This window comes from Acidovorax sp. 99 (genome assembly GCF_003096455.1).
Classification (GTDB): Bacteria; Pseudomonadota; Gammaproteobacteria; order Burkholderiales; family Burkholderiaceae_C; genus Acidovorax; species Acidovorax delafieldii.
Genome location: NZ_QEKU01000001.1, coordinates 673,182 through 785,604, shown reverse-complemented (window position 1 = coordinate 785,604; position 112,423 = coordinate 673,182). Strand labels below are relative to the sequence as shown.

102 protein-coding genes (2 of these 102 only partly in view) are annotated in these 112,423 nt (G+C 66.5%); 47 read left to right on the top strand and 55 right to left on the bottom strand.

Annotation, left to right across the window (positions count from 1 at the left end; genetic code table 11):
• The 3 genes from C8C95_RS03735 to C8C95_RS03725 form a co-directional block, all read left to right on the top strand.
• Positions 1-496, top strand: the 3' portion of a protein-coding gene (locus C8C95_RS03735) for a phosphate ABC transporter ATP-binding protein (protein ID WP_116747702.1). The gene continues 233 nt to the left of window position 1, outside the view; the window shows 496 of its 729 coding nt (coding positions 234-729); its start codon lies beyond the left edge, outside the window; the stop codon is at positions 494-496.
• An 80-nt stretch (positions 497-576) separates the two neighbouring features.
• Entirely contained in the window at positions 577-1,413 is an 837-nt protein-coding gene (locus tag C8C95_RS03730) for an extracellular solute-binding protein (RefSeq protein ID WP_116750126.1), read from the top strand.
• A 9-nt stretch (positions 1,414-1,422) separates the two neighbouring features.
• A complete protein-coding gene (locus C8C95_RS03725; protein ID WP_116747701.1) occupies positions 1,423-2,256 on the top strand; it encodes a molybdate ABC transporter substrate-binding protein in 834 nt (277 codons plus the stop codon).
• Between the two features lie 90 nt (positions 2,257-2,346).
• Here the strand turns inward: C8C95_RS03725 and C8C95_RS03720 are convergent, their stop codons facing one another.
• From C8C95_RS03720 to C8C95_RS03695, 6 genes are read right to left on the bottom strand one after another with little or no spacing between them, the layout of a single operon-like run.
• Entirely contained in the window at positions 2,347-4,044 is a 1,698-nt protein-coding gene (locus C8C95_RS03720) for an AarF/UbiB family protein (RefSeq protein ID WP_116747700.1), read from the bottom strand.
• Between the two features lie 15 nt (positions 4,045-4,059).
• Positions 4,060-4,554, bottom strand: a complete 495-nt coding sequence (locus C8C95_RS03715) for a DUF2269 domain-containing protein (protein WP_116747699.1) — start codon at positions 4,552-4,554, stop codon at positions 4,060-4,062.
• Positions 4,551-4,949 (bottom strand): DoxX-like family protein, encoded by a 399-nt coding sequence (locus C8C95_RS03710; protein WP_116747698.1) that lies wholly within the window; start codon positions 4,947-4,949, stop codon positions 4,551-4,553. Before C8C95_RS03710 ends, C8C95_RS03715 begins: the two co-directional genes overlap by 4 nt.
• The gene (locus C8C95_RS03705; RefSeq protein WP_116747697.1) at positions 4,946-5,470 is read right to left on the bottom strand and encodes an SRPBCC family protein; all 525 of its coding nucleotides are present in this window, start codon (positions 5,468-5,470) and stop codon (positions 4,946-4,948) included. The genes C8C95_RS03710 and C8C95_RS03705 overlap by 4 nt, the downstream gene beginning before the upstream one ends.
• 4 nt (positions 5,471-5,474) lie before the next feature.
• A complete protein-coding gene (locus tag C8C95_RS03700; protein WP_116747696.1) occupies positions 5,475-6,599 on the bottom strand; it encodes a saccharopine dehydrogenase NADP-binding domain-containing protein in 1,125 nt (374 codons plus the stop codon).
• A gap of 5 nt (positions 6,600-6,604) precedes the next feature.
• Positions 6,605-8,302 (bottom strand): EAL domain-containing protein, encoded by a 1,698-nt coding sequence (locus C8C95_RS03695; protein ID WP_243415623.1) that lies wholly within the window; start codon positions 8,300-8,302, stop codon positions 6,605-6,607.
• Between the two features lie 188 nt (positions 8,303-8,490).
• On the opposite strand from C8C95_RS03695, the gene C8C95_RS03690 reads away from it, so the two are divergent.
• The 4 genes from C8C95_RS03690 to arsB are packed head-to-tail and all read left to right on the top strand — an operon-like array spanning position 8,491 to position 10,931.
• Positions 8,491-8,817, top strand: coding sequence for a metalloregulator ArsR/SmtB family transcription factor (locus C8C95_RS03690; RefSeq protein ID WP_108499698.1), 327 nt, complete (start codon positions 8,491-8,493; stop codon positions 8,815-8,817).
• A 33-nt stretch (positions 8,818-8,850) separates the two neighbouring features.
• Complete coding sequence (locus C8C95_RS03685) at positions 8,851-9,354, top strand: ArsI/CadI family heavy metal resistance metalloenzyme (RefSeq protein WP_116747694.1); 504 nt, start codon at positions 8,851-8,853, stop codon at positions 9,352-9,354.
• 9 nt (positions 9,355-9,363) lie between these two features.
• Positions 9,364-9,870 (top strand): arsenate reductase ArsC, encoded by a 507-nt coding sequence (locus tag C8C95_RS03680; RefSeq protein WP_116747693.1) that lies wholly within the window; start codon positions 9,364-9,366, stop codon positions 9,868-9,870.
• Entirely contained in the window at positions 9,867-10,931 is a 1,065-nt protein-coding gene (arsB, locus tag C8C95_RS03675; protein WP_116747692.1) for an ACR3 family arsenite efflux transporter, read from the top strand. The genes C8C95_RS03680 and arsB overlap by 4 nt, the downstream gene beginning before the upstream one ends.
• Positions 10,932-10,958: 27 nt before the next feature.
• On the opposite strand, the gene C8C95_RS03670 is transcribed toward arsB, so the two are convergent.
• From C8C95_RS03670 to C8C95_RS03660, 3 genes are read right to left on the bottom strand one after another with little or no spacing between them, the layout of a single operon-like run.
• Entirely contained in the window at positions 10,959-11,186 is a 228-nt protein-coding gene (locus C8C95_RS03670) for a DUF2798 domain-containing protein (protein WP_116747691.1), read from the bottom strand.
• Positions 11,183-11,791: a flavodoxin family protein gene (locus C8C95_RS03665; RefSeq protein WP_116747690.1), complete on the bottom strand. Its 609-nt coding sequence runs from the start codon at positions 11,789-11,791 to the stop codon at positions 11,183-11,185. The genes C8C95_RS03670 and C8C95_RS03665 overlap by 4 nt, the downstream gene beginning before the upstream one ends.
• A gap of 55 nt (positions 11,792-11,846) precedes the next feature.
• Positions 11,847-12,344: a DUF2938 domain-containing protein gene (locus C8C95_RS03660; protein ID WP_243415622.1), complete on the bottom strand. Its 498-nt coding sequence runs from the start codon at positions 12,342-12,344 to the stop codon at positions 11,847-11,849.
• Between the two features lie 83 nt (positions 12,345-12,427).
• On the opposite strand from C8C95_RS03660, the gene C8C95_RS03655 reads away from it, so the two are divergent.
• On the top strand, positions 12,428-12,874 hold the full coding sequence (locus C8C95_RS03655) for a helix-turn-helix domain-containing protein (RefSeq protein WP_110959976.1): 447 nt from the start codon (positions 12,428-12,430) through the stop codon (positions 12,872-12,874).
• 138 nt (positions 12,875-13,012) lie between these two features.
• On the opposite strand, the gene C8C95_RS03650 is transcribed toward C8C95_RS03655, so the two are convergent.
• Complete coding sequence (locus C8C95_RS03650; protein ID WP_116750124.1) at positions 13,013-14,161, bottom strand: helix-turn-helix domain-containing protein; 1,149 nt, start codon at positions 14,159-14,161, stop codon at positions 13,013-13,015.
• 490 nt (positions 14,162-14,651) lie between these two features.
• Here C8C95_RS03650 and C8C95_RS03645 point away from each other — a divergent pair, with 490 nt between their 5' ends.
• The 7 genes from C8C95_RS03645 to C8C95_RS03615 all read left to right on the top strand — a co-directional run bounded on the left by C8C95_RS03645 (position 14,652) and on the right by C8C95_RS03615 (position 22,540).
• Complete coding sequence (locus C8C95_RS03645) at positions 14,652-15,122, top strand: (2Fe-2S)-binding protein (protein ID WP_116747689.1); 471 nt, start codon at positions 14,652-14,654, stop codon at positions 15,120-15,122.
• A gap of 46 nt (positions 15,123-15,168) precedes the next feature.
• Complete coding sequence (locus C8C95_RS03640) at positions 15,169-17,556, top strand: xanthine dehydrogenase family protein molybdopterin-binding subunit (protein ID WP_116747688.1); 2,388 nt, start codon at positions 15,169-15,171, stop codon at positions 17,554-17,556.
• Between the two features lie 11 nt (positions 17,557-17,567).
• Positions 17,568-18,359 carry a xanthine dehydrogenase family protein subunit M gene (locus tag C8C95_RS03635; RefSeq protein ID WP_116747687.1) on the top strand — a complete coding sequence of 264 codons (792 nt, stop codon included), beginning with the start codon at positions 17,568-17,570 and terminating at the stop codon, positions 18,357-18,359.
• Between the two features lie 109 nt (positions 18,360-18,468).
• Positions 18,469-19,485: a MoxR family ATPase gene (locus C8C95_RS03630; RefSeq protein WP_116747686.1), complete on the top strand. Its 1,017-nt coding sequence runs from the start codon at positions 18,469-18,471 to the stop codon at positions 19,483-19,485.
• Between the two features lie 10 nt (positions 19,486-19,495).
• The gene (locus tag C8C95_RS03625; RefSeq protein ID WP_116747685.1) at positions 19,496-20,710 is read left to right on the top strand and encodes a VWA domain-containing protein; all 1,215 of its coding nucleotides are present in this window, start codon (positions 19,496-19,498) and stop codon (positions 20,708-20,710) included.
• 94 nt (positions 20,711-20,804) lie between these two features.
• Positions 20,805-21,437: a carbon monoxide dehydrogenase subunit G gene (locus C8C95_RS03620; protein WP_116747684.1), complete on the top strand. Its 633-nt coding sequence runs from the start codon at positions 20,805-20,807 to the stop codon at positions 21,435-21,437.
• 29 nt (positions 21,438-21,466) lie between these two features.
• Positions 21,467-22,540, top strand: coding sequence for an XdhC family protein (locus C8C95_RS03615; RefSeq protein ID WP_116747683.1), 1,074 nt, complete (start codon positions 21,467-21,469; stop codon positions 22,538-22,540).
• A 13-nt stretch (positions 22,541-22,553) separates the two neighbouring features.
• Here the strand turns inward: C8C95_RS03615 and C8C95_RS03610 are convergent, their stop codons facing one another.
• The 5 genes from C8C95_RS03610 to C8C95_RS03590 all read right to left on the bottom strand — a co-directional run bounded on the left by C8C95_RS03610 (position 22,554) and on the right by C8C95_RS03590 (position 26,266).
• On the bottom strand, positions 22,554-23,063 hold the full coding sequence (locus C8C95_RS03610; protein WP_116747682.1) for a low molecular weight protein-tyrosine-phosphatase: 510 nt from the start codon (positions 23,061-23,063) through the stop codon (positions 22,554-22,556).
• A 15-nt stretch (positions 23,064-23,078) separates the two neighbouring features.
• Positions 23,079-23,768, bottom strand: a complete 690-nt coding sequence (locus C8C95_RS03605) for a glutathione S-transferase (protein ID WP_207780567.1) — start codon at positions 23,766-23,768, stop codon at positions 23,079-23,081.
• 71 nt (positions 23,769-23,839) lie between these two features.
• A complete protein-coding gene (locus C8C95_RS03600; RefSeq protein ID WP_116747680.1) occupies positions 23,840-24,607 on the bottom strand; it encodes an MHYT domain-containing protein in 768 nt (255 codons plus the stop codon).
• Positions 24,608-24,860: 253 nt separating this feature from the next.
• On the bottom strand, positions 24,861-25,595 hold the full coding sequence (locus C8C95_RS03595) for a response regulator (RefSeq protein ID WP_116747679.1): 735 nt from the start codon (positions 25,593-25,595) through the stop codon (positions 24,861-24,863).
• On the bottom strand, positions 25,592-26,266 hold the full coding sequence (locus tag C8C95_RS03590) for an excisionase family DNA-binding protein (protein ID WP_207780566.1): 675 nt from the start codon (positions 26,264-26,266) through the stop codon (positions 25,592-25,594). Before C8C95_RS03590 ends, C8C95_RS03595 begins: the two co-directional genes overlap by 4 nt.
• Positions 26,267-26,414: 148 nt before the next feature.
• On the opposite strand from C8C95_RS03590, the gene C8C95_RS03585 reads away from it, so the two are divergent.
• The 4 genes from C8C95_RS03585 (at position 26,415) to C8C95_RS03570 (ending at position 30,982) form a co-directional block, all read left to right on the top strand.
• Positions 26,415-26,786 (top strand): response regulator, encoded by a 372-nt coding sequence (locus C8C95_RS03585; protein WP_116747678.1) that lies wholly within the window; start codon positions 26,415-26,417, stop codon positions 26,784-26,786.
• Between the two features lie 77 nt (positions 26,787-26,863).
• Positions 26,864-27,559 (top strand): HD domain-containing phosphohydrolase, encoded by a 696-nt coding sequence (locus tag C8C95_RS03580; RefSeq protein WP_243415765.1) that lies wholly within the window; start codon positions 26,864-26,866, stop codon positions 27,557-27,559.
• Between the two features lie 71 nt (positions 27,560-27,630).
• Positions 27,631-28,443 (top strand): ABC transporter substrate-binding protein, encoded by an 813-nt coding sequence (locus tag C8C95_RS03575; protein WP_116747677.1) that lies wholly within the window; start codon positions 27,631-27,633, stop codon positions 28,441-28,443.
• A gap of 1 nt (position 28,444) precedes the next feature.
• Entirely contained in the window at positions 28,445-30,982 is a 2,538-nt protein-coding gene (locus C8C95_RS03570; RefSeq protein ID WP_116747676.1) for a PAS domain S-box protein, read from the top strand.
• Positions 30,983-31,068: 86 nt separating this feature from the next.
• Here C8C95_RS03570 and C8C95_RS23640 read toward each other — a convergent pair whose 3' ends face one another.
• From C8C95_RS23640 to C8C95_RS24050, 7 genes are all read right to left on the bottom strand, one after another.
• Positions 31,069-31,239: a hypothetical protein gene (locus C8C95_RS23640; RefSeq protein WP_008902830.1), complete on the bottom strand. Its 171-nt coding sequence runs from the start codon at positions 31,237-31,239 to the stop codon at positions 31,069-31,071.
• Between the two features lie 108 nt (positions 31,240-31,347).
• On the bottom strand, positions 31,348-32,244 hold the full coding sequence (locus tag C8C95_RS03565; RefSeq protein ID WP_116750121.1) for a transglutaminase family protein: 897 nt from the start codon (positions 32,242-32,244) through the stop codon (positions 31,348-31,350).
• A gap of 333 nt (positions 32,245-32,577) precedes the next feature.
• Positions 32,578-33,252 (bottom strand): histidine phosphatase family protein, encoded by a 675-nt coding sequence (locus tag C8C95_RS03560; RefSeq protein WP_243415621.1) that lies wholly within the window; start codon positions 33,250-33,252, stop codon positions 32,578-32,580.
• Complete coding sequence (locus C8C95_RS03555; RefSeq protein ID WP_116747674.1) at positions 33,224-34,192, bottom strand: MBL fold metallo-hydrolase; 969 nt, start codon at positions 34,190-34,192, stop codon at positions 33,224-33,226. The genes C8C95_RS03560 and C8C95_RS03555 overlap by 29 nt, the downstream gene beginning before the upstream one ends.
• A gap of 162 nt (positions 34,193-34,354) precedes the next feature.
• Positions 34,355-34,723 (bottom strand): hypothetical protein, encoded by a 369-nt coding sequence (locus C8C95_RS03550; protein WP_056066989.1) that lies wholly within the window; start codon positions 34,721-34,723, stop codon positions 34,355-34,357.
• Positions 34,724-34,768: 45 nt separating this feature from the next.
• A complete protein-coding gene (locus tag C8C95_RS03545) occupies positions 34,769-35,260 on the bottom strand; it encodes an IclR family transcriptional regulator (RefSeq protein ID WP_347707481.1) in 492 nt (163 codons plus the stop codon).
• Complete coding sequence (locus tag C8C95_RS24050) at positions 35,196-35,522, bottom strand: helix-turn-helix domain-containing protein (protein ID WP_347707480.1); 327 nt, start codon at positions 35,520-35,522, stop codon at positions 35,196-35,198. Before C8C95_RS24050 ends, C8C95_RS03545 begins: the two co-directional genes overlap by 65 nt.
• Positions 35,523-35,611: 89 nt before the next feature.
• Between C8C95_RS24050 and C8C95_RS03540 the strand changes: the two genes are divergently transcribed.
• From C8C95_RS03540 to C8C95_RS03485, 11 genes are all read left to right on the top strand, one after another.
• A complete protein-coding gene (locus C8C95_RS03540) occupies positions 35,612-36,442 on the top strand; it encodes an SDR family oxidoreductase (protein WP_116747673.1) in 831 nt (276 codons plus the stop codon).
• Positions 36,443-36,475: 33 nt separating this feature from the next.
• On the top strand, positions 36,476-37,825 hold the full coding sequence (locus C8C95_RS03535) for an NAD(P)-binding domain-containing protein (RefSeq protein WP_116747672.1): 1,350 nt from the start codon (positions 36,476-36,478) through the stop codon (positions 37,823-37,825).
• 4 nt (positions 37,826-37,829) lie between these two features.
• Positions 37,830-38,765 carry a bile acid:sodium symporter family protein gene (locus C8C95_RS03530; protein WP_116747671.1) on the top strand — a complete coding sequence of 312 codons (936 nt, stop codon included), beginning with the start codon at positions 37,830-37,832 and terminating at the stop codon, positions 38,763-38,765.
• Positions 38,762-39,772, top strand: coding sequence for an SDR family oxidoreductase (locus tag C8C95_RS03525; RefSeq protein WP_116747670.1), 1,011 nt, complete (start codon positions 38,762-38,764; stop codon positions 39,770-39,772). Before C8C95_RS03530 ends, C8C95_RS03525 begins: the two co-directional genes overlap by 4 nt.
• Complete coding sequence (locus C8C95_RS03520) at positions 39,769-40,686, top strand: EamA family transporter (RefSeq protein ID WP_116747669.1); 918 nt, start codon at positions 39,769-39,771, stop codon at positions 40,684-40,686. The genes C8C95_RS03525 and C8C95_RS03520 overlap by 4 nt, the downstream gene beginning before the upstream one ends.
• 30 nt (positions 40,687-40,716) lie before the next feature.
• Positions 40,717-41,337: an ABC transporter ATP-binding protein gene (locus C8C95_RS03515; RefSeq protein ID WP_116747668.1), complete on the top strand. Its 621-nt coding sequence runs from the start codon at positions 40,717-40,719 to the stop codon at positions 41,335-41,337.
• A 143-nt stretch (positions 41,338-41,480) separates the two neighbouring features.
• Complete coding sequence (locus C8C95_RS03510) at positions 41,481-42,122, top strand: LysE family transporter (RefSeq protein ID WP_116747667.1); 642 nt, start codon at positions 41,481-41,483, stop codon at positions 42,120-42,122.
• Between the two features lie 150 nt (positions 42,123-42,272).
• Positions 42,273-44,024 carry an efflux RND transporter periplasmic adaptor subunit gene (locus C8C95_RS03505; RefSeq protein WP_116747666.1) on the top strand — a complete coding sequence of 584 codons (1,752 nt, stop codon included), beginning with the start codon at positions 42,273-42,275 and terminating at the stop codon, positions 44,022-44,024.
• Positions 44,025-44,078: 54 nt separating this feature from the next.
• Positions 44,079-47,189: an MdtB/MuxB family multidrug efflux RND transporter permease subunit gene (locus C8C95_RS03500; protein ID WP_116747665.1), complete on the top strand. Its 3,111-nt coding sequence runs from the start codon at positions 44,079-44,081 to the stop codon at positions 47,187-47,189.
• An 859-nt stretch (positions 47,190-48,048) separates the two neighbouring features.
• Positions 48,049-51,222, top strand: coding sequence for an efflux RND transporter permease subunit (locus C8C95_RS03490; protein ID WP_116747663.1), 3,174 nt, complete (start codon positions 48,049-48,051; stop codon positions 51,220-51,222).
• The gene (locus tag C8C95_RS03485) at positions 51,219-52,682 is read left to right on the top strand and encodes an efflux transporter outer membrane subunit (RefSeq protein WP_116747662.1); all 1,464 of its coding nucleotides are present in this window, start codon (positions 51,219-51,221) and stop codon (positions 52,680-52,682) included. The genes C8C95_RS03490 and C8C95_RS03485 overlap by 4 nt, the downstream gene beginning before the upstream one ends.
• A gap of 46 nt (positions 52,683-52,728) precedes the next feature.
• Here the strand turns inward: C8C95_RS03485 and C8C95_RS03480 are convergent, their stop codons facing one another.
• From C8C95_RS03480 to C8C95_RS03445, 8 genes are all read right to left on the bottom strand, one after another.
• Positions 52,729-53,604 carry a LytTR family DNA-binding domain-containing protein gene (locus C8C95_RS03480; RefSeq protein ID WP_116747661.1) on the bottom strand — a complete coding sequence of 292 codons (876 nt, stop codon included), beginning with the start codon at positions 53,602-53,604 and terminating at the stop codon, positions 52,729-52,731.
• Positions 53,601-54,689 (bottom strand): histidine kinase, encoded by a 1,089-nt coding sequence (locus tag C8C95_RS03475; RefSeq protein ID WP_116747660.1) that lies wholly within the window; start codon positions 54,687-54,689, stop codon positions 53,601-53,603. Before C8C95_RS03475 ends, C8C95_RS03480 begins: the two co-directional genes overlap by 4 nt.
• Positions 54,686-54,982 (bottom strand): 2TM domain-containing protein, encoded by a 297-nt coding sequence (locus C8C95_RS03470; RefSeq protein ID WP_116747659.1) that lies wholly within the window; start codon positions 54,980-54,982, stop codon positions 54,686-54,688. The genes C8C95_RS03475 and C8C95_RS03470 overlap by 4 nt, the downstream gene beginning before the upstream one ends.
• Positions 54,983-55,064: 82 nt before the next feature.
• Entirely contained in the window at positions 55,065-56,027 is a 963-nt protein-coding gene (locus tag C8C95_RS03465) for an alpha/beta hydrolase (protein ID WP_243415620.1), read from the bottom strand.
• Positions 56,028-56,136: 109 nt separating this feature from the next.
• Complete coding sequence (locus C8C95_RS03460) at positions 56,137-57,210, bottom strand: dienelactone hydrolase (RefSeq protein ID WP_116747657.1); 1,074 nt, start codon at positions 57,208-57,210, stop codon at positions 56,137-56,139.
• A 52-nt stretch (positions 57,211-57,262) separates the two neighbouring features.
• The gene (locus C8C95_RS03455) at positions 57,263-57,556 is read right to left on the bottom strand and encodes a 2TM domain-containing protein (RefSeq protein WP_116747656.1); all 294 of its coding nucleotides are present in this window, start codon (positions 57,554-57,556) and stop codon (positions 57,263-57,265) included.
• Positions 57,557-57,592: 36 nt separating this feature from the next.
• Positions 57,593-58,162, bottom strand: coding sequence for a DUF6622 family protein (locus tag C8C95_RS03450; RefSeq protein ID WP_116747655.1), 570 nt, complete (start codon positions 58,160-58,162; stop codon positions 57,593-57,595).
• 40 nt (positions 58,163-58,202) lie between these two features.
• On the bottom strand, positions 58,203-58,613 hold the full coding sequence (locus C8C95_RS03445) for a DUF2306 domain-containing protein (protein WP_056067036.1): 411 nt from the start codon (positions 58,611-58,613) through the stop codon (positions 58,203-58,205).
• A gap of 217 nt (positions 58,614-58,830) precedes the next feature.
• Here C8C95_RS03445 and C8C95_RS03440 point away from each other — a divergent pair, with 217 nt between their 5' ends.
• The 3 genes from C8C95_RS03440 to C8C95_RS03430 all read left to right on the top strand — a co-directional run bounded on the left by C8C95_RS03440 (position 58,831) and on the right by C8C95_RS03430 (position 62,054).
• Positions 58,831-59,655 carry an undecaprenyl-diphosphate phosphatase gene (locus C8C95_RS03440; RefSeq protein WP_056067100.1) on the top strand — a complete coding sequence of 275 codons (825 nt, stop codon included), beginning with the start codon at positions 58,831-58,833 and terminating at the stop codon, positions 59,653-59,655.
• 10 nt (positions 59,656-59,665) lie between these two features.
• Complete coding sequence (locus C8C95_RS03435) at positions 59,666-60,559, top strand: MipA/OmpV family protein (RefSeq protein ID WP_056067039.1); 894 nt, start codon at positions 59,666-59,668, stop codon at positions 60,557-60,559.
• 169 nt (positions 60,560-60,728) lie between these two features.
• Entirely contained in the window at positions 60,729-62,054 is a 1,326-nt protein-coding gene (locus C8C95_RS03430; RefSeq protein ID WP_116747654.1) for a diguanylate cyclase, read from the top strand.
• Positions 62,055-62,098: 44 nt separating this feature from the next.
• On the opposite strand, the gene C8C95_RS03425 is transcribed toward C8C95_RS03430, so the two are convergent.
• From C8C95_RS03425 to mutS, 9 genes are all read right to left on the bottom strand, one after another.
• A complete protein-coding gene (locus C8C95_RS03425) occupies positions 62,099-63,586 on the bottom strand; it encodes an FAD-binding oxidoreductase (protein ID WP_116747653.1) in 1,488 nt (495 codons plus the stop codon).
• A gap of 130 nt (positions 63,587-63,716) precedes the next feature.
• Positions 63,717-65,513 (bottom strand): diguanylate cyclase, encoded by a 1,797-nt coding sequence (locus C8C95_RS03420; protein WP_116747652.1) that lies wholly within the window; start codon positions 65,511-65,513, stop codon positions 63,717-63,719.
• Positions 65,510-67,309, bottom strand: coding sequence for a diguanylate cyclase (locus tag C8C95_RS03415; RefSeq protein WP_347707479.1), 1,800 nt, complete (start codon positions 67,307-67,309; stop codon positions 65,510-65,512). Before C8C95_RS03415 ends, C8C95_RS03420 begins: the two co-directional genes overlap by 4 nt.
• Positions 67,306-69,087: a diguanylate cyclase gene (locus C8C95_RS03410; protein ID WP_116747650.1), complete on the bottom strand. Its 1,782-nt coding sequence runs from the start codon at positions 69,085-69,087 to the stop codon at positions 67,306-67,308. The genes C8C95_RS03415 and C8C95_RS03410 overlap by 4 nt, the downstream gene beginning before the upstream one ends.
• A gap of 11 nt (positions 69,088-69,098) precedes the next feature.
• Complete coding sequence (locus tag C8C95_RS03405; RefSeq protein WP_116747649.1) at positions 69,099-70,595, bottom strand: oxygenase MpaB family protein; 1,497 nt, start codon at positions 70,593-70,595, stop codon at positions 69,099-69,101.
• Positions 70,592-71,413 (bottom strand): carotenoid biosynthesis protein, encoded by an 822-nt coding sequence (locus tag C8C95_RS03400; RefSeq protein ID WP_116747648.1) that lies wholly within the window; start codon positions 71,411-71,413, stop codon positions 70,592-70,594. Before C8C95_RS03400 ends, C8C95_RS03405 begins: the two co-directional genes overlap by 4 nt.
• A gap of 174 nt (positions 71,414-71,587) precedes the next feature.
• A complete protein-coding gene (locus tag C8C95_RS03395) occupies positions 71,588-72,409 on the bottom strand; it encodes an alpha/beta hydrolase (protein ID WP_116750120.1) in 822 nt (273 codons plus the stop codon).
• An 81-nt stretch (positions 72,410-72,490) separates the two neighbouring features.
• A complete protein-coding gene (locus C8C95_RS03390) occupies positions 72,491-73,318 on the bottom strand; it encodes a proteasome-type protease (RefSeq protein ID WP_056067065.1) in 828 nt (275 codons plus the stop codon).
• Between the two features lie 233 nt (positions 73,319-73,551).
• Positions 73,552-76,170: a DNA mismatch repair protein MutS gene (gene mutS / locus C8C95_RS03385; RefSeq protein ID WP_116747647.1), complete on the bottom strand. Its 2,619-nt coding sequence runs from the start codon at positions 76,168-76,170 to the stop codon at positions 73,552-73,554.
• A 199-nt stretch (positions 76,171-76,369) separates the two neighbouring features.
• Here mutS and C8C95_RS03380 point away from each other — a divergent pair, with 199 nt between their 5' ends.
• Genes C8C95_RS03380 through C8C95_RS03370 form a run of 3 tightly spaced genes read left to right on the top strand, consistent with a single transcriptional unit; the run spans position 76,370 to position 84,985 of the window.
• Positions 76,370-78,916: a GGDEF domain-containing phosphodiesterase gene (locus C8C95_RS03380; RefSeq protein ID WP_243415619.1), complete on the top strand. Its 2,547-nt coding sequence runs from the start codon at positions 76,370-76,372 to the stop codon at positions 78,914-78,916.
• Positions 78,917-78,961: 45 nt separating this feature from the next.
• On the top strand, positions 78,962-83,830 hold the full coding sequence (locus C8C95_RS03375; protein ID WP_116747646.1) for a PAS domain S-box protein: 4,869 nt from the start codon (positions 78,962-78,964) through the stop codon (positions 83,828-83,830).
• 24 nt (positions 83,831-83,854) lie between these two features.
• Entirely contained in the window at positions 83,855-84,985 is a 1,131-nt protein-coding gene (locus C8C95_RS03370; protein ID WP_116747645.1) for a two-component system response regulator, read from the top strand.
• Between the two features lie 206 nt (positions 84,986-85,191).
• Here C8C95_RS03370 and C8C95_RS03365 read toward each other — a convergent pair whose 3' ends face one another.
• Complete coding sequence (locus C8C95_RS03365) at positions 85,192-86,148, bottom strand: inositol monophosphatase family protein (protein WP_116747644.1); 957 nt, start codon at positions 86,146-86,148, stop codon at positions 85,192-85,194.
• Between the two features lie 175 nt (positions 86,149-86,323).
• Here C8C95_RS03365 and C8C95_RS03360 point away from each other — a divergent pair, with 175 nt between their 5' ends.
• Both C8C95_RS03360 and cysE read left to right on the top strand, forming a co-directional pair.
• The gene (locus C8C95_RS03360) at positions 86,324-87,136 is read left to right on the top strand and encodes an RNA methyltransferase (RefSeq protein ID WP_108499436.1); all 813 of its coding nucleotides are present in this window, start codon (positions 86,324-86,326) and stop codon (positions 87,134-87,136) included.
• A 36-nt stretch (positions 87,137-87,172) separates the two neighbouring features.
• Positions 87,173-87,955, top strand: coding sequence for a serine O-acetyltransferase (cysE, locus tag C8C95_RS03355; protein WP_056058188.1), 783 nt, complete (start codon positions 87,173-87,175; stop codon positions 87,953-87,955).
• A 32-nt stretch (positions 87,956-87,987) separates the two neighbouring features.
• On the opposite strand, the gene C8C95_RS03350 is transcribed toward cysE, so the two are convergent.
• From C8C95_RS03350 to yjgA, 3 genes are all read right to left on the bottom strand, one after another.
• Positions 87,988-89,043, bottom strand: a complete 1,056-nt coding sequence (locus C8C95_RS03350; RefSeq protein ID WP_116747643.1) for a hypothetical protein — start codon at positions 89,041-89,043, stop codon at positions 87,988-87,990.
• Positions 89,044-89,106: 63 nt separating this feature from the next.
• Entirely contained in the window at positions 89,107-89,706 is a 600-nt protein-coding gene (mog, locus tag C8C95_RS03345) for a molybdopterin adenylyltransferase (protein ID WP_116747642.1), read from the bottom strand.
• Positions 89,699-90,370, bottom strand: coding sequence for a ribosome biogenesis factor YjgA (gene yjgA / locus C8C95_RS03340; RefSeq protein ID WP_056058197.1), 672 nt, complete (start codon positions 90,368-90,370; stop codon positions 89,699-89,701). The genes mog and yjgA overlap by 8 nt, the downstream gene beginning before the upstream one ends.
• Positions 90,371-90,434: 64 nt before the next feature.
• Between yjgA and pmbA the strand changes: the two genes are divergently transcribed.
• Positions 90,435-91,877, top strand: a complete 1,443-nt coding sequence (pmbA, locus tag C8C95_RS03335) for a metalloprotease PmbA (RefSeq protein WP_116747641.1) — start codon at positions 90,435-90,437, stop codon at positions 91,875-91,877.
• 115 nt (positions 91,878-91,992) lie between these two features.
• Here pmbA and C8C95_RS03330 read toward each other — a convergent pair whose 3' ends face one another.
• Positions 91,993-92,754, bottom strand: coding sequence for an NAD(P)H-binding protein (locus tag C8C95_RS03330; RefSeq protein ID WP_116747640.1), 762 nt, complete (start codon positions 92,752-92,754; stop codon positions 91,993-91,995).
• Between the two features lie 237 nt (positions 92,755-92,991).
• Here C8C95_RS03330 and C8C95_RS03325 point away from each other — a divergent pair, with 237 nt between their 5' ends.
• The 3 genes from C8C95_RS03325 (at position 92,992) to C8C95_RS03315 (ending at position 94,461) form a co-directional block, all read left to right on the top strand.
• A complete protein-coding gene (locus C8C95_RS03325) occupies positions 92,992-93,480 on the top strand; it encodes an AraC family transcriptional regulator (RefSeq protein WP_116747639.1) in 489 nt (162 codons plus the stop codon).
• Between the two features lie 41 nt (positions 93,481-93,521).
• Positions 93,522-93,947, top strand: a complete 426-nt coding sequence (locus C8C95_RS03320; RefSeq protein WP_116747638.1) for a VOC family protein — start codon at positions 93,522-93,524, stop codon at positions 93,945-93,947.
• A 343-nt stretch (positions 93,948-94,290) separates the two neighbouring features.
• Positions 94,291-94,461 (top strand): hypothetical protein, encoded by a 171-nt coding sequence (locus tag C8C95_RS03315; RefSeq protein WP_243415618.1) that lies wholly within the window; start codon positions 94,291-94,293, stop codon positions 94,459-94,461.
• A 22-nt stretch (positions 94,462-94,483) separates the two neighbouring features.
• Here the strand turns inward: C8C95_RS03315 and C8C95_RS03310 are convergent, their stop codons facing one another.
• Positions 94,484-95,380 carry a LysR family transcriptional regulator gene (locus tag C8C95_RS03310; protein ID WP_116747636.1) on the bottom strand — a complete coding sequence of 299 codons (897 nt, stop codon included), beginning with the start codon at positions 95,378-95,380 and terminating at the stop codon, positions 94,484-94,486.
• Positions 95,381-95,453: 73 nt separating this feature from the next.
• Between C8C95_RS03310 and C8C95_RS23475 the strand changes: the two genes are divergently transcribed.
• On the top strand, positions 95,454-95,678 hold the full coding sequence (locus C8C95_RS23475) for a hypothetical protein (RefSeq protein WP_015015175.1): 225 nt from the start codon (positions 95,454-95,456) through the stop codon (positions 95,676-95,678).
• A gap of 86 nt (positions 95,679-95,764) precedes the next feature.
• Here the strand turns inward: C8C95_RS23475 and C8C95_RS03305 are convergent, their stop codons facing one another.
• Positions 95,765-96,874, bottom strand: coding sequence for a tartrate dehydrogenase (locus C8C95_RS03305; RefSeq protein WP_116747635.1), 1,110 nt, complete (start codon positions 96,872-96,874; stop codon positions 95,765-95,767).
• Between the two features lie 124 nt (positions 96,875-96,998).
• On the opposite strand from C8C95_RS03305, the gene C8C95_RS03300 reads away from it, so the two are divergent.
• Entirely contained in the window at positions 96,999-97,943 is a 945-nt protein-coding gene (locus C8C95_RS03300) for a LysR substrate-binding domain-containing protein (protein ID WP_207780564.1), read from the top strand.
• An 89-nt stretch (positions 97,944-98,032) separates the two neighbouring features.
• Here the strand turns inward: C8C95_RS03300 and C8C95_RS03295 are convergent, their stop codons facing one another.
• Complete coding sequence (locus tag C8C95_RS03295) at positions 98,033-98,479, bottom strand: GatB/YqeY domain-containing protein (protein WP_116747633.1); 447 nt, start codon at positions 98,477-98,479, stop codon at positions 98,033-98,035.
• Between the two features lie 221 nt (positions 98,480-98,700).
• Positions 98,701-98,913: a 30S ribosomal protein S21 gene (gene rpsU, locus C8C95_RS03290; RefSeq protein WP_007833691.1), complete on the bottom strand. Its 213-nt coding sequence runs from the start codon at positions 98,911-98,913 to the stop codon at positions 98,701-98,703.
• 309 nt (positions 98,914-99,222) lie between these two features.
• On the opposite strand from rpsU, the gene C8C95_RS03285 reads away from it, so the two are divergent.
• Entirely contained in the window at positions 99,223-102,474 is a 3,252-nt protein-coding gene (locus C8C95_RS03285) for an EAL domain-containing protein (protein WP_116747632.1), read from the top strand.
• A 115-nt stretch (positions 102,475-102,589) separates the two neighbouring features.
• Here C8C95_RS03285 and C8C95_RS03280 read toward each other — a convergent pair whose 3' ends face one another.
• The 3 genes from C8C95_RS03280 to C8C95_RS03270 all read right to left on the bottom strand — a co-directional run bounded on the left by C8C95_RS03280 (position 102,590) and on the right by C8C95_RS03270 (position 107,789).
• Complete coding sequence (locus C8C95_RS03280; RefSeq protein WP_116747631.1) at positions 102,590-103,837, bottom strand: NAD(P)/FAD-dependent oxidoreductase; 1,248 nt, start codon at positions 103,835-103,837, stop codon at positions 102,590-102,592.
• 131 nt (positions 103,838-103,968) lie between these two features.
• Positions 103,969-106,191, bottom strand: a complete 2,223-nt coding sequence (locus C8C95_RS03275) for a TonB-dependent siderophore receptor (RefSeq protein WP_116747630.1) — start codon at positions 106,189-106,191, stop codon at positions 103,969-103,971.
• Between the two features lie 413 nt (positions 106,192-106,604).
• Positions 106,605-107,789, bottom strand: a complete 1,185-nt coding sequence (locus C8C95_RS03270; protein ID WP_116747629.1) for an ABC transporter substrate-binding protein — start codon at positions 107,787-107,789, stop codon at positions 106,605-106,607.
• Positions 107,790-108,022: 233 nt separating this feature from the next.
• On the opposite strand from C8C95_RS03270, the gene C8C95_RS03265 reads away from it, so the two are divergent.
• Entirely contained in the window at positions 108,023-108,505 is a 483-nt protein-coding gene (locus C8C95_RS03265) for a DUF4124 domain-containing protein (protein WP_116750118.1), read from the top strand.
• Positions 108,506-108,532: 27 nt separating this feature from the next.
• Here the strand turns inward: C8C95_RS03265 and C8C95_RS03260 are convergent, their stop codons facing one another.
• On the bottom strand, positions 108,533-109,666 hold the full coding sequence (locus tag C8C95_RS03260; RefSeq protein ID WP_015015166.1) for a sterol desaturase family protein: 1,134 nt from the start codon (positions 109,664-109,666) through the stop codon (positions 108,533-108,535).
• 118 nt (positions 109,667-109,784) lie between these two features.
• Here C8C95_RS03260 and C8C95_RS03255 point away from each other — a divergent pair, with 118 nt between their 5' ends.
• The gene (locus C8C95_RS03255) at positions 109,785-110,273 is read left to right on the top strand and encodes an acyl-CoA thioesterase (RefSeq protein ID WP_056058237.1); all 489 of its coding nucleotides are present in this window, start codon (positions 109,785-109,787) and stop codon (positions 110,271-110,273) included.
• Between the two features lie 88 nt (positions 110,274-110,361).
• Here the strand turns inward: C8C95_RS03255 and C8C95_RS03250 are convergent, their stop codons facing one another.
• The 3 genes from C8C95_RS03250 to ybiB all read right to left on the bottom strand — a co-directional run.
• Positions 110,362-111,066 carry a type IV pili methyl-accepting chemotaxis transducer N-terminal domain-containing protein gene (locus tag C8C95_RS03250; RefSeq protein WP_015015164.1) on the bottom strand — a complete coding sequence of 235 codons (705 nt, stop codon included), beginning with the start codon at positions 111,064-111,066 and terminating at the stop codon, positions 110,362-110,364.
• Between the two features lie 241 nt (positions 111,067-111,307).
• Positions 111,308-112,141, bottom strand: a complete 834-nt coding sequence (gene cobA / locus C8C95_RS03245) for a uroporphyrinogen-III C-methyltransferase (RefSeq protein WP_116747628.1) — start codon at positions 112,139-112,141, stop codon at positions 111,308-111,310.
• Positions 112,138-112,423, bottom strand: partial view of a DNA-binding protein YbiB gene (ybiB, locus tag C8C95_RS03240; protein ID WP_116747627.1) — the end only. 638 nt of this gene lie beyond the right edge of the window; the window shows 286 of its 924 coding nt (coding positions 639-924); the start codon falls outside the window, past its right edge; it ends in the stop codon at positions 112,138-112,140. The genes cobA and ybiB overlap by 4 nt, the downstream gene beginning before the upstream one ends.

Genomic DNA, 112,423 nt, shown 5'->3' with positions numbered 1-112,423 from the left:
CCAGCGCCCGCACATGCTGCGCACCAGTGCCCAGAACAACGTGGCCCTGGCCCTGTGGCTGCGCGGCACCGGCTGGCGCGATGCGCGCCCGCTGGCCCTGACGGCCTTGCAGCGGGTGGGCCTGCAGGGCATTGCAGCGCAGAACGCGCGCACCCTGTCGGGCGGCCAGCAGCAGCGTGTGGCGCTGGCCCGTGCATGGGCGCTGCGGCCCGATGTGCTGCTGCTCGATGAGCCCACCGCCAGCCTCGACCCCCACGCCAAGCGCGAGGTCGAGGCCCTGATGGCCGACTTTGCGGCCAGCCACGGCGCGGCCGGCCCGGCACACCCCGTGACCATGGTGTTCAGCAGCCACAACCTGGGCCAGGTCAAGCGCCTGGCCAGCCGCGTGATCTACATGGAGCACGGCCGTCTGGTGGCGGACTTGCCGGTGCACGACTTTTTCAATGGCCCCCTGCCGGAGGCCGCCCGATTGTTTGTCAAAGGAGAGCTGGTATGACGCGAATTGACCCCCACGCTTCCCACTTCGTGTGGTCGCTGCCCCCCAAGGGGGCCTTTTCATCTTGGGGCGGCCCGGCGATGAAAAAATTCAAGCCTTTTCGCGCGGTAGCGCTAGTGTCCAAAGCGGTGGCAGCTATCGTTTTGGTAGCGTCTGGTTCTGCATTCGCGCAGAGCATCACCATGGCCTCCACCACCTCCACCGAGCAGTCGGGCCTGTTTGGCTACCTGCTGCCCGAGTTCAAGAAGGCCAGCGGCCTGGACATCAAGGTGGTGGCGCTGGGCACGGGGCAGGCGCTCGATATGGCACGCCGGGGCGACGCGGACGTGCTGTTCGTGCACGACCAGGTGGCAGAAGAAAAGTTTGTGGCCGATGGCTGGGGCGTGAAGCGCTACCCCGTGATGTACAACGACTTCATCCTCATCGGCCCCAAGAACGACCCGGTGGGCACCAAAGGCAAAGACATCGTGCAAGCGCTGCAGAAGCTCTCTGCCGCCAATGGCAACTTCATCTCGCGCGGCGACAAGAGCGGCACCCACGCGGCCGAGCTGCGCTACTGGAAGCTGGCCGGTGCCGAGGCTGCAAATACCTCAAAAGGCAGCGGCTACAAGGAATGTGGCTGCGGCATGGGGCCAGCGCTCAACATCGCGGCGTCAAGCGGCGCCTATGTGCTGGCCGACCGTGGCACCTGGCTCAACTTCAAGAACCGCGCGGACCTGGCCGTTCTGGTCGAGGGCGACACCCAGCTTTTCAACCAGTACGGCGTGATGGTCGTGAACCCCGCCAAGCACCCGCATGTGAAGTCGCAGGACGCGCAGAAGTTTGTGGACTGGGTGGTGTCGCCCACTGGCCAGCAGGCCATTGCGGGCTACAAGATCGGTGGCGAGCAGCTGTTCTTCCCGAACGCAGCGCAGTGAGCGGTCTCCATGGCAAACCGTTCACCCGCGGCGGTAGCCGCTGCCGCCGCCGGGCTGGCCTGGGCCGTGGCCGGTTGTGTGGCCGCGCCCGCCCAGGCGCCCATGGCTGACGCTGCCCCCGTGCAGGTGTATGCCGCTGGCAGCCTGCGCGAAGCGTTCACCGAGATCGCGCGCGACCAAGAGGCCCGCACCGGCCAGAAGGTGGCGCTGACCTTTGGCGCCTCGGGCCTGCTGCGCGAGCGTATCGAGAAGGGCGAGCCCGCGCAGGTCTTTGCCTCGGCCGACACTGACCACCCGCAGCACCTGGCGGCCCGGGGCGGCTGGCAGGCGCCCGTGGTGTTCACGCGCAACGCGCTGTGTGCGCTGACCAGCGAACAGATCAGCGCCACCCCCGACACCTTGCTGGCCACCTTGCTGCGCAGTGACGTGCGCGTGGGCACCTCCACGCCCAAGGCCGACCCGTCGGGCGACTACGCGTGGGCGCTGTTCCGCCAGGCCGACAAGATTCAGCCGGGTGCGTATGCCCAGCTGGACGCCAAGGCCCTGAAGCTCACCGGCGGCGCGGATTCGCCCAAGCCGCCTGCGGGCCGGGGCACCTATGCCTGGGTGATGGACCAGCGCCAGGCCGATGTGTTTTTGACCTACTGCACCAACGCAGTGGCCGCCCAGGCCGAGGTGCCGCGCCTGCGTGTGGTGCAGCTGCCGGCCGCGCTGCAGGTGGGCGCTAGGTATGGCGTGACCGTGCGGGCCGATGCGCCCGCTGCGGCGCAGGCGTTTGCCAGTGCGCTGCGCCAACCGGCCGCGCAGGCGGTATTGCAGCGTATGGGTTTTGGGCAGCCTTGACCGAGTTGCAGTCAGTTGATGTGCTGCGGGTGTGCACACGCCGCGTCTGCTTGCCTGGTGGGGCGGCGCGGCGTGTTTTTTTAGTTCCGTTCAGTCATCATCGCGGTGGTGGCTGCTGCGCCAGATGGCCCGCACCAGCCACAGGCCACACACCACCGCGCCGAAGAACCCCAGGAAGCCAAACGCTGGCAGGCCGAACAGCGTGGGCCCGCCTTTCACGGTCATCACGATGGACGAGCCAATGATGAGCGCGGCAATCACCAGCGCCATCGCCAGCCGGTTGGCCGACCGGTCGATCTGGTCGCCCACACGCTTGAGGTGCGCCAGCTCGATGCCCACCTGCAGGTGCCCACGCCGCGCGTTGCGCAGCAGCCGCCCAATGTCGTCCGGTAGCTGCTCCACCGTGGCCAGCGCGCGCCGCAAGGTGCTCCAGGCCCGCCCGGCCAGCACCTTGGGCTCGTAGCGTGCGCGCACCACCTGCTTGAGCAGCGGCAAGGCTTCGGTCGCCATGTGGAAGTCCGGGTCGAGGTTGCGGCCCATGCCTTCGAGCGAGATAAAGGCCTTGATCAGCAGTGCCAGATCGGACGGCAGGCCCAGGTGGTGTTCACGCAGGATGGCCGTCACGTCGGCCAGCATCTGTCCCAGGCTCAGCTGCGCCAGGGGCACGCCGTGGTACTGGTCCACAAAGGCCTCGATCTCGGTTTCGAGCTGGCCCAGGTTCAGGCCCTGCGCGTCGCCCGTCCAGTCCAGCAGCACATCGGCCACGGCCTGGGGCTGGTGCTCCACCAGGCCCAGCAGCAGCTGCAGCAACTCGTCGCGCCGGCGCTGCGACAGGCGGCCTACCATGCCAAAGTCGATGAAGGCAATGCGGTTGCCCGGCAGGTAGAACACGTTGCCCGGGTGCGGGTCGGCGTGGAAAACGCCGTCCTTGACGATCATCTGCAGCACCGCCTGCGCGCCGCGTTGCGCCAGCACCGTGCGGTCAAAGCCTGCCTCGCGCGTCAGCGCCGCGAGAGCGCCGCCGGGTGTGCCGTCGATGAAGTCCTGCACGTTGATGCGCTCGCGCGTGTAGGCCCAGTGCACGCGCGGGATCACGATGTGAGGCAGTGCGGCCATGTTGGTGGCAATGCGTTCGGCCTGGCGGCATTCGCCGGCCAGGTCCAGCTCGCGGCGCAACGAGCGCGCGAACTCGCGCACCAGTTGCTGGGGCCGGTAGGGCTTGAGCGCTGGCAGCTCGGCCTCGGCCAGCGCGGCCAGGCGCTGCAGCAGGCGCAGGTCGGCCTGGATGGTGTCCGCAATGCCGGGGCGGCGGATCTTGACGATGACTTTGCTGCCGTCCTGCAGGCGCGCGCGGTGCACTTGCGCAATCGATGCGGCGGCCAGCGGTGTCGTGTCAAACCAGGCAAAGACGGCTTCGGGATCGGCGCCCAGGTCTTCGCGCAGTTGCGGGCGCAGGGCATCGATGGGCACGGCAGGCACCTGGCTGTGCAGCTTCTCGAATTCCGCAATCCACTCCGGGCCAAACAGGTCAGCCCGGCCCGCAAGGATCTGACCAAACTTGACGAACGCGGGGCCCAGCTCTTCGAGTGCCAGCCGTACCTGCACGGGGGGCTCCACGCGGGCCAGATCGGCGGCGTGGGTCCAGTTCAGCGCCTGGCCCGCGCGCTCCAGCCGGTCGGCCAGGCCCAGGCGGCGCACGGTGTCGCCAAACCCGTGGCGCACCATCACGCCCAGGATTTCCTTCAGGCGCCCCAGGTCGCGGGCGGTGTCCAGCGTCTCGATCAGCATGGGGCGATGATAGGTTCAGAAGTTCAGGGCGGGTTTGTTCACCATCAGGTAGAACACCACGGCCATGGCCACAAAGGCCGGGTAGCCCAGCGCCTCCCACCAGCGGGCGTAGCGCCAGTACAAGGGCGGCAGCACGCCATCACCGTGCGCGGACTGCGTCGCCTCTGCCGCCTTTATCGCCATGTCGCGCATGCGCAACTGCAGCCACACCACGGGCAGCCAGCAGGCACCGGCCACCAGGTACAGCGCAATCGACACCGCGAGCCACGGCGTGCTCCAGGGCAGGCCTGCCATCGCAGCCATGGCGAGCCCCGTGGCGGGCTGGAGGAACACCGTGGGCGTGGTGAACCACCAGTCCGCCCGCACCACCAGGCGCGTGACCACCGCCTGCGCCTGCACATTGCCGCTGCGGTTGGTAAAGAACATGTAGAACGCCGAGCCCAGCCCGGTGCCCACCAGCAGCACGCTGGAGATGATGTGCAGCCATTTGAGGGTGAGGTACAGGCTCATGGCTTTTGCAATGAAGTGGCCTCGTCTTGCAGCAGCACCCACAGGATGGCGGCAATCGGCAGGTTTTTGGTCAGAGGTCCGAAGGGGTGCAGCCACCATGCAGGGTGTATGGCCGTGGCCAGCAGTGTCATGGCCAGCATCACCATCAGGGCCGCTCCATACGCCTTGCGGCCGGGGCGGAGCGCCAGCCACAGCCCCAGCACCGCATCGGCAGCCGCCCCGGCCAGGATGATGGCGGTGGGCAGCCACGATGTGTTGCCCTCGGTCCACGCGGCGGGCAGGCCCGCCAGCAGCTCGCGGCTTTGGCCGTGCAGTTCCCACACGCTGACCACGGCGGTGGCCAGCCAGACGATCACGAGGCTGGCGCGCAGCAGGCGGGCTGACGCGTGGTTCATGGGCGGGCCTTGTGCGCGGCAGAGGGCGCTGGGCCCCGCGCCTGCTGCCAGTCTGCAATGTCGGCAGCGCGGACCGCCAGGAACTGCGCCAGGCGCTGGAACCGCTGGCGCGTCTTGCGGACAAAGACCCAGTCCACCAAAGGCTCCATGACCGCCCGCAAGGCTGCGGGGCCTACTTGAAAGGTATAGGTGTAGATCAGCAGGGACTGGTGGGGACCTTGCTCTTGGTGGCGCATGGAGGCTGCCCACTGGGAGAAAGGGAACGAACGGCCAACCATGGCCGCAGCCGCGAGCACGGGGCGGTCATAGCTGACGAACTGCGTGCGCATGGACAGCGCCCGCAACGCGCCGGCGCCCAGGTTCTCGGTGGTGGCGCCCACACTGGGGCAGGGCGCACCGCTTTCCACGCTGGTACGGCGCACCAGCGAATCCCACTGGCACCGCCACTCGTGGTAGTGGAAGGCATCAAAAACAATGTCGGCACGCGCTGGCATGGGGAAGGTCAATTTCCGGTGGGCCATGGCCTCATTCCTCCACCATATCGGTCACCATGCCCCACTTCGCAAACTCGGGGGCAAAGGCCTCCAGGAGCAGCAGGCTGGTGCTGGTGTGCGCCCCGCAGGGCAGCGGTTGCCCGGCTGCGAGCTGGCGGGCCAGCAGGATGGCGGCCATGCAGGGAATCTCGGGGCCATGGTCGTGGTCGGCCGCAATGTGCCATGCGCGGCGCCGGGGCTGGCCTTGCGCATCCGCGCCCGCCACACGCACCACCATGCCGCCCAGCGGCGTGCCCAGAAAGTCCAGCGCGCCGCCCGCGTGGTGCATCAGCCAGGCCAGCTTTTCGGGGTGGGGCAGCACGCCCCAACGGCGCAACGTTGCCAGGGTGGCGAAGGCTCTTTGCGCCAGGCCGACCTCCAGGGCCGCGCGAAAGGTGACACGGTCGCGGGCCTGGTAATGGGCGGGAAAGATCTCCAGGTCCGGGATGTCGCAGACCGCCCCGAGGCGAGGGCGCAGCCGCTGGAACTGGACGGGGCTGGGCCGCGCCCAGCCCCGGTACGGCTGCCACCGGCCACCGTCCCACACGTCGATGGGTAGGCCGCAGTAGCTCAGCACGGCCGCCAGCGTGGCCTGGCCCCGGGGCGCCCGTTGCGCAGGGGCAATGCAGATGTCGATGCTGTCAATGCGCTGCCAGCCTGCACACAGGTGGTCGATGACGGCCGAGGACAGCGCGGGCACCGTGCTGGCGCCCGCGATGGCCGTGCGCCCGGCGGCAGTGAATGCAGCCTGCACCGCGGCCGGAAAGTCGCACACAAACCGGCGGCCGTCGGCCAGGTCGATGTAGTGCGCCCCCGCCTCGGCCGCCGCCTGGGCTACGTTGTAGGCTTGCGCCTGAAAAGGGCCCGCCGTGTGGATCACCAGACCCACACCCCACTCGCGCAAGGTGGCGGCCAGGCCCGGCGCCTGGTGGTCCAGCGCCACGCCCTGTGCACCGTGGCCCAGCGTGGCGGCCAGGGCCTTCGCTTGCGAGGCGTCCCGGCCCGCCACCAGCAGGGCAATGTGGTGGCGTGTAGCCTCATCGCCCACCAGGGCGCGGCAGATGCGCGCCCCAAAATTGCCGTAGCCGCCCAGGACCAGGGTTTTCAGTGCAGCCATGGGGGTCATGCCCCCGAGGCCCAAGGCGTGCTGGGCTGCGTGGGCACAAAAGAGGTATCGCTGTCCCGGCCACTGCCCGGCGTGTGCAGCAGTGCTTGCAATGCGGCACGCTGCGACTGCAGTTGCGTTCGGTGCCAGTTGGGCACGTCAGGCGCTGCAATGGGGCGGCTGAACAGGTAGCCCTGGATGTGGTGCAGCCCGGCGGCCGCGAGGGCCCGCAGCTCTTCGGGCGTCTCCACGCCTTCAACCACCACTGAAAGACCCAGGTCTCGCGCCAGGGAGCTGATGTGCCGCAGCAGCTTCTGGCGGCGGCGGTCCTGCGGCAGCTGGCGTACGAACAGGCGGTCGCATTTGATGCCCGCAATCGGTAGCTCGGCCAGCATGCCCAGGGACGAATACCCGGCGCCAAAGTCGTCCATCAAAACGGCCACACCCAGGGCGCTCAGCGCGCTGATGGCCGCCACCATCTGGGGGCCCAGCGCAATCACGGCATGCTCGGTCATTTCGAGCTTCAGGGTGCGCGGGGGCAGGGCGCGCTGGGCCAGCTGCAGGCCCAGCCAAGGCGCGAAGCTTTCGTGCATCAGCGTGACTGGCGCCACATTGACGCTGATGGACACTGCGTCCATTCCCTGCGCCCGCCAGTGGCACAGATGGTCGAGTGCGTTGCACACAATCATGCGGTCCACCTCCGCCGTCTTGCCCTGCAGCTCGCACACCAGCAAGAAGGTTTCGGGGTTGATGCGGCCCAGGGTGGTGTCGGTCAGGCGCAGCAGCGCCTCCAGCTGCACCCCGCTGCGCTGGGTGTGGATGATGGGCTGGAAATGCAGGGCCAGGTTGTCGGGATGCAGCAGACGGTCCAGGTGGTCGGCAATCAGCGACTGCTGAATGTCGGTGTGGGCGTTGTGGGCCAGTGCCGAGGTGCGCATCATCGACAACCCGCGCCGCAGCAGCTGCTGGCGCCCCGCGTCCGAGCGCAGGTTGCTCAGATGCTCCATGGCCACCGCCATCGCAAACACCAGCATCACGAAGAGCAGCGCGGCGCCATCGGACGCACCCTCGAGGTCGCCCAGGTGCATGGCAAAGGTGTTGACCAACAGCCAGTGCAGCACCAGGATCGCGCCGCCGCACAGCAGCTTGTCCGCCCAGTTCTGGGCCCGGTAGCGGGGGGTGAGCACACTGAGCTTGGCGGCGCGATGGCGGATGGCGCAGTAGCACGAAATGCCGGTGGCGATGCCCAGCGACAGCACAGTGGCAAGCAGGTTGATCTGCCCGAAACTCTGCACATGGCTGCTGGTGATGGTGAAGTGCCCTGCCAGCGTGCCCATCGCCAGCCACAAGCTGGCCAGCGCAATGCGGCGCTTGCTGGCGCCGGTGCTGAGGGTCGGGATGGTGAGCCGCGCACTCACCACCATGATGACCAGGCCGCTGAGCGCGGGCACCAGCTCTAGCACATGGTGCGAAAGCTCGTTGTACAGGAACAGGCCCACCACATCCAGCGCCCACACGATGGAGCCAATGCACAGCGATGCGTGGGATGCGCTGATGCGGCGGCTGGACGGGTCCACCGAATACGCGGTGTGCTCCACCAACTGCTGGCACACGTGCACGACGAGTGCCGCAAACACCCAGAACAGCAGGCTTTGCAGCAGTGGCGGAAACCCCACCACAAACACCTGCATGGCGCCCTGCCAGATTGAAACCATATCGTCCACGTGCTCCCGCCCTTTTTTGTATGCGGGTCATCATACGACCGTGCGGCGGGGCCAACGCGTAACAGCCTGTGGCGGGTGTGCGCTTCCGGGTGGTTGGAGGTCACCTGGAGCGAGTGTGGGTTTTTCGTGATTTTTGGGATGCTATTTCAATAATTCAACAATCGTTGTATTATTGATCCATGCAAGAAACCGATGTTGTCCGAGCCCTCGCCGCCTTGGCCCAGGAGGTCCGCCTGCGGGTCTTCCGTGCGCTGGTGGTGGCGGGCCCTGCGGGGCTGACCCCCAGCGACTTGGCCGCCCAGCTGGAGGTGGCGCCCAACACCCTGTCCTTTCACCTCAAGGAGCTGTCGCATGCCGGGCTCATCAGTCAGGAGCGACAGGGCCGCAACCTGATCTACCGCGCCGCGTTCGACACCATGAATGCGCTGCTGGCCTACCTCACTGAAAACTGCTGCGAAGGCCAGGGCTGCGCGCCTGCCGACGCGGCCGCGTCCTGCCATTGCTGACCGTCTCTGTCCACTACCCCCGAGGAGAACCCCATGAAACGCTTCCACGCCCATGTGCATGTCGATGACCTGGCCCAGAGCATCGCCTTCTATTCCAAGCTGTTTGCTGCCGCCCCCGCGCGGGTGGAGGCTGACTACGCCAAGTGGATGCTGGAGGACCCGCGCGTCAATTTCGCCATCTCCACGCGCGGCGACAAGCCAGGCCTGGACCACTTTGGCATGCAGACCGACGACGCTCAGGAGCTGGCCGAACTGAAGGCGCGCGCCGAGGCTGCCGACATGGCCTTGCTCGACAAGGGCAACACCACCTGCTGCTACGCCCGCAGCGAAAAGCACTGGGTGACCGACCCGCAGGGCATTGCCTGGGAGCACTTTCACACCCTGGGCGACATCCCCGTCTTCAACGAAGCCACACCGTCTTCATCAGCGGGCGCCTGCTGCGCGCCAGCGCCGGTGGCAGCCCCTGCACCTGCGGCCCCTCGGGCGGCGTGCTGCGGCCCGGCCACGGCCACAACCGCCAAAACCAGCTGCTGCTGAGAGCGCCGCATGACCGCCTTGAACGTTCTTTTTCTTTGCACCCACAACTCGGCCCGCAGCATCCTGTCCGAGGCCTTGCTCAACGACATGGCACCGGGCCGGTTCCACGCGTACTCGGCGGGCAGCAGCCCGCGCGACCACCAGCAACCCAACCCGCTGGGCCTGGAGGTGCTGCGTGCCGCGGGTATCTCGACCGAAGGCCTGCGCAGCAAAAGCTGGGACGAGTTTGCCGCCCCGGGCGCACCCGTGATGGACCTCATCATCACCGTCTGCGACAACGCGGCCGGCGAGGTCTGCCCCATCTGGCCCGGCCACCCCGCCACTGCGCACTGGGGCTACGCCGACCCGTCCGCAGGGGACGGCACGGACGATGAAAAGCGCGAGGCTTTCCGCAAGACCTTGCATGCCATCCACCAGCGGCTGGAGCTGCTCATCAACCTGCCTGCCGACAAGCTTGAAAAGACCCTGCTGCAGCACACCGCGCGCGAACTGTCGCGTGCCGCCGCCACGCCATGACGGTGCAGTGCAACCCGGCCGGAGCCGCCGTCCCGGCCCCCATGAGCGTGTTCGAGCGCTACCTCTCCGTGTGGGTGCTGTTGTGCATCGTGGTGGGCATTGCGCTGGGGCAGTTCTTGCCGTCAGTGTTTCAGGCGGTGGGCCGCATGGAGATCGCCAAGGTCAACTTGCCCGTGGGCCTGTTGATCTGGGTGATGGTCATCCCCATGCTGGTGAAGGTGGACTTCGGTGCGCTGGGCGAGGTGCGCAAGCACGCCCGGGGCATCGGCGTAACGCTGGTGGTGAACTGGCTGGTCAAGCCGTTTTCGATGGCGTTGCTGGGCTGGCTGTTCATCCGCCACTGGTTTGCGCCCTACCTGCCTGCGGACCAGCTGGACAGCTACATCGCAGGCCTCATCCTGCTGGCGGCCGCGCCCTGCACGGCCATGGTGTTCGTGTGGAGCCGCCTCACCGGCGGCGACCCGCTCTTCACGCTGTCGCAGGTGGCGCTGAACGACAGCATCATGGTGGTCGCGTTTGCACCGCTGGTGGCGTTCTTGCTGGGCATCTCGGCCATCACCGTGCCATGGGACACCTTGCTGACCTCGGTGGTGCTCTACATCGTGATCCCGGTGGTGCTGGCCCAGTGGCTGCGCCGGTCGCTGCTGGCCAAGGGGCAGGCGGTGTTCGACGCCGTCATGGCGCGCATGGGGCCCTGGTCCATCGCCGCATTGCTGGCCACGCTGGTGCTGCTGTTTGCGTTTCAGGGCCAGGCCATCCTGCAGCAGCCGCTGGTGATTGCGCTGCTGGCCGTGCCCATCCTGATCCAGGTGTTCTTCAACGCGGGGCTGGCCTACTGGCTCAACCGCGCGGTGGGCGAGAAGCACAGCGTGGCCTGCCCGTCGGCACTGATCGGTGCCTCCAACTTCTTCGAGCTGGCGGTGGCCGCCGCCATCAGCCTGTTCGGCTTTCACTCCGGCGCCGCGCTGGCCACCGTGGTGGGCGTGCTGATCGAGGTGCCGGTGATGCTGCTGGTGGTGCACCTCGTCAACCGCAGCAAGGGCTGGTACGAGCGGGCGTGAGCGGCGCGGCGCAGCCCGCCCGCGCGCTCAGCCCCTGGCCGTGAGCAGCGCCACCGCCTTGCGTGCCATTGGCGCTGCCAGCATCACCGCCGGGAAGGCGAACAGCCACCCGGTCAGCCATGCGCCCGCCCACAGGCTCACAAAGTCCTGCTGCGGCTGCAGTGCGCGAAAGGTGGAGATGCCCGACACCAGCAGCGACATCACGCCCGACAAGATCAGGCTGAACAGCACCGGGCCATAGCGGGCGGGAATCATGCCGCCACCTCTTCGCCAGTCTGGCGTGCGGCTGCACCTCCCACACCGCCCAGGCGTTGCAGCGTCTCGGCAAAGTGCTGGCCGAACATGCGGGCGGTCTTGGTGTCGCCGGGCACAAACGCATCGGCGGCCGCCCCATGGCCCGCCTGAGCCATCAGACCCGACCAGGAGCCGAGGCGGTTGGCCGCTTCGTCATACGGCACCCCGGCATGCTGCTCGGGCAGGATGGGGTTGCCCACCCACACCATGCCGTGCTGCATGGCGAACACCCACATCGACATCAGCGTGGACTGCTTGTCGCCCGCTGGCAGTGACGACACGGTAAAGCCCGCCGCCAGCTTGTTCTTGAGCTGCTGCGTCTTCCACAGGCGGCCCGTGGCATCCATGAAGGTCTTGAACGGCCAGGAGACCCCGCCCAGGTAGGTGGGCGAGCCGAGGATGACGCCGTCGTAGCGCAGCAGGCGGTCGGGCGCCTGCGCCAGGTCTTCGGCCCGGACCAGTTCAGCGAGGACGCCCGGTACGGCGCGGGCGCCGTCCAGCACGTGGTGGGCAATGTGCGCGGTGTGGCCGTGAGCGCTGTGATAAACGATGGCAATGTGTTGCATGGTGTGGTTTCCTTGAGTGTGATTTCGGGGGGGGGGGGAGAAGGCGCGGTACAGGTCAGCGTGAAATCAATGCGATGACCAGCGCGGAGAGATACAGGCCCAGGCCAAACACGGTGTGGTTGGCGAGGCTGCGCAGGCAGTTCTTGAGCGGGGTGGGCGTGCGCGATGCCGCAAAGCCCGAGCCCATGGCGGGCTGCATGACCAAGAGGGGCGCCGCCACGGTGCCTATGCCCACGGCCAGCGCGGGCAGCAGGGTGGGGCTGTGGACCCAGGCGGCGCCCTGCAGAGACAGCAGCACCCCCGCAAAGGCCACGCCCACGGCGTAGTGCGTGAGCCAGCCCCAGGCCAGCTCGCCGCGCACCGGAGCCGCCTTGGCGATGGCCGTGTGGGCGACTTGCCCGCGCAACAGGTGGCCCACCCAGCGGCCGATAAAAGCGAAGTTGAGCGTGGGCACGCCCAGCCTTTTGAGCAGCAACAGCCACACATCCATGACGGCGGTGGCGCCGATGCCCAGGAGCATGGCGAGGGGAATGTCTTGCAGTGAGAGAGTCATGAAAACACCTCGAAAAGTTGACGGAAGAAGGTTTTGAACGGAATATAGAAGTTCAAGTCAACTTGAGGTCAAGAGGTTTTTTCATGGACATTGCCGAAGTCGCCAAACGCTCCGGTCTGCGGGCGTCCACGCTGCGGTATTACGAGGAGAAGGGGCTGATCCAGTCGGTAGGGCAACCCGGCGAGCGCCGCCGGTTTGCGCCCGGCGTGATGGACCAGCTGGCGCTGATTGCGCTGGGGCAGTCGGCCGGGTTCTCGCTGGACGACATTCGGTCGATGTTTTTGCCCGGCGGCGAGCCCAACATTGACCGGCAGCTGCTATCAGCCAAGGCCGACGAGCTTGACACCATGGTCAAGCGCCTCAAGGCCATGAGCAACGGCCTGCGGCACGCGGCCGCCTGCCCGGCCGAGAGCCATGCGCAGTGCCCGTCCTTCCAGCGGCTGCTGAAAGCCGCCGCTGACGGAGCTCTGGAACGTCAGCAGCGGCGCAGCGCGCAGCCCGTGGTGGGCCTGCGCCGGCCGCGTGCCTGAGCGGCCCGAGGCGCCTCGGTTGATGGGGTGATTGAATAGCTATCTATTTGATAGCTGCTCAGGCATATTGCACTAGCGCTATCGGTCAAAAAGGCTTGAAGTGGAGCCGCCGGAAGCTTGCACAGCGGCGCGGGCCCTTCACCCGCCTTTGGGGGCGCCCAGCTTGCGGTACACCGTGGCGCGGCTGATGCCCAGCGCACGCGCGGCCTCGGCCACGTTGCCGCGCGCTTCCTGCACCGCGCGGCGGATCATTGCCACCTCGGCCTCGCGCAGCGGGGCGGGCGCGGATGCAATGCCTGGCACCGCTGCCGTGTGGGTGTCGCCCACGGTGCGGGCGTGTGCAGGCAACTGCGCCAGCGCGTGCAGCCGCAGGCCCGACCACAGCGGCAAATCCAGCGGCTCCCTGCGCTGCTGGCGGGCCGCGTCGAACAGCATGGTCCAGGGCATGGCCAGCAGGTCGCTGCAGTGGGTGCGGGTGCCGGGCAGGCCGGGCGCGCGCAGGGGTTGGGGCACCAGCTGGCGGGCCATGCTGTTGGCGCCCACCACGCAGCCGTCGGCGTCCAGTGTCAGCAAGCCGTCGCCTTCGCCGCCCAGCGGGCAGCCCGGCCAGTTCAGGCGCAGCAGCAGGGCGTGGGGCAGCTGCAGCAGCAGTGCGTCTTCCATGGCGCGGGCCGACCGGGCCACCAAGTGGCGCAGCTCGGGCCGCTCGGGCACATCCACACCCGTCAGGTCCAGCATGCCCATGCAGCGGCCCTGGGGGTCGAACAGCGGGGCCCCGGCGCAGCTGTAGCTGGCGTTGTCGTCAAAGAAATGCTCGCCCCGGTGCAGCCACACGGGCTGCAGCTCTTCCAGCGCGGCGCCGATGGCAGTGGTGCCCACGGCGGCTTCCGACAGGTCAATGCCCACGCGGCCAATGGCGCTGGCGCGCGGGTCGCTCCGGTCGCAATGGCCCTGCACATCGACCACGATGCCGCGTGCATCGGTCAGCATGGCGAAGTACCGCATGCCCGCAATGGCCTGGGTCAGCTGCTCCAACACCGGCCGGGCCGCGCGCAGCAGGTGGTGGTTCTGCTCCTGGCTGTGGCGCAGCGCCGTGGCGCTGACGGCGTCAAACGCCACGCGCCGCGTGGGCTCCAGACCCCGCGCCAGGCAGCGCTGCCAGGACCGTGCAATCCACGGCTCCACCTCGGCGCGCACGGGCGCTGCACCGTCGGACAGCAGGCTCTGGCGCGCCTGCGCAATCAGCGCGTGGCGGTCAGCAGCGGGGTGGGGCGCGGAGATCAGCATGGTGAACAGGCTCCTGGAGGTCCGCATGATGCGGTAGTCCACTGAATCCGGGAAATCGGGGGTGCGTGAGGGTCTGGCAAGGCCGCAATCTAGGCGCCGGGCGCAGCCGTGTTGTACACCCGGCGAGCACGGCAACAACGAGTGCGGCCTTGTCAGACCCTCACCCTGCGGGCCAGGGCTGCGGCGGGTACCCGGCGGCGTTGCCTGACTTGCCAAGGCAGCCAGCCTTGGCAGCGCCAGGCGCCTTGCCGTGCATCCCGCCGCAGCCCTGGCGCACCCCCGATTTCCCGGATTCAGTGGACTAGTGTGCATTGCAGCATGTTTCATTTTGAGAATATCCAGCCAGGGGCCCCGGAAATCTAGGGTTGTCCCTAGGGATGGGGCGTGGGGCGCGGCAGAAGATGCGCGAGCGATGAGCGTGACTCTGATCCCCTCCGCGAGGTCGTGAGCGCGCTCCTATCCAGCCAGAACCACTCCAGGAGACAGCCAGATGCAAGTCCAGTTCACGGTCAACGGGCGCGCTGCCAGTGTTGACGTCCCTCCCAATACCCTGCTTGTCCATGCGCTGCGAGAGCACCTGATGCTCACCGGCACCCATGTGGGTTGCGACACCAGCCAGTGCGGGGCGTGCACGGTGCATGTGAACGGCAGGGCCGTCAAATCCTGCGCCATGCTGGCGGTGCAGGCGCAGGGAGCGGAGGTGACTACCATCGAAGGCATGGCGGCTGCTGACGGCACCATGCATCCCATGCAGGCGGCGTTCAAGGAGTGCCATGGCCTGCAGTGCGGCTTCTGCACGCCCGGCATGGTGATGAGTGCGGTGGATCTGTGCAAGAACCATCCCAACGCCAGCGAAGGCGAGATCCGCGAACTGCTCGAAGGCAACATCTGCCGCTGCACCGGCTACCAGAACATCGTGCGCGCAGTGCAGGTCGGCCAGAAGGCCATGGCCGGCGCCTGAGCGCGCCGGCCGTCCCCACGCCAGAACAATCCAAGGAGACAAGACCATGGGTGCATCCGACTTTTCCAAGCTGCCGCACATCGGCGAATCGCTCAAGCGCAAGGAAGACTACCGCTTCCTGACCGGTGCAGGCCAGTACACCGACGACGTGGTGCTGGCTGCGCAGAGTCACGCGGTGTTCGTGCGCTCGCCGCACGCCCACGCCAAGATCAACAGCATCAACATCGACGCCGCCAAAGCCGCGCCCGGTGTGCTGGGCGTGTTCACCGGCGCCGATGTGGCCGCCGACAACATCAACGGCCTGCCCTGCGGCTGGCTCATCACCAGCACTGACGGCCAGCCCATGAAGGAGCCGCCACACCCCATCCTGGCGCAGGGCAAGGTGCGCTATGTGGGCGACCACGTGGCCATGGTGGTGGCGCTGACCCAGCAGCAGGCACGCGATGCGGCCGAGCTGGTGGAGGTGGACTACGACGTGCTGCCAGCCGTGGTGAATGTGGCCGACGCCGCGTCGGGCGCCGTGACCGGTGCGGCGCTGCACGACATCGCGCCTGACAACCACTGCTTCAAGTGGGCCATCGGCGACAAGGGCGCCGTGGACGCCGCATTTGCCAACGCTGCGCATGTCACCCAGCTCGACCTGATCAACAACCGCCTGATCCCCAACGCCATGGAGCCCCGTGCGGCCATCGGTAGCTACAACCGGGCGAGCGACGAATACACGCTGTACGTCAGCAACCAGAACCCGCACGTCGAGCGCCTGCTGATGACGGCCTTTGTGATGGGCCTGCCCGAGCACAAGGTGCGCGTGATTGCGCCCGATGTGGGTGGCGGCTTTGGCTCCAAGATCTATCTGTACGCCGAAGACGTGTGCCTGACCTGGGCGTCCAAAAAGCTCAACCGCAACATCAAGTGGGTGGCCGACCGCAGTGAGGCGTTCTTGAGCGACGCCCACGGCCGCGACCACGTGAGCCACGCCGAGATGGCGTTGGACAAGGACGGCAAGTTCCTGGCGCTGCGTGTGCACACCCACGCCAACCTGGGCGCCTACCTCAGCACCTTTGCCAGCGCGGTGCCCACCATCCTGTACGCCACGTTGCTGGCCGGTCAGTACAGCACGCCGCAGGTGTATGTGGAGGTGGACTCGTGGTTCACCAACACCGCACCGGTGGACGCCTACCGGGGCGCAGGCCGCCCTGAGGCCACCTACCTGCTGGAGCGCCTGGTCACCCGCTGCGCGTGGGAGATGGGACTGCCGCAGGACGAGATCCGCCGCCGCAACTTCATCAAGGCCTTCCCGTACCAGACGCCGGTGGCGCTGCAGTACGACACCGGCGACTTCCAGGCCTGCATGGATGGGGCGAACAAGCTGGCCGACGTGGCCGGGTTTGAGCAGCGCAAGGCCGCCAGCGCGGCCAAGGGGCTGCTGCGGGGCATTGGGTATTCGTCGTACATCGAGGCCTGCGGCATCGCGCCGTCCAACATCGCCGGCGCCCTGGGCGCACGCGCAGGACTGTTCGAATGCGGCGAGGTCCGTGTGCACCCCACCGGCAGCGTGACGGTGTTCACCGGCTCGCACAGCCACGGTCAGGGGCATGAGACCACCTTTGCGCAGGTGGTGGCCGCGCGCCTGGGCATCCCGGTGGAGAACGTGGACATCGTGCACGGCGATACGGGCCGCGTGCCGTTCGGCATGGGCACGTATGGCTCACGCTCCATCAGCGTGGGCGGCGCGGCCATCATGAAGGCGCTGGACAAGATCGAGGCCAAGGCCAAAAAGATTGCTGCGCACCTGATGGAAGCGAGCGATGCCGACATCGACTTTGCGAATGGCGAATTCACGGTGCGTGGCACCGACAAGAAGATCCCGTTCGGCCAGGTGTCGCTGGCCGCTTATGTGCCGCACAACTACCCGCTGGACGTGCTGGAGCCGGGCCTGAACGAAACCGCGTTCTACGACCCGACCAACTTCACCTTCCCGGCAGGCACTTACATCTGCGAGGTCGAGGTGGACCCCGCCACCGGCCACACACGGGTGGACAAGTTCACGGCGGTGGACGACTTCGGCACCATCATCAACCCCATGATCGTGGAAGGGCAGGTGCATGGCGGACTGGTGCAGGGCATTGGCCAGGCGCTGCTGGAGAACTGCGTGTACGACCGCGAAACGGGCCAGCTGCTCACCGGCAGTTTCATGGACTACGCCATGCCACGTGCCGATGACTTCCCCGAGTTCAAACTGGGCCATGTGTGCACGCCCTGCACCCACAACCCGCTGGGCACCAAGGGCTGCGGCGAGGCCGGGGCCATTGGCTCGCCACCGGCGGTGATCAACGCCGTGCTGGATGCGCTGCGACACCTGGGTGTGAAGGACTTCGACATGCCCGCGTCGCCGCACCGCGTCTGGGAAGCGATTCAACACGCCAAGGCATAAGGAGATCCACCATGTACGCATTCACTTTTGAAGCGCCTTCCTCCACCGCCGCTGCCGCGCAGCTCATCGACCAGGGCGGCAAACTGCTCGCGGGCGGGCAAAGCCTGCTGCCGTCCATGCGGCTGCGCCTGGCCAACCCTGAAAAGATCGTGGACCTGAACAGCATTGCCGAACTGGCGGGCATCCGCCGCGAGGGCAACGCGCTGGTCATCGGCGCCATGACGCGCCATGCCGACGTGGCAGCCAGTGCGGATGTGAAATCCGCCATCCCTGCGCTGGCCGACCTGGCCGCCCACATTGGCGACCGCCAGGTGCGTGCACGCGGCACGCTGGGCGGCTCGGTGGCCAACAACGACCCTGCCGCCTGCTACCCCAGTGCGGTGCTGGGCCTGGGCGCCACGGTCATCACCAACCGCCGCGAGATCAAGGCCGACGATTTCTTTGTGGGCATGTACACCACGGCGCTGGATGAGGGCGAGATCATCACCGCCATCCGCTTCCCGATCCCGAAACGCGCTGCGTACATGAAGTTCAAGCAGGCGGCTTCGCGCTTCTCGCTGGTGGGGGTGTTTGTGGCGCAGACCGACAGCGGCGTGCGCGTGGCCGTGACCGGTGCGGCCAGCAGCGTCTTCCGCCATGCGGGGCTGGAGGCGGCGCTCAACCAGAGCTTCACGCCGCAGTCGGCTGCCAGCGTGAAGATCGACGCGAGCGATCTGAACGCCGACATCCACGCCAGCGCTGCCTACCGCGCCAACCTCATCAGCGTGCAAACGCAGCGCGCTGTGCAGCAGATGCTGGGATGACGTGAAGGTAACCCCGCCACCGTGGTACGGCACCCGGTGGCGGTTTTTTGAGTGAAATTGGCTGCAAGCGCTCGAAAAAGATGCGCTGGAAGCTATGAATTGGATAGCAATGAACTCGTTGAACGCCGCGCCGGTTCCGGCTTCCATCGACGCCCTGGTGCAGGCCCTGCAAAGCGTGGGCTATTTTGCCGACCGTCGCCTGGCCACGGCGGTGTTTCTGGCGCTCAAGCTGCAGCGGCCTTTGCTGCTGGAGGGCGAGCCTGGCGTGGGCAAGACGGCGCTGGCCAAAGCCCTCTCGGAAGTGCTGTCGCGCAGCCTCATTCGCCTGCAGTGTTACGACGGCCTGGAGCAGCGCGAGGCACTGTACGAATGGAACTATGCGGCCCAGCTCCTGCACATGCGGGCAGCTGAAATGTTGACCCCCACGCTCCGCACTGACGTGTCGTCGCTGCCCCCCGAGGGGGCGCTCGCCGCCTTGGAGCGGCCCGGCGGCGGCTCGGTAGCGCCCATGGCCACTGCCGCGCGCGATATCGAAGCAGAGGTCTACCAAGACCGCTACCTCATCCGCCGCCCCTTGCTGCAGGCGCTGCAGGCACCAGCGCCAGGCGCCGTGCTGCTGATCGACGAGGTGGATCGCGCAGACGAGCCCTTTGAGGCCTTCCTGCTCGAATACCTGGGCGAATACCAGGTCAGCATCCCGGAGATCGGCACAGTGCGCGCCACGGCCACGCCGGTCACGCTGCTCACCAGCAACCGCACGCGCGATCTGCACGACGCCGTCAAGCGCCGCTGCCTGTACCACTGGCTGGACTACCCCGAGCGCGCGCGCGAGCTGGCCATCGTCCGCGCGCAGGTGCCCGGTGCCAGCGAGGCGCTGGCCGTGCAGGTGGCAGAGTTCGTGGGGCGGCTGCGCAGCCAGCCGTTTGCCAACGCCTTCCAGCGCGCGCCGGGCATTGCCGAGAGCGTGGAATGGGCCAAGGCGCTGGTGGCGCTCGACACCATCGTGGTGGACCCCGAGGTGGTGTCCGATACCGCAGGCATCCTGTTCAAGCAGCGCGAGGATGTGGCTGCGCTTACCCGCGACATGGCGGTGCAGTTGCTGCAACCCGCCGATGCCGATGCATGAGAACCGGCCGATGGCCGAGGGCGCGATGTTCTCCCAACTCGGCGATGCCCGCACCGGCAAGCTGGCCGACAACCTGAGCGGCTTTGGCCGCACGCTGCGCCGCGCTGGCGTGCGGGTGGATGCGGCCCGCATGGCGCTGGCCCAACAGGCGGTGATGCTGGTGGGTCTGCAGCGCGAGGACTTCGGTGCTGCGCTGGAGGCCGTGCTGGTCAGCCGCGAGCAAGACCGCATGGTGTTCCGCGAGCTGTTCGATGCCTACTTTCGCAATCCCAACGTCGCACAAAAGCTGCTGGCGCAGATGCTGCCCAGCGCAGAATCCAAGGCCGAGCCCGTCAAACGCCGCCCGCGCGTGAGCGAGGCACTGGCGCCCGTGCGTGCCGCGCGCAACGCACCGCCCGCACGCGAAGAAGACAAGATCGAATTCGATGCCGCCATGACGGCCAGTGACTTGCAGCGCCTGCGGCAGGCGGACTTCAACCAGCTCTCGGCCAGCGAATACATCCTGGTGGAGCGCCTGGCACGCGACGTGCCCTTGCCTTTGCCGCGCTTTGCGGCCCGCCGCACCCGGCCGGGTGTGCGCGGCAGCCGCCCGCACTGGCCCGGCGCCATGCACCATGCGGCGCGCAGTGGGGGCGAGGTGCTGCACATCCCCTTGCTGCAGCGCCGCCAGCAACCGCTGCCGCTGCTGGTGCTGGTGGACGTGTCGGGCTCGATGGAGCGCTACGCGCGTTTGCTGCTGGCCTTCTTGCATGCCGCCACCGCGCCGCGCCACACCGGCGCTGCCGTGCGCCGGGACATGTTTGCGTTTGGCACTGGCTTGACCGACCTCACGCCCGCCTTCCGCCTCGCCGACACCGACGCCATGCTGGAGACGGCCAGCCATGCCATCACCGACTTTGCGGGCGGCACCCGCATGGGCGACAGCCTGGGCCAGTTGCGCCTGCAGCATGCGCGGCGCCTGGTGGGGCGCCGCACGCTGGTGCTGTTGATCAGCGATGGGCTGGACACGGGCGCCCCCGAGGTGCTGGAACGCGAGCTGGCCTGGCTGCGCCGCCACTGTGGCCGCCTGCTGTGGCTCAACCCCTTGCTGCGCTACGAGGGATATGCCCCCACGGCGCGCGGTGCGTCGGCCCTGCACCGCCAGGCCCACGGCATGGTGGCCGTGCACAACCTGAGCCACCTGAAGGACCTGGCCGCCAGCCTGGCAAGCGTGCTGCGGCAATGAGGGCGCGGCCCCGTACCGCATCGAGCCCAGCCATGCAGCGGACCGATTGAATTCCCACAACATCCACACCCATTGAAGACCGAGAGGACCCACCATGGAAATGCAAGCCAGCCGAACCCTTGCCGTCAGTCAGCAACAGGCCTGGGAGGCGCTCAACGACCCTGAGGTGCTCAAGCTGTGCATTCCCGGCTGCGACAAGGTCGAGCCCACGGCCGAGAACCAGTATTCGGTGGCCATGGCGCTCAAGATCGGGCCCGTGTCGGCCAAGTTCGCCGGCAAGATCACGCTGTCCGACATCGTGCCGCCCGAAAGCTACAACATCGCCTTTGACGGCTCCGGCGGTGTGGCGGGCTTTGGCAAGGGCAATGCCCAGGTCAAGTTGGTGCCGTTGCCCGCCGATGCGTCGGGGCAGGCCAGCTGCGAGCTGCATTACACCGTGCATGCCTCGGTGGGCGGCAAGATCGCGCAGCTGGGCCAGCGCCTCATCGACGGCGCCGCCAAGAGCATGGCCGAAGACTTCTTCAAGCGGTTTGACGACGAGATGCAGCGCCGCTTTCCGCGCGCAGAAGCCCCCCCGGCAGATGCAGCAGCCAGTGCCGATGCCATCACCCAGCCTGGCACAGTGGATGGGGGCAGTGCCACCCACGGTGCGGGTATCCCTGCGTGGGTGTGGGGTGTTGGCGTGGCGGCCCTCGTACTTCTGGCCTGGTGGTTCAATCGGGGCTGAGTGCTATGGGTACCGGAAGGAAGTGAGTCATGGAAAATTTGGACGTCGTCGTGCTGCGCACGCTGCAGGGCTGGCGTGCCGCAGGGCGCCGTGCGCTGCTGGCCACGGTGGTGCGCACCTGGGGTTCGTCGCCCCGGCCGGTGGGCTCGATCATGGCGCTGTGCGAAGACGGTGCTGTGGTCGGGTCGGTGTCGGGCGGATGCATTGAGGACGACCTGATCGACCGCCACACCCGCGCCTATGCCCAGGCGGGCGCTGCGGCAGACGGTGCCGAGCACCGCATCCCCAGCGGGCCGCCATCGTTTGTCAAATACGGCATCAGCGCCGACGAGGCCCACCGCTTTGGCCTGCCCTGTGGCGGCACGCTGGAGCTGCTGCTGGAATACGACCCTGATCCCGCGCTGCTGGCCGATTTGATTGCCCAGCTGGCCGCTGGGCGCCTGGTGCAGCGCACCGTGCGCCTGTCCGATGGCGCCGTGACCCTGGCGCCTGCGCAGGCACCCGAGGATCTGAAGGTGGATGCACAGCAGCTCACCAACACCTTCGGGCCCGAGTACCGCATGCTGCTGATCGGGGCGGGGCAGCTTACCGAGTACCTGGCCACCATGGCCTTGTTCAACGGCTTTGCCGTGACGGTGTGCGACCCGCGCGAGGAGTATCGGGGCAGCTGGAGCGTTCCGGGTGCCACCGTGGTGAGCGACATGCCCGACGATGTGGTGCTGGCCTTCAAGCCCGACCGCCGCACCTGCGTGGTGGCCCTCACGCACGACCCCAAGCTGGACGACCTGGCGCTGCTGGAGGCTTTGAGCACCGAGGCGTTCTACGTGGGCGGCATCGGCTCGCGCCGCAACAACGAGGCGCGGCGTGCCCGCATGATCGAGCACTTTGACCAGACCGAAGCCAGCCTGCAACGCCTGCGTGGGCCCATTGGCATCTACATCGGCAGCAAGACGCCGCCCGAAATCGCGGTGAGCGTGATGGCCGAGATCCTGGCCGTCAAGAACGGCGTGACCCTGCCGCGCGACATGGAAGTGGCCCAGGCCAAGAACGACCGCGAGCAGGCGCACAACGACCCCGGCGCCCTGGTATGCGGAGTGCGATAGCCACGCAGGCAGGTCAGTGCCGGGCTTTGGGTTCCTGCGCCTGCGCCTGCAGTTGCCGCTGCACGTGCCTGAGCAGCCCTTCGCACGCGTCTTCCACCAGGTCCAGCACCTCCTCAAACCCCTGGCTGCCGCCGTAGTACGGGTCAGGCACCACCGGGCTGTCGAACTGCAGGCAGAACTCCGTCATGCGCCGCAGCTTGTGCGCGTGTGCGGGCGGGCACAGGTCCTGCGCCAGGGCCAGGTTGTCCCAGTCCATGGCCAGGATCAGGTCGTAGCGGGCAAAGTCTGCATCAATGATTTGCCGGGCCCGCAGGTCCGACAGGTCATAACCGCGCTGCGCCGCGTGGCGCTGGGTGCGGGTGTCGGGCGGCTCGCCGGGGTGGTAGTTGTGCGTGCCGGCCGAGTCCACCACCACACTGTGCGCCAGGCCGCTGTGGATGATCTTGTGGCGGAACACGCCGTGGGCTGTGGGGCTACGGCAGATGTTGCCCATGCACACGAAGAGAATCGCGTAGCGAGACATGGTGGTGACGTGCGTTCAGGCCTCGATCACCACCGGGCCGCCCTTGGCGATGCCCCGTTGGTAGGCCGGGCGTGCGTGCATGCGTTCCAGGTAGGCCTGCAGGTGCGGGCAGCGGCTTGCGTCGTTGGCGCGGGACATCAGCGCCTCCACCGCAAAGCTCATCTGAAAGTCCGCCATGGTCAGGTGCTCCCCCGCAAACCAGCGGTGGGTGCCCAGGTGCGCTTCAATGAACGCCAGCGCCGTGTCCACGTTGGGATCGATGAGCTTTTGCTGCACCGTGCCGCAAAGGGCGCGTGCAATGGGCTTCACGAAGAACGGCATGGGCTGCGTGGGGATGGTCTTGAACACCAGCTTCATCACCAGCCAGTTCATCAGCGAGCCCTCGGCATAGTGCATCCAGAAGCGGCACTGGCGGTGTTCGGCGGTGCGGGGTGCTGGCTGCAGGTGGGCCAGGTCGCCCCGGGTCTGCTCGCCATAGGTGTCCACCAGGTATTCGATGATGGCGCCCGACTCGGCAATCACTTCGTCGCCATCGGTGATGACTGGCGACTTGCCCAGGGGGTGAATGGCCTTGAGCGCAGGCGGGGCCAGCTTGGTGGCCTTGTCGCGTGGGTAGATCTTGAGCTCGTAGGGCACACCCAGCTCTTCCAGCAGCCAGAGAATGCGTTGCGAGCGCGAGGTTTCGAGGTGGTGCAGGGTGATCATGGTCGCCATCTTATTGAAGAGTGAGCCGAATGCACCCTGGTGCAGCCCTTGTTTTGCGGTTGCTGTCTGGTTCAGGCCGCACGGCGGCGCTGCTGGCCGATGGAGCGTTGCATCCATTGCACATACAGATCCACCGAAATCAGCACGGCCATGGCAAATGCGCAGGCGGCCACGATGGGGCCGAGGCCCAGCGAGCTGACCAGCCCGACGCCCTGCACGGTGGCAAAACGGTTGGGGGTGGTGCAGACGAACTCGGCCGCGCCCATGCCGGTGTAGTGCATGGCGCACACGGCGGTGGCCATGAGCAGGGCGGCCCCCACGCGGCTGCCCATGCGACGGGTGTTGAAGGCCAGCCACAGGGCGGCCGTGCCTGCTGCCACCGCAATCAGCACCGACAGCGCCACGGTGCGCAGGTCCCAGTGGATGTAGCCGCCAATCTTCATGCCGTACATGCCAAGGTAGTGCATGCCCGCCACACCCAGGCCCAGCAGCAGCCCTGCGCCCAGAATCCGTGCCAGCTCCCGGGGGGCCTTGGACACCACAATGAGTGCAGCCGAGGTGCAGACCACGGCCGCCAGCAGAGACACCGCGCTTTCAACGATGCCGTAGCTGCTGGCCACATCCAGCCGCAGCGCCACCATGCCCACAAAGTGCATGGACCACACCCCGATGCCGCCCAGCGCCACACCGGCCGTCAACGTGGCTGCGCGGTTGAGCGAGCCGTCCTTGTGGCGGATGCGGCGCGTGACCATCAGCGCGATCAGTGAACCAATGAATGCCAGGGCAAACGAGATGGCGACAAGGTGGGGGCGGTATTCAGAAACGACGACGGAGTCCATGGAGAGCAGCCTGAGATGGGGGTGGAGGAGAGTTTCACACCGCATTCGAGGCGATTGAAACCAATTGTTTCTATATTAGACCAATTGGTTATTTTTTGCTCTGAATGGTTATGTTTCAGAAATAAGAGCCCACCCCGGCTTGTTCATGGGTCTTCACATTCGCCTTCCGGAGAAGGCGATGGGGTGGGTCAATCGCCCGCCATCGGGGTTCTCAAGGCAAGGGTGTTCAGCCAGCCGCGCTGCTGGCGTTGGGTCAGAGCTGCAGCAGGAAAGCGCGCAGCATGCGCCAATGTTCCTGGCATGCCTCTGCGGCAGACTGGGCGGCTGCGTTTTCCAGCTGGCGGGCGCGCACGCTCTGGGTCGGGTGGCCCAGGGTGAGCAGCACGGTGGCCAGGCTGTGTGCCAGGCGCCGCAGCGCCGGCCAGTCTTGCGCTGCGCAGGCCGCGTCACCTTGTCGCACGTCGGTAGGGAACTGCTGCAGGCAACTGGCGCGGTAGGCCTTGAACAGAAACTCGTCGCCCGCAAAGTGGGTGGCAATGGCCTTAGCCTCATCGTCGGCGGCTTCATCGGCAGGCGTGGCTGTTGTGGCTGGCGCATTGGCAGGGGTATCCGCCACCAGCGCCAGCGCATCGGTTACACAGGCCTCCAGTTCTGCCACCGATGCAGGTTTGGACAGCATGCGCCACACCTTCATGGCCTGGAGTTGCTCGCGCACTGGCGGCGTCAGGCCCGCGCTGAATACCGCCACCGGAATTCGGCGTTCGTGCACAGGCTCCTGCAGCAGCCGCTGTACCAGGTCAATGCCGGACTCTCCCGGCAGCATGAGGTCCGTGATGATGAGTTCCACACCCCCTGCATGCAGCGCCTGCATGGCGTCAGGCACGTTGGCGCAGGTCACCAGCTCAATGGGAAGTTCCTCCAGCGCCATCTGCACAAAGCGTGCGATGGAGCTGTCGTCTTCCACGAGCAGGACCTTGGGCGCGCTCATGCGGGTACCTGGGCCTGTGGAATGCACGCGGCCAGAGCGCTGGGTAACTCGGCCACCAGCCGGGGCTTGTGGATCACCTTCACACCCTGCAAGGCAAATGCATAAGGCTCGCGCTGTTGCTCGTCGAGCGAGGTGACCACGATGAGGTGGCTGCGCGCAAATTGAGGGTGCGAGCGCAGCGTGGTGATCAGGGTGGCGCCGTCGATGCCCGGCAGCAGGATGTCCACGATCAGCACCTCGGGCTGTATCTGCCCATACAGCGCAAGGCCGGTGATGCCATCGTTTGCCACCTGCAGCTGCACTCCTGGCAGGTGCTGCTGCACGATGAGGCCCACGAGGTTCTGGAAATGGATGGAGTCCTCGATCAGCAGAATTTGTGGTGCACGCCCTTTGGCTGGTCCCACGGGTGCGGCCAGGGGCGGGCGGGCGGCGACCGGAGTGCCGACGGCGGATGCCTGGGCAGCGCCACCGGCGCCATGGGCGGTCATCCAGCGTTCCACCGATGCACGCGAGATGCGGCGGTGCCCGCCAGGGGTCTTCCAGGCCTCAAGTTCGTTGCGGTCCACCATCAGCTGGACCGACCGCACGGCCATGCCCAGCATCTTGGCGACTTCCAGCGTGGTGTAGTGGTCGGCCATGGCGTGCTCCGCGAGGGAATTGTCAGATTGCATAGATCGCGCATTTTCTCCTAATTTTTATTTTTACTCGACTTGCATTTGATAAAAATGATTGATATGATTCAATCAATGGCAAGAAATCACGTTAAAACGTGTTTTTTTGTATTCCAAGCCGATTCCCCGCCCCACAAAGGCTACCGCCATGAAAAAGATCCTGATCGTCGAAGACCACATCGATATCCGCAAACTGCTCAAGATGACGCTGGAGTTTGATGACTTTGAGATCCACGAAGCCGCTACGGGCGATGCGGGCTGGGTGCTGGCGTGCGAGTTGCAGCCCGACATCGTGCTGCTGGATGTGATGATGCCGGGCACCCTGAACGGCCTGGACGTCTGCCGCCGCATCAAATCCGACCCGGGCATGCGCCACACCAAGGTGATCATGTTGACGGCCCGGGTGCAGTCGGACGACAGGGCAGCAGGCTTCGCGGCGGGGGCCGACGACTACCTGATGAAGCCCTTCAGCACCCTGCAGGTGCTGGAAACCATCTACCGCATGGAGGCAGCGCATTGACCTCGCTGCCATTGCTGGAGCCTGCGTCTCAGGTGCCGCCAGACACGCGCTGCTTTGACGAGGCCGCGGCGGCGCAGATGGAGCGGTTTGTGCGCGATTTCGGACGCATGTACCGAGAGCGCAACGAAGCCCTGCGCGAGGTCACCCGCGCGCACCATGCCGCACTGTTGCACCTGTCGGCTGCGGCCGACCTCAAGGACGACGACACCGGCGTGCACATCGTGCGCATCGGCTACCTGGCCGAGGCCCTGGCCCTGGCTCTGGGGCAGACGGTGGGCTACGCACGCATGCTGCGCAAGGCCGCGCCCATGCACGATATCGGCAAGATCGGCACCCCTGATAGCGTACTCAAGAAGCGTGGCAAGCTCATCCCAGAGGAGCGTCAGACCATGAACTGCCACGCTGCGATGGGTGCCGAGATCCTGGGGCGTTCAAACATTCCGGTGTTTCGCATGGCGGCCGAGGTGGCGCTCACGCACCACGAGCGCTACGACGGCCAGGGCTACCCGGCGGGCCTGTCGGGCGAGGCGATTCCTTTGTCGGGCCGCATCACCGCCGTGGTGGATTTTTTTGACGCGCTGACCATGGACCGGGTGTACCGCCCCGCCTTTGCGGTGCCGGTGGCGCTCGAGATGCTGGCGGCCGAGCGCGGCCGTGCTTTCGACCCGATGATCGTGGACACATTTTTGGCGCATGCTGAAGCCATCGATGCGCTGCGGTGCAAGATCACGCAGGAATGTCCGTCTTTTGATGCACTGATCGACGCGCCCTGATCCCCTTTTTTCTGACCGCTCAGCGGCAGGCCACTGCGGGCACGGTGGTGTTATTGATCCAAGGATTCTCAATGATGATGACGATGATGCAGTGGCTGAAACCGTGGGCTTTGACCGTCACCCGCGTGGCGCTGGCCGTGTGTGCGACCAGCGCGCTGGCGGGGCCTGTGGCCGAGCGGGTCCAGAGCCAGTCGGTGTTGCGTGTGTGTGTCTGGCCGGACTACTACGGCGTGACCTACAGACACCCGCGCACGCAGCAACTCGGGGGTATCGACATCGACCTGTCTGCCGAGCTGGCGCGCGACCTCAAGGCCAGGGTCGAATATGTGGACTCTTCTTTTCCCACCCTCATTGACGACCTGAACCAGGACCGTTGCGATGTGGCCATGTTTGCCATTGGCATGCTGCCCCAGCGGATGGAAAAGCTGGCTTTTACCCAGCCCTACATGCGCAGCGACATTTACGGCATCACCACAAAATCCAACACGGTCATCAAGCAGTGGGGCGACATTGACAAGCCGGGTGTGTTGGTGGGAGTGCAGGCAGGCACTTTCATGGAACCCATCATGGCCCAGCGCCTCAAGCAGGCCACGCTGGTGCGCATCCAGCTGCCCGCTACCCGCGAGCGCGAACTGACGGCCGGGCGCATTGACGTGTTCATGACCGACTACCCCTACAGCCGGCGCCTGATGGACAACGCCGACTGGGCCCGGCTCATCGAGTCTCCCGAACCATTTTCGGTGCTGCCCTATGGCTATGCAGTCAAGCGCGGCGATGCCGCCTGGCTGGCCACGGTGGATGCCTTTGTGGCGCGCATCAAGGCCGACGGCCGCCTGCAGCGCGCGGCCTCTCAAAATGGCCTGAACGCCATCGTGGTGCGCTGATATGGCCGACCTCCAGGCGCTTCCCTCGGTCTGGACCAGGCTGCGCGCGTGGGTGTTGCAGACCAGCCATCTGGTCCTCATCACCGGAGGGCTGTCGGCATTGGCGGCACTGGTGGCCGTCGGAGCGTTGGCCGTGAACGACTTTCGCACGGTGCGTACCAGCCACCAGAACCATGCCGCCATGCTGGCGCGGGTGCTGGAGGATCAGGCCACGCGCACCATGCAGACGGCCGAACTGGCGCTGGAGTCGCTGGCCACATCGCCAGCCCTCACGACGGTGGCCTCGGAACCCCGGCGTATGCAAGATGCCCTGGGCCAGGCGCTGGCGGCGCTGTCATTTCTTCGGGGGTTGGCCGTGGTGGATGCCGGTGGGCGAGTGGTCGCCAGCACCCAGCCCGGCGATGCCGAGAGTTTTGTGGACCTGGCCAAGCTCGGCCCCCTGGTGGCCATGGGGCGGACGGTTCAGGGCGGCCTCACACCGGGCCGCAGCCTGCAAAGTGTGCGGCTGGGAGGCGCCGCGGCGGCGGCTCCTGCGGGTGTCGCTTTTATCCCTGTGATGCACGGCTACAAGAACGAAGCCGGGCAGGCGCTGGTGCTGGTGGCTTTGGTCAATCCCGATTCGCTGTCCAACTTTCAGCACCTGACGCTGGAGTCCGAGGTTTTTGACTCGGTGGTGACCTCGTACAACGGCCAGGTGTTGGCCACTTCGGGGGCCGCAGCTGCTCTGGCTGGTGCGCGGGTGAACAACATCCCCGTCTTCAGCCAGTTCCTGCCCCGGCAAGAGCACGCCACCTACCTGGGCGTGGGTGTGCTGGGTGAGCGGCAGATCGTCAGTTTTCGGGCCTCGGCCGCGATGCCGCTGGTGGTGGTGGTCGAGACCTCGTACCGGGCAGCCGTGCAAAGCTGGCTGGCGGATGCCCGCGCGCTGATCGGTATTGGCCTGGCCCTGGTGGCCCTGGTGCTGGGCCTGACCTTTGCAGTGTGGCGTGGCCTGCGCACCCGCGAGCGGGCGCGGCTGGCGATTGATGCTGCACAGGCCCGCATTGCCCGCAACGAGCGGGATCTGTCGGTGCTGATGCGCAGCGTGCAAGAGCTGATTTTCCGCACCGATGCGCAGGGCGTGATCACCTATGTGAATGCCCATTGGACTGTGATGACGGGCACGGCGCCTGACCGTGCCATCGGCAAACGCCTGCACGACCTGGTCGAGCCACAAAGCCGCAATGATGTGGTCCGGGCCATCGACCCCCGGTCGCCGGATGGAGTGCGGGCATGCCAGGTGGTGTCCCGCTCTGCCGAGGGTAAGGAAATGATGTTCCAGGTGGCGGTGGTGCCTCTGGTGGCTTCTGGACGTGTGATCGGTTTTGCAGGCAGTGCGGTGGATGAAACCGAGCGCTGGATGGCCCAGCAGCAGCTGCAGGCGCAGATCGCTTTCCAGGACCTGCTGCTAGAGACCAATCCGCTGCCCATCTCTGTGACCGACGCACAGGACCGTTTCGTGCGCGTCAACAAGGCCTGGGAGGAATACAAGGGCCGTACGCGTTCCACCGTGCTGGGCAAGGCCGTTGCCGAGTGCCTGCCACCGGACGAGGTCAAGGTGCATGAGTCGGCGAACAGGCAGCTGTTGCGCTGGGGTGGGCGCGCCCTGGTCGAGACCCAGGTACGCCATGGCGACGGATCGCGCCGCGACACGCGCCTGGCCAAGGCAGCCATTGCCGATGAGCATGGACAGGTCAGTGGTGTGCTCACCATCCTGATGGATGTGAGCGAGTTCCGAGAGGCCGAGCGCGCCACCCGGGAGGCGCGTGACGCGGCCGAAGAGGCATCCCGCACCAAGTCGGAGTTTGTGGCCAACATGAGCCACGAGCTGCGCACGCCGCTGCAGTCCATTCTGGGCTTTGCCGAACTGGGCATGCTGCGTGGTCGCGCGCAGCCCAAGCTGGCGGGCATGTTTGAAGACATCCATTCCGCTGGCCAGCGCATGCTCACGCTGGTGAACGACCTGCTGGAAGTGTCCAAGCTGGAAAGCACGGTGGGAACGTTCCACATGGAGCGCATCGACCTGCGCGGCGTAGTGCGTCCGGTGATCCGCGAGCTGGAGCCTTTGCTGGAACGCAGCCACCTGATGATGGATTTGCGCATGCCTGACCTTCCGCTGGTGGCCAAGGCCGACCCGTTGCGGTTTCAGCAGGTGATCCGCAACGTGGTGGCCAACGCCATCAAGTTTTCGCCGCCTGGCAGCACGATCACCCTGGAGGGCTATGCGGACCCGCAAGGCCAGACGCATCTGGTGGTACGGGATGAGGGCCCGGGCATCCCTCCTTCAGAGCTGCAAAGCATTTTTGAGGCCTTTGTGCAGTCCAGCAAAACCAAGGATGGATCTGGGGGCACGGGCCTGGGCCTTGCCATCTGCCGCAAGATCGTCGAGGCCATGGGCGGGCGTATCTTTGCCGAGAACGTTCCGGCCAGCGGTGCAGCGTTTCACATCATCCTGCCCGCCAGAGGCCATGTGGAAACCGTGCCGGCCCCGTTGCAATAAACGGCTGTATCGCCCACAAAAAAAGCCCTCTGACGAGGGCTTTTTTTGGGTGCTGGCGGGGCGCCGCGGCGCCCCCGGAGGGCTGATCAGCCGCCCTTGCGCGAGCGCTTGCCAGGGTTCTTCTTGCTGCGCGTGGCGACACCACGCTCCAGGCTCACGCGCTGGCCACGGCCAGGGGTGTTCAGCGTCACGCCGGGCATTGGCTTGGGTTGGGGGGTGCGCTTGCGGTCTGCTTCGGTGACGATCTTGTTGCCCATGGTAGGTCTCTGAGAAAGTGGAGAAAAGGGGCATATTAGGCCACAGCCGCAATCAGGGGTGGCCAACAGGCCTTTCTGCCGCCCCCGCCAGAGGCGACAGGCGGAAGGTCAAACTCCCGATTGCGCGACGAAACGCGCCCCGTACGACGTCCCCTGGTCGGTGGACAGCGCCTCGGCGCAGTGGTGCGGTAGCACCCACCCCTGGGCAGGGTCCTCCACCGCGCGGGTGTGGATGGTGGGGGGCTGTGCCCGCACTCCGCCAAAGATGGTGGCAAACGCCACGTCGGCGGCATCTCGGCCGGTGCCAAACCGCAGCAGCCCCATGGGGATGGCCGTGCCCGAAGGGTCGAACAGATACCAGCGGTCGCCCAGATACACCTCCACGTAGGCATGAAAGTCCGGCGGGCCCAGCGCTGGGTCGGCGCCGTAGTCGGTGCCCGTGGTGAAGCGGGCCGGAATGTTCACGGCGCGGCACAGTGCAATCATCAGGTGGGCGAAATCCCGGCACACTCCGACCTGTTCCACCAGCGTGTCGACGGCCGAAGTGTTGGAGTTGGAGGTGTTGGACGTGAACGCCACATGCCGGTTCACCCAGTCACGGATAGCCTGCACGCGGCTGTGGCCCTGCCACAAGGCGCCGAACTCGTTCAGGGCCAGCCGCAGCAGGCGGTCAGACTGGCAATATCGGCTGGGGTAGATGTAGCCCATCACATGCGGCGGCAGGTGCCGCACAGGCACCTCGGCCAGTTGGGTGGGGTCGGCACGGTAGTGGCGTATGTCCACCGTAGCGCTGTAGGTCAGCTCCAGCATGCCGGGCTCGCCATGCAGCCGGAGATAGCGGTTACCCGTCGCAGGGTCTGCGTGGATTTGGTGGGGAATGTCCTGGCTGAGCACCAGGCGCTCGTTGTGGACGATCTGGTGGGGTGTTTGCGCGGCGTGGATGTTGAACACGAAATCGGCGCCGTAGCTGTCGATCTCATATCGCAGGTCAATCTGCAGGTCCATGCGAACACCACGCTGGCTGCCTGGGATTGCCTGCGCCAGGGGCGCGCCGGCATTCGCGGGCCATCGCGCAGGCTCGTTGGACGCGGTGGTAAGGCGGGGGGCGCTGGAGAGGAAGGCCATAGCAGCTCTCAGCGACGGGGCCTGCAGGCTGCGGGTTCACCCTGTGTGTGGGACGGTGTCATCGGCGGCTCCTGGGTGTGCGCCGCGCCGGGGTATCTGGCAGGGCTGGGAATCTTCAGGATACGCCCCAGGGCATCGCCAGCGTGTAGTCCGATGGCCCGTGCACCACGGTGCGCGGGAGCGCGATCTCCCGCCAGCGTCAGCAGACGCTGGTCAGGTTGATCCGGTGACCGAGAGCCTCGCCAGCACCTGCACGTCGCCACCTCGGGGGGCTCGCAAGATCAGCGCATCGCCCGAGCTGGTGCTGTCGCGTGCCAGATCGGACTGCACAAACATGTGGCTGAACCACACCTCAAACCGGCCATTGCGCGCAGACGCTGCGGCCAGCGCCTGGCGCAGTTCGCGCAGGTGGCTCTCCCCCGTGGTCTCGGAGTAGCCCCTGGGCGAACCCAGAGCCGTCCACACCTGTGGTGCACCGAAAGCCAGGGTGGCACTGTCGATGCAGCGGCACCAGGGGCTTGACAGCACCTTCTCCGGACGCAGTTGCCGCGCCTGGAACCACTCGCCAATGCGCCGGGCCTGGGTCCGGCCTTCATCGTTCAGGTTGCGCTGGGTGCCGCAGTCGCCCAGGCGGAAACCCGGGGGATCGAAGGTGCCGGGGGCCAGCGCGTGGCGAAACAACGCCACCACTCCGCCCTGGCCCAGCAAGGCCTCGGCACCCGCTTCCTGGGCCGCCCAGGTCTGCAGGGCTGTGAGGGCCAGTCCGCTACCTAATGCGTCCGCCGCGCCCCTGCCCAGCAAGGTGCGCCGTGTGACGCGCGTACCTTCCGTCGCAGCCTGATCCCCGGCTACTTCGGCATCAGGCAGCTGGCTGGAAGGCATAGCCATTGCCCGCTGCTGCTACGCGGCCAAACGCAGGGAAGGGGAAATGGAAGCCGCCCAGCATGGCATTGCTGGTGGTGATGCGCTGGAACACCTCGCGGCGGACCTTGCGCGCAGCCTCTGCGTCCATGTCAAAGGTCACGGCCCAGTCGGGGTTGCGCGCGAACAATGCGGGCACGTTGGTCAGGTCCGCCACATAGAAGAAGTTCTGGCCTGCCGACTTCAATTCGAACAGCGTGTGGCCCGGCGTATGGCCGTAGGCGGCCACCGACTGGATGCCTGGCGCAACCTCGGTGCCCGCTTCAAACCGCACCAGCGTATCGGCTGGCATGGTGGCAAAGGTGCGGCGCACATTGTCAAACGCACCCTTCATGCCGGCGGGGGCGGCGGCCATGCGCGCGTCGTCCATCCAGAAGGCATGTTCGGCTGCAGGCACCATCACCTTGGCCTTCGGGAACACCAGCTCACCCGCCTTGTTGCGGATTCCATTGATATGGTCGCCGTGGTAGTGGCTGACGAGCACGGTATCGATGTCGGAGGCCTGCATGCCCGCAGCGCGCAGACTGTCCAGCAGTTTGCCGGTGGTGGCACCACCAAACTCGCCCAGGCCGGTATCGATCAGGATCTTCCGCACGCCCGCCACCACCAGGAAGGGGGTGTATGGCACATCGATGTAGTCGGTGGGCAGGCCTTGCGATGCGAGCAGCGCACGCACTTCGGCCAGCGGTGCGTTCTTCACAAATTCTTCCCCCAAAGGGCGGCGAGTGATGCCATCGTTCAGTGCGATCACCTCCACGTCCCCCACCTTCATGCGACGGAAACCAGGGCTGGGCAAGGTGGGCGTGCCGAAATTGGGTGCGTTCTGCGCCCACACGGGCACGAACGAGCCCGCAGCGTAAACGGTGGTGGCCAGGCTTGCGCCCAGGAAGTGACGGCGTGACAGCATGAAACTCTCCAGTCTCGGGTTGAACTAATGAGTCGCAACTGTAGCGCTGGACCTCAGGAAAGCGTGGGCTGGCGCACTAACCTGTTTGCAACGTGGGGCTTTTGGTCGCTAATTGGGGTTAACCCTTTGAATTGGCTGGGTAAGAGGCCATGAAGAGGAGGCTCATTCCATATCGAAGGCTTCGCGCAAAGCGGTACAGAAGTCGCTGCTGCCACTGAGGGTGAGGGTCAGCGTGGTGCGCGGCGGCGCGGCACTGCCTGTGGTCATGTGCAGTTGCCCCGTCGCATCGTCAAAGGACAAGGTCAAGGGGCTCTGCACCTCTTGCACGCCGTGCAGGTCATAGTGCCACGCGCCGCCGTCTTCCTGCGGTGCGCAGGCGCCGGGCCAGTGTGCATGCGCCCAGGCCAGCACGGCAGCGATCTCGTTCTGCAAGGCAGGCAGTTGCGCGGGCAAGACGCTGGCCATGGCATCCAGGGTGCCGTTGCCGTCAGCGTCTTCGCTGTAGTCAAAGTCGAGGTAGTTCAGTTGCATGGTGAGAGCAGGTTATGAATGTGTCGGGAGTTGCTGCGCGATGGCTCAAGCCCAGGTCCGGCCCAGGGCCTGCGCGGCTTCTCCCAGCCGGGGCACCAGTTGCAGCGCCCGCCCCAGCGGCATGCGGGCAGAGGGTGCCTGCAGTGCCACGGCGCTGCGCACCTGGCGCCGCCCACCGGCCAACACGGGCACGGCCACACAGACGAGGCCGTCCACAAACTCCTCGGCGTCCGTGGCATAGCCTTGCCGCAGGATCTGCTCCAGCTCGGCTTCCAGGGCGGCGCGGTCGGTCAGGGTGGTGGCCGTGTGGCGGGTGAGGGGCAGGCCGTCCAGGATGGCCGCCCGGCGTGCGGACGACAGGTGGGCCAGAAACAGCTTGCCGCTGGCCGAGCAGTGGATGGGCACGCGGGTGCCGGGCCGTAGCTCCATGCGCAGCGGAAAGGCTGACTCCACCCGGTCCAGGTAGATCACTTCAGCGCCGCTCAACGCCGTGAGGTTGCAGCTTTCTCCAATGTCCGCCACCAGTTGCCGCAGCACAGCGTGGCGCACTCCATGCTGGGTGCCCGCGCTCAGCGTGCTTTCGGCCAGGCGCAGCAGACGTGGTGCGGGGGGTGTAGCGCCGCCCGTCTGGCTCGCGCGCCAGCAGGCCACCGGCCTCCAGCTGGCCCAGCATGCGGTGCACGCTGGGCTTGGGCCAGCCGGTGGCCTCGATGGCATCGCCCAGGCTGAAGGGCTGGCCCTGGGCACACATCGTTTCCAGCAGTTCAAACAGGCGCAGGCTGGGCGGTGTGTTGGTCATAAATCTCGGAATTCGAGACGAATTCATAAAACATTTCGGGATTATTCAGCATTGTGGCTAAGCTGCAAACCCAATTCACCGGGAGCTTCATGACCGCCTTTTTCCAGAACGTAGTGCTCACCGGCGCCTGTGGCGGGCTGGGCCAGGCGCTGGCGCGCGAGCTGATCGGCCAGGGCGCCGCCGTGGCGCTGGTGGGCCTGAGCCGGCCCGTGCTGGAGACCCTGGCCGCGCTGGCGCCAGAGCGCTGCGCCGTCTACACGCCCGATGTGGCCGACACCACCGCCATGCAGGCCATGGCCGCCGACTGGATGGGCCGCTGGGGAACGCCTGACCTCGTCATCGCCAATGCCGGGGTGGCCGGGGGTTTTGACTCCGCCCAGGCCGACGACCTGGCCGTGATGCGGCGCATGCTGGAGATCAACCTGCTGGGCGCCGCCACCACCTTCCAGCCCTTTGTGTCGGCCCTGCGCGCGCAGCGGCGCGGCGCGCTGGTGGGGGTGGCCAGCATTGCGGGCTGGCGGGGCATGCCGGGCAATGGCGCGTACTGCGCCAGCAAGGGCGGGCTCATCCGTTACCTGGAGAGTCTGCGTGCCGAGCTGCGCGGCGATTCCATCGTTGTGAGCACGGTCAGCCCTGGCTACCTGCGCACCGCGCTCACGGCAGGCAACCGTTTTGCCATGCCCGGCCTGATGGAGCCCGAGGACGCCGCGCGTGCCCTGCTGGCCGCTGTGGCCCGGGGGCGCGCCCACATCGTGCTGCCCGCGCGCATCGGTTGGCTGGCGCGCCTGTTGAACCTGTTGCCTGATGCCCTGCACGACCGGCTGCTGCTGGGCCAGCCGCGCAAGCCGCGCGTGGGCGAGGCGGGGGCCACCGCCATTCCGGGGCTGCCCGTGCGCGCAGACAAGAACATCGACACCTGAGAGAGAAAAAAGCGAATGACGACAACAACAACGATGACGGAGACAAGCCCTTCGACGCCGCTCGCACAGGACATGCGCGGCCACATCGCCCTCATCGGCGCCGGCCCCAGCGGGCTAGCTGCGGCGCGCAATCTGCAGAAGCTGGGCGTGCCTTTTCAGGGCTTTGAAGCACATACCGATGTGGGTGGTTTGTGGAACATCGACAACCCGCGCAGCACGGTCTACGAATCGGCGCACCTGATCTCCAGCAAGCACACCACCGAGTTCACCGAGTTCCCCATGCGCCCCGAAGTGGCCGACTATCCGAGCCACCGGGACATGCGCCAGTATTTCTTCGACTTTGCAGAGCACTTTGGCCTGCGCCAGCACTTCTGGTTTGGCACTCGCGTGCTCCGGGTCGAACCGGTGGGGGAGGGCGCTGCGCCGCTGTGGCGCGTGACGTGGACGCAGCACGGTGGGCCAGCGCAAACGGCAGAGTTCAAGGGCGTGGTGATTGCCAACGGCACGCTGGCCGAACCCAGCATGCCGCGCTTTGAGGGGCACTTTAACGGGGAGCTGCTGCACACCAGCGCCTACAAGAGCGCCGAGCTGTTCAAAGGCAAGCGCGTGCTGGTGGTGGGCGCGGGCAACTCGGGCTGCGACATTGCGGTGGACGCGGTGCACTACGCGCGCAGCGTGGACATCTCGGTGCGGCGCGGCTACTACTTCGTGCCCAAATATGTGTTCGGCAAGCCCGCAGACACGCTGGGCGGCAAGTTCAAGATGCCGCCCTGGCTCAAGCAAAAGGTGGACAGCGTGGTGCTGCAATGGTTCACTGGCGACCCTGCGCGCTTTGGCCTGCCCAAGCCCGACTACAAGATGTACGAGTCGCACCCGGTGGTCAACTCGCTGGTGCTGCACCACCTGGGCCATGGCGATATTCACGTCAAGCCCGACATCGCGCGTTTTGAAGGCCATACGGTGCACTTCAAGGACGGCAGCGCGCAGGACTATGACCTGGTGCTCTGTGCCACGGGCTACAAGCTGCACTACCCCTTCATCGACCACAGCCTGCTCAACTGGCAGGGCACGGCGCCGCAGCTTTACCTCAACATCCTGTCCCCCCGTTTCGACAACCTGGCCGTGATGGGCATGATCGAGGCCAGTGGTATCGGCTGGCAGGGCCGCTATGAACAAGCGGAGCTGGTGGCGCGCTTTTTCAAGGCGCAGGCCGAGGGATCGCCGCGCGCCGAGGCGCTACGACAGGCCAAGGCCGGGCCGCCGCCCGATCTGTCGGGTGGCTTCAAGTACCTCCAGCTCGAACGCATGGCGTATTACGTGCACAAGGACACCTACCGCAACGCGGTGCGCGCTGCCGCAGCAGCCCTCGCCAGAAAGGACTGACGCCATGCTGCCTGTGGACGAAATACGCCTCAACTTCAACCCCGCGTCGCTGGTGGTGCTCAATGTGGTGCTGGGTTTTCTCATGTTCGGCATTGCGCTGGACACGCGCGTGGCGGACTTCAAGCGCGTGCTGCGCATGCCCGGTGCCATGGCGGTGGGCATTGCCGCGCAATTCATCGTGCTGCCTGCGGTGACCTTTGTGCTCATGCTGCTGCTCAAGCCCGGGCCCAGCATCGCGCTGGGCATGATTCTGGTCGCCTGCTGCCCGCCCGGCAATGTGAGCAACATCCTCACGCACCGCGCGGGAGGCAATGTGGCGCTGTCGGTGTCGATGACGGCCATCTCCAACGCGCTGGCCATCGTGCTCATGCCGCTCAACTTCGCGTTCTGGGGCGGCATGCACCCCACGGCGGCGCCGCTGCTGCGCAGCATTGCGCTTGACCCGTTGGAGATGGCGGGTCACATCGTGGTGATCATCGGGCTGCCTTTTGTGCTGGGCATCCTGTGCGCAGAAAAGCTGCCGCGCTTCACACAGCGCGTGAACAAGCCCGTGCGCGTCCTCAGCTTTCTGTGTCTCATCGGTTTCATCGTGGGCGCGGTGGCGGGCAACTGGCGTTACTTTCTGGACTACGTGGGCCTGGTGCTGCTGGCCGTAGCGTTGCACGATGCGCTCGCCTTCGGCACCGGCTACGCCTGCGCAAGGCTCAGCGGCTTGCCGGACTACGACCGGCGCGCGGTGAGCATCGAGGTGGGTATCCGCAATGCCGGCCTGGGCCTCGTGCTGATCTTCAGCTTCTTTGGCGGGCTAGGCGGTATGGCCGTGGTGGCGGGCGTGTGGGGGTTCTGGGACATCATCGCGGGGCTGGCGCTGGCAGGCTGGTGGGGGCGCAGGCCCGCCGAACTACCGGCGGCCGATGCCCGCAAGGAGCAGCGCACATGACCAGCATGGGGTGGATAAGCCGCCGCATTCTGGTCACGGGCGCCGACGGTTTTCTGGGCCGCAGCGTGGTGGCTGCACTGGCGCGTGAAGGGGTCGGGACCATTGTGGCGACCGACGTGCGAGATGTGCCCGTCGAGCGCCGCCTGCCCGGTGTGACCTACCGGGTCCAAGACGTGCGCGACCCCGGTCTGGCGCAGACGCTGGCAGACACCGCCATCGACAGCGTGGTGCACTTGGCGTCCATCGTCACCCCTGGCAAGGGTTCAAGCCGCGAGTTTGAATATTCGGTGGACGTGCTGGGCAGCCAGAACGTGCTGGATGCCTGTGTGGCCACCGGCGTGACGCAGTTGGTCGTCAGCTCCAGCGGTGCGGCCTATGGCTACCACGCCGACAACCCCGCGTGGCTAAGTGAGACGGATGCGCTGCGGGGCAACGAGGTCTTTGCCTATTCGCACCACAAGCGGCTAGTGGAAGAGATTCTGGCGCAATACCGCACGCAGCACCCGGCGCTGGCGCAGACGGTGCTGCGCATCGGCACCATCCTGGGCGAGCGGGTGGACAACCAGATCACCGCCTTGTTTGAAAAGCCGCGCCTGCTCGCCATCCGGGGCAGCGAGAGCCCGTTCGTGTTCATCTGGGACGAAGACGTGACTGGTGCCATCCTGCATGCGCTGCGCACGCAGCGGGCGGGCTGTTTCAACCTGGCGGGCGACGGTGCCTTGCCCTTGCGCGAGATCGCCCAGCGCTTGGGCAAGCCCGTGCTGGAGCTACCTGCAGGGCTGCTGCGCACCGCGCTGGCCGTGGGCTCCGCGCTCGGCGTGAGCCGCTACGGCCGCGAGCAGCTCGACTTTCTGCGCTACCGGCCCGTGTTGCTGAACACTGCACTCAAGGAGGTGCTGGGCTATGTGCCGGGCAAGACCAGCGCGCAGGCGTTTGAGGCCTTCGTCGCTGCCCGGGCGCTGCAGGGCCGCCCCATAGCTGCGGGCGTGTCCGTGGCGGCCGCATGAGTACGCCAGCGGCCTTGAGCCGTGGCGACCTGTTGCGTGCCCTGGCGGTGGTGGTCATCTGGGGGCTGAACTTTGTGGTGATGAAGCTCGGCCTGCAGGGCCTGAGTCCCATGTTGCTGGGAGCGCTGCGCTTTACGGCGGCATCGCTGCCCTTTTTGTTGTTCGTACCGCGTCCGGCCTTGCCCTGGCACTTTGTGGTGGGCTACGGGATGGCGCAGGGGCTGGGGCAGTTCGGCTTTCTGTTTCTGGGGCTGCAGCTGGGCATGACGGCGGGCATGGCGTCGGTGGTGATGCAGACCCAGGCGTTCTTCACTTTGCTGCTGGCCGCGCCATTGCTGGGAGCGCGTGCCAAGCCCTGGCAGTGGGGGGGCTTGTTGCTGGCGTTCGGCGGCTTGATGACCATCGGCCTCGCGCATGGTGAGGGGCCGGGCCAGATGACGCTGGCGGGGTTTGTGCTCACCCTTGGCGCAGCATTCATGTGGGCGGTGTCCAATCTGGTGGCGCGCCGCGCGGCACAGGCCGGGGCGTATGCGCCGTTTCCCTTCATCGTGTGGAGCAGTGTGGTGCCCATTGGGCCGTTCTTTGCGCTGGCGTTCTGGAGCGAGGGCTCCACCGCCGTGTGGGCACAGCTGCAGTCTTTGAACGGCACCGGGTTGCTGGCCGTGGCCTACCTGGCCTTCTTGGCCACGCTGCTGGCCTACACGCTGTGGACGCAGCTGCTGCAACGCCATGCGGCGGGGCGGGTCACGCCGTTCTCGCTGCTGGTGCCGGTGGTGGGGCTGTGGGCGGCTTATGCCTTTCTGGGTGAAACCCCGGCGCCTCTGCAGTGGTTGGGCGCAGCCGCAGTGCTCTGCGGGCTGGTGGTGAACCAGGTGGGAGGCTTGTGGTGGGCCCGGCGTGCGGCAGCTTCCTAGAATGTTCGCTTTCCGCATCGAGGAGACAGGGTGGCTGAGAGCGTGTTTTTGTGGGTGAAGGGGTTGCGGTTTGCGTACCCGGAGTGTGCTGTGCTGGACAACCTGTCGCTGGCCTGGCCCCCGGGCCTGGCTCTGGTGCGGGGTGATGAAAGCACCGGCAAGACCACGTTGCTGCGTCTGCTGGCTGGCGAGCTGACGGCGCAGGCTGGCAGCATCACGCTGCAAGGGGTGGACCTGAACCTGGCCGCCAAGCCCTCGGCACCACGGGTCTTCTGGGCGGACCCGCGATCCAGCGAGTGGGACCGGCTCACTGCCAGGGGTTGGCTCGACAGCCTGCCCGCGCGCTACCCCCAGTGGGATGCGGCAGCCCTGGTGGAACATATCAACGGGTTCAGTCTGCACGAGCACCTGGACAAGCCCTTTTACGCCCTGTCTACCGGCAGCAAGCGCAAGGTGCTCATGGCAGGGGCCTTGGCCTCGAATGCACCGCTGACCTTGATCGACGAGCCTGTGGGCGGGCTGGACAAGCCCTCCATTCGCTATCTGGCGCAGGCCCTGGCATCCCAAGCGGCCAGACCAGACCGCCTGACCGTGGTGGCACATTACGAAGCCCTGCCCGATGTGCCCTGGGGCTCGGTGCTGGATCTGTAAGAACCTGTTCTAAGGCGTTATGAGGTGGTAGAGGGCGCCTTGGGGGCATGTGCCCTGGGGTCGGCCGTGTAGGCAGGGTCTGCCGTAGACTGCGGTGCTGACCGTTTCCCCTCACACACGCCTCACCCTGCAAGGACCGTCCCATGGATGCGCTGCTATTTGTTCCGGTTGCCATCGCCATCTCGCTCACCCCGGGGCCCAACAACTTCTGTGGCCTCAACAACGGCATCCGCGCAGGCGTGGGCCCCGCGATGATCGCCACGGTGGGCCGGGCAGCGGCGTTCGCGATCTTTCTGACGGTGTCTGCGGTGGGGCTGGGGGCGATGCTGCTGGCGTCCGAAGCGGCGTTCACGGCGGTGAAGTGGGTGGGTGCTGCCTACCTGTTCTGGCTGGGCTGGAAGGCCTGGCACAGCCGCGAGTTCAGCGGCCTGGCGCTGGAGGATGCACCTGGCAGTGGCCAGGCATCGGGTCAACAGGCCCAGTTCCATCTGCGTGCTCTCATTGCGCAGGAGTTTTTGCTGGGCATCACCAACCCCAAGGCGATCATCCTGTTCGCGGCGATCTTTCCGCAGTTCATCGACCCCGCGCAGCCTGCCGCGCGCCAGTTTCTGGTGCTGGGCTCCATCTATCTGGGCAGCGAATTCGTCTCGACGGCCGTGTACGCCAGCTTCGGGCGCCAGATCCGCCGCTTCATCCGCACCTCGCGCGGTGTGGCCCGCCTGAACAAGGCCACCGGCGGTTTCTTCATGGGTGCTGGCGGCCTTCTGCTGGCCACCAACCGCTGATTGCTGCCCCCTGGCGGGGCTGAGCCGATACATCGGTAAACCCCGCCCAAAGCGCGCGTAAATCCCCGGTAAAGGGTACCCGCCGGGCGGTAGCCCCGGGGGGTGCGCTGGCTACCATACCCGTTCGCTCATTCGTCGTTGCGCCCCACCATGCCCCTGAACCGTTCGTTGACCCGTCCACAGAGGCCCGCAAGATTGCAGTCCGGCAAGCTGCGCTGGATCTCCGCGTTGTTACTGGCCTCCGTGGCGCTGGCTGCGGTGGGAGGTGGTGTCTGGTGGTGGAAGCAGCGCCAGGATGCAGCGGCCGCGGCCAGCGCTGGCGGTGCCGCCACGGGGCCCAACGCGGCGCGCAAGCCCGGCAGTGGGCCCGGGCGCTTTGGCGGCGGCAACGTACAGCCCGTGTCGGTAGGCACCGTGCAGCGGGGCGATGTGCGGGTGGTGGTGAGCGCCATCGGCACCATGAGCGCCCGCGCCACCGCCGTGGTGCGCGCCAAGGTCGGCGGCGAGCTGACGTCGGTGCGCTTCAAGGAAGGTGACGAGGTGCGTGCAGGCCAGGTGCTGGCCGAGATCGATGCGCGCAGCTACCAGGCGGCGCTGTCGCAGGCCCAGGGCACGCTGCAGCGTGACCAGGCGCTGCTCAAGAATGCACAGCTCGACCTCAAGCGTTATCAGGACCTGCTGGCGCGCGACTCCATCGCCAGCCAGCAGGTAGACACCCAGGCCGCACTGGTGCGGCAGCTGGAAGGCACCGTGGCCTCGGAACAGGCGCAGGTGGACGCCGCGCGCCTGCAACTGAGCTACACCCAGGTCACCGCACCATTTGCCGGCCGCCTGGGCTTGCGCCAGGCCGACCGGGGCAACGTGGTGGGGCCGAGCGACGCGAACGGCATCGTCACCATCAACCAGGTGCGGCCCATCGATGCAGCGTTCTCCGTGCCCGAGGCGCACCTGCCCCAGATGCGTCGCCGCATGGCCGCAGGCGAAGAGCTGAGCGTGGAGCTGTGGGACCGCGACAGCCGCCGCCAGCTGGCCAAGGGCCGTGTGGTGGCGCTGGACAACGCCATCGACAGCGCCACCGGCACCATCAAGGTCAAGGCCGCTTTTGCCAATGAAGACGGCGCCCTGTACCCCAACCAGTTTGTCAACGTGCGCTTGCAGGTCAACCTGCTCCAGGGCGTGCTGACCGTACCGGCCACGGCCGTGCAGAACAACTATGTCTACCTGGTGCAGGAAGACAGCACCGTGACCCAGCGCCGCATCCGCGTGGGCGTGACCGATGGCGACCGTGTGAGCGTCGAAGGCGAGCTGCGCGAGGGCGAGCAGGTGGTCACGGACGGCATCGACCGCCTGCGCGAAGGCGCCAAGGTCGCCGTCATCGATGCCGGTGCCGTCACCCGCGCCGACCAGGCGGCCCAGGACCAGGCCGCGCAGCGCCGCGCCTTCATGGCATCCCTGCCCCCCGATGTGCGTGAAAAGCTGCAGAAGATGAGCCCCGAAGAGCGTCGCGCCTTCTTGCGCGAGCGGCGAGCGCAGATGGGCGCGAGCGGCGCAGCGGCTCCAGCGTCGGCGGCGTCTGCTGCAGCCCCTTCGGCGTCGGGTGTGGGTGCTCCCGCCGCTGCCCCGGCGCCCACCCCGCAGGCCTCTGCTGCGCCACAACAGCAGCGCAGCGAAGCACCACCCAGAGCAGCTGCACCGCCCGCCGCCCCCGCAGCGCCTGCAGACCGTAGCTCTGAACCTCCGCGGGGCATCCCTCCGCAGGTGAAGGCACTGCTGGACCAGATGCCCGCCGACGAGCGCGCCCGCGTGATGGCAATGCCGCAGGAGGAGCGCCGCGCCTACATCCGCGAGCGGCTGCAACAGCAGCCGCCGTCCCAGGGTGGCGCAGCCAGCCCGGCGCGCTGAGCGCAGCGGCACCCCGGTTTCTCCCCTGCCTGTCTTGCCAGCGCACCCGCCGCCATGAACCTGTCGCGCCTTTTCATCCTGCGCCCCATCGCCACCGCGCTGCTGATGGTGGCGATCCTGATCGCGGGGCTGATGGCCTACCGGCTGCTGCCCACCTCGGCCCTGCCTGAGGTGGACTACCCCACTATCCAGGTCACCACGCTGTACCCGGGCGCCAGCCCGGACGTGATGACCTCCAACGTCACGGCCCCGCTGGAGCGGCAGTTCGGCCAGATGCCGGGGCTGTCGCAAATGTCGTCCACCAGCTCGGGCGGGGCTTCGGTGATCACGCTGCGTTTTGCGCTCGACATGGCGCTGGACGTGGCCGAGCAGCAGGTGCAGGCGGCCATCAACGCGGGCAGCAACCTGCTGCCCAGCGACCTGCCCATGCCGCCCCTGTACAGCAAGGTCAACCCCGCCGATGCGCCCATCCTCACGCTGGCCATCACCTCGCCCTCGCTGCCCGTGATCCGCGTGAACGACCTGGTGGAGAACCGCCTGGCACCCAAACTCTCGCAGGTGCAGGGCGTGGGCCTGGTGGCGATTGCGGGCGGTCGCCGCCCGGCTGTGCGCATCCAGGCCAACCCCACGGCATTGGCGCAACTGGGCCTCACGCTGGAGGACGTGCGCACCTCCATTGCGGCCGCCAACGTCAAACAGGCGAAGGGCGGCTTCGACGGCCCGGCCCGTGCCTCCACCATCGATGCCAACGACCAGCTGCAGTCGGCGGCCGAATACCGTGACCTCATCATCGCCTTCAAGAATGGCGCCCCCGTGCGCCTGAAGGACGTCGCCGAAACGGTGGACGATGCCGAGAACACCCGCCTCGCCGCCTGGGCGGGCACGGCAGACACCGGGGCCAAACCCGGCGTGATCCTCAACATCCGCCGCCAGCCCGGCGCCAACGTGATCGACACGGTGGACCGCATCAAGGCCCTGCTGCCGCAGCTGCAAAGCACCTTGCCTGCGTCGCTGGATGTGCAGGTGCTGACCGACCGCACGGTGACGGTGCGCGCCTCGGTGCGCGACATGCAGGTGGAGCTGGGCCTGGCCGTGCTGTTGGTGGTGGCGGTGATCTTTGTCTTCCTGCGCAGCCCGTCGGCCACGCTGATCCCGAGCGTGGCCGTGCCGCTGTCGCTCATCGGCACCTGTGGGGTGATGTACCTCGCGGGGTTCTCCATCAACAACCTCACGCTGATGGCGCTGACCATCTCCACCGGCTTTGTGGTGGACGATGCCATCGTGATGATCGAGAACATTGCCCGCTATGTGGAAGAGGGCGAGGCACCCCTCGCGGCTGCGCTCAAGGGCTCGCAGCAGATCGGCTTCACCATCATCTCGCTCACCATCTCGCTGATCGCCGTGCTGATCCCGCTGCTGTTCATGGGCGATGTGGTGGGCCGGCTTTTCCACGAGTTCGCGATCACGCTGGCCGTGTCCATCCTGATCTCGGCCGTGGTGTCGCTCACGCTCACCCCCATGCTGTGCGCGCGCCTGCTGCGCCACACGCCCGAGGAGAGTCACGGCCGCCTGTACCGCGCCACGGGGCATTTTTTTGATCGCACCATCGCAGGCTATGGCCGCATGTTGGGCTGGGTGCTGAACCACCGAGGAACCACCTGGCTGGTGTTTGCGGCCACGCTGGCGCTCACCGTGGTGCTGTATCTGTTCATCCCCAAGGGCTTCTTTCCGGTGCAGGACACCGGCACGCTGCAGGCCACCACCGAGGCCGACCAGTCGATCTCGTTTGCCGGCATGGCCGAGCGCCAGCAGGCCGTGGCCGAACGGCTGCTGCAAGACCCCGCCGTGCGCAGCGTATCGTCGTTCATCGGCGTCGACGGCGCCAACACCACGCTCAACACCGGCCGCCTGCTGATCGACCTGCAGCCGCATGCACAGCGTGACAAGGCCAGTGTGGTGCAGCAGCGCCTGGCCGAGCGCGTGCAGAACCTGCCGGGCATCCGCCTGTTCATCCAGCCCGTGCAGGACCTGACCATTGAAGACCGGGTGGCGCGCACGCAGTACCAGTGGCTGCTGTCATCGCCCGACATGCAGCAGCTGACCACCAGCACCACCGAGCTGCTGCGCCGCCTGCGCGCCTTGCCCGAGCTGACGGATGTGGCCAGCGACCTGCAGGACCAGGGCCGCCAGGCCTATGTGCAGATCGACCGCGCCCAGGCCAGCCGGCTGGGTGTGACGGTGGCTGGCATTGACGCGGCGCTGTACAACGCCTTTGGCCAGCGGCTGATCTCGACCATCTTCACCCAGTCCAACCAGTACCGCGTGGTGCTGGAGGTGGCGCCGCAGTTCAAGGTGGGGCCCGAGGCGCTGCAGAGCATCTATGTGCCCTCCAGCGTGGGGGCGCCGGTGCCGCTGTCGTCGGTGGCGCGCATCGAGGAGCGCAACATGCCCCTGGTGGTCAACCACGTGGGCCAGTTGCCCGCCGCCACCATTTCGTTCAACACCGCGCCGGGGGTGTCGTTGGGCAACGCTGTGGCGGCCATCGAGCGCGAGAAGGCCGCCGTGCAGGCCGAGGGGCAGTTGCCGCTGTCGGTGGAGACGAGCTTCCAGGGCGCGGCGCTGGCGTTCCAGGCGTCGCTGTCGAACACGCTGCTGCTGATTCTGGCGGCGGTGGTCACCATGTACATCGTGCTGGGCGTGCTGTACGAGAGCACGGTGCACCCGGTCACGATCTTGTCCACGCTGCCCTCGGCTGGGGTGGGGGCGTTGCTGGCGCTGATGGCGGCGCGGTTGGACCTGGACATCATTGCCATCATCGGCATCGTGCTGCTGATCGGCATCGTGAAGAAGAACGCGATCATGATGATCGACTTTGCGCTGGAGGCGCAGCGGGACGAGGGCCTGAGTGCGCGCGATGCGATTTATCAGGCGTGTCTGCTGCGGTTCCGGCCCATCTTGATGACGACGTTGGCGGCCTTGCTGGGGGCGTTGCCGATGATGCTGGGGACGGGGGTGGGCAGCGAGTTGCGGCATCCGCTGGGGGTGACGATGGTGGGCGGTCTGATCCTGAGTCAGTTGCTCACGCTGTTCACGACCCCGGTGATTTACCTGACGTTTGAGGGGTGGGCGCAGCGGTGGCGTGGGCGGCAGGGTGAGGTGGCGTGATGGCGTTCGTGAACGTCGCTTGGTCGCTGGCCGTCCGGGCTGAGCCTGTTGAAGGTTTGGCGCGCTGGTTTGACAAGCGTGCTTGGGTTCAGGGCGGAGGCCGGGAGTCGCCCGGCGTGCGAGTAACTTTCTTTTGCTTCGCCAAAAGAAAGTCACCAAAGAAAAGGCGACCCCCAGTCTGCGACCCCTTCGCGTTGCGAAGGGGCAAACCTGCGGTGGGGCGGTTGCGGGGTGCGCCGTGGAACTCGCTTTGCGCTGCGCGCGCCGCTCAGACAGCCACGGCGAGTCAGAGCACGAAGCACGCGCGCTTCGACGCGCATGCCACCCCACAACCGCCCCGCCGCAGGCGCAGCCAGCAGGGGTGGGACAGCCGAACAGCCGAACAGCCAATATCCATTCGGGCCTTTGCTTCGCTCGGCCTCGTCTTGCGGGCGCAAGCGCCACGCGCTGCGCAAACTGGGCCGAGCGAAGCAAAGGCCCGTGTGGATGTTCTGCTCCCCTTGCCCCTGTGGATGCGCCGAGGAGCGCAGGGTCTGGCGGATCAGGGCTCGCGTGTGTCTGAGCGACGCGCAGCGGCGCGAGTTGAGCGAGACCCCGCCAAACCCGAGCACCGCAGGTTGCCCCGGAGCGAAGCGCAGGGGACGCAGACAGTGGGGTCGCCTTTCTTTTGGGTACTTTTCTTTGGCGAAGCAAAGAAAAGTACCTCGCACGCCGGGCGACTCCCGGCCTCCGCCCTCAACAAAGGCACGCGGCTCAGTCAGCGCACGCAACAAAACGCTACAAAATCAATAGCTACCAGCGCATATCCCACTAGCGCACCCAGCCAAAAACACCCAAAAACCACCCGGAGAGCCCACCCATGAGCCTCTCCACCCCCTTCATCCACCGCCCCATCGGCACCATGCTCCTCACCCTGGGCCTGGCCCTGGCGGGCGCGGTGTCGTTCTTCCTGCTGCCCGTGGCGCCGCTGCCGCAGGTGGACTACCCCACCATCTCGGTCAGCGCTAGCCTGCCCGGTGCCAGCCCCGACACCATGGCCGCCACCGTCGCCACGCCGCTGGAGCGGTCGCTGGGCGCCATCGCAGGCGTCACCGAGATCACCTCGCGCTCCATCCTGGGCAGCACCTCCATCACGCTGCAGTTCGACCTGGACCGCAACGTGGACAGCGCCGCGCGCGATGTGCAGGCCGCCATCAACGCCGCGCGCACGCTGCTGCCCACGGGCATGCCCAGCAACCCGACCTACCGCAAGGTCAACCCGGCCGACTCGCCCATCATGATCCTGGCGCTCACGTCGGACCTGCTCACCCGCGGGCAGATGTACGACGCGGCCTCCACCGTGCTGGCGCAAAAGCTCTCGCAGGTCGAGGGTGTGGGCCAGGCCACGGTGAGCGGCGGCGCGCTGCCCGCCGTGCGGGTGGAGCTGGACCCGGTGCGGCTGGCCTCCAACGGCATCTCGCTGGAACAGGTGCGCAGCGCCATCGCCAGCACCAACGCCAACCGCCCGCTGGGCGCGGTGGAGCGGGAAGACCACTACTGGCAAGTGGCCACCAACGACCAGGCCCGCGTGGCGGCCGACTATGCGCCCCTGGTGCTGCGCTGGAAGAACGGGCAGGCCGTGCGTTTGCAAGACGTGGCCGACGTGGTGGACTCGGTGCAGGACGTGCGCAACTTCGGCGTGGCCAATGGCAAGCCGGCGGTACTGCTGCAGGTGTACAAGCAGCCCGGCGCCAACATCCTCGAAGCCGTGGAGCGCGTGCGCTCGCTGCTGCCCGCGCTGCAGGCCTCCATCCCGGCGGCCATCGACATTGAGGTGGTGTCCGACCGCACGCCCACGCTGCGCGCTTCGGTCAAAGAGGTGGAACGTGCGCTGCTGATTGCCGTGGCGCTGGTGGTGCTGGTGGTGTTCCTGTTCTTGCGCAACGGGCGTGCCACGCTCATCCCCAGCGTGGCGGTGCCGGTGTCGCTGGCAGGCACGTTTGGCGTGATGTACCTGGCAGGCTACACGCTCGACAATCTCTCGCTGATGGCGCTCACGGTGGCCACGGGCTTTGTGGTGGACGACGCCATCGTGGTGCTGGAGAACATCATGCGCCACATGGAGCGGGGTAAGACCGCGCTGCGGGCGTCGCTCGACGGTGCGCGCGAGATCGGCTTCACGGTGGTGTCGATGAGCATCTCGCTGATTGCGGTGTTCGTGCCCATCTTGTTCATGGGCGGCATTGTGGGGCGGTTTTTCCGCGAGTTCGCCATCGTCATGTCCTCGGCCATCCTGGTGTCGATGGTGGTGTCGCTCACCACCACGCCCATGATGTGTGCCGCGCTGCTCAAGCCCCACAGCCCGGCCCCGGCGCGGCGCAGGGGCTGGGCGGCAGCCTTCAGCCACCGAATCGGTCGCTGCGTGGACCGCATGCAGGTGCGGGGCATGCGCCTATACCGCCGCAGCCTGGCCTGGTGCCTGCGCCACCAGCCCGTGGCCTTGCTGGTGCTGGCGTGTGTGGTGGGGCTCAACGTGACCCTCTACACCGCCATCGACAAGGGCTTCATGCCCGAGCAGGACACCGGGCGCATCTCGGGCTTCATCCGCGCCGACCAGGCCACGTCCTACCAGGCCATGGAGCAGCGGCTGCAGCGTTTCCTGTCCATCGTGCAGGCCGACCCGGCCGTGGAGCATGTGACCGGCTTCACAGGCGGCTGGCAGCGCAATGCGGCGCAGATGTTCATGACCCTCAAGCGCGGGCCGGGGCAGGAGAGCTCGGAGACCGTGATAACGCGGCTGCGCGAGCAGCTCAAGAACGAGCCGGGCGCGCGCCTGTTCCTGGTGCCGCAGCGCGACATCCGCATTGGTGGGCGGCAGAGCGGTGCATCCTTCGACTACACCCTGCAGGCCGACGACATTGGCGACCTGCGCACCTGGGAGCCGCGCATCCGCCAGGTGCTGAGCCAGCTGCCCGAGCTGGAGGACGTGAACAGCGACGTGCAGGACTTTGGCCTGCAGACCTCGCTGGTCATCGACCGTGATGCGGTCACGCGTCTGGGCCTGACCATGGCACAGATCGACGCCACGCTGAACAACGCCTTCGGCCAGCGCCAGGTGGGCGTGATCTACAACCCGCTCAACCAGTACCGCGTGGTGATGGAGGCCGCGCCGCGCTACCTGCAGAACCCCGAGACGCTGCGGGGCTTCTTCTTCGTCAACAGCCAGGGGCAGCAGATTCCGCTCACGGCGTTTGCGCGCATCACCACCACCAACACACCGCTATCAGTCAACCACGACCGGGGCACGCCCGCCAGCAGCATCAGCTTCAGCCTGGCGCCGGGGGTGTCGCTGTCGCAGGCCACCGAGGCGGTGAACAACGCGGTGGCTGAGCTGGGCGTGCCGGTGTCGGTGCGCGGTTCGTTCAGCGGTACGGCGGGGGCGTTTCAGGACGCACTGGCGGGCCAGCCGCTGCTGATCCTGGCGGCCATCATCACCATCTATCTGGTGCTGGGCATGTTGTACGAGAGCCTGGTGCACCCCATCACCATCCTGTCCACGCTGCCGTCTGCGGGTGTGGGCGCGTTGCTGGCGCTCATGCTGTTCAAGACGGAGTTCTCGCTCATCGCACTCATTGGCGTGATCCTGCTGATCGGCATCGTGAAGAAGAACGCGATCATGATGATCGACTTTGCCCTCACGCGGCAACGCCAGCAGGGCGAGCCGGGCCGGGCGCCCGTCACCGCAGCGCAGGCCATCTACCGCGCCTGCAACCTGCGGTTGCGCCCCATTTTGATGACCACCGTGGCCGCCATCTTCGGAGCCCTGCCACTGGCCCTGGGGCGGGGTGATGGTGCTGAGCTGCGCCAGCCGCTGGGCATTGCGATTGTGGGCGGCCTGCTGGTGAGCCAGTGGCTCACGCTTTACACCACGCCGGTGGTCTATGTGGCGCTTGACCGGCTGCGTGCGCGCGTGCTGCGGGCGGTGGGGCGGCGCCGCAAGCCAGCGGGCGCCGCGCCTGCGGCCCCGGTGGTATTGCAAGGAAACGACGGATGACCTCTTTCACTTTTTCACGTCGGGTCGCCTGGCCTGCGCTGGTGGTCAGCGGCCTGTGGCTGGTGGGCTGCGCGCAGACGCCGCCGTACGAGCGGCCCACCATGGACATTCCGGCTGCCTACAAAGAGCAAGCCGCCGCCCAGGCCCAGGGCATCTGGAAGCCCGCGCAGCCGCAGGCCTCCACCGCCTTGCCCGAGACCTGGTGGACCGTGTACGGCGACGCCGTGCTGGACCGCCTGCAGCAGCAGGCCGATGCCAACAGCCCCACCCTGGCGCAAAGCGCCGCCCGCCTGCGCGCGGCCCAGGCGGCCGTGACCAGCAGTGGCGCAGCGGCCTTGCCCACCGTGGGGGCCAATGCCAGCAGCAGTCGTGCCCGCAGCGGCACGCAGCTGAGCAATCAGGGCGATGGCAGCAGCACCGCGCGCATCAGCACCAGCCATTCGCTGGGCCTCACCGCCAGCTGGGAGCTGGACCTGTGGGGCCGCATCTCCGCCGGGGTGAGTGCCGCGCAGGCCAGCGCACAGGCCAGCGCCGACGACCTGGCCGCTGCGCGCTTGTCGCTGCAGGCGGCCGTGGCGCAGACGTATTTTTCACTGCGTGCGGCCGAGGCCCAGGCTGCGCTGCTGGGCGAGACGCTCAAGGCCTACGACCGCAGCTGGGAGCTGACGCGCAACCGCCAGGCGGCGGGTGTGGCCTCCAGCGCCGATGTAGCGCAGGCCGAGGCGCAGTACAAGTCCACCCAGGTGCAGCTGCTGGAGGCCCAAACCACGCGCAGCCAGCTGGAGCACGCGCTGGCCGCGCTGCTGGGGCAGGCGCCTGCCGCCTTTGCGCTGGAGCCCACCGCCACGTTGCCCGCACCGGCCGATGTGCCCCAAGCCCTGCCGTCCGACCTGCTGCAGCGGCGACCGGATATCGCTGCTGCCGAACGCCGCGTGGCGGCGGCCAACGCGCAGATTGGCGTGGCGCGCGCGGCGTATTTCCCCACGCTCACGCTGTCGGCAGCGGGCGGATACCGGGGGGCGCCGCTGGCGGATCTGTTCAGCGCGCCCAACCTGTTCTGGTCGCTGGGGCCGGCGCTGGCGGCGTCGATCTTTGACGGCGGCGCGCGCAGTGCGGCGGTAGAGACGGCCCGTGCCAACCACGCGCAGGTCACGGCCGCCTACCGCCAGACGGTGCTGACCGCGCTGCAGGAGGTGGAGGACAACCTCACGGCCGCCGCTGCGCTGGCGCAGGAGGAGCAGCTGCAGCGCGAGGCCACCGCCGCCGCCCAGCGTGCGCTGGACGTGGTGGAGAACCAGTACCGTGCGGGCACCGTGGGCTACCTGAACGTGCTGGCGGCCCAGACCACCGTGCTGTCATCGCAGCGGAGCCTGATCGACGTAAAAAGCCGCCGCCTGACGGCCGTGAACGCGCTGCTGAAGAACGTGGCCGGGCGCTGGGAGGCGCTGCCGCCCGCTTGACGCCCGCGTCAAGTCCACGTCAGGCCCGCTTGAACTGCGGGCGCAGCTACATCGCCTTGAACAGGTGCGCGTAGAGGCGGCTCACCGGCAGCCGCTCAGGCCGCCCGCGCAGGCTCAGGTGCTGCTTGCCCGCCTCGTCGCGCGTGACGGTGGCAATGGCCGTGGCGCGCACCAGGGTGCTGCGGTGCACCTGCCAGAACTCCTGCGGGTCGAGCTGCTCGATCAGCTCCTTGAGCGCGGTGCGGATCAGGTATTCACGCTCGGCGGTGAGCACGCGCACGTACTTGTCGGCCGCCTCGAAATACACCACCTCTGCCACCGGCACCATGTGGATCTGCGTGCCGTGGCTGGCCTGGATCACGCTCAGCCGCGTTGCGGCAGTGGCAGGCGCGGCGGCGGGTGCAGTGCCCACGCCGGGCGCGCCCAGCAGCGCGCGCAGCTGGGCCATGGTGGCTTCGAGTTCGGGCGAGGGCAACGCTGTCGAAGGTGCAGCGGGTGGTGCACCGGTTGCCGCAGCGGCTGATGCGCGCTGGGCCAGCACGCCCTGCACCTTGGCCACGGTGCGGGCCAGCCGGTCGGCCTGGATGGGCTTGAGCAGGTAGTCCACCGCTTGGGCTTCAAACGCCTGTACAGCGTACTGGTCGTAGGCCGTGGCAAACACCAGCGCCGGAAAGGGCTGGTCATCCGGCCATGCATCGGCCAGCTCGGCGGCCGCCTCGATGCCGCTCTGGCCGGGCATGCGGATGTCGAAGAACAGCACGTCCGGCCGCAAGGCCAGCGCCTGCCGCACGGCCGAGCGGCCGTCGCCCACCACGGCCACCACTTGCAGCTCCGGCCACGCGCGGGTCAGGTCCTGCTGCAGGGCGGCGGCCAGCAGCGGTTCATCTTCGGCAATCAGGGCGCGTGAGACGGGCTCTGTCATGGTGTGACGGCAGATTTCAAGGGAAAAGTGACGGTAGCGCTAGTACCGTTTGGCTGAATAGCTATCAATTCAAGAGCGCCTGCGGGGCCGTGCAGCGTGGCCAGGCGTTCGCGCACCTGGGCCAGGCCAAAGCTCTGGCCGGGGCCTGGGGTGGGCAGGGTGGCGGGTAGGCCCGCCCCGGTGTCTTGGACCTCGATGACCAGCAATGGGCCGTGGGGGCTCTCCTGGGTGCTTGCACGCACGGTGATGTGGCCGCCTTCCACCTGGGGCTCCAGCCCGTGGCGGATGGCGTTCTCCACCAGCGGCTGCAGCAGCAGGGGTGGCACCGGCACATCGCGCAGGGCATCGGGCAGGTCCAGGGTGTAGGCCAGGCGCTGCCCCATGCGCACGGCCATCAGCTCCAGGTAGTCGTGCAGGCGCTCAAACTCTAGCGCCAGCGGGTGCTGGGTGCTGCGCGATGCGCTGAGCGTGGCGCGCAGGTAGGCAATCATGCGGTCCAGCATGTGCTGCGCCCGGGCCGGGTCGGTGCCGATGAGCACGCGCAGGTTGGCCAGGGTGTTGAACAGCATGTGGGGTTCCAGCTGGGTCTCCAGCAGCTTCAGGCGCGATTCGCTGGCGTGCATGCGCGCCTCGGCCATCTTGCTTTCCAGGTAGGCCGACTTGTTGACGGCGTAGAAGTAGAACGTGCCCACCAGCCCGGCAATGGCCGTGATGAGGATGGACGTGCGCTGGTCTGCACCGGAGATCAACGCCCCCGGCGGGTAGAAGTGAAAGTAGTGCACGCATAGCGCGTCGGCCAGCAAGGTGCCCGCCAGGTAACCCACGACGATGCCCACCAGGACCAGCGCAATGCCCTGCCAGCCGTGTGGCCAGCCCGTTTCGGCGGCGGACGGTATCAACTCCCGCCCGAGGTCGATGATGGCCCAGGTGAAGGTGCCGATCAGCACCGAATACACCACGGGCGGCCCATAGGGCTTGTCGGGCATGAACGTGCACTGGATGGTGGCCACGACCAGTGTGAAGGCCACCACCTGCAGGTAGTGCCGCAGCTTGCTGACCCCGTTGAACTCGTGGCGCAGCTTCATGGCCGGTCTTGGCGGCGCTGCAGGGCCTCGCGCTCGCGCTGCACCATGCGCTCGCGCAGGCCGCTGCCAGTGCCCAGCAAAAACACCGACACCCCATGCAGCACCAGCCCCAGCCCCCAGCCCAGCAGCGGGTACACCGACCACGGGCGGGTGCCAAACGCATAGCGCGACATGGCAAAGATGAGGGCGTTGACCAGCACGAAGGCCAGTGCATGCACGTACCAGCCCAGCTTGGCGTTGGCGCGGCGGCGGGCCAGCGCATCCAGTTCTTGGGGGCTCAAAGGGGTGGACATGGGGCGATGCGGTGGTTGGTGCGGGGGAAGGGCGGTAGCATCAGAATTCTAGGGGCGGTGCGTTAGTCGGCTGACATGCTTGTCATGCCGGGCAGTTCAGCCGGGCCACGGTGGCCACGGCCTGCGCATCCAGCGTCAGCCCGATGTGGTTCACCCCCGGCACCAGGGTGACAGGCACGGGCTTGCCTGCCTTGGCAAACAGGTCGGCAAAGCGGTCGGCATAGAAAAGCTCGTCGTCCTGCCCGGCCACGATGCAGACCGCGCCCCGGGCATTGCGGATGTCGACCTGGTAGTCGTCGTGAGGGCGGAAGTTGGTGGCCACGGTATAGGAGTAGAGGGGCGTGAGCATCTCACGGGCCACATCGTTCAGCGCGAAGCGCAACACGGGCAGGTGGTTCCAGCGGGTGATGCCGAACTGGTTGAGCAGGGTGAGTGCAATGATCCGGGGCAGTCCCACCGAAGCCCAGCGGCCGCTGTCCGGTCGTGATGTGGGGGCGTTGTGGTGCAGGAAGGGCGCTAGCAGTACATAGCGGTCAAACAGGCTCTGTCGCGCGCTGCCCGCGAAACGCAGCGCAAACCCGCCGCCTGCGGAGAAACCCATCAGCGTTTGCGGGCCCGTGTGGGGCACAGCGCGCAAAAAGTCCTCGACGTCGTCTTCCATCTGCCCGATATAGGCGGCCTGGCCCCGGGTGCCGGAGGCTCCGTGCCCCCGCATGTCCAGGGAGGCCACGGCATAGCCTTCTGCGGCCAGAGCCTGCGCCAGCGTATGGTTCGACTGCCCGCGCGCGGACGACCCATGCACCAGCACCACCCGGCGCTGAGGGGCATCGAGCACTGTCCCGGCGGGGCGGTAGCTGTGCCAGGCCAGCGAAGTGCCATCGCGCGCCGTGTAGTGCTGTGCGGGAGGTACGTCGCGGGAGTCCACGCCCTTGAAAGGGTCGTTGATGCTGGCCAGCGGTGAAACGTGCGGTGGGCCGCCCCATGCAATGGCGGCGGCCAGAGCAGCAGTGCCGACGAGCAGGGTCAGGAAGATGGTCAGGAACATGGGTGTGATGCGGCGACGTCGCAGGGTAGCGGGCTGAACCATTGTGCCGGGCAGTCTGGGTGAAGTGGTGGAGATGAGCTGCTTGCGAATGCCTGCCCGAAGGCATGGTTCAAGGTGCTGCAGGCACCAGTTGCGGCGCATGCTGTGTTGGCTGCGGTTGCAGGTGCTGCATAAAAAAGGCAACGATCCGTGCATCCACCTGCGGCAGCACGCTGCGGTCAAAGCCGGGCGGGTCGCCCAGCAGCTCACGGGTCAGGTCGTTCATGCGGTCCAGGGGCGGCATGGGCGACAGCATGATGCCGTGGCTGCCGTCCTGAAGGTCGGCAATGTGCGTGCAGCGGTCCTGGCACGCGGCCAGCACGGCGCTGCTGTGAAAGCGTGGAATCTGGTTGACGTCCTTGCCCGCAGTGATGAGCCCCAGCGCGATGCGGGGGGTAGTCAGGCTGTCCATGTCGAAGTCGGCCGCAAACGGCACCACGGCCACCGTGGCCGCCACGCGCGGGTCGGTGTGTGCATGCAGCGTCTCGTCGCCAAAGCGGTGGCGGATGATGGTGATGGCCACGGCCTTCTTGATGCTGTCCAGCCAGTTGCCGTGCAGGCGGGTGGTGAAGCCGACGCAGGACGAAAAATCCTCCGCCAGATGGGCCTCGCAGTGCTGCTTGAAGCGGGCGGGAGACCATTGCCCTCCGGCAAACACCAGGGCGGTGTGGCCCCCGGCCGAACCACCGAACACGCCCACCTTGTCCAGCGCCAGCAGCGGCGCCAGGCGCGCATCCTGTGCGACGGCATCCACCGCGCGGGAGACCTCGGCGGGGCGGCGCTTCCAGCTCTCCGGGCCGGGGGTGGAGTGGTCTTTGTAGTTGTCGCCGGCATGCTCGGGCAGGGCCACCACGAACCCGGCCTGCACCAGTGCGCGGGCCAGGTCGGTGTGCACCCAGGGGCTGCCGCCCGAGCCGTGCGACACCACCACCAGACGGCCGTTACCCGCCACGGGTGTGCCCTGCCAGGCCAGCTGCAGCGCAAAAGGGCCGCGCTGCACGGGCTGGTCGGCCTCTTGTGCCGGATAGAACACCGTGACGGGGCCGTCGCCCTGTTGCCCGGGCAACTCTGCGAGACCCACGCCTGCATGGGCGGGGCTGGCTGTGATGACGGCTGCGGCCAGCAAGGCCAGGCACCAGGCCATCCAGGTTTTTGTCATGGCCGTGTTTTTGTTGGGAGGAGTCATCATCAGCCGATCAGCGGGGGGGTTGCGCAGCAGCCAGTCGGTCGCGTTCCGCCTGCACCATGCGCTCGTGCAGGTCGCTGCCACCCGCAAGAACGAACACCACCACGCCATGGATGGCCAGGCCGATGCCCCAGCCCAGGGCCGGGAACACCGCCCAGTGCCGCCCGCTGCCCACCGACAGTGCGACCAGCAGCAGATTGACGAGCAGGTACACGCTGGTATGGATGTACCAGCCCATTTTGGCCCCGGCACGGCGGCGTGCCAGACGTTCGAGGGGGTCGGTAGTGAAGGTGTGGTTGCGCATTGGGGGCTCCTGTGCTGAGGGATCGTTACGGGGGGATCAGGCGGTGGCGGGTGATGTGGCCAAGGGGGCGCTGCGTTGCACCAGCTTCCACAGCCGCAGCGCGCGGGCCGCAAACAGACCGTTGAACACGCCATACAGCGCAGCGATCTGCAGTGCAAAGCCGCTGTCGCGTGCCAGGGCGGGTTGCAGGGCCAGCTCCACACCCACGAGGTATTTGGTGAGGAAGATGCCCAGGATCAGGGCCAGCGGCATGGCGCTGCCCGGAATGTAGAAGCAGCGTGACTTGCTTTCGTACAGCGTGCCCTGGGGCGCTGCAGGTTGCAGCCACAGTGCCACGCTGGCGATGAACACGGCGGCCACCAGCCAGGCGGCCACCGGCAGCAAGGCCTGGCCAGCGCCGCCAAAGGCCGAGGCGATGCCATACACCGACAGGCCGGTCATCGCCACCGGCATGACCATGGCCCGCACCAGGCTCACGTTGCGGGCCAGCAGCTGGCTGCCGCCCAGCCAGAGCAGACCGGCCAGCAGGGCCCAGACCCAGTAGGGCGTGTTTTCGATGATGCGACCCAGCATCTGGGGTTGTTGGACAAGGAGGTTGAGCAGCATGGTGGCCGTCCTGTTGTAAACAATGAATGGAGGGGGGAGGTCAGATCAGTCCGAGTGCGGACCAGACCGTGTGGCCCAGAAAACGGTCGGGCAGCAGCGTGAAGCCGCCAGCCACCACACAGGCGCCGATGTAGGTGCGTTGCATCATCTTGCGGTGGCCGACGATGTTGCGGCGGGCGAGGAACACAAAGGCCATGGCCAGCATGCCCAGGGTGACGGGGATCAGCAGGTGAATCAGACCGAAGCTGCCCCAGCGCGGGCCGGGGCCGCCGGTGATGAAGAGGGCCGACACGGCAGTGGCAACCATCAGCGTGACCCAGGCGTAGCCGGCCGCGCGGTGCAGGCGGGGGCGCTGCGTGGCCCCTTGGCGGGCCCACAGGGCAATGGGGCCGATGGCAACGGCCGCCAGCGCGGCTGCAAGATGGATGGCGATGACGGGGGTGATTTGCATGGCGGGGCTCCTGGCGGGTTCGATGGAACGAACTGTGCCGATGCCCTTCCCGGGGCGCCACAGCCCTGCGACGAAATGCAGCCCACCGGGCGTGAAATGCCGCCACGCGGAGTGAGTGGTGGGCGGATTGGGCTGCCAGAAGCAACGCGGCGGGCGTTTTGCCAGGGGGGCTGGAGCCCACGGCGGATAATCCCGCACCTATTTGCAAGGAGTGCGCGTGGACGTTGTATTGCTGGTCAAGGCCGCCATCATGGGGGTCGTCGAGGGGTTGACGGAGTTTTTGCCCATCTCTTCCACCGGGCACCTGATCCTGGCCGGGTCACTGCTGGGGTTTGACGATGCCAAGGCCAAGGTGTTTGACATTGCCATCCAGACGGGCGCCATTTTTGCGGTGATCTTGGTGTACTGGGCCAAGATCCGCTCCACGCTGGTGGCCCTGCCCACCGAGCGCCAGGCGCAGCGGTTTGCGCTCAACGTGTTCATCGCCTTCGTCCCCGCCGTGGTGCTGGGGCTGCTGTTTGGCAAGGCCATCAAGGCACACCTGTTCACACCGGTGGTCGTGGCCAGCACCTTCATCATTGGTGGCTTCATCATCCTGTGGGCCGAGCGGCGGCCGCCCTCGGCCACCCGCATCCACAGCGTGGACGCAATGACGCCGCTCGATGCCATCAAGGTCGGCCTCGTGCAGTGCCTGGCCATGATTCCTGGCACCAGCCGCAGCGGCGCGACCATCATCGGAGGCATGCTGCTGGGCCTGTCGCGCCAGGCGGCGACGGACTTTTCGTTCTTCCTGGCCATCCCCACGTTGATTGGCGCCGGGGTATACAGCCTGTACAAAGAGCGCGCGCTGCTGTCGGCGGCCGACATTCCGCTGTTTGCCACGGGGCTGGTGTTCTCCTTCCTCAGCGCGTGGCTGTGTGTGCGCTGGTTGTTGCGCTACATCAGCAGTCACAGTTTTGTGCCGTTTGCCTACTACCGCATCGTATTCGGCGTCATCGTTCTGGTGACCGCGTGGACCGGTTGGGTGCAGTGGGCCGACTGATAATCGGGCCATGCGTTTCATTACCGGTCGGGTCTCCTTTCCCTTGATTTCCTTGCGGGCGCTGGCGCTCGCCGGCTTGTCGGTCAGCCCCTGGGTGGGTGCCCAAGGCTTGCCAGAGGCGGCCAGCACCGAAACCACGGTGTCCGACAAGGCAGAGAGCCAGCAGGCTGCGGCTCCCAAATTCAACTACGCGATCGGCGCCATCGTGGGCAGCAGCCCCGACTACGCCGGGGGCGATGGCCGCAAGAACAGCCTGCGGCCCGCCTGGGCCATCGAGTACGGCCGGTTTCGCCTGAGCACTTCGCGCGGCAGCGCCTTCATGGGCCACGGCCTGGGGCCCCGCGAGTCCGGCGCCAGCGCCACGCTGGCGCAGAGCGACCGCTTCAGCCTGAGTGCAGCCTTGCGCATTGACAAGGGCCGTGACGGCTCGGATGCCCCCATCCTGGTGGGGTTGCCGTCAGTGCGGTCCACCCTGCGGGCACGGATCAGCGCGGGCTATGCCATCACCGACCGCTGGGCCGTGGGGGCCGGGGTTTCGCAAGACATCCTGGGCCGCGACGGCGGCGCGCAATGGTCTACCAGCATTGGCTACACCTGGCCCGTGACGGAGCAGACCAAGGTCAGCTTCGGGGCGGGCGCGAGCTTTGGGGACCGCACCTACGTGCGGGGGCATTTTGGGGTGCCGGCTGGTGGCAGCAGCCCCTTGCCTGCGTTCGAGCCACGCGGCGGGCTGTACAGCGTGGATGCCGGGGTGGAGGTGATGACGGCGCTCAACCGGCACTGGGTGGTGCTGGGCGCGGCCCGCGTGTCCCAGCTGCAGGGCGATGCGCGCCGCAGCCCGTTGACCGTGCAGCCGGTGGGCTATTCGGTCTCCGTGGGGCTGGCTTACCGGTGCTGCCGCTAGGCGCATCCGCTGTAGCAAGGGTTCAACGGGAGCGGTTGTGCCTGGCGAAAGTGCTAAGCTGCCGCCCACAGACAGTTACGCCCAGGCGGCCGCACCCCGTGCCATCACCCTGTCGTGGTGTGTGAAGCTGCCCCTTCGCTGATCCTCTCCCCCACTGGGGTATTGCCGCATGACGCCAGAAGCGCCCGAGTTGTCCAAGCACCCGGAGACCGCCCGCCAAAAGGTGTGGTCCAAGGCGGACCTGCTTGATGTGATCACCCGCAGCGCAGGCGCCACCATGGCTGTGATCGACCGCAGCCTGTCGATGATCTATGTGAACGACGAATACGCGCGCTGGTTCGGCACCGTGCCGGAGGAGCTGGTCGGCAAGACACTGGTGGAGGTCTATGGCGAGCAGGACTGCGCCCGGTTCATGCCGTTTGTGAACCGCGTGCTCAGCGGCGAGCGGGTGCAGTACCAGCGCATGCTGCGCACGCCCTACGGCTTTGACGAGTGGCGCACCATCTGCCTGACGCCCTGGCACAACCCGCAAGGCGCGATTGACGGTTTCATCACCACGGCGCTGGACGTGCACGAGCTGCAGGTCACCATGAATGCGCTGCGCGCGGCCAACCAGCGCCTGTCGTCCCACATGGAGAACAGCCCCCTGGCCGTGGTGGAGATGGACCACCAGCTGCAGCTGCTGCATTGCTCGCAGCGCGCGGTGCAGCTGCTGGGATGGCTGCATGTGGCGGGACTGGAAGGGCGGCTGCTGACGGACCTGCTGGCCCCAGCCTCGATGGACGACAGCCTGCAGCAGGCGCTGCAGCGGCTGCAGTCCGGCCAGGAGTCCCAGAACCGCGCCGAAACCTGTTTTGTGCGCAGCGATGGCACAGAGGTGCACTGCGAGTGGTTCAACTCTGCCCTGACCGACGCCGACGGCCAGGTGACCTCCATCATGGCGCTGGTTCAGGATGTTTCCGCCAAGATCCAGATCGCGCGGCAGCAGCACTACCTGGCCAACCACGACTCACTGACCGGGCTGCTCAACCGGGCCGCGTTCCAGGGGCGGCTGGAGCAGTCGCTGCTGCATGCGCGGCACACTGAGGGGTCGGTGGCGCTGTTGTTCATTGACCTGGACGGTTTCAAGCACGTGAATGACGCCGAAGGCCACCGCGCGGGTGACGAGGTGCTGCGCATCGTGGCCCAGCGCATCGCCAGCACGGTGCGCGCGGGCGACACCATGGCGCGGCTGGGCGGTGATGAGTTTCTGGTGATGCTGGACCACGAGGTGACCCGCGAAGTGACCGACACCATCGGCCACCGCATCATCGACGCCCTGCAGCAGGGCATGACGGTGGACGGGCGCGAGCTGCGCATTGGCGCCAGCATTGGTGTGGCGGTGTACCCCCCGCTGGAGGGAGACATCGACGCGCTGATGAACCGTGCCGACCAGGCCATGTACGCAGCCAAACGGGCGGGTAAGGGCCGTCTGCATTACGCGTTGACGGCCTGAGCCCTTTTCCTCCCTCTGCGCCCCCGCAGAGCAGGGGCGCGGTATCACGGCAGTCGGATGCTTTGCTGGAAGTGGAAGAAGTTGCCGGGGTCGTAGGCCGCCTTGATCCGCTGAAGCTGCGGGTAGGCCGGGCCCCAGTAGGCGGAGGCAAAGTCGGCCAGCCGCGCATCCGGGTAGTTCTGGTACACGTGGCCGTTCAGGAAGGGCTGCACCAGCTGCATGAAGCCGTCAAGCCAGGCTTCCATCTGGGCGCGCTCCGCCGGGTTGCGCCAGAACACATCCACCACCAGGTCGGCGTCGACATTGCGATGCACAAAGGCGCTGTCGGCCACCGGGTAGCGGTTGATCGCGCCACCGTAGGGCTCCAGATAGGCCAGCGACCAGGGGTTGGGCGAGGTCTTGAAGTAGTCGATGATGCGCTGCCAGTCGGCGGGCGAGAGCTTGGTGTTGATGTATCCGCTGGCCTTGGTTTCGGCGATCCCGTCCGGCAGGTTGTCGGGCAGCGTGTAGGGGTGGTCTTCCAGCCACACGTTCATGTCGGGGTAGGTGCCGGTCTTGTCCACCAGCAGCTGCGCGCTGGGGATGGCCATCAGCGGTGCAATGGCTGCCAGCCCGTCCTCGCGGCTGCCGCAGAACATGCCCTGCACCATGTACACCGGCACACCGTTCTGGAAGCCCAGGTTCATCATGTAGCCCAATGCGTCGGGCGCACCGGTCTTCATGTAGGCGGCCTGCATCAGCGTGAGCGCCTGGGCCGCGTGCATGGCGTCCCAGCTGATGGCCCAGGCCCAGACCTGGTCCAGTCGCTGCATGCGGTAGGTCACCTGCAGCACCACGCCAAAGTTGCCGCCCGTGCCGCCGCGCAGGGCCCAGTAAAGGTCGGAATGCTCCTGCGCGCTGGCGGTGACGATGGTGCCGTCGGCCAGCGCCACACGGAAGGAATCGACCAGGTCACTCTGGATGCCGAACGCGCGCGATGTGTAGCCGTAGCCGCCACCTTGTACAAAGCCCCCCACGCACACGCTGCCACAGGCGCCCGTGGGCACGTGCCAGCCCGTGTGGTTCATGGCACCGTTAAAGTGGTCAAAGTCGGTGCCCGGCAGCACGTGCACGCGTTCGCGCGCAGGGTCCAGAACCACGCCCTGCAAGTCGCTCAGGTCCACCACCATGCCGCTGTTGACCGAGTAGCCCGCGGTGCTGTGGCCACCACAACGCACGGCCACCCACACGCCATAGGTGCGGGCTACGGCCAGGCACTCCAGCACATCGTTCTCGCAGGCGCAGAAGACGATGATCTCCGGATACGACTGGAAGGCGGGGTTTGACTCCTGCCGCGCTGCGTTGTAGTCGGGGCTGGAGGGCAGCACGATGCGTCCTACGATGCGCGCCTCCAGAGCGGCCACCGCCTCCCATGTGAGCACCGGCGTGCTGGCCTGCGCAGCGCTCAACGCCGGCTGTTTTGCCGCCAAAGATAAAAAGTGTGCGACGCGTGCGTCTTTGGCAAGGCGGGCCGAACTTTTGCGATGGGCCATGGCGAGCGATCCTTCAGGAAGTTGCGAAGCCCCGGGTGTACCGGAGCAGGAGCGCTTTGACCAGAGGGAAATGGCAGGCGTGTCTTTCAGCCCGCTGCTGGGCAACCACCTCCGGATCGTGAAAACGATCTCAGGACGACGACAGCGCGAGGTCGCCCGTGTTGCGCCGCAGGCAGAACTTGCCGCCCTGTTTGCCGCTGTACATGGCGGCATCGGCCAGCTTGAGCAGGCCAATGGCGTCGGTGCTGTCGTGCGGCGCGATGGCATACCCAATGGTCAGACCGATCTCCACCTGCACGTTGTTCAGCGAAAACGGTGAGCGGAATGCATCCAGCAGCTTGTGGCCCAGCTCTTGCGCCTGCTGCAGGCTGTGCAGCTGTCCAGCCATCACCACGAACTCGTCGCCACCCAGGCGAGCCACCAGGTCACTTTGGCGCACATGGCCTTGCAGGCGCCGGGTCACGGCCACGAGCAGCTCGTCGCCCACGTCGTGGCCATGCTGATCGTTGACGGGCTTGAATCCGTCGAGGTCCATCACGTACACAGCCAGCATTTTTTCTGCGCTACAGCGCGACAGGGCCGATGCGAGCGAGATATTGAGCCCGCGCCGGTTGGGCAGGCCGGTGAGCGGATCGGTGTGGGCGAGTGAGCGCATCACGTCGCGCTCGCGGTTGGCGTCCAGCGCCTCCAGCCGCAGCGCCTTGGTGCGCAAGCCCAGCACACGCATGAACAGCAGCATGTCCAGCGTGGCGCCAAACTGGAACGAGTGCAAGGTCCAGAAGTTCACCGGCACCCAACCCTGGATCACGCCAATGACCGTGGCGGTGGCCAAAAAATACAACAGCCAGGCGAGCAGCAGGGTGGAGCCCACCGGGTCGCCCAGCCTTGCGCGGCGCACCGCCCCCGGAATGCCCATGAGCGCTGGCACCAGCCCCAGGATGCTGACGATGCCTGTCACTGCGCGGGTGCTGAGCAGGTCGAGGGCATACAGAGCAGCCAGCACCACGCACAGCACTGCGCCGCCACGCATGCTGCGCAGCAGCCAGCTGCGGGGCCTGTCACCCGCCAAGGCCTGGCTGATGAAGAGAAAGGAGCCACAGGTGGCCGTGAGCGCAGCCAGACTGGCTGCATGCAACTCCACCCATGGCATATCGCGCCACAGGTACTGCGTGCCCAGGCCGAACAGGTGTAGCGAAAACAGCAGGCTCCCCGCAATGAGCAGTGCGTACTGTATGAACAGCACGTCGCGCAGATTGAGCCACTGCGCCAGGCTGTAGATCAGCAGGCACAGCGCCAGCCCGGTAAGGATGCCCTGCAGCATCTGCTCGTTCAGAGCCTTGCTGTGCCAGGTGGTGGGCTTGTTCATTGTGATGGGCAGCACCATTGCGCCCCGGGTCTCCACGCGCAGCAGCAGGTCGTAGGTGTGTCCGGGCAACATGGCCACGGGCAGTGCATGGGTGCGGCTGCGCAGCGGGCGCTGGGTGTAAGGCTGCAGGCTGCCCAGCGTGGCCTGCTGGGTCACATGGCCGTCTGCAGCCAGGTACACCTCGATGCGTTGCAGCACGGGATAGTCGATGTCCAGCACCCACAGGCCGTTGGATGTCACGGGCACGGTGACCGGGATGCGTACCCACACCGGCTCGGCCCGCACGCCCAGGGTGCCGCTGGTTCCGGGTGGGGCCTGAAAGCGTGACAACTCCGCAAGGACATCATTCACGAGCAGGGTGCCGGAGGGGTCTGGCAGCACAGTGACGGCGGGCCAGGCCTCGATGGAAAGCAGGTCATCCCGCAGTTCAAGGGGGGCTGCCCGCGCACTGGTCGGTAGGGCTGCCAGCAGAAGACACAGTGCCGACAGCAGGCAGGCCACTCGCCACCAGCTGGCAAGAACCGGGCGATGCACAAACCCACTCAAGCGCGTGTACGTCATGAGGCCAGCGCCAGTTCGCCCGGGTTGCGGCGGATGCAGTGTTTGCCACTCTCCTTGCCTGTATACATGGCTGCATCCGCGAGCCGGACCAGGTGCTGTGCATCGTCACTGTCCAGCGGTGCCAGCGCGTAGCCGATGGTCAGGCCCACCTGGATGGAGAGGTGGCTCAGCCGGAACGGCTTTTCAAATGCATGCAGCAAGGCCCGCCCCAATTCCTGGGCTTGTTCGGGGGTGGCCAGCTCGCGCGCCATGACAATGAATTCGTCCCCGCCCAGCCTTGCCACCAGGTCGGTGTGCTGTCGCACATTGGCCTCCAGCCGGTGGCCCACCGCCACCAGCAGGTCGTCGCCCACATCGTGGCCATAGGTGTCGTTGACTGGCTTGAAACCGTCCAGGTCCATCAGGTAGAGCGCTACCAAGCGTTGGGGGCTGGCCTGCGCCAGCGCCGATTGCAGCGCCATTTGCATGCCGCGGCGGTTGCACAGTCCGGTCAGTGAGTCGGTGTAGGCCAGCGAGCGCATGGTGTCGCGCTCGCGCAGCGCTTCAGAGGCCGCGTGGCGCAAGGCGGCAGAGCGTTGACCCAGCACCCGCAGGAACAGCAGCATGTCAGCCGCAGCGCCGAGCTGGAAGGAGTGCAGCGTCCAGAAGTTGACCGGCAGCAGGCCTTGCACCAGGCACACCATGGTCACGGCCGCCGTGAAGTACGCAACCCAGGCTGCGAGCAACGTGGTGCTGACGGAGTCCCCCCGGCGTGCCCGCGCTACGGCGATGGGCAGGCTGATGAGAGAGGGTAGGGGGCCCAGGACGCTGATGATGGCGGTGGTGGTCCGGGTGTTGATCAGATCGACCAGGAAGGCCGCGAGCAGCACCAGGCTCAGCACTGCTCCCGCCTGCATCACCCTCAGGAACCGGCTGTGTGGCATGTGGCCCATCAGCGCATGGCCCATGAACAAGAACGAGCCCGCAATGGCCAGCAGCCCCGCCGCCCCTGCTGCGTGGACTTCGATCCAAAGCCGGTCGCTCCAGAGGAACTGGGTGCCAACGCCGAAGAACTGCAGCGAGAACCCAGCACTGCCCACCACCAGCATGCAGTAGTAGAGAAACAGCTTTTCGCGCTGGCTGACCCACTGGGTGAAGCTGTAGACCACCAGGCACAGGGCCAGCCCGGCCAGCACGCCCTGGAACATCTGCTCACGCAGCGACCGGTGCACCAGGTAGGGCGCCTTGCTCAGGGTGATGGGCACGATCATCGCGCCCGAGGTCTGCACGCGGATCAGCAGTTCATAGGGAGTGTCGGCCGCCAGGTCCAGCGTCATCGCCGGAGTACGGCCCCGCAGCGGGCGCTCGGAATAGGGGCGCAGGTTGCCCAGCGCAGCGTGTTGAGTCAGCCGGCCTTGCTGGGTCAGGTAGATGTCGACTTCGTTGAGCACCGCAAAATCGATGTTCACGATCCATTCATTGCCCGACGCCACGCGGGACATCAGCGGCACGCGCAGCCAGATGGCCTCCTTGCGCACACCCAGGCTGCCGCCACGGCTGGGGGGCTCTGCAAAGTCATGCAAGCGTTCCAGTGCATCTTGCACGCCCCATTGCAAAGATGGGTCGGCCAGCAACGTGGCCACCGACCACACGTTCACCGGGCGGGCATCGGCTGGCAGCACGAGTGGGCTGGGGTCAGCGGCCCGCGCAGTGGGCAGAGCCAGCACCTGCCACAGTGCCAGTACCAGCAGCCACAGCAGGGGGCGCCAGGGTGTCGGCCGGCCGGGGAGCAGGGCGTTGCGATGCATCGTCGTCATGCCAGTGCTGCCCTGGCGGGGATGCGCCGCACGGAGTGCTTGCCGCCTTGTTTGCCCGCGTACATCGCGGCGTCTGCATGCCGCAGCAAGCCCTGCGGGTCGTCACTGTCGAGGGGGGCCAGCGCGTACCCGATGGTCAGGCCCACCTGGATGCGCAGATGGCTCAGCGTAAAAGGGTGCTCAAAGGCCCGCAAGAGCGAGCGGCCCAGGTCCTCCGCCTGCTCGGGCGTGGCCAGGTCGCGGGCCATGATGATGAATTCGTCACCGCCGAGCCGAGCGACCAGGTCGGTCTGATGCCGCACATTGGCCAGGAGGCGGTGGCCCACGGCCACCAGCAGGTCGTCGCCCACATCGTGGCCGTGCGCGTCATTGACGGGCTTGAATCCATCCAGGTCCATCAGATAGACCGCGACCAGCCGCTGCGGGGAACAGTGGGCCAGCGCGGCGTGCAATGCGTGCTGGAGGCCGCGCCGGTTGCTCAGGCCGGTGAGTGGATCGGTGTTGGCCAGTGACTGCATCAGATCCCGCTCGCGCATGGCCTCCTGGGCCTGTGCCTGGGCCGCGCGGGCGCGCAAGCCCATCACGCGAAAGAACAGCAGCATGTCCAGCGTGGCGCCAATCTGGAACGAGTGCAGTGTCCAGAAATTGGCAGGGATCCAGCCTTGCACCAGGCACACCATCGTTCCGGCGGCCACGCCAAAGGCGATCCACGCCACCAGCAGGGTGGCGCCAATGGGGTCCTTGTGCCGCACTCGCGCCATGGCAGCAGGCAGGCTGATGAGCGAGGGAAGGGCCCCCGCCAGACTCATGAAGGCAATGGCAAGGGGCACGGTCAACCAGCCCACCACCAACGCGATACAGACCGCTGCGGTGACTGCCGCGCCTACTCGCATGGTGCGCGCATACCGGCTGCCAGGCGTGTCGCCGGCCAGCGTGTGGCCCAGGAACAGAAACGATCCCGCCAGCGCCATCAGCCCTGCTGCCGGACCCGAATACCGGTCCATCCACGGGTTATCGGGCCACAGATACTGCGGGCCGACGCCAAAGAACTGCAGCGAAAAGCCCGCACTGCCCAGCACCACCAACGCATAAAAGCCGAACATGCGATCACGCTGCGTGACCCACTGGATCAGGCTGTACGCGAAGAGGCAGAAGGCCAGCCCGTTGAGCAGGCCCTGCAGCATCTGCTCACGCAGGGCCTGGCGCAGGTGAATGGGCATTTCGCTGACCGTGATGGGCAGAATCAGCGGGCCCGTGGCCTGCACGCGTACCAGCAGGTCGTACTGTTGTCCGGGCTGCACGTCGAAGGCCATGGCGGGCGTTCGGCCTGCCAGTTGCGCTGGATCGGATTGGCGTGCGCGGGCCTGCTGCAGCACCTTGCCTCCCTGGGCCAGATACAGGTCGGCCCTCAGCGAGCTGTAGCCGAGGTTGACAACCCAGGACGTGCGCTGCGCCTCTCGCGCAACGATGGGAATGTGCAGCCACATGGCCGCCTTGTGCACGCCCAGCGAGTTGCCAGGGCGCACCGGCGGTTTGAATTCGCCCAGGCGGTTCAACATGTTCTCGACCGAGAGCTGGTAGGTGGGGTCGGCCTGGAGTGTGATGGCTTCCCAGGCGTCCACCTCCGGCCTGTCGTGTGTGAGCACCAAAGGCTCGCCTGCCTGCACTTGCCCGGGCAATGTGGTGAGCACCAGCAGGCACAGCACCACGCTCGCCACGCCGCAACCCGCACGCCACAGGCGGGCCAGTATCGGGAGGTTGCGCAGCGCGGGAAGCATGGGCGATGGGGCTATGGCGTGGTGGCTTGTGTTGACTGGGCCTTGCTGGCGAGGCCCCGGCTCCAGCTGCCAGAGGTGGTCAGCCGATCCTCGATGCGGTTGAGCCAGCCGGGGGCATGGGGGTCGTCGCTCCAGCTGTGCACCACGGTGTCCACCTGGTTGAGCAGTTCGGTGGGCAGTTGCAGCGGGCGCGTCTGGCTCATCAGCACCCGGCTCATGAAGTGGTAGCCCAGCGCCCGCGTGAGCATGCGCACGATCGAAAAACGTGGCAGCAGCAAACCCACCACCGTATCGATGGCGCGGGCCAGCAGCAGAACGCACCAGAACAGCAAGGCCGACAGCCAAGGCACGGGCTGGTTCAACCCCAGGTCCTCGGCGGTTTCTCGCCCGCACAGGTAACGGGTCATGAGCTGCGGGAAGGGCTTGACGATGCGCCAGGGCAGCGCGTTGGCCATGGTCTGCATCAGGGCCTGCCCCAGGGCCGGGCGCGGGTCGGGGGTGACCGGCTCTGCGCGGCCGCGGGCCTGCATCAGTGCCATCAGTGCATCGCCCTGCGCCATCGTTTCCACCATCAGGGAGCGGTCGATGCCAAGAACGTGGCCCACCACGTTCCAGGCGTGCAGGTAGGCTTCTTCGTCGCCGGGTGGCAACCCGAGGCCGAGCCGGCGCATGCTGCGCAGGAACACGTAGCCGAAGGTCAGCAGTGTGTAGGCCAGCTCCTCCTGATTGCAGGGCAGGCCTTTGGCGGCCAGGTTCCAGCCGCGCGCGTACAGGGTCTGGTACATCACGGACCGGCCGCCACCAGCGGGTGCGGCGCGCGGCACCAACAGTCCGTCTCCTCCCGCCTGCCATTGCGCCATGGCATGTTGGGGGCTGCCGTGCAGGATGAGGTTGCGCACCGTGGCGTGGATCAACCGCACCTTGAGCACTTGCGCCACCCCCGCGCCTGTTGTGCTGAGGCCGCCGTGGAGCATCACCGGGAAGATCATGGCCGCTGTGGAACGGATGCGGTATTCGGTGTTCTGTTCCAGCTGGCCGGTCGTGTGTAGCACGCTCGACAGGTCCGGGACCACGTAACACTCGGGCAGGCTGGCACAGAACAGCAGGATGCAAGACAGCGCCCCGTGGTCCATGAAGAGTTTTTCGGCGCGCTCGATCTTGCGGGTATCGGCCCAGGACGGCAGCACCTGCGCCGCCTGCACATAGTCGTTGAGCGCCTTGGCCATCTCGGCGGTCACATAGCCTTTGGTGGCCTTGTCACCATCCCCTACCTGCACCGGGCCTTCGGTTGCCTGCCAGGTGGCCAGCGTCGCGTTGTCGGTCCACTGGCTGAACAGCAGGTTCACCGTGTTGATGTGCGCCCATTGCGGAGCGTCGGCGGCGACGTCGCCGGGGGGCCAGGGCCCAAGGATCCTGGCAATCGTAGCGTCGGCCAGAGGGTCGGCGTGGTGCTGCATGGGGGCCAGATCGGCAGCCGGCAGCAGAGGGTTGTGGGGCTTGCCGGTCATGCCGCGACCTTACCCGGTGCGCGCCAGCGTTGGAAGCCCGCCAGCGCGCAGAGCAGCGGGATCCCCATGGCAAAGGCTGCAATGGTCCGGATTTCCACCGGGCTGCCCAGAATCATCTGGAACACCATGCCAGCCGCGTAGATGGTCAGCGGCACCATGGCGTGGCGCCGCAAGAAGGGGCTGGCGGGTTGCAAGGTGAGCTGGCGCACCGACATGCGAAAGCTGAAGATGATCACAAAGGCCACGAACACCCAGCCGAAAAAGCCCTGCACGGTTTCGCCAAACCAGGCCCCATCGGTCTTGGCCATGATCCACGCCTTGAGGGTGTACACAAAGTAGGGGTCTGCGCCCAGGTCGAACGCGGTCACGATCATGGCAGCCAGAAATGACAGCATGGCGGCATTGCCCAGGCCGGGAGCCCCGTCCACCGCCGATTGCCAGACGATGAGGTTGCTGATCACATAGCCCGCATACGTCAGTGCAAACCACATCATCGGAATGACCAGTGGCACGTCCAGCAGACGGGGGCCCAGCACATCGGTGTAGGTGTAGTGCCCGAAGAACCAGCCCCTGCTGGAGCCCATCTGTTCGGCAAACCAGCCCAGGCTGACCGCGATCAACACAAACTGCAGGGCAGCGCGGGTGCCCAGCAGATGCGCAGCACTGGTCCAGCAGCAGGCAAACATCAGCACCGAGGCGATGACGATGGCGATGGTCGTGTCGTTGTGAGTGCGTGCCGCCGTTGCGATCACAAAGGCTGCCAGCAAGGCAAAGCTGAGCGCGGGTAGGCGCCCGGCCGTCGAGGGCTGTGCGGACATTTCGGGTGTATCACGCTGTAACAATTTCGCCAGTGTAGGGGATTGGCGCGGCGTGTGTGTCCCCTGTTTGCCCTGATCCGGGGGCGGTGTGGGGCGTTTTTCCGCGCCCTACGGTCCGAATTTGGTGGTAACGCGGAACGCAGGCGACCCTGCGCGGGGATCTGCCAGTACGACTTAAGTCTGGCGGGGCGTGAGCATGGCCAAGTTGAGCAGCGCTGCTTCAATGGCTGCTGCAGTGGCCACGGGCTGCTCCATGGGAAACAGGTGGCTGCCGTCCAGCATCATGGTGCGGCCCTCGGTGACACGCAGCGTCATGGCCATGCCGACCTGCTTCATCTCTTCGGAATCGCGTCCGCCGATGAAGGCGGCCGGGCACTGCAGCGGGTGCTTGCTGAGCAGGCGGCCCAGGTTGTGCGGCAGGGTGTTGTAGATGGCGGTTTCCACCGCGCGGTCAAAGCCCAGCACCCGCTTGCCGTCCTGGTCTTGCAGGCCGTGGGTGATGTAATCGTGCAACACATCGGGGTGCCAGCGTGCAAAAGCCTTCTTCTTGCGAAAGTGCTCCAGCGCCTCTTCGTTGCTGGCCCAGCTGAACCGCCGCTGGCGGCTCACCCGGCCCGGCGATATCGAACCCACCACCTGGGTGCGCTTGGCCACGCTGACCACGTTGGCCTTCCAGCCGCCAATGAGGGGCGAGTCGATCAGCAGTACCCCGCGCACCAGTCCGGGGTGGCGGGCGGCGGCCATCACGCTCAAAAAGCCGCCCAGCGAATGTCCCACCAGAAACACCGGCTGGCCCAGGCGCTGCACCTGCGCCGTTGCAAAGTCGGCCAGTTGCTGCACCAGGTGTGGCCAGTTGCTGGTCACCGGGTACTGCGGGTCGTGGCCATAGCGTTCGACCGCGCTGACTTCAAAACCCCGGGTCTTGAGGTGCTTGAACAGCACGCGGTAGGTGCTGGCCGGAAAGCTGTTGGCGTGCGAGAAAACGATGGGGAGCATGGAGGGCATGGCGGGGTGGCAGGGCCGGGGTGCAGGCGCGCACGCGGCCGGGTGCCGTGGGGTGCGCTGGCCTGCAGGGCGTCAGATCAGCCGGTCGGTATGGTTGGTGATCTTCTTGAGTGGCTTGCTGCGCGCCGGGCTGACCATGATCGGCACCTCGGTAGCGCCGCCGGTCCAGGCGGGGTCTTCGATGCTGTCGAACACCTGGCGCAGCTTTTGTCCCCAGCTGTCGTGCAGCATCCGAAAGTACGGGTTGTTCTCGTCGATGCAGATAACCTTGTCGGTGGCAAAGCGGTCCACCTCGTACACCACCAGGTCCAGCGGCAGGCCCACCGACAGGTTGGACTTGAGCGTGCTGTCCATCGACACCAGTGCGCACTTGGCAGCCTCGTCCAGCGGGGTCTCGGGCGTGAGCACGCGGTCGAGCACGGGTTTGCCGTATTTGGATTCGCCAACCTGGAAGTATGGTGTTTCGGACGTGGCCTCGATGAAGTTGCCTGCCGAGTACACCTGGAACAGGCGCATGCCCTCGCCCTTGATCTGGCCGCCAAACACCATGGACACATTGAAGTCCACGCCCGAGCGCTTGAGGGCTGCGCCGTCGCGCTCGTGCACGTGGCGCACAGCGGCGCCCAGCACGCGGGCGGCATCGAACATGCTTTTGGCATTCCAGATGGTGATGGCTTCGCCCGACTCGCCGTCCTTGATCTGTTCGGTCTGCAAGATCTCTCGCACCGATTGCGAGATGGACAGGTTGCCCGCCGACAGCAGCACCATGAAGCGGTCACCCGCCTTCTCGTAGACCATCATCTTGCGAAATGAGCTGATCTGGTCCAGGCCGGCATTGGTGCGGGAATCGGACAGGAAAACCAGCCCGGCGTTGAGTTTGATGGCGACGCAGTACGTCATGGAGCAATGGGGGTTGTTGTTTGGAGGTAACCCGCGAGTTTAGTCGCCTGTGGCATGTGCGGCCTGTGTGCCCTGCAGGCGGCCCCCAGCTGCTGCGGGGTGTGGATACTCAAAAATGATAGCGGCCAGGGCATATGGCACTTGCGCCTGATGCCCCTGGGACTCAAAAATGCGCTGGCGGTGTGCCCAGAGCCCGGTCAGCAGCCTGCAGCGTAGCCGGGGTGGGCGTCGCTTCAGCCTGCCATCTTCTTGAGCTGGTACAGCGCATCCAGCGCTTCGCGGGGGCTCAGGGCGTCGGGGTTGATGCCTGCAAGCGCTGCCTCGAGAGGGCTGGCGCCCGCGCTCTCGGGCACCTCGGGCGCGGCGAACAGGTCCACTTGCAACTCATCCTCGCCCGCGCGCTCTTCGAGCGCGGCCAGCGCATGGCGGGCGTGGTGCAGCACGGGCGATGGCATGCCCGCCAGCTTGGCCACCTGAATCCCGTAGCTGCGACTGGCCGGGCCGGGCTGGATCTCGTGCAGGAACACGATGTCGGTGCCGGACTCGGTGGCGCTCACATGCATGTTGATCGCGTGGCGCGCTTTTGCTGGCAGCTCGGTCAGCTCGAAATAGTGCGTGGCAAACAGCGTGAAGGCGCGGGTCTTGTCGTGCAGGTGGGTGGCAATGCCGCTGGCCAGTGCCAGGCCGTCGAACGTGCTGGTGCCCCGGCCGATCTCGTCCATCAGCACCAGGCTGTGCGGCGTGGCCGCGTGCAATATTTGCGCGGCCTCGGTCATCTCCAGCATGAAGGTGGACTGCGCATTGGCCAGATCGTCGGCCGCGCCGATGCGGGTGTGGATGGCGTCGATGGGCCCCAGGCGGCAGCTCGCGGCGGGCACATGGCTGCCCATGCTGGCGAGCAGCACGATGAGCGCGACCTGGCGCATGTAGGTCGATTTACCGCCCATGTTGGGGCCGGTGATGACCTGCATGCGCGTGTTGGCGTTCAGGCGCGTGTGGTTGGCGATGAAGCTGCCGCTGGATGTCTCGGCCAGCCGGGCTTCGACCACCGGGTGGCGGCCGCCCTCGATCTCGATGCAGGGCTCGGGCACGAACTGCGGCGCGCACCAGTGGAGGGTGAGCGAGCGTTCGGCCAGCGTGCACAACACGTCCAGCGTGGCCAGCGCCTGGGCCAGGCGGGTCAGCTGCGGGATGTGGGGCTGCAGCTGGTCCAGGATCTGCTCGTACAGCCATTTCTCGCGGGCCAGGGCGCGCTCGTTGGCCGACAGGGCCTTGTCTTCAAACGCCTTGAGTTCGGGTGTGATGAAGCGCTCGGCGTTCTTCAGCGTCTGGCGGCGGCGGTAGTCATCAGGCACCTTCTCGACATGGCTGCTGGTGACCTCGATGTAGAAGCCGTGCACCTTGTTGAACTGCACGCGCAGGTTGGGGATGCCGGTGCGGGCTTTCTCACGGGTTTCCAGGTCCAGCAGGAAGGCGTCGCAGTTGGTCTGGATGGCGCGCAGCTCGTCCAGCTCGGTGTCGAAGCCGTTGGCGATCACGCCGCCGTCGCGCACCAGGGCGGCGGGCTCTTCGGCAATCGCGGTCTGCAGCAGTGCCATGCAACCCTCGGGTGGTTGCAGGTGGCTGAAAATCTGCATCAAAAAGGGCTCTGGTGCCTTTCCGTTCAGCGCAAGCAGCTCTGATTTTTGTAGCGTTTTGCCCAGCGCGACCAGCTCGCGCGGGCGCACCTGGCGCAGCGCAATGCGGGCGGTGATGCGTTCCACATCACTCACGCCCTTGAGTTCGCCGCGCAGCGTGGACCAGGGGCCGGCACCGCCGCCTGCACCGCCCGCGCCCCGCAAGGCCGTGGTGGCCGAGAGGCGCTGGCGTGCCTCGGCGCGGTCGCGGCGCGGCTCCAGCAGCCAGGTCTTGAGCAGTCGGCTGCCCATGCCGGTCATGCAGGTGTCGAGCAGCGAGAACAGCGTGGGTGCATCGTCACCACGCAGGGTCTTGACCAGCTCCAGGTTGCGGCGCGTGGTGGCGGGCAAGTCGATGAGGTCGTCGTTGCGCTGCACCTGCACGCTGTGTACGTGGGTGAGGGTGCGGCCCTGCGTGTGCTCGGCGTAGGTCAGCAGTCCGGCGGCGGCGGCGTGGGCCTCGCCCAATTCGTGTGCACCCCAGGCCTGGAGGCTGGCCGCGCCCAGGTTTTCGAGTAGCTTGCGCTCGCCCAGGGCACTGTCGAACTGCCAGTCGGGCCGCAGGCTCATGGGGCAGGTGAAGGCGCCGCCTTGGCGCAGCACCTGCAGTTGTTGTTCAAAGCGCTCGGTCACGCCTGCGCTGTAGATCAGTTCGCTGGGCGCCACGCGGGCCAGCCAGGCGCCCAGTTCGTCGTGCGCACATTCGGCCAGGTACACGCGGCCCTGCGTCACGCTCAGCCACGCCAAGCCACAGCGCGCGCGGGGCGCCTGGTGCACGGCCATCAGCATCGATTCGGATTTGTCGGACAGCAGTTCGGTGTCGGTCAGCGTGCCGGGTGTGACCACGCGCACCACCTTGCGCTCCACCGGGCCCTTGTTGGCGCCCACTTCGCCCACCTGCTCGGCAATCGCCACCGACTCGCCCATCTTGATCAGGCGCGCCAGATAGTTCTCCAGAGCGTGGAAGGGCACACCGGCCATCACCACCGGCTGGCCGCCCGACTGGCCGCGCTGTGTGAGCGTGATGTCGAGCAGGCGCGCGGCCTTCTCGGCGTCCTGCCAGAAGACCTCGTAGAAGTCGCCCATGCGGTAGAACAGAAGCGTCTCGGGGTACCCGGCCTTGAGGGCCAGGTACTGCTGCATCATGGGTGTGTGGTGTTCGAGCGTGTCGGACATGCAGGGGGTAGCAGGAATGAGGCGTGGACTGTAGCAGTTCGATCATCGGGTTTCCCCCTGGGCAATTCCACTGCGTTCTGCCAAGATGTTACGTTTTGACATACTCTTGGCTGTATGCTGGCAGCTTGACCCTGAACGGAGCCACCCTCCGTCGAGAGTTGGTGTTTCAACCCCAGGATTCAGAGGCTTCAGAGCGACCGTGATTTCGTCCGAACTGTTGACCGACCTCCTCGCCCCTGCCGGGGAAGGCCTCATCGAGCCCATGGCGCAGGCGCGCCTTCAAGCGCTGGTGGACGCGGTGCCGGTGGCGCTCATGGAGTTTCGTCTGCAAGACGGCCGCCTGCTGCTGCTGGCCGCCAACGCTGCGGCACGGCGCATGCCAGGGTTGGGAGCGGTACGGCATCCGGGCGTGGATGCGTCCGAGGTGTTTGACCTGCTGGCCAACACGCCGCTGCTGGACCAGTTGCTCGGCGTGGTGCGCGTGGGGGCTCCGCTGGAGTGCCGCCAGGTGGTGCGCGAGCCCGGTCGGCTGTTGCTGGCCTGGGACTTGTCGGCCCGCCGCGTGACCAATGACTGCATCGTTGTCACGGTGCGCGATGCCTCTGAAGCCGAGAATCTGCGGGTATCACTGGCCGCATCCGAGCGTGCGCTGGAAGAAGTGCGGCGCGAGTTGCGCGAGCAGACCGACGTGTTCAACACCATGGAGAGCCTGGCGCGCACTGGCCACTGGCGGCGCATTGAAGACCCGGGCGAAACGGTGCTGCTCTGGTCGCCAGGGCTGTGCAACATCGCCGGGTTTGAGCAGCAGGAATGGGTGGACCCCGAGCGCGCGGTGAGTGGCATCTTGCCGGAAGACCGGCACGTGTTCGACAAGATCCGAGAACGGGGATCTGGCCTGGATGTGGAGTACCGCTGGCGACGACCAGATGGCGAAGTGCGCTGGATGCGCTCGCGGGTTCAACGCACGCTGCCGCGCGACGGTGTGCAGGTCGTCATGGGGGTGGTGCAGGATGTAACGGACGAGCACCGCGCTGCGGAGCAATTGCGCGAACAACTCTTGTTCATTCAGCGCATTGCCAGCCGCATCCCCGGCTTCATCTACGAATACCGGCTGCATACCGATGGTGGCACCAGCGTGCAGTACATCAGCGATGCCGTGCGCGAATTCATGGGCGTGGAACCGCACGAGGTCACGGCCGACCATGGCGTGCTCATGCACCGCGTGGTGCCCGAAGACCTGCCGCTGGTGCAGCGCTCGGCCATGATGTCGGTGCGCAAGCTGGTGCCCTGGCAGTGCGAATACCGTGTGCGGATGAATGACGGGAGCGTGCGCTGGCACATGACCAACGCCATTCCACACCGCGAGGCCGATGGCTCGGTGGTGTCCCATGGCTTCACCATGGACATCACCGATCGCAAGCTGGCAGAACAAGAGATCGAACGCCTGGCGTTCTACGACGCGCTCACGGGCCTGCCCAACCGCCGCCTGCTGCTGGACCGCCTGCAACGCTCCATCGCCGCCTGCCAGCGCACCAGGAACCTCGGGGCCCTGCTGTTCATCGACCTCGATAACTTCAAAGACCTCAACGACACCCTGGGCCACGACATGGGCGACCAGCTCCTGGCCCAGGTCGCCGCCCGCCTGGTGGGCAGCGTGCGCGAAGCCGACACCGTGGCCCGCTTCGGCGGAGACGAATTCGTCGTCATGCTCGAAGCCCTGGCCCCCGACCTGCAAAACGCCGCCACCCAGGCAGAAACCGTCGCCGAAAAACTCCTGGCCAGCCTGAACCAGCCCTTTGACCTGGACGGCGCCCAGCACTACAGCACCCCCAGCATCGGCATCACCCTCTTTGGCGACGAACGCCTCACCGTGGACGAACTCTTGAAGCGCGCCGACCTGGCCATGTACCAGGCCAAAGCCGCAGGACGCAACACCCAGCGCTTCTTCGACCCCGACATGCAGGCGGCCGTCAACGCCCGCTCCAACCTCGAAGCCGACCTGCGCCAGGGCCTGGCCCGGGGCGAATTGCTCGTGCACTACCAGCCCGTGGTCGACCACCACGCCCGCCTGCTGGGCGCAGAAGCCCTGGTGCGCTGGCGCCACCCCCAGCGCGGCATGATCAGCCCCGGCGACTTCATCCCCCTGGCAGAACAGACCGGCCTCATCCTCCCCCTGGGCCAATACGTGCTCCAGACCGCCTGCGAACAACTGCAGCGCTGGAGCCAACACCCGGACACCGCCCACCTGTCCATCTCCGTCAACGTCAGTGCCCGCCAATTCCGGCAACCCGGCTTCGTGGCCGAAGTGCTGCAAACCTTGAAGAACCACAACGCAGACCCCCGGCAACTCAAGCTCGAACTCACCGAAAGCCTGCTGCTGGGCGACATCGAAGACACCATCGCGCGCATGGTGCAGCTCAAGAGCGAAGGCGTGGGTTTTGCGCTGGACGACTTCGGCACCGGCTATTCCAGCCTGAGTTACCTCAAGCGTCTGCCGCTGGACCAGGTGAAGATCGACCAGAGCTTCGTGCGGGACGTGCTGACGGACCCGAACGACGCGGCGATCGTGCGGACGATCCTGGCGCTGGCCAAGAGCCTGGATTTGGAAGTGGTGGCGGAGGGGGTGGAGACGACGGGGCAGCTGTCGTTCCTGAGGCTGCACGGGTGCGAGGGGTTCCAGGGGTATCTGTTTGGAAGGCCTGGGCCGGCGGAGGCTATCGATGCATTGCTGTATCCCGCTGGTTGACGGTACGTCTGCGGTGTGGCTGGCCTGCGTGGCAAGGGCGTAGGCATGTGGTTTGACAAGCTTGTGGACCGTAACGCCCCCGGCATCCGTGGCCTGCTGGTGGTGGTGGCCCTGGCATTGATCGGCGCAGTGCTGGTGGTGCAGGGTGCACAGCACTGGCGAGCGGGCGAGCGGGCGACCGAGCGTTCACGCGTGTTGCACCAGACGGCAGATGCCCTGCAAGCCCAGACGACTGGCGGCTCCATGCTCGGGGCGGTATCGCTGATGGGCCTGAGCGAGCCTTTGCTCAAGGACATGGCGCTGGGCCGTTTACCCCCTGACCACCCCGAGGCACTGTCCCGCCTGGCCGTGGCGCGCGGGCGCTTTCTGGTGCAAGGCGTGTACGTAATGTCTGCCGATGGCACCGTGGTAGCGCACGAGACCCCTGGCGAACGATCCACGGGCCTGAACCTTGCATTTCGCCCGTACTTCCAGCAGGCCATCCAGGGCGCCAACAGTGTGTATGCCGCCATTGGCAGCAATACCCAGGAGCGTGGGCTGTACTACGCAGCGCCACTCTATGAAAGCGACACGCCATCGAGCAGCATCATCGGCGTGGTGATGTTCAAGGTGGGTTTTGAGCCGGTGGACCTGCTGCTCAAGCGCGCGGGCTTGCCCATGGTGCTGCTGTCGCCGCAGGGCGTGGCGTTTGCCGCCACGCGCCCCGAATGGCAGTTCGCGGTAGCCCCGCCGCTCACGCAGGCGCGTATCGATGCCATCCGCGCCACACGCCAGTTCGGCCGGCATTTCGACAATGGCGTGGCTTCGGCGTTGCCCTTTGCGGCCGATACCGGAGATGTCCAGATCAACGGCGTGACCTACGCTGTCGAACGCCGGGCCATTGACTGGCACGACCCAGGGGGCGAGTGGCAGCTGGTGGCGCTGGACGATATCAGCGCCTTGATGTCGTCGACGCAGCGGGCGCGCATTGGGGCGGTGGCCTTTGTGCTGCTGTGCCTGCTGGGCCTGCTGCTGCTGGACTTGCTGCGCAGTCGTGCCCGGGTGGCCAGTGCACTGGAGCGATTCAGGGTGCTGGGTACGGCGCTGGAGAGCAGCCCGGTGTCCGTGGTCATCACCGATGGCGACGGCCGTATCGACTGGGTCAACCCCCAGTACGAGCGCAACACGGGCTATTCGCTGGACGAGGTGCGTGGCAAAAAGCCATCGCTGGTGGCCAGCGGACAAACGCCCGCGCAGACCTACCAGCTGATGTGGTCCGCGCTGCTGTCGGGCAAGTCCTGGCAGGGCCAGTTCGTCAACCGGCGCAAGGACGGGAGCATCTACCACGACGAGGCCACGCTATCGCCCGTGTTTGATGGGCGGGGCAAGCGCATCGGCATCGTGGGCCTTCACGAGGACGTGTCCGAACGCATCCAGGCGCAAAAGGAGCTGGAGCGTCGAGAACGCCTGCTCAACGAGCTGCTGGAGCAGCAAACCGCCATCTTCGACAACGCACCGCCCATCGTGATGGTGTGCGACGGACAGTTCCGCCAGTTCAACCCGGCGTTTGTGGATCTCATGGGTGGCACCGCATCACAGCTGCTGGGTCTGGGGGTGTCGGTGCTGTTTGGCGGGACGGGCCATGCCGACCTGTTCACTGCCCGCGTCACGCCGGCACTGGCCTCGGGCCAGGCCTTGCGCGAGACCGCTACCCTGTGCAGGCTGGATGGCAGCCAGTTCGAGGCGCGCCTGGCGGGCCGCAGCGTGAAGATGGACGACTTCGGCACCGCCTCGATCTGGGTCATTGAAGATGTCAGCGAGCAGCGGCGTGCCGAGCGCGTGATCCAGCAGGCCCAGGAACGCCTGGAGCTGGCGCAGGAAGCGGGCAAGATCGGGGTGTTCGACCTGAACCTGGTCACCGGCGAGATCCTCTGGTCGGACAAGCTGGCCCAGATGATGGGCCTGCCCCCCGGAACCCAGCCTGATGGGCGCGACTTCTGGCTCAACTGCCTGCACCCGGAAGACCGCGACCAGGCAAGCGCTTATTTCGACAGCTGCCTTGCAGGCACCGAGGACTACCTGCGCGACTCCTGGCGCATCGTGCGCCCCGATGGCGAGGTGCGCTGGTTTCTGGAGGCCGCGCGCATCTTCCGCAACGCCCAGGGCCAGCCGGTGCGGGTGGTGGGCGTCAATGTGGACATCCACGACCAGAAGCTCCTGGAGGAGCAGGTGGCCGGGCAGCTCGATTTCCAGCAGGCGTTGATCGACGCCATCCCGGTGCCCCTTTTCTACAAGGGCGCGGACGGGCGCTACATCGGCGTGAACCGCGCTTATGAGCACGCCTTTGGCGTTTCGCGCGAGGCGCTCATCGGCAAGACAGTGATGGATCTGGACTATCTGCCGCAGGAAACCCGCACGCGCTTCGAGCAGGACGCGATACAGGCCATGGAGGGCGAGCGCAAGGTGCACCGCGAGGTCGATTTGCCTTATGCCGACGGCGAGCTGCACCATACGCTGTTCTGGCTGCATGGCTTTGCGCGCCCCGATGGCACACCCGGCGGCACCATTGGTACGTTCGTGGACATCACCGACCGCCAGCGTGCTGAACAGGAGCTGCGCCGTGCCAAGGAGTTGGCCGAGGAGTCCACCGCGCTCAAGTCCAACTTCCTGGCCAACATGAGCCACGAGATCCGCACGCCCATGAACGCGATCATCGGCATGTCGCACCTGGCACTCAAGTCGGGCCTGAGTCCACGCCAGCATGACTATGTGAGCAAGATCCAACAGGCAGGCCAGCACCTGCTGGGGGTCATCAACGACATACTGGACTTCTCCAAGATCGAGGCGGGCAAGCTGGTGGTGGAGCGTCAGCCGTTTCTGCTCGACCGCATGCTGGAGAGTGTGTCCGATGTGGTGGGCTACAAGGCCGGTGCCAAGGGGCTTGAGCTGGTCTGCGACGTGGCCAGCGATGTGCCGCCTAACCTCGTGGGCGATGCGCTGCGCCTGGGCCAGATCCTCATCAACTACGCCAACAACGCCATCAAGTTCACCGAATCCGGAGAGATCAGCATTGCCGTGCGCTTGCTGGAGGAGATGGGCAACCAGGTCCGGCTGCGTTTCGAGGTGCGCGACACCGGCATCGGGCTCACGGACGAGCAGATGGGGCGCCTGTTCCAGAGCTTCCAGCAAGCCGACACCTCGACCACGCGCCGTTATGGTGGCACGGGCCTGGGGCTGGCGATCTGCAAGAGCCTGGCAGAGCTGATGGGCGGAGAGGTGGGCGTGGAGAGTCGTTTCGGCAAGGGCTCCACCTTCTGGGTGTCGGTGCCGCTGGAGCGTGGTGCAGCGGCGCGTGTGCTGCTACCTCCGCCCGACCTGCGGGGCACCCGGGTGCTGGTGGTGGACGACAACCATACCGCTGCCACGGTGCTGTCCGACATGCTGCAGGCGATGGGCTTTGTGGTGGAGCAGGCGCATTCGGGCCTGGAGGCGCTGGACCGGCTGCGCGAGTCCATGGCACAGCACCAGCCGTTTGGCCTGTTGCTGCTGGACTGGCACATGCCAGGCATGGACGGCGTGGAGCTGGCGGGCCACATTCGCAGCCTGGGCATGCCCAAGGTGCCGCAGATGCTGATGGTCACGGCCTACGGGCGCGAAGACGTGATGCGGGCCGCGCGTGCGCAGGGCATCGAAACCGTGCTCATCAAGCCCGTGAATGCCTCGCTGCTGTTCGACACCCTGATGCAGCCGCTGGAGGCATCGGGCACGGAGGGGCGCCGTGCGGCCACTCCCGCTCCCGCTGCTGACGAGCTGCCGCTGGACATCCGGGGCGCCAGCGTGCTGCTGGTCGAGGACAACGAACTCAACCAGATGGTGGCCATGGAGCTGCTGCTGGACGCGGGCTTCGCCGTCGACGTGGCCGAGAACGGGCAGATCGCCATCGACCATATCGAGCGCAAGCACTACGACGCCGTGCTGATGGACATGCAGATGCCCATCATGGATGGCGAGACGGCCACACGACTGCTGCGCGGCAACCCGCGCTACGCGCAGTTGCCCATCATCGCCATGACGGCCAACGCCATGGAGGCGGACCGCCAGCGCTGCTTTGCGGCGGGCATGAACGACCATGTTGCCAAGCCCATCGAACCTGCGGCCCTGTGGGCCGCGCTGGCACGCTGGATCCGCCCCCGCCAGGGTCTCGGTGCGGCGGTTGTGCCCGCTCGCAGCAGTGCGGCTCCAGTGGCCGCGCCGGTAGCGGCCACCAGTGCAGCGGCCGCAGGGTGGCTGCCGGTGGATGTCCCTGATCTGCCGGGGCTGGACACCCAACTGGGCCTGCAGCGCGCGTTGGGCAAGACAGGGTTGTACGCCGAGATACTGCGCCGCTTTGTGCAAGGGCAGGCTCCGGTGTTGCCAGAGCTGCAGCGTGCGCTGGCGGTGCACGATGTCGCACTGGCCGAACGCCTGGCCCACACGCTGCGGTCAGTGGCAGCCAATATTGGCGCACAGGCCGTGTCGGACCGCGCGCAGGCGCTGGAGCACGCGCTGCGCTTTCGCCATGGCAACGAGGCCATCGTGCCGTTGTTGGCCGAACTGCGCGCTGCGCTACAGCCGCTGCTGCAGGGGCTGCAGGACTGGGTGCTGCAGGCCGTGCAGGCGGGCACGATACCTGAGTCAGGTTTGGCGCCCCCTGCGAGGGCGCCGGGGGCCGGCATGACGCCCGCCGAGGCAGGGCAGCACTTGCGCCACCTGCTGGAGCAGGACGATCCTGCAGCCACTGAATTTTTCCAACACAATGGTGTGGTGCTCAAGGCGGCGCTGGGCAGCGCCTTCCAGGTCGTTGAAAAGCACACCCTGAATTTCGATTTCGAGCAAGCGCTGGAAGCCCTGGCTGCGGTGCCAGGCTCCGAATCCCCGGCCCTCGAAACCCCCTGAACGGCATTCACGCAGGACATTTGCATGGACAACGCGCCTTTTGCCTCCAGCCCGGCGACCTTGGTTGACAAGCCGATTGCCACCGTGCTCGTGGTGGACGACACGCCCGAGAACCTCACGCTCATGGGCAGCCTGCTGCGCGAGCACTATCTGGTGAAGGTGGCCAACCATGGAGAGAAGGCCCTCAAAATTGCCCAGTCGGCCACGCCGCCCGATCTGATCCTGCTGGACATCATGATGCCCGAGGTGGATGGCTACGAGGTCTGTCGTCGCCTCAAGGAGGCGCCTGCCACCCGCGACATCCCGGTGATCTTCCTGACAGCGCGTTCCGACACCGACGACGAGCGCATGGGACTGGCCCTGGGTGCTGTGGACTACATCACCAAACCCATCAGTCCGCCGATCCTGCTCGCGCGCGTCAACACGCACTTGGCGCTCAAGGCCACGGCCGATTTTCTGCGCGACAAAAGCGCCTACCTGGAACGGGAGGTCGCCATGCGCACGCTGGAGGTGCAGGCCATCCAGGACGTGACCATCATGGCCATGACCTCCCTGGCCGAAACGCGCGACAACGAGACCGGCAACCACATCCGCCGCACCCAGTTGTATGTGAAGACCCTGGCCGAGCGCCTGCGCCACCACCCGCGTTTTGAGCATGTGCTGAACGACCGCATGATCGAGCTGCTATACAAGTCGGCCCCGTTGCACGACATCGGCAAGATCGGCATCCCCGACAGCATTCTGCTCAAGCCCGGCAAGCTCACGGTGGAGGAGTTCGAGGTGATGAAGACCCACACCACGCTGGGCCGCAATGCCATTGACGAGGCCGAGCGGCGCCTGGGCATGCGCGTGGCCTTTTTGAGCGTGTCCAAGGAGATCGCCTACAGCCACCAGGAGAAGTGGGACGGCTCTGGCTACCCGCAGGGCCTGGCGGGCGACGCCATCCCGGTGTCGGCGCGCCTCATGGCGGTGGCCGATGTGTACGACGCGCTCATCAGCAAGCGCGTGTACAAGCCTGCGTTTTCGCACGACCAGGCCTGTAACACCATCGTGCGGGGCAAGGGCACGCACTTTGACCCCGACATGGTGGACGCGTTTGTGGACATTGCAGAAGACTTCCGTAGCATCGCGCAGAAGTATCCCGACCCGGTGTAGGGAGGCATCCCCCTGAGTCGCTTCGCGCCTTTCCCCCTTCTCTCGAATTGCTGCTCAATTCGGGAAGGGGGACGCAGCCAGTGCGGCGGGGCGGCCCTTGCACGGCTGCGCTGGTAACGAGCGCGCCTACTGCGCGGTCCTGCTACCAGATATTTTCAGCGGTCATCGTGTGCTGGCTTGACGGTGAGGCGCGGTAGTTGAGATGTTCAGAACGGCGCGTCTTCACCCTTGGCTGAGTCGGCCTGGGGCGCCGCCGATTCGGCTGCGTCCGCAGCGCCTTCTGTCTCCGGAATGTTGTTGGCTTCGGGCGTGTCGGGAGTCGCCGCCTGGCGCACTGCAGCCTTGTCGCCAGCACTCGCAAACTTGCTGTACTTGCCCAGGATGGGCACCAGCTGGCCGTAGATGCGGGGGTTGCCTGCCAGGCATTCCCGCTGCTCCAGAAATTCAGCCTCGCCCGTGAAGTTGCCCACCAGGCCGCCGGCCTCGGTCACCAGCAGCGAACCCGCTGCCACGTCCCAGATCGACAGACCCGTTTCAAAGAAGCCGTCGGTGAAGCCCGCAGCCACGTAGGCCAGGTCCAACGCAGCGGCGCCGGGGCGGCGCAGGCCGGCGGTGCGCTGCATCACGTCGGCCATCATGTTCAGGTAGCTCTTGAAGTTGTCGCCCGGGCGGAAAGGGAAGCCGGTGGAGATCAGGCAGTCCTTGAGCTGGGTGCGCTTGGAGACGCGGATGCGGCGCTCGTTCAGGTAGGCGCCGCGGCCCTTGGTGGCGGTGAACAGGTCGTTGCGGGTGGGGTCGTACACGACGCCCTGCTCGACCTTGCCCTTGACGGCCAGCGCGATGCTCACGCAATACACGGGGAAGCCGTGGATGAAGTTGGTGGTGCCGTCCAGCGGGTCGATGATCCAGACAAACTCTGAATCCTTGGCGCCGTATTCCTTGCCCGACTCTTCAGCCAGGATGCCGTGGCCGGGGTAGGCCGTCAGCAGCGTCTCGATGATGATCTTTTCGGAGGCGTGATCCACCTCAGTCACAAAGTCGTTGATCTGCTTTTGCGAGATCCGCACCGATTCCACGTCCAGGGCCGCGCGGTTGATGATGGCGCCGGCGGCGCGTGCGGCCTTGATGGCCACGTTGAGCATGGGGTGCAGATTGGACGACATAAATTGTGGTGGTTGGCAGCGCGCGGCCAAGATGGCGCGGGCGTCTGCGTACAGGATGAGCGGGGAGGTCCGACCCGTCCCGGCGATGCGGGCGGCGACAATAGAGGGCGGGATTTTACCCGCAGTGCCCTTTTTTGCCTAACCGGCCGCTTTCCCCTTCTCGCTCCGCCTGTCCATGAAGACCCGTTTTGTCCTGATCAACACCAGCCACGCCGGCAATGTGGGCGCCGCCGCCCGTGCCATGAAAACCATGGGGTTTGACGACCTGGTGCTGGTCGCTCCCCGCTGGGCTAACGTGCTCAGGCGCGAGGAAACCATCCAGCGCGCCAGCGGCGCCCTCGATGTACTGAACAACGCACGCATCGTCGCCACGCTGGACGAGGCGCTCGACGGTATCAGCCACTTGTGCGCCACGGCCATGACGCCACGCGATTTTGGGCCCCCCACAGCAGCGCCGCGTGCGCACTTTGAAGCGCTATTAAAAAGTGAGCTACTCAGGCATGAAGTACTAGCGCTAGAGGCCAAAAACCCTCAAAACGCAGGCGACGACACCGCTGCAGACCCGAGTGCGGCCCCGCAGGCCGGTGTGGCCTTTCTCTTTGGCTCGGAGCGGTTTGGCATGACCAACGAGGATGTGTACCGCTGCCACGTGGCGCTGTCGATTCCCACCAACCCCGGCTTCGGCTCACTCAACCTGGGGGCGGCCATCCAGGTGATCGCCTACGAGTGGCGCCAGGCGCTGGGCGGCTTTGCGGTGCAGGACGCCACACCGCCGCGTGCGTTGGCCGACGCTGCCCAGGTGGCGGGCATGCTGGGCCACTGGGAGCAGGCGCTCACATCCATCGGCTTTCTGGACCCGGCCGCGCCCAAGAAGCTCATGCCCCGCCTTAACCAGCTTTTCAACCGCGCGCAGCTCAGCCCCGAGGAAATCCACATCTTGAGAGGTGTCGCCAAAGCCATGATCGAGACGGCGCAGGCAAAACGATAGACTGTGCGGCCCATTTACAAATAACCATAACAACCAATGCTCGCCCGCTTGCGCTCCGATATCCAGTGCATCCTCGACCGCGATCCTGCCGCGCGCAGCACGTGGGAGGTGATCACCTGTTATCCGGGCCTGCACGCGATCTGGCTGCACCGCCCCGCGCACTGGTGCTGGCACCACGGCCTGAAGTGGCTGGGGCGCTTCATCTCGCACTTTGCGCGCTGGTTCACCGGCATCGAGATCCATCCCGGCGCCAAGATCGGCGAGCGTGTGTTCTTCGACCACGCCATGGGCGTGGTGGTGGGCGAAACCGCCGAGATCGGCGATGGCTGCACCATCTACCAGGGCGTGACCCTGGGCGGTACCTCGCTCTACAAGGGCACCAAGCGCCACCCCACGCTGGGCAAAGATGTGGTGGTGAGTGCCGGCGCCAAGGTGCTGGGCGGCTTTGAAGTGGGCGACGGCGCCAAGATCGGCTCCAATGCCGTGGTCATCAAACCCGTGCCCGCTGGCGCCACGGCCGTGGGCATCCCGGCACGCATCATCCCGTCCAAGGAAGGCCAGAGCGCCGACGTGACCGAACCCCAGCCATCGCGCAAATTCACCGCCTACGGCATCACGCAGGAGGACGATCCGCTCTCGCAGGCCATGCGCGGGCTGATCGATAACGCCTCGTCGCAAGAGCACCAGATCGCGCTCTTGTGGCAGGCGATCGAAAAGCTCTCGGCCGCCAACCTGCAGGCCAAGGACTGTGTGCCCTGTGACGCGGCGATCAAGGAGCAGTTTGAGGCGGGCAAGCTCAACGAGCTGGTGGGCAAGTAGGCTTCCTGCCGTTGCGTGGGGGCACTGCGGGCTCAGTGCTTGCCAGGCTTGCTGCTCTTCTTTTCGTAGAAAGCCACGATGGGCGGATCAAACTTTGCGTGGTCCAGTTGCCACAGCCCCAGCGGTCCGTGCATCAGCGGAATGCGGTGTTCGCTGCCATCGGGCCATTGCTCCCAATAGTCCCGCATGCGCGGAAACTTCAGTGGCGGCAGGCCCTGCGTGGTGTCGATGGGCTCCAGCCGATAAGTGCCCGACAGGCGGTATGCGTGGTCTTCTGACACCGAGCCTGCCAGCATTTGGTCTACCCGCTTGAGCACGGGCAGGGCGGCCCCGGCCGATACGGCGCCCAGCATCAGGGCCAGCGCCATCGATTCGCGCGAGGGGATGCGCCCTGCAGCGAAGAACCGGTAGCACAGTGCCGCCAACGTTGCGATGCCCACCGACGCCACCAGCCAGGTCAGGGGCGAGCGCAGGATGCTGAAGAGCTGCGCATCCGTCAGCTCGTAGCCGGAGAACACAAAGCTGTCGAGCAGCGCAAACAGCATCAGGCCCAGGAACAAGACCGTCGCGCCCAGGCTGCGAGGGTTCTTCTCCAGTGCGAAATCGTGTGTGTTCTCTTCGTCCAGCGGATAGTCGGGAAACGCCGAGCGGAAGATGTCGCACAAGGCCTCGCGCGACGGTCCGGCGCTCCAGCCGGTATCGGCGGTGAACAGCACCTGGCCTTTGGGGGTGTCCAGCCGAGCCCAGTGGATGTTGCCCGTCTTGATGGATTGGTTGCCCAGCCACTCGACCTTCAGCCCCGATTTGGGCACCAACGACTCGAAAGCCTTGCCCGTCTTGGCCCAATGCCCCCGGATGCGGAATGCTTCTCCATCGTCGATCAGCACGCCCTTGGCTTCGAAAGCCATAAGCCGCATCCAGCGTCCAAAAAATGCGGGGCGGGCCAGGTTGATGCGCCAGTAGTGCCGGCCCTTGAGGTCCTTCACCAAAGCATCCTGGCGCTGTTTCATGGCGCGTATGCGCACATACATCCACAAGGCCAGGGCGACTATCAGCAGATGGGGGAGGGCGAAGGCAAGGTACTTCATCGTCTGCGTGATGGGCGATGGGGGGAGCTTTCGCCCGTGGGCCAGCGCTGGCCCGCAGGCGGTTCAGGCGGTCTTGGGCCGGACAGCGTTTTTGGGCCGGAACGCCTGGCAGACCTCATCCCGCGTTTCCAGGTACGGCCCGCCGATCAGGTCCACACAGTAAGGCACGGCGGCAAAGATGCCCGGCACGATCTGCTGGCCGTTGGCGTCCTTCAGCCCCTCCAGCGTCTCGGCAATCGCCTTCGGCTGACCAGGCAGATTAATGATCAGGCTCTGGTCTCGGATCACAGCGACCTGGCGCGAGAGGATGGCGGTAGGCACAAACTTCAGGCTGATCTGGCGCATCTGCTCGCCAAAGCCTGGCATCTCCTTGTGCGCCACGGCCAGCGTGGCCTCGGGCGTCACGTCGCGCAGCGCGGGGCCGGTGCCGCCGGTGGTCAGCACCAACGCGCAACCGGCGTTCACCAGTTCGATCAGCGTGGCGCTGATGCCGGCCTGCTCGTCGGGGATCAGACGCGACTCGAAGGTGATGGGGTTATACAGCGCGCGCGTCAGCCAGTCCTGCAAGGCAGGCAGGCCCTTGTCTTCATAGACGCCGCTGCTGGCGCGGTCGCTGATGGAGACGATGCCGATCTTGACGGCGTCGTGGACGGCTTCACTCATCGTCGTTGTCCTCGTCGGTGTCGCTGGCATCTGCCGTGCCGGTGCCGCCCAAGTGCTCGCGCACCAGTTGGAACAGCTCGCGGTATGCCCGGCCCTTGCGGGGCGCCAGGCCTTGCGAGACCTGGACGTTGGCCTCCTTGCCCGCAGGCTGCGCATCTTTGCGGGCCTGGCGGATCAGCGCGCGCAGCTGCTGGGTGTCGGTGTCGGGGTGCTCGGCCATCCACGCGGCCAGCGTGTCGTCGTCGGCAATCAGGCGGTCGCGCCATTGCTCGGCCAGATGCAGCTGCAGCTTTTCGGTGGCAGAGCCTTTGTGCTGTTCTTCCAGCGCCTGGCGGGCGGCTTGTACCAGCTCTGGTTCGAGCTTGCGCATGAGCTTGCCCACATACTGCATCTGGCGGCGCTTGCCTTCAAAGTTGGTGATGCGCTTGGCCTCGGCCAGCGCCTCCACCAGTTTGTCGGGCAGGCCCACGGCGTCGAACAGGTCGGCGCGCAGGTTCAAAAGCTCCTTGCCCAGGTCCTGCAGTTCGTCGCTCTCGCGCTTGAGATCGGTGCGGCTGGCATCGGGCGTGCCTTTGAGTTCGGCCTTGAGCTGAATGTCCAGTTCGCTGCCTTCGGCAACAAACTGGCCTCGCACAAAGTAGCCTTTTTTGGGTTTGCGTGACATGGGGTGGGGGCAAAGAGAGGCGGGCGCAGGGTGCGCCGCAGTGGCAAGTATCATAGCTGCCGCTATGAACAAACCCTCCAACCGCGCCCCGCGCACCCCCGGCGCGCTGGCTGCTGTGCCCGCAGCTGCCACCTCCCGCACCCCTGACAGCGGCTTCAGCTACAGCCGCCCGTTTTTTGAAGACCTGGTGGACCGCGCCCTGGCCCATGCCAAAAAGCTCGGTGCGACCGACGCGGGCGCCGAGGCGTCCGAGGGCTGTGGCCTGTCGGTCAGCGTGCGCAAGGGTGAGCTGGAGAACGTGGAGCGTAACCGTGACAAGTCTCTGGGCGTGACGGTCTACATCGGCCACCGCCGAGGCAACGCCAGCACGTCGGACTTTTCTACCAAGGCCATCGAGCAGACCGTGCAAGCGGCCTATGACATCGCCCGTTTCACGGCCGAGGACCCTGTGGCTGGCCTGCCCGACGCCGACGATATCGCGCCCCAGGAGACGCACCGCGACCTGCAACTCTTCCACCCCTGGGCCATCACCAGCGAAGAAGCCGCAGAGATGGCCAAGGCCTGCGAGGCCGCGGCTTTCAAGACGCATCGCCGCATCACCAACAGCGAAGGTGCTGGCGTGTCGGCCCAGCAAAGCCATTTCTTCAGCGCTCACACACGCGGCTTTCGCGGTGGCTATGCCAGCTCGCGCCACAGTTTCTCGGTGGCCCCCATCGCCTCGTTGCCCGGCAAGAACGCCGAAATGCAGCGCGACGCCTGGTACAGCTCGATGCGCAACGCAGCCGACCTGGCCTCGCCCGAGGCCGTGGGCCGCTACGCCGCGCAGCGTGCGCTGAGCCGCCTGGGCAGCCGCAAGATCCCTACCACGCAATGCCCCGTGCTTTTTGAGTCGACCCTGGCCGCTGGCCTGCTGGGCGGTTTTGTGCAGGCCATCAGTGGCGGCTCGCTGTACCGCAAGAGCAGCTTCCTGCTCGACTCGCTGGGCAAGATGGTCTTTCCCAAGCACATCGACATCCTGGAAGACCCCTTCATCCTGGGGGGCAAGGGCAGCTCGCCGTTTGACGAAGAAGGCGTGCGCGTGGCGCCGCGCAAGGTGGTGCAGGGTGGTCGCGTGCAGGGCTACTTCCTGTCGAGCTACTCGGCCCGCAAGCTGGGCATGAAGACCACGGGCAACGCCGGAGGCTCGCACAACCTGGTGATGACATCGCGCCTCACGCAAGCCAGCGACAACCTGGACGCCATGCTGCAAAAGCTGGGCACGGGCCTGTTTGTGGTGGAGCTGATGGGCCAGGGCGTGAACTACGTGACCGGCGACTATTCGCGCGGCGCGAGCGGCTTCTGGGTCGAGAACGGCAAGATCGCCTACCCCGTGCACGAGATCACCATTGCAGGCAACCTCAAGGACATGCTCAAGGGCATCGAGGCCGTGGGTGCCGATGCCTACAACTATGGTGCCAAGACGGTGGGTTCGATCCTGGTCAACCGCATGAAGGTGGCGGGCAGCTGATCTTCGTGCCCGCAGCAGGCGGATACCGCCAGTGGCTGTTGTGATGCGGGTTTTCTGCAATTCTCCCGCCCCAGGCCTTCGTGACTGCGAGGGCCTTTTTTCATGGAGGGTTTCGTCAGGTGGCACTGCGGGGTTTGGCCGCCCAGGTGTCTTTCTTCCCGCGCATGCCCACGGGCAGCGCGAGCCCGACGCGGTGCCGGGACATCGCATCCCGGGGCTCAAGATGGGCCAGCATCAGAGAAGCTGCGTCGGCATAGGGAACGATCATCTGCGGCACCTTCGACGCGAACAGCAGCAGCATCAATGGGCTGGGTAGCCTGCCCGCAAAGGCTGGCACGGAGACCGGCAGCTGGTCCGCGGCGATGCGCAGCCGGGCGATCCCCAGCGCGGGTTGGTCGACCATCGGTCCCGGGCACAGCAGGCGCCAATCGAGGGACGAGGTGTTCAGGCGCTCAAAGTTCTTCTTGTGCGGCCAATAGGTGTCGCGCACCTTGGGCAGTTCAACACCCCGGCGGCCTGTCTGGCCGATGTCGAGCACCGCAGCGCCCCCTAGAAACCAGCAGGTTGGCCGCTCTGCGGGGGCCAGGGACTCCACGCTGGAAACAATGCGGTCCACGAGGTCGACAAACGCGCGACCTTCGGTGACGAGCCCCGCACAGTTGATCAACGCCTCGTGGCCCCGGATGATGTCTGCCAAGGCGCTGATTGCCACGGACCCCAGGTCCACCTGGTGCACCGTGATGCGTGATCGCAGGTCCTGGGGCAACCGGGCAGGGTTGCGCACTAGCACTGACACCTGGTGGCCTGCCGCAATGGCTTGCTGCAGTACGTGGCGGCCGAGGGAGCCCGTGGCTCCCAGGATGAGAAGACGCTTCATGATGATTCGCGAGAGGATTGAGGAAAGGTCTGCCGATGGCCGGGTAGTCATCGACGGGCGATGCCGCGATGATTCCATGCCATCGTCTCAGCAGCGCTAACGGCGGGTGAGGCCCATCGCGAAGACGGTGACTTTGTTCACAGTGCTTGTCTTTGCCTGCGGGTTCTCCCGGGTCTTGCCTGCCGCCGTACAGGTGGTGCAGGAACGCCGACGGACAGGCGATATGCTGTGCCCACCATGCCTGTCGTGCCCCCGAAGCCCCCAGCCAACGGCCATACCGCTGACCCCATTGCGCCGCAAGACCCGGCCCTGTTGCGCCGCCTGCTGCGCGCCAAGGACCACATGGACGCTGCGTCGCACGAAGCCTGGCCGGTGCAGCGGCTGGCCGAGGTCAGCGGCGTCTCCGACGCGCATTTCGCACGATCCTTCCGGCAGGCGTTTGGCATCCCGCCCCACCGCTACCTGCTGACCCGCCGCATCGAACAGGCCACCACGCTGCTGCGCGACACGGACTTGCCCATCACCGAGATTGCGTTTGCCACCGGCTGGGAGAGCCTGGGCACCTTCGGCCGCACCTTTCGCGACATCACGGGGCAGAGCCCCAGTGCGGTGCGCCTTCAGGCCCAGGCCCGCTTGGAGCCACTGGACAAGGTGCCGGCCTGCGTATTGAAAGCCGCACAACGCCCTGACCTCACCACCGCAGTTTCGGAGAAGCGCCGCCGCTAGCCCGCAGGTACAAACCCGTCATCAACAACCAAGGAGATCTGATGACGAAGAACCTAGGCATTGGCGTGGTGGGTGTGTATGTGGACGACCAGGACGAAGCGCTCGCGTTCTATGTGGGCAAGCTCGGGTTTCAGGTGCACACGGATGTGCGCAATGGCCCCTACCGCTGGCTGACGGTGCAGCACCCCGACCAGCCGGGCTTTCAGTTGGGGTTGTTCAGGCCCGGTCCACCCATTCACGACGAGGCCACGGCGCAAGCCCTGCGCGCCATGGTGGCCAAGGGCGCCATGCCGCCGCTGGTGTTGCATGTGGCGGACTGCCGCGGCGCGTATGCCCGGCTGCGCGACCTGGGCGTGGAGTTCACACAGGAGCCCGTGGACCGGTACGGCAATGTGGACGCGGGCTTTCGGGACCCGGCAGGCAACGGCTGGAAGATGATCCAGCTCGCCGCTGGAGGTGTGCAATGAGCGCCGGTGCGGGAATTCGGCGGTTCCATCGCTGGGTGTCGATGGCGTTCACGCCAGGGCGTGCCACCCTTCAATTCCCCCGCGCGCTGGCCGCGCAATGCGGATGGATGCGCGAAGGGGGGCGCAGCCAATAGCTGGCTATTGGCAAGCCACCTGACAAAGCAGACGCCGCATTGCGCAGCCAGCCCGAAGGGAAAGCCATCCAGGCCGCGCATTGCGTCGTTGTCCTTCGCTTGTGTAGCGGGGCTACACGGCACTCAGGGCGCCTAGCACTGCACGGCCTGGATGGCTTTCGCGTGGGGGAATTGGAGGGTGACACGCCCTGGCCGTCATCGCCAATTTTGTGGTCCGTGCTCAGGGGGCAGGCAACCCGCCGGACTGGGTGACCTATGCGCCCCTGCCGCCGCTGGCGCTGCTGTTGTTGACGGGCCTGTACCTGTTCGTGCAGCCCTACCTGCAGCGGCTTGCTGCCGGGTCTTCTGCCCGGCCTGCCCAGGGCTTGCCGCCCGCGTGACGTCGGGTGTTGTGCCCCGCCATCACTCTGCGAGGCCCGCAAATTCCGCCAGCAACTCCAGCACGCCCTCCACCGCCGGGGAGGGCGGCGGCTGGTGCCGGTGCGCAACGGCCATGGGGCGCATCAGCGGCGGCTGCAGGGGGCGGATCTGCACGCCGGGCGTGCCCTGCAGGTCTTCCACCTCTTCCATCGGCAGCAAGGCGGCGCACTGGCTGGCTACGGCCAGGCTTTTGAGTGCGCCGGGGTAGCTCAGCGCCAGAAACGGGCGCGGGTGATGCCCCGCTTGGCCAAACCAGTTGGCGATCAGCCCGTGCATCTGCGTGGCGGGCGCAAAGGATGCCCAGCGGCGGCTGGCCAGCCAGTCGGGGCCGATACGGTCGGGTGCCTCCCACGCGGCGGGCAGCAGGGCCACCATGGGGTCGTTGCGCCAGGGTGTTTGCTTGACTTCGGCCAGCGGGGGCTGGGGGCTGGCGACGATGGCAATGTCCAGCGTGCCCGCCTTGAGGCGCTGCATCGACTCGGCCGAGCCCACGGCCTCCAGGCGGATTTCCACACCGGGGCTGCGCGCTGCCAGCGCCTCCAGCATGCGCGGCAGCAGCCGGGTGCTGACGCCCGCCGACACGCCCACTCGCACCATGCCTTCGCGGCCAGAGGCATGGCGCCGAACGCGCTCCACCAGGTCATCGCTGGCCAGCAGCAACTGGCGGCCTTCGCGCACCAGCACCTCGCCTGCGGGGGTGAGGTCAGCCTGCCGCCGCCCGCGCACCACCAGCTCGGCGCCCAGGCGCGACTCCAGTTCCTTGATGTGCATGCTCACGGTGGGCGGCGCCAAGTGCAGCGCCTGCGCGGCGGCCGCAAAGGTGCCCAGGTCGGCGATGGCGATCAGGGTCTGCAGCTGGTCGAGGTTCAGGTTACGCATCAGGATTTGTGAAGTGAATCGTCATTGAATTCAACTTTACAGATGGTAAGCCCGGCGAGAGCATTGCGGGGCCATGAAACACCCGCATTCCTCCACCACCGCTGCCAGAGCCGTTTCCAATCCCCACCTGGTGGGCCGCCAGCGACCCGCGCGATCGGTTGCCGTGGTCTTTGTTCTGCGCGCCCTGCAGGGAGCCATGGCGGGCGCGCGCAACGCCAGAGACCGTTTGGCGGCTGCTGCGGCGCGTGCCGAGCAGCGCGTCACCGAGCAGTTCAAGGTGCCTCCAGGGGGAGGGTGAGAGCCATTTTTGAATGAAATGTGTGTGTGGCGCAGGTAATTCATGCGCTGAAAGCTATCAATTCAGGAGCGACTGGCCGCCAGGCGTCATTCGGTCTGTGCACTCACTCTCGCCGCGATGGCCTCACCCACCTGCGTCGTGCTGGCCGTGCCGCCCAGATCGGGCGTGCGTGGCCCGCTCTTGATCGTCTCTTCGACGGCACTCACGATCGCATCGTGCGCCTGCCGACCTGCGCCCTGGCCGTGGGTGAGGAAGTCCAGCATCAGCGCACCCGACCAGATCATCGCTATCGGGTTGGCGATGTTTTTGCCGTAGATGTCGGGCGCTGAGCCGTGCACGGGCTCGAACAGGCTGGGGAAGTGGCGCTCGGGGTTCAGGTTGGCCGAGGGGGCCAGGCCAATGGTGCCGGTGGTGGCGGGGCCCAGGTCGCTCAGGATGTCGCCAAACAGGTTGGTGGCAGCCACCACGTCGAATCGGCCGGGCTGCAGCACAAAGCGGGCGGTAAGGATGTCGACGTGCTGCTTGTCCAGCGTGACCTCGGGATAGCCCTTGGCCACGTCGTCCGCGCGCTGGTCCCACCAGGGCATGCTGATGGCGATGCCGTTGCTTTTGGTGGCCAGGGTGACGTGCTTTTTGGAGCGGCTTTGGGCCAGGTCGAAGGAGAACTTCAAAAGGCGGTTGGCGCCGTGGCGGGAGTAGACGGATTCCTGGATCACGATCTCGCGGTCGGTGCCCTCGTACATGATGCCGCCCAGTGACGTGTACTCCCCCTCAGTGTTCTCGCGCACCACGCAGTAGTCGATGTCGCCGGGCTTGCGGCCCGCCAAGGGGCAGGGTACACCTTCGAACAGGCGCACGGGGCGCAGGTTGATGTACTGGTCGAACTCGCGGCGGAACTTGAGCAGCGAACCCCATAGCGACACGTGGTCCGGCACGGTGGCGGGCCAGCCCACGGCACCGAAGTAGATCGCGTCCATGCCCGACAGCTGCGCCTTCCAGTCGTCGGGCATCATTTTTCCGTGGGCGGCGTAGTAGTCGCAGCTGGCCCAGTTGATGGCAGTGGTTTCGAGCGCAATGCCAAAACGCGCTGCGGCGGCTTGCACCACGCGCAGGCCTTCTGGCAGCACTTCCTTGCCAATGCCGTCTCCGGCGATGAGGGCGATGCGGTAGGTTTTGGGGGCAGTGGAGGGGGTCATCAAGCGGTCCTTGCAATGGCTTCGAGGGTGCGGCTGCAGGGTGCAGCCAGCGGCATGGCCTGCATTGTTCACAGCGCTTCCGATAACTACAATCCGCCAACTGTGGCCTTATCCTTCACACATCGTGCATAAAAATCCTGCAGCGGAAGACCTGCGCGTGTTCACGGCCGTGGTGCGCAAGGCCAGCTTTGGCGGCGCCGCCACCGAGCTGGGCACGTCGCCCGCCTACGTGAGCAAGCGCATCCGCCTGCTGGAGCAGGACCTGCAGGTCAAGCTGCTGCACCGCACCACCCGCCGCGTGGCGGTGACGGAGGAGGGCGAGCGCGTCTTCCACTGGGCGCAGCGCATCCTGGACGACATGGAGCAGCTGATGCAGGAGGTAGCGGTGACGCGCAGCGAGCCGCGCGGGCTGTTGCGGGTGAGCAGCAGCTTTGGCTTCGGCCGCCAGATCGTGGCGCCTGCGCTGTCGCGGTTGGTGGAGCAGCACCCGGGGCTGCAGGTGCGTCTGGAAGTGTTCGACCGGCTGGTGGATGTGGCGGGCGAAGGGTTTGACCTGGACGTGCGCGTGGGCGACGAAATTGCGCCGCACCTGATCGCCCGCCGCCTGGCCGACAACCACCGCGTGTTGTGTGCAGCGCCTGCCTACCTGCAGCGCAAGGGCTCGCCGCGCACGGTGGCCGATCTGGCCGCGCACGACTGCCTGGTGATCAAGGAGCGTGACCATCCATTTGGTGTGTGGCGCCTGCGCAGCGGTGCGCAGGAAGAGTCGGTGAAGGTGCGCGGCCCGCTGTCGGCCAACAACGGCGAGATGGCCGTGCAGTGGGCGGTGGACGGACGTGGCGTGGTGCTGCGCTCGTTGTGGGATGTGGGCGCGCACCTGCAGACCGGGCGCCTGGTGCAGGTGCTGCCGCAGTGGCAGCAGGAGGCCAATGTGTGGGCCGTCTACCCCACGCGGCTGGAGCGCTCGGCCAAGGTGCGGGTGTGCGTGGAGTTTCTGCAGGCGCATTTTCGCGCCGGGTGGGCGGCGCGGGGCGCAGAGACTGGAGCGGGTGTAAACGCCCCGGTTTGAAGCAAAAATAGCTGCTAGCGCCCATCTTGCAAGCGCTGGCAGCTATCAAAAAGATACCGGTCGTGCCACCGGCTCGACCGCAGGGGCGATCAGCCCGCCAGCGCGGCCTTCACCGCAGCCGACACCTGGCCCATGTCAGCCTTGCCCGCCAGCCGGGTCTTGACCACGCCCATCACCTTGCCCATGTCGCCGGGGCCCGAGGCACCCACTTCGGCCACGATGGCCTTCACAGCGGCCAGCGTTTCCTCGGCCGACATGCGCTCAGGCAGGTAGGCCTGCAGCACAGCCATCTCGGCCTTTTCCTTGTCGGCCAGGTCCTGGCGGCCTGCGTCTTCAAACGCGGTGATCGAGTCCTTGCGCTGCTTGATCAGCTTGTCCACGATGGCGACCACAGCCGCGTCGTCCAGCACGATGCGCTCGTCCACTTCCTTTTGCTTCATCGCGGCCTGCAGCAGGCGGATGGTGCCCAGGCGCTCACTGTCCTTGGCGCGCATGGCGGTTTTCATGTCTTCGGTGATCTGGTCCTTGAGGCTCATGAGGCTTTTCCTTTGTCTTTGTGTTGGTCAGGCAGGGACTTAGGGTTTGCAAAAAGCCCCTCTGGCTAGGCGTAGTGCCGCGGACAGTAGTCTCGCTACGGCAAGGCGCTACAACGACGCCAGAGGGGCTTTTTGCAAACCCGAAAAAACAAAAACCCGCGCTTGGCGTCCCTAGCGCGGGTTTGTCGGCACTCCGTATCAGGACGGGGCCAAAGCGGTACTTAGTACAGCTTCTTGGGCAGTTGCATGCTGCGAACGCGCTTGTAGTGACGCTTCACGGCAGCAGCCTTCTTGCGCTTGCGCTCGGCGGTGGGCTTTTCGTAGAACTCACGGGCACGCAGGTCGGTCAGCAGGCCGAGCTTTTCAATGGTGCGCTTGAAGCGGCGCAGTGCAACGTCAAAGGGTTCGTTTTCTTTTACGCGGATCGTAGTCATTAGCTAATGTTTTCCAAATGGTGCCTGCAGAGGGGCTTGGGGAGATCGGGCCTCAAGTCCGTACAAAGCGGTTTCCCCGTCTGTAACTAGTATTTGGCCGACGGGGCATTGCCAGCAAAGCCGGAGATTATAGCCTTTATCCACGCCCAGAGCGCAAGGATTGCCGGTCTGTCCCCGAACAGGGCGTCCAGTGGGCTTCTCACAGCCGGGCCGCACCGCAATGGCGCGGAAGTTGCTTCATGTTGTAACACTCCTATTCACCGGTGGAGAGCCCTGGCCATCCGCCCGGGCGGCCCCGCCGCAGACACCATGGCATTCATGCACCGCGTATCGGGTTGGCTGGGCCGGCTCAGTGTGGGCCGCAAGCTCATGCTCATCTATCTGCTGGACCTGACGGCGGTGATCTACGTCTCCAGCATCCTGATCCACGAAAAGTACCTGGCGATTGATTTCACGCGCAAGGAGGTGGTGGGCACGACCTATGCGGCCGTGGTGCGCGATGGGCTGATGGGGCAGTTCCTGGATGCTTCGCAGCAGCCTCCGCTGGTGGCCGATGTGCTGACCCGCCTGGACGCCGTGCGGGCAGCCCACGACGAACAACTGCACACGGCCGATGTGGGGCAGCGGTTTGGCGTGGCGCTGCAGCAGCTGACGGGCCAGCCCCAAGGGGGCGCTCCAGCTGCTGATCCGCAGACGCTCACCCGGCTGCGCAGCCAGCTGCTGCGCGAGGGGCGTGAGCTGCTCACCACGGTGGGCAACCAGTCCAACCTGATCCTGGACCCGGACCTGGACAGCTACTACGTGATGTCGCTGGTGGTGCTGCGGTTTCCCGAGCTGCTGCAGGCGGTGCATGACACCGTCAGCTTTTTGAACGCGGCGCCGTCGCGGCGCGGGCCGCAGTGGTCGTCCGAGCTGCTGACGCTGGTGGGGCGGCTGGATGCGGTGATGCTGGGCATCGAGTCGGACTACAACCAGGCCTTCATTGCAGGCTCGCCTGAGATGCGGGCCGCGCTGGTGCGCCAGCGCGAGGCGCTCAAGGCGGCGCAGGAGGGCTTTCAGGCCTTGCTGCAGGGCATTGCGTCGGGCGAGTCGCGCCTGACGGTGGCGCAAGTGGGTGTGCAGGAGGCGCAGGTGCTGGGCGCGCTGCGCGATGCCTGGTCGGTGGGCATTGTGGACCTGGAGCGTTTGCTGAACCAGCGCGCCGACAGCCTGTTTGCCCGCATGTGGTTGCACCTGGGCACGGCGCTGGTGCTGCTGGGCTGCATCCTTTCGCTCGTCACCCTGGTCGCGCGCCAGATCGCCAAGCCGCTGCAGCAGCTGGCGCGAGTGGCCGACGAGGTGCGCAAGAGCGGCGACCACACGCTGCGCGCGCACTGGGCCAGCCGCGACGAGATCGGCCGCCTGGTTACCGCGTTCAATGAGATGCTGTCCCAGCTCGACCGCGACCGCGTGCTGCAGCAAGAGCTGGCCGCCAGCGCCCGTGCGGCCGAGGCGCAGCGCGAGCTGGTGGAGGCCTTCCCCATCCCCATGGTGGTCACGTCGATTCCCGAGCACGAGGTGCTGCACTCCAACGCACCCGCAGCCCACTGGCTGGGGGGCCGCAAGACCGACCCCTGGGCCGTGGGGCTGGAGCCCGGCGTGCGCGCGCGCTTCTTCCAGCGCCTGGCGGACCAGGGCTCGGTCGATGAATTTGAAGTGCGCTGGAAGGGCAGCCCCGAGCCTTCGTGGGCCGTGCTGTCGGCGCGGCGCCTGCAGTTCCAGGGGCGCGACTCGGTGCTCACGGCCTTCACGCCCATCAACGTGCTCAAAGTGATGGAGCAGCGCCTGGAGCTCTGGGCCAAGGTGTTCGAGGCCTCGTCCGAGGGCATCATCATCATGAACGCCGAGCAGCAGATCATCAGCGTGAACAAGGCGTTCTGCCGCAGCACGCACTACGACTTCTACGAGGTCATTGGCGAAGACCTTGGCTTTCTGCTGGAAGAGGCGGGCGCCGAGCCGCTGTCGGTGCAGATCCAGCGCACCATGCTCGACAAGGAGTCGTGGCAGGGCGAGGTGCGGTTTCGCCGCCGCTCGGGCGAGACCTACCCGGCCTGGCTCATGGTGTCGGCCGTGCGCGAGGGCAAGGGCGGTGCGGTGGCCAACCACATCGGCATTGCCATCGACATCACCGACCGCAAGCTCAACGAGGAGCGCATCCAGTTCCTGGCGCACCACGATGTGCTCACCGAGCTGCCCAACCGATCACTGTGCGTGCAGCGCCTGCAGATGGCGCTGGCGCAGGCGCCCATCACGGGTGAAAAGGTCGCGGTGCTGTTCATCGACCTGGACCGCTTCAAGGCCATCAACGACACGCTGGGCCACCACATTGGCGATGGCCTGCTGCGCTCGGTGGCCGCGCGCCTCACGCAGGCCGTGCGCAGCCGCGACACCGTGAGCCGCCTGGGCGGCGACGAGTTTGTGGTGGTGATGCGCGACGTGGCCGGGCGCGAGGATGTGCAGCAGCTGGTGGAGCGGCGGCTGATCCCGCTCATCCGCCAGAGCCACCCGGTGGAGGGGCATGAACTCAATGTGTCCTGCAGCGTGGGCATCGCCGTGTACCCCGAGGATGGCAGCGACATTGACGAACTCATGCGCCGCGCCGACGCCGCCATGTACGAGGCCAAGACCACCGGCCGCGACATGGCGCTGTTCTATTCCATGGAGACCGACCAGCGTGCGGTGGCCCGCCAGACCATGGAGCAGCAACTTCGCCGCGCGCTGGAGCGCCACGAGCTGAGCCTGCACTACCAGCCCCGCCTGAGCGCCCAGGGCACCCAGCTGCTGGGCGTGGAGGCGCTGCTGCGCTGGACCAGCCCGGTGCTGGGCTCCATACCGCCCAGCGAGTTCATCCCCATCGCCGAGGAGACCGGCATGATCCGCGCCATTGGCAGCTGGGTGTTGCAGCAAGCCTGCGAGCAGTGGGTGCGCTGGCAACAGCTGGCGCTGGAGGCAGGCCCTGGCGATGCCTTGATGCCACACCCGCTGGCCCGGGTGTCGATCTCGGTCAACCTCTCGGCCGCGCAGATGTCCGACCCCGCGCTGGTCACCGACATCGAGGCCCTGCTGCTGCGCACTGGCATGCCCGCGCACCGGCTGGAGCTGGAGATCACCGAGTCCCAGCTCATGGACAACGCCCATGCGGCCGAGCAGCAACTGGCGGCGCTCAAGGCGCTGGACGTGCAGCTGTCCATCGACGATTTCGGCACCGGGTATTCCAGCCTGGCCTATCTGAAGCGCTTTGACATCGACCGCCTCAAGGTGGACAAATCCTTTGTGCGCGACATGCTGGCCAACCCGGCCGACATGGCCATCACCCGCGCCATCATCGCGCTGGGCCACACGCTGGGGCTGCGCATCGTGGCCGAGGGCGTGGAAGACCTGGCCACGGCCCAGGTGCTGAGTGCGCTGGATTGCGAGGAGCTGCAGGGCTACCACTTCAGCCGCCCGCTGCCGGTGCCGGAGCTGGAGGCCTGGGCCCGACAGCATTGCGGATTGTTGACGCGAGAGGCAGCGGCAGCGTAGCGGTCAAACGGGCGCTGCGCGCGCGCGGGACGCCGGGCAAGGGCCGCCCCGCAGAGAGGGCGTCGTCCGCCTGCCCGCGCAGCGTAGCGAGAGCAGGGGGAAGGCCCGTAGGGCCTCAGGGGGGTGTCACTGCCAACGCCTGCGCACAGGCATGCGCGCTGGCCCAGGCCCACTGAAAGTTGTAGCCGCCCAGCCAGCCTGTCACGTCCACCACCTCGCCAATGAAGTACAGGCCGGGCTGCGTCTTGCACTCCATGGTTTGCTGCGACAGCGCGCGCGTGTCCACGCCGCCCAGCGTTACCTCGGCTTTTTTGTAGCCCTCGGTGCCTGTGGGCGTCAGCTCCCAGCGTGCCAGCTGCTCCGCCAGGCGCGCCAGGGCCTTGTCGCTGGCCTCGTTGATGGGGCGCTGCCAGTCGGCCTCGCGGCTGGCCCACGCGTCGGCCAGGCGGCTCGGCACCAGCGTGGCCAGCTCGTTGGCAACCAGCTTGCGCGAGCGGGCCTTGCCCTGCGCCAACGCGGCGGGCAGGTCCACCGTGGGCGCCAGATTGATGGCCAGCGGCGTGCCCTCCTGCCAGTAGCTGGAGATCTGCAGCACCGCCGGGCCCGACAGGCCCCGGTGGGTGAACAGCAGGTCTTCGTCAAACGCCATGCGGGTTTTCTTGGCCCCTGTGCTGATCTGCACCGGCAGCGCCAGCCCCGTCAGCTGCGCATACGGCGCCCAGCCCGCGCCGTCAAAGGTCAGCGGCACGAGGCCCGGCTTGCGCTCGACGAGCGGGATGTTGAACTGCTGGGCGAGCCGGTAGCCAAAGTCGGTGGCGCCGATCTTGGGGATGGACAAGCCGCCGGTGGCAATGACCAGCGCACCCGCCGACACCGGCCCACGATCGGTATCAATTTGATAGCTGCCCGGGCATGATTCACTAGCGCTTGATGCCAAAAAGTCTATTTTTTTGACGCTACAGGGCTGCCAGCGGGTCACGCCACCCGCCTCACACTCGGCCAGCAGCATGGCAATGATGTCCTCGGCCGAGCGGTCGGCAAACAGCTGGCCCTTGTGCTTTTCATGAAACGGGATGCCGTGCTTTTGCACCAGCGCGATGAAGTCGGCGGGCGTGTAGCGCGACAGCGCCGAGCGGCAGAACTGCGGGTTCTGTCCCACAAAGTGTTTGTGCGGCGCGGCCGGGTCCAGGTCGCGGTTGGTGAAGTTGCAGCGCCCGCCGCCCGAGATGCGGATCTTTTCGGCCACCTTGTCGGTATGGTCGATGAGCAAGACCTTCAGGCCCCGCTGGCCCGCCTGGCCCGCGCAGAACAGGCCGGCAGCGCCGGCGCCGATGATGATGGCGTCAAAAAATGGGAGGGACACGGGAAGGCATCAAAAGGGACAAAGGTGTGATTGTCCCCCGGCTGGTCCGGGGCCTGCGCCGCACGGCGGATGCCGCTGCGGCGCAAGCCCCGGTCGCCCCCTCGCTCCCTCTTGTGTTGCGGGTAGACCGGTCAGAAAGCCGCGCGCAGCGTCACGCTCAGATTGCGGGGATCGGCATAGTTGCCGTAGTCCAGGTTGGCCCAGTACTTCTGGTTGGTCACGTTGTTCACCGCCACCGTCGCGCTCACCTTGGGGTTGAACTGCCAGGATGCGCGCAGGTTGAGGATGGCCTTGGGCGACTGCTTCACCGTCACCGTGCCGCTGGGGTGCGGGATGTTGAAGCCCTCGATGGTGCTTTGCCAGGTCAGGTTGCCGCCCACCGCCAGCGGCGCCAGCGCGCCCGAGAGCTGGTAGTCCGTGCCCAGTTGCAGCAGGTAGTCGGGCATGTTGGCGTAGATCAGGTCGGTGGGGGCACGCGTGACCTTGGCGCGGGTCAGGCCAGCACTCACGCGCCACTGCCGGGTGGCCATGCCCGCAAACTCCAGCTCGAAGCCGGTGGACTTCGTGCCGTTCACGGCCACGTAGGGCAGGCTGCCGTCGGGCAGCGGTGTGGTGATGGCGCTGTCGCGCACGCCGAAGTTGTCCTGCTTGGTCTGGAACACCGCAAAGTGCGCCTGGATGCGGCGCTCGAACAGCTCGGCCTTGAGGCCGGCCTCGGCATTGCTGCCGACGACTGGCGACAGCGGATTGTTGTTACGGTCCTTGTAATTCTGCGGGTTGAAGATGCGCGCGTAGCTGGCGTAGGCCGACAGGGTGGGCGTGATGTCGTACACCGCGCCGATGAAGGGCGTGACCTTGCGGTTCTCGTCCTGGATGGCCGAGCGGCCTGCATAGCTGCCGGTGGTGCCATAGGTGTCGGAGTGGCGGTGCCAGTCGGTCAGGCGCAGGCCGGTGAGCACCGACAGCGGGTCGGCCACGCGCCAGCGTGCCGAGGCGAACAAGCCCGTCTGCTGCGTGATCTGTGTGCGCCATGCGCCAGTCTTGGAGTACGTGGGCGCAGGCGCGTTGCCGTCCCAGGTGTAGATGTTGGGGATCACATAGCTCCAGCCCGCCACGGACGTGTAGCCATCGGTGCGCGTGGCAGTGCGGGTGGAGCTCATGCCCACCACCAAGTCGTGCTTGCGGCCGCCCAGCTCGAACTTGCCCGACAGGTAGGCGTCTACCGTGTCCTGCTTTTCGCTGCTGCCGCTCACGGCGGCATACAGCGTGGTGCCCGCGCCGGTGGCCGGGTTGATGAATGGGGCCTGGCTGGTGGTGGCGCCATAGCCGTAGGTGCTCAGGCGGAAGGTGTCGCCCTCGGTGTGGTTCAGCGCGGCCTTCAAGCTCCAGTCGTCGTTGATCTGGTGGTCCAGCGTGGCGTAGAGCGTGCCCGAGGTGCGCTCCCAGCGCGTCCACGATGGCGAGAAGCTGGTGGAGATCGGCAGGTCGATGGGCTCGCCCGTGGTCGCAAAGCGCGGGATGGTGCCCCAGATCGGCGCCTTGGGGTCGTTGGACTGGCGCTGGTAGCCCAATGACACCACGGTGGCGGTGCCGATGTCGGCCTCCACCGCGGCGAGCAGGGCGGTCTTGTCCTCGGAGTAGCGGTCGCGGAAGCTCTCTTTCTTCTGCGGGGCCACGACCAGGCGGCTGCGCACGCTGCCGTCGCTGTTGAGCGGTGCGTTGATGTCCAGCTCGCCCCGGTACAGGTTCCAAGAACCCGCCGTGAGTGCCACAGACGCGGCGAACTCGCGCTGTGGGCGCTTGCGGATCATATTGATGGTGGCCGAAGGCACGCCCACACCGGTCTGGATGCCGTTGGCGCCGCGCACGATGTCGATGCGCTCGTACAGCGCGGTGTCGAACTCCTGGTTGGTGCTGCTGCTGTAGCTGGGCAGTCCGTCGGTCTGGAAGTCGGTGATCTGGAAGCCCCGCGCGTAGTACAGCGGGCGCTGCGTGTCGTAGAAGCTCACGGCAATGCCGTTCACGTTGCGCAGCACGCTGTCGATGCTGGTGAGCGACTGGCGCTCGATCTGCGCGCGCGTCACCGTGCTGACGGACTGCGGCGTTTCACGCGGCGTGAGCTGAAGGCGGGTGGATGCGCTCTCGCGCGCACCCGACACGGTGACGCTGTCCAGCGCCTTGGGCTCCACGACCTGGTCGGTGTTGGCTGTGCCCGAGAGGGAGGGTTCGGCGGCGGGCGCTGGTGACTCGGCGGCGGTCTGGGCACTGGCGGTGCCCGCTAGGTTGGCTGCAAGGAAGGCGGCCACCGCCAGAGGGTGGAGGGCACAGACAAGGTGTCTGCGGGGTGCGTGCATGAAAGGGCTCCTGGGGGAAATGCGATGACAGGCTGGCTGGCAACGCTCCTCCGACGGGACGCACGGCTGGCTGGGATTTGTAAAATTTTAAATACAAATGGGAATTATTCGCAAAAATGCATCCGCTGTGGCATCCAAGGTGCGGGTTTTTGTTGTTCTGGCGGCACAACGCACCGGGTGGGACGCAGCCCGCTGCACCCGGTAGCCAGAGTGATGCCTTTGCGCGGCGCTGTGGTGGTCACTGCGGCACGGCCACGCGGTGTGCCATGCCCTGTAGACCCGCTGGCGCCAAAGCAGCCAGCGAATGGCGGTGCAGCGCTTGCCGATAGCACGGGCTATCGGCAGCGCACCGCGCCTTGCATCCCATCGCGGCAAGGTACTTGTGCGACTCCAAAAAGACTTTGAACAGGCTCTTACTGCCGATACACCCCGCCCGAGCCCACCACGGCGATGTCCACGTAGTTGGACCCGTGGTGGTTCTGCGCGCTGAACTGGTAGCTGAAGCCGCCCAGGTCCAGATTGCCCAGGCCCTCCATGGCCGTGACCAGGCTGGCGCGCGTGACGCCAGGCCCCGCAGCGCGCAGGCCTTCAATGAGCACGCGCGCGTCCATGTAGCCGGTATAGCGGTCGTAGTCCACGGGCTTGTCGTAGCGCTTCATGGAGGCCTGAAAGTCGCGCGTGAGCGCAATGGTGGGCTTGGTGGGCGAGGGGCCCGTACGCGCCACCGCCAGGCCACGCGCATCGTCGCCCAGCGCCTTGAGCACAGCGGTGCCTGCACCCAGCGACAGGGTGTAGATGGGCACGCCCAGGTGAGCGCGGTTGGCCCGCACATAGGCCACTACCGACGGGCCTGCCGCCACCAGCAGCACGGCCTGCGGCTTTTGGGTGGCCAGGGCCTTGGCGGCTTCGTTCGCGTCTTCACCCGACGAGGCCAGCGCATGCGACCCCGCCAGCGTCGCGCCTTCAGCGGCAACCGTCTTTTCGACCAGGGGCAGCAGCAGTTTGCCGAAGTCATTGTTTTCGTAGGCCACAGCAATGCGCGAGGTCTGCACGGCCACCAGGTTGCGCACGATCTTCACCAGTTCGTCGGCATAGCTGGCGCGGGTGGTGAAAAGGTAGGGGTGCTGCTGCGCGCGGACGGCGGGGCTGCCGGTGTACACGGAGATTAGCGGCAGCTTGGCCTGCGCCAGGTAGGGCAGCAGCGTCATGACCTGCGAGGTGCCGGCCACGCCAAACAGTGCCAGCACGCCGTCTTTTTCGCTCAGCTGCTTGGCGTTGTCCAGCGCACGGCGGGCGTCAAAACCATCGTCCAGCGACACCAGCCGGATCTTGCGGCCACCGATGCCGCCCTTGGCGTTGGCGTCTTCCACGGCGGCCTCCTGTCCCTCGTGGATGGGCGACAAAAACGGCGCCATGCCGCCTGACAGTGCAGTCGAGCGGCCGATGAGGATGTCTCCCTTGCCGCCGCCGGCGGGCTGTGCGCGGGCGGGCAGGCCAGCCAGGGCCGCGCTACCGGCCAGCGCAAGGACCAGGCTGCGGCGGCGCGCCACGGGCAGCCCCTGGTCGGCGGGCCACGCATTTGCATTCGGGGTCTTCATCACACAGCATCTCCAGCAAAAAAACCGATTCAAAGGGCTGCGAGGCCCCGAAGAGCGGCGATGGTAGGAGGGCGCTGTGCCCGGCACGCACCGGGTTTCTACCGGGGGCGCGTCATCTTAGGGACATGTGTCTATCCACACGCGGCTCTGTCGGCACCCGCGCAAGACGGTGCGATTCGCCCCGCCCCATGCGGCGCGGTAGCATGTGGCATGGACCTGCCGAGGACAACACCATGACTTTGATCCGCTACGCCCTCTGTGCTCTGGCGCTGGGCTGCCTGGCCCCCGCCTGGGCCATCAACAAGTGCACGGACGCCAATGGCAAGGTGTCGTTCCAGGACGCGCCTTGTGCGGGCGAGGGCGAGAAGATCGACGTGCGCCCCACCACCCGTGGCGCCACCCCGGTGCAGCCGCCCGCAGCGCCTTTGGCCGAGGGCGCATTTGGCCCCACCTGGCAGCGCAAGAATTACCTGCAGACCCAGGGCATCCCCCAGGCGCGCTCCGCTATCGAGCGCAACCAACGTGAATGCACGGCCCAGCCCAATGCCGTGGCCACGGCAGGGCCGCTGCGGCGCGGCAACCTGCCGTCGGGCAACCAGTTTGTGCAGGAGGGTGCGGAAAAGGCCGCCGATGCCAAAGCCGCGTGTGAAGAACGGACCGAGGCCCTGCGCGAGCAACTGCGGGTGCTGGAGCGAGAGCTGGCGGCGATGCCCTGAGACAGCGGCCCTGTCAAAGAGAACTCTTCACCCCTTCCAGGTGAACGGAAACTTGAACTGCTTCACAAAGCCGTTGGGCACGTAGTCGCCCAGCACGCCATAGTGCTCGGGCCAGAGCTTGGTGCTTTTGACGGCGGTGCCAAACAGGTAGTCCAGAAACGCGAAGTGCGCGGCGTAGTTCTTGTCCAGCGCCTCCTGGTCCTGGCTGTGGTGCCAGTGGTGGAAGTTGGGCGTGACCAGCACGTAGCGCAGCGGCCCAAGTCGCACGCTCACATTGGCGTGGTTGAACACGGCCTGGAAGCCCACCACCACGATGTATGCGTCGATCACTTCCTTGCTGAAGCCCAGCACATAGATGGGGGCCAGCACCAGCGTGCGGGTGATCAGCAGCTCCAGGATGTGCTGGCGCGAGCCCGCCATCCAGTCCATGCTTTTGACGCTGTGGTGCACGGCGTGCAGGCGCCACAGCAGGGGCACCTCGTGGTAGGCGCGGTGCGTCCAGTACTGCACCAGGTCGGCCACCAGGATGATGAGGAACAGTGCCACCCAGAAGTTCAGCCCCTGCACCCAGCCGCGAATGCCGTCGCTCGCCGCCCAGCCAAAGAACTTGTGCACGATGAGGTTGGTGGCCAGCAGCACAAAGCCCACCACCATGTGGTTGACGATGAAGTGGTGAAAGTCCGTCTGCCACTCGGCGCGGAAGATGGGCTGGTCCTTGCGCAGCGCAAACAGCTTCTCGATGAAGATGAAGATCAGCGAGCTGCCCAGCAGGTCCAGGATGAACCAGTCGAGGCCGATATAGGGTGTGTTATCGGGGAAGTTCGGGTCCACCTCCACCTTGTGGCCGCCCAGCAGCGCGGTGATCGCCACGATGGCAAACGCAAAGGTGGCTAGCCAGCGGGCGCGGTTGAACACAATGTTGACCAGCGAGATGCCGCCCGCAATCGCCATGGCCACCAGCATGATGTTGCGGATCACCGTCACGTCGTAGCTTTTGCGCAGCTGTGGCGTGGTGAGGTACTCGGGAAAGTGAAAGGCCAGCACGCCCAGAAAGCACAGGATGGCCAGCGTGAGCGCAATCACGCCCGACACCAGTCCCTTGCCGGTGCGCAATGCGCCATGGCTTTCGGTGAATTCGTTGAGTTTTTCTAGTTCGATCATCGGTTCCTCCTCGCACCCGGTCAGCAGGTGCTGCGCGAGTGTAGCGAAGCCGCCACCCGCAGTGCCAGGGGCTCAACTTGCACGCGACGCAGCGCGCATGGCTTTCTAAAATCGCTGCATGAACATCCCTTCACACCAACTGAGCATGACCGTGCTCATGTCGCCCGACATGGCCAACTTTTCGGGCAACGTGCACGGCGGCGCCATCCTCAAGCTGCTGGACCAGGTGGCGTACTCGTGCGCCAGCCGCTATTCGGGCTGCTACACCGTGACGCTGAGCGTGGACCAGGTGATGTTCTTGCAGCCCATCCACGTGGGCGAGCTGGTGACCTTTCTGGCCAGCGTGAACTACACGGGCAGCTCGTCGATGGAAGTCGGCATCAAGGTGGTGGCCGAAGAGATCCGTTCGCAGGTGGTGCGGCACGTCAACAGCTGCTTCTTCACCATGGTGGCCGTGGACGAGGCGCGCAAGCCCGTGCAGGTGCCGCCACTGTCGCCTTCGACCCCCGACGAACGCCGCCGCTGGGACGCTGCGGTGATCCGCAAGACGCTGCGCAAGGAACTGGCACAGCGGTTTCAGCAAGTGCGAGAAACCGCCGGGCAGTAACCCGTTGAGTGGGCGCCTTGAATGGACGCCTTTGAAGGCCCTGGGCAGATCGCCCCGGGCCTTTTCTCTGTCTCTCACGCTGTGGCGCTCAGGCCGCGCTGCGGCTGCGACCGGCCAGTGATACGGCCTGCAGTGACAGGCCATCGATCTCGTTGGTGATGCCCGACAACACATTGGCCACCACTGCAAACTCGCGCCCGTGCTGCCCGGCACGCGCCGCCATCACCTGCGCGTTGAAGCTGACCACCTTGGCCTCGCGCGCCACGGTCTGGATCGAGGCCACGATGCCCGCCAGCTCTTTCATCAAGGTTTCGGACTGCGCCTTGCTCACCTGGTCGAACGCCGTAGTGGCCGTGTTGAGGGCGTCGAGCACGCCGTCGGTGGTTTCAACGAGGCGGGCCAGTGCGTCTTCCACGCGCGGGCTCTGGCGCTCGGCCAGGTCCAGCGCTGTGCCGACCTGCTGCGCAAACGCGTCGATGGTGGCGCCCACGCCCTGGGGGCCGTGGTAGGCCTTGCGGATGATCTCGGCACTGGTGGCATCCAGGTGGCGCGGCGTGTCCACCAGCCGTGCCTGGCTGTCGGTGAACAGGGTGAGCGAGCTGCGCGCGGCCTTCAGGTGCAGGTCGCTGCCGCGTGCGGCCAGCACGGTCTGCAGCACCATGCGCTGAGACAGCATGCGCTGGCGCGCCGCCAGGTTGACGAGTGACATGCCCGCGTCGCGCGAGGGAGCCTGAGTGGAAGACGACAGCGTGGGCAGGCTGGAAGTGCGTGCAGGGAGGGGGAAGGCTGCCATGGTGTTCCTTGTGCGTGTTGCATTCAGATGCATGTCTTCAAGCAATACCCGGGCCAATGTGCGTACAGCTGCGTGACCCAATGCGGTGCTGTGGAGCGGGAGGCCAGGCTTGATGAAACACGCGGCTGCGCAGCGCGTGGGCGTGCCCTGAAGCACATTGGTTTGCGCTCGCGCACGGTGCATCTCCGACCTGCGCAGCGCGCAATCGGGACTGTGGAATTGTGGGGGTCGTTGTGTGTGCTCAGCCCGCGCGCCGGGCCTGCAGCGGCACTGCGCCAGCGTCCTGCACGGCCAGTGCGACACCGCGCACCACATCGCCCACCACAATCACCGAAGGACTGGCCAGCCCTTCGCGGGTGATGGTGGCGTGCAGTGAACCCAGTGTGGTGATGGCATGCCGCTGGTGTGGCAGGCTGGCGTGCTGGATGACGGCTACAGGCGTGTCGGCGGGCAGGCCGGTGAGCAGTTCCTGCTCGATGGTGGCGGCGCCGCTTACGCCCATGTAGATGACCAGCGTGAGCTTGGCGTCGCGCGCCGTGGCGGCCAGTTGGCGCCAGTCAGTGCCCGCGTCGCCGGGCTTGGCGTGGCCGGTGACAAACACCACGCCATGCGCGTGCTCGCGGTGGGTGAGCGGTGCGCCCAGCGAGGTCAGGCCCGCCAGTCCTGCGGTGATGCCGTTGATGACGGTGACCTGCACGCCTGCGGCACGCAGGTGCTCCACCTCTTCGCCACCCCGGCCGAAGATGAAGGGGTCGCCGCCCTTGAGGCGCACCACGTTCTCGCCTTCGTTCACGGCCATCAGCATCAGCTTTTCGATGAAGGCCTGTGGCGTGCTTTTGCAGCCGCCGCGCTTGCCCACGTAGACGATGCGCGCCGTGGGCGATGCGTGCTCCACGATGGCATCGCTCACCAGGTCATCCACCAGCAGCACGGTGGCCGCCTGGATGGCCTTGAGCGCCTTGAGGGTGAGCAACTCCGGGTCGCCCGGGCCTGCGCCCACCAACGTGCAGCTGCCGCCGGTGCCCAGGTGGGGTGGGGGTGTGGGCGATGTGGTGGAAGGCGTGGGGCGGCTCATGGGGATGTCTCCGAAACGGTTTGATCGACCAGTCGCAAGATATGTTCCACCTGCCGTTCAATGGCGTGTGGAATGGGCAAATCGCCCGCCAGCACCTGGCGCGTGTAGGTGGCTGTGGTGGCCACATCGATCTCGGCGGGCAGGCCGGGCACCTCGCTGGCCGTGCCCGGTTGTTGTGCCTCCAGCACCGTATGCACGCCGTGCACAAAGCCGTCGTAGCGGGGGGTGCGGCGTGGGTCCGTGGCGACCTCGCCCTCCAGCCCGCGCGAGAGCAACGCGTTC

Excerpts from the sequence above, each read along its gene's own strand:
- C8C95_RS03725 (WP_116747701.1), top strand. The coding sequence starts at position 1,423 with ATGGCAAACCGTTCACCCGCGGCGGTAGCCGCTGCCGCCGCCGGGCTG.
- C8C95_RS03580 (WP_243415765.1), top strand. The coding sequence starts at position 26,864 with ATGGAGCGGTTTGTGCGCGATTTCGGACGCATGTACCGAGAGCGCAAC.
- C8C95_RS03535 (WP_116747672.1), top strand. The coding sequence starts at position 36,476 with ATGACGGAGACAAGCCCTTCGACGCCGCTCGCACAGGACATGCGCGGC.
- C8C95_RS03445 (WP_056067036.1), bottom strand. The coding sequence starts at position 58,613 with ATGCAAATCACCCCCGTCATCGCCATCCATCTTGCAGCCGCGCTGGCG.
- C8C95_RS03275 (WP_116747630.1), bottom strand. The coding sequence starts at position 106,191 with ATGCACGCACCCCGCAGACACCTTGTCTGTGCCCTCCACCCTCTGGCG.
- C8C95_RS03520 (WP_116747669.1), top strand. The coding sequence starts at position 39,769 with ATGAGTACGCCAGCGGCCTTGAGCCGTGGCGACCTGTTGCGTGCCCTG.
- C8C95_RS03690 (WP_108499698.1), top strand. The coding sequence starts at position 8,491 with ATGCAAGAAACCGATGTTGTCCGAGCCCTCGCCGCCTTGGCCCAGGAG.
- C8C95_RS03305 (WP_116747635.1), bottom strand. The coding sequence starts at position 96,874 with ATGACCCCCTCCACTGCCCCCAAAACCTACCGCATCGCCCTCATCGCC.
- arsB (WP_116747692.1), top strand. The coding sequence starts at position 9,867 with ATGACGGTGCAGTGCAACCCGGCCGGAGCCGCCGTCCCGGCCCCCATG.
- C8C95_RS03620 (WP_116747684.1), top strand. The coding sequence starts at position 20,805 with ATGGAAATGCAAGCCAGCCGAACCCTTGCCGTCAGTCAGCAACAGGCC.
- C8C95_RS03610 (WP_116747682.1), bottom strand. The coding sequence starts at position 23,063 with ATGTCTCGCTACGCGATTCTCTTCGTGTGCATGGGCAACATCTGCCGT.
- C8C95_RS03525 (WP_116747670.1), top strand. The coding sequence starts at position 38,762 with ATGACCAGCATGGGGTGGATAAGCCGCCGCATTCTGGTCACGGGCGCC.
- C8C95_RS03645 (WP_116747689.1), top strand. The coding sequence starts at position 14,652 with ATGCAAGTCCAGTTCACGGTCAACGGGCGCGCTGCCAGTGTTGACGTC.
- C8C95_RS23640 (WP_008902830.1), bottom strand. The coding sequence starts at position 31,239 with ATGGGCAACAAGATCGTCACCGAAGCAGACCGCAAGCGCACCCCCCAA.
- C8C95_RS03555 (WP_116747674.1), bottom strand. The coding sequence starts at position 34,192 with ATGCTGTCACGCCGTCACTTCCTGGGCGCAAGCCTGGCCACCACCGTT.
- C8C95_RS03405 (WP_116747649.1), bottom strand. The coding sequence starts at position 70,595 with ATGACCGGCAAGCCCCACAACCCTCTGCTGCCGGCTGCCGATCTGGCC.
- C8C95_RS03510 (WP_116747667.1), top strand. The coding sequence starts at position 41,481 with ATGGATGCGCTGCTATTTGTTCCGGTTGCCATCGCCATCTCGCTCACC.
- C8C95_RS03430 (WP_116747654.1), top strand. The coding sequence starts at position 60,729 with ATGACGCCAGAAGCGCCCGAGTTGTCCAAGCACCCGGAGACCGCCCGC.
- C8C95_RS03365 (WP_116747644.1), bottom strand. The coding sequence starts at position 86,148 with ATGTCGTCCAATCTGCACCCCATGCTCAACGTGGCCATCAAGGCCGCA.
- C8C95_RS03390 (WP_056067065.1), bottom strand. The coding sequence starts at position 73,318 with ATGACGTACTGCGTCGCCATCAAACTCAACGCCGGGCTGGTTTTCCTG.
- C8C95_RS03570 (WP_116747676.1), top strand. The coding sequence starts at position 28,445 with ATGGCCGACCTCCAGGCGCTTCCCTCGGTCTGGACCAGGCTGCGCGCG.
- C8C95_RS03630 (WP_116747686.1), top strand. The coding sequence starts at position 18,469 with ATGAACTCGTTGAACGCCGCGCCGGTTCCGGCTTCCATCGACGCCCTG.
- C8C95_RS03530 (WP_116747671.1), top strand. The coding sequence starts at position 37,830 with ATGCTGCCTGTGGACGAAATACGCCTCAACTTCAACCCCGCGTCGCTG.
- C8C95_RS03705 (WP_116747697.1), bottom strand. The coding sequence starts at position 5,470 with ATGGCCCACCGGAAATTGACCTTCCCCATGCCAGCGCGTGCCGACATT.
- C8C95_RS03330 (WP_116747640.1), bottom strand. The coding sequence starts at position 92,754 with ATGAAGCGTCTTCTCATCCTGGGAGCCACGGGCTCCCTCGGCCGCCAC.
- C8C95_RS03460 (WP_116747657.1), bottom strand. The coding sequence starts at position 57,210 with ATGGCCTGGTGCCTGGCCTTGCTGGCCGCAGCCGTCATCACAGCCAGC.
- yjgA (WP_056058197.1), bottom strand. The coding sequence starts at position 90,370 with ATGTCACGCAAACCCAAAAAAGGCTACTTTGTGCGAGGCCAGTTTGTT.
- C8C95_RS03350 (WP_116747643.1), bottom strand. The coding sequence starts at position 89,043 with ATGAAGTACCTTGCCTTCGCCCTCCCCCATCTGCTGATAGTCGCCCTG.
- C8C95_RS03295 (WP_116747633.1), bottom strand. The coding sequence starts at position 98,479 with ATGAGCCTCAAGGACCAGATCACCGAAGACATGAAAACCGCCATGCGC.
- C8C95_RS03625 (WP_116747685.1), top strand. The coding sequence starts at position 19,496 with ATGGCCGAGGGCGCGATGTTCTCCCAACTCGGCGATGCCCGCACCGGC.
- C8C95_RS03270 (WP_116747629.1), bottom strand. The coding sequence starts at position 107,789 with ATGAAGACCCCGAATGCAAATGCGTGGCCCGCCGACCAGGGGCTGCCC.
- C8C95_RS03685 (WP_116747694.1), top strand. The coding sequence starts at position 8,851 with ATGAAACGCTTCCACGCCCATGTGCATGTCGATGACCTGGCCCAGAGC.
- C8C95_RS03695 (WP_243415623.1), bottom strand. The coding sequence starts at position 8,302 with ATGGTTTCAATCTGGCAGGGCGCCATGCAGGTGTTTGTGGTGGGGTTT.
- C8C95_RS03615 (WP_116747683.1), top strand. The coding sequence starts at position 21,467 with ATGGAAAATTTGGACGTCGTCGTGCTGCGCACGCTGCAGGGCTGGCGT.
- C8C95_RS03265 (WP_116750118.1), top strand. The coding sequence starts at position 108,023 with ATGACTTTGATCCGCTACGCCCTCTGTGCTCTGGCGCTGGGCTGCCTG.
- C8C95_RS03660 (WP_243415622.1), bottom strand. The coding sequence starts at position 12,344 with ATGACTCTCTCACTGCAAGACATTCCCCTCGCCATGCTCCTGGGCATC.
- C8C95_RS03325 (WP_116747639.1), top strand. The coding sequence starts at position 92,992 with ATGCCTGTCGTGCCCCCGAAGCCCCCAGCCAACGGCCATACCGCTGAC.
- C8C95_RS03635 (WP_116747687.1), top strand. The coding sequence starts at position 17,568 with ATGTACGCATTCACTTTTGAAGCGCCTTCCTCCACCGCCGCTGCCGCG.
- C8C95_RS03395 (WP_116750120.1), bottom strand. The coding sequence starts at position 72,409 with ATGCTCCCCATCGTTTTCTCGCACGCCAACAGCTTTCCGGCCAGCACC.
- C8C95_RS03670 (WP_116747691.1), bottom strand. The coding sequence starts at position 11,186 with ATGATTCCCGCCCGCTATGGCCCGGTGCTGTTCAGCCTGATCTTGTCG.
- C8C95_RS03415 (WP_347707479.1), bottom strand. The coding sequence starts at position 67,309 with ATGACGACGATGCATCGCAACGCCCTGCTCCCCGGCCGGCCGACACCC.
- C8C95_RS03710 (WP_116747698.1), bottom strand. The coding sequence starts at position 4,949 with ATGAACCACGCGTCAGCCCGCCTGCTGCGCGCCAGCCTCGTGATCGTC.
- C8C95_RS03730 (WP_116750126.1), top strand. The coding sequence starts at position 577 with ATGAAAAAATTCAAGCCTTTTCGCGCGGTAGCGCTAGTGTCCAAAGCG.
- C8C95_RS03475 (WP_116747660.1), bottom strand. The coding sequence starts at position 54,689 with ATGAAGCTGCGCCACGAGTTCAACGGGGTCAGCAAGCTGCGGCACTAC.
- C8C95_RS03435 (WP_056067039.1), top strand. The coding sequence starts at position 59,666 with ATGCGTTTCATTACCGGTCGGGTCTCCTTTCCCTTGATTTCCTTGCGG.
- C8C95_RS23475 (WP_015015175.1), top strand. The coding sequence starts at position 95,454 with ATGAAACACCCGCATTCCTCCACCACCGCTGCCAGAGCCGTTTCCAAT.
- C8C95_RS03650 (WP_116750124.1), bottom strand. The coding sequence starts at position 14,161 with ATGCTGATCTCCGCGCCCCACCCCGCTGCTGACCGCCACGCGCTGATT.
- C8C95_RS03320 (WP_116747638.1), top strand. The coding sequence starts at position 93,522 with ATGACGAAGAACCTAGGCATTGGCGTGGTGGGTGTGTATGTGGACGAC.
- C8C95_RS03655 (WP_110959976.1), top strand. The coding sequence starts at position 12,428 with ATGGACATTGCCGAAGTCGCCAAACGCTCCGGTCTGCGGGCGTCCACG.
- C8C95_RS03585 (WP_116747678.1), top strand. The coding sequence starts at position 26,415 with ATGAAAAAGATCCTGATCGTCGAAGACCACATCGATATCCGCAAACTG.
- C8C95_RS03400 (WP_116747648.1), bottom strand. The coding sequence starts at position 71,413 with ATGTCCGCACAGCCCTCGACGGCCGGGCGCCTACCCGCGCTCAGCTTT.
- mog (WP_116747642.1), bottom strand. The coding sequence starts at position 89,706 with ATGAGTGAAGCCGTCCACGACGCCGTCAAGATCGGCATCGTCTCCATC.
- C8C95_RS03480 (WP_116747661.1), bottom strand. The coding sequence starts at position 53,604 with ATGACAGAGCCCGTCTCACGCGCCCTGATTGCCGAAGATGAACCGCTG.
- C8C95_RS24050 (WP_347707480.1), bottom strand. The coding sequence starts at position 35,522 with ATGACCAACACACCGCCCAGCCTGCGCCTGTTTGAACTGCTGGAAACG.
- C8C95_RS03455 (WP_116747656.1), bottom strand. The coding sequence starts at position 57,556 with ATGCGCAACCACACCTTCACTACCGACCCCCTCGAACGTCTGGCACGC.
- C8C95_RS03550 (WP_056066989.1), bottom strand. The coding sequence starts at position 34,723 with ATGCAACTGAACTACCTCGACTTTGACTACAGCGAAGACGCTGACGGC.
- C8C95_RS03565 (WP_116750121.1), bottom strand. The coding sequence starts at position 32,244 with ATGGACCTGCAGATTGACCTGCGATATGAGATCGACAGCTACGGCGCC.
- cobA (WP_116747628.1), bottom strand. The coding sequence starts at position 112,141 with ATGAGCCGCCCCACGCCTTCCACCACATCGCCCACACCCCCACCCCAC.
- rpsU (WP_007833691.1), bottom strand. The coding sequence starts at position 98,913 with ATGACTACGATCCGCGTAAAAGAAAACGAACCCTTTGACGTTGCACTG.
- C8C95_RS03665 (WP_116747690.1), bottom strand. The coding sequence starts at position 11,791 with ATGCAACACATTGCCATCGTTTATCACAGCGCTCACGGCCACACCGCG.
- C8C95_RS03250 (WP_015015164.1), bottom strand. The coding sequence starts at position 111,066 with ATGGCAGCCTTCCCCCTCCCTGCACGCACTTCCAGCCTGCCCACGCTG.
- C8C95_RS03575 (WP_116747677.1), top strand. The coding sequence starts at position 27,631 with ATGATGATGACGATGATGCAGTGGCTGAAACCGTGGGCTTTGACCGTC.
- C8C95_RS03595 (WP_116747679.1), bottom strand. The coding sequence starts at position 25,595 with ATGAGCGCGCCCAAGGTCCTGCTCGTGGAAGACGACAGCTCCATCGCA.
- C8C95_RS03680 (WP_116747693.1), top strand. The coding sequence starts at position 9,364 with ATGACCGCCTTGAACGTTCTTTTTCTTTGCACCCACAACTCGGCCCGC.
- C8C95_RS03360 (WP_108499436.1), top strand. The coding sequence starts at position 86,324 with ATGAAGACCCGTTTTGTCCTGATCAACACCAGCCACGCCGGCAATGTG.
- C8C95_RS03605 (WP_207780567.1), bottom strand. The coding sequence starts at position 23,768 with ATGATCACCCTGCACCACCTCGAAACCTCGCGCTCGCAACGCATTCTC.
- C8C95_RS03310 (WP_116747636.1), bottom strand. The coding sequence starts at position 95,380 with ATGCGTAACCTGAACCTCGACCAGCTGCAGACCCTGATCGCCATCGCC.
- C8C95_RS03255 (WP_056058237.1), top strand. The coding sequence starts at position 109,785 with ATGAACATCCCTTCACACCAACTGAGCATGACCGTGCTCATGTCGCCC.
- C8C95_RS03490 (WP_116747663.1), top strand. The coding sequence starts at position 48,049 with ATGAGCCTCTCCACCCCCTTCATCCACCGCCCCATCGGCACCATGCTC.
- C8C95_RS03410 (WP_116747650.1), bottom strand. The coding sequence starts at position 69,087 with ATGCTTCCCGCGCTGCGCAACCTCCCGATACTGGCCCGCCTGTGGCGT.
- C8C95_RS03370 (WP_116747645.1), top strand. The coding sequence starts at position 83,855 with ATGGACAACGCGCCTTTTGCCTCCAGCCCGGCGACCTTGGTTGACAAG.
- C8C95_RS03540 (WP_116747673.1), top strand. The coding sequence starts at position 35,612 with ATGACCGCCTTTTTCCAGAACGTAGTGCTCACCGGCGCCTGTGGCGGG.
- C8C95_RS03450 (WP_116747655.1), bottom strand. The coding sequence starts at position 58,162 with ATGCTGCTCAACCTCCTTGTCCAACAACCCCAGATGCTGGGTCGCATC.
- C8C95_RS03470 (WP_116747659.1), bottom strand. The coding sequence starts at position 54,982 with ATGTCCACCCCTTTGAGCCCCCAAGAACTGGATGCGCTGGCCCGCCGC.
- mutS (WP_116747647.1), bottom strand. The coding sequence starts at position 76,170 with ATGTCCGACACGCTCGAACACCACACACCCATGATGCAGCAGTACCTG.
- C8C95_RS03715 (WP_116747699.1), bottom strand. The coding sequence starts at position 4,554 with ATGAGCCTGTACCTCACCCTCAAATGGCTGCACATCATCTCCAGCGTG.
- C8C95_RS03600 (WP_116747680.1), bottom strand. The coding sequence starts at position 24,607 with ATGGACTCCGTCGTCGTTTCTGAATACCGCCCCCACCTTGTCGCCATC.
- C8C95_RS03640 (WP_116747688.1), top strand. The coding sequence starts at position 15,169 with ATGGGTGCATCCGACTTTTCCAAGCTGCCGCACATCGGCGAATCGCTC.
- C8C95_RS03500 (WP_116747665.1), top strand. The coding sequence starts at position 44,079 with ATGAACCTGTCGCGCCTTTTCATCCTGCGCCCCATCGCCACCGCGCTG.
- C8C95_RS03590 (WP_207780566.1), bottom strand. The coding sequence starts at position 26,266 with ATGCAATCTGACAATTCCCTCGCGGAGCACGCCATGGCCGACCACTAC.
- C8C95_RS03560 (WP_243415621.1), bottom strand. The coding sequence starts at position 33,252 with ATGGCTATGCCTTCCAGCCAGCTGCCTGATGCCGAAGTAGCCGGGGAT.
- pmbA (WP_116747641.1), top strand. The coding sequence starts at position 90,435 with ATGAACAAACCCTCCAACCGCGCCCCGCGCACCCCCGGCGCGCTGGCT.
- C8C95_RS03285 (WP_116747632.1), top strand. The coding sequence starts at position 99,223 with ATGGCATTCATGCACCGCGTATCGGGTTGGCTGGGCCGGCTCAGTGTG.
- cysE (WP_056058188.1), top strand. The coding sequence starts at position 87,173 with ATGCTCGCCCGCTTGCGCTCCGATATCCAGTGCATCCTCGACCGCGAT.
- C8C95_RS03505 (WP_116747666.1), top strand. The coding sequence starts at position 42,273 with ATGCCCCTGAACCGTTCGTTGACCCGTCCACAGAGGCCCGCAAGATTG.
- C8C95_RS03465 (WP_243415620.1), bottom strand. The coding sequence starts at position 56,027 with ATGTTCCTGACCATCTTCCTGACCCTGCTCGTCGGCACTGCTGCTCTG.
- C8C95_RS03425 (WP_116747653.1), bottom strand. The coding sequence starts at position 63,586 with ATGGCCCATCGCAAAAGTTCGGCCCGCCTTGCCAAAGACGCACGCGTC.
- C8C95_RS03720 (WP_116747700.1), bottom strand. The coding sequence starts at position 4,044 with ATGCTGATCGAGACGCTGGACACCGCCCGCGACCTGGGGCGCCTGAAG.
- C8C95_RS03260 (WP_015015166.1), bottom strand. The coding sequence starts at position 109,666 with ATGATCGAACTAGAAAAACTCAACGAATTCACCGAAAGCCATGGCGCA.
- C8C95_RS03375 (WP_116747646.1), top strand. The coding sequence starts at position 78,962 with ATGTGGTTTGACAAGCTTGTGGACCGTAACGCCCCCGGCATCCGTGGC.
- C8C95_RS03485 (WP_116747662.1), top strand. The coding sequence starts at position 51,219 with ATGACCTCTTTCACTTTTTCACGTCGGGTCGCCTGGCCTGCGCTGGTG.
- C8C95_RS03700 (WP_116747696.1), bottom strand. The coding sequence starts at position 6,599 with ATGGCTGCACTGAAAACCCTGGTCCTGGGCGGCTACGGCAATTTTGGG.
- C8C95_RS03420 (WP_116747652.1), bottom strand. The coding sequence starts at position 65,513 with ATGACGTACACGCGCTTGAGTGGGTTTGTGCATCGCCCGGTTCTTGCC.